Source organism: Mesorhizobium sp. WSM2240, from assembly GCF_040438645.1.
Classification (GTDB): domain Bacteria; phylum Pseudomonadota; class Alphaproteobacteria; order Rhizobiales; family Rhizobiaceae; genus Allomesorhizobium.
The window spans coordinates 57672-170931 of the sequence record NZ_CP159253.1; the positions used below are offsets into that span (position 1 = coordinate 57672).

A 113260-nucleotide genomic window follows, 5' to 3' on the forward strand; every position below is an offset into this window, starting at 1 on the left:
CGGTAGGCCAATGAACCCGCAGGCGCTGATGGACGGGCTGGTCACCGGCTCGATGATAGGGCTCGGCGCCATCGGCGTGACGCTGACCTATTCGATCCTGCGCTTCGCCAATTTCGCGCATGGCGAATTCCTGGCGTGGGGCGCCTACATCGCATTGGCGGTGAGCGGCGCCCTCGGCTGGCTGGCTCCTTCGCTGCTGGCGCCGATCGGCCCGTTTTCCTTCGGCTGGTCGCTGCCGATCGCGGCCATCGCGGCCATCGCCCTCACCGGTGGACTTGCCCTCCTGGTCGACGCGCTGCTGTTTGGCCGCCTGCGCGCGCAACGCAGCACGATTATCATCATGGTCATGGCGAGCTTCGGAGCGGCGCTAACGCTGCGCAGCCTGCTCGAATTCATCTTTACGGCGAAGCCCGCCTACTACACCAAGGCGCTGCAGATCGCGTTGCCGCTCGGCGGAGGCTTGAGGGCGACCCCGGACCAGTTGCTGTCGCTTGGGCTCGCCGCAATTCTGGTCGTCGCTATCCATCTGCTGCTGACCCGCACCGCTATTGGCCGCTCGATGCGGGCGGTGAGCGAGAACCAGCAGCTTGCCGGCGTCGTCGGCGTGGACGTGCGCAACGTCATCCGAACCGTCTGGCTCCTCGGCGCGGGACTGGCGGCTGTCGCCGGCATCATGGCGGGGCTGCTGGTGCAGGTCCGTCCCTATATGGGCCTCGATTTGCTGCTTCCCCTGTTCGCGGCCGCCATCCTCGGCGGCATCGGCAGCGTGCCGGGAGCAATGCTCGCCGGGCTTATCGTCGGCCTCACCGAAGCATTCGCGGTGCAATTCGTCGGGGCCCAATGGCGCGCGGCCATCGCCTTCGTCATCCTGGTAGCCGTCCTGCTCTTCCGGCCGCAGGGTCTTTTCGGGAGGCCGGAATGAGCGTCGAACTGGTCACCTACGGCGCCTTCTTCCTGACCATGGCGTTGACCTACGCCATCATGTGCCTCGGCCTCAACGTCCAGTGGGGCCAGACCGGCTTGTTCAATGTCGGCATTGCCGGCTTCGTCGCGATCGGAGCCTATGTCTCGGCGCTGCTGACGACACCGGACGCAGCCGACCGCTTAGGCGGTTTCGGCCTGCCCATCGTCGCCGGTTGGCTGGGCGCGGCGCTGGCGGCGGGGCTCGTCGCCTTCCTGATCGGGGCGCTGACCATCCGGCTTCGTGCCGATTATCTGGCCATCGCGACATTCGGCGTAGCCGTCGCCGTACAGCTTTGCGCGCTCAATCTGGAGGCGATCACCGGTGGGCCATTCGGCATCGGCTTCATTCCGCGGCCGTTCGCCGGCCTGGCAGGCGATCCGCTGGCCTTCAGCCTCGCCAATCTCGGTGTGTTGGTTCTGGTCGTGCTTGCGCTCTATCTGGCGCTGGAGCGGCTGCTGCGCAGCCCGTGGGGGAGGGTGCTGCGCGCCATCCGCGAGGACGAGACGGCGGCGCTCGCGCTCGGCAAGAGCGCGACGAGATTCCGGCTGCAGGCATTCGCGATAGGCGGCGCGATCATGGGCCTCGCCGGCGCCGCGCAGGCGCATTTCATCGGCTTCATCGCGCCCGACAATTACATGCCGATGCTGACCTTCCAGGTCTGGGCGATGCTGATCGTCGGCGGCTCCGGCAATAATCGTGGCGCGATCCTCGGCGCTGTCCTTGTCTGGGGCATCTGGGCCGGCTCCGCCGGCGCGATCGCGTCGCTGTTCCCGCCCGGCGAGCAGGCGCGCGCTGCCTCGCTGCAGATCGTGATGATCGGCGTCGGGCTATGCGCGATCCTGCTGCTGCGCCCACGCGGTATTCTGGGCGAGGTTAAGACCGTCTCCCGCCATATTGGGCGGCTGGTCGGCAAACCGGTATCCGAACCATGAGCGAGCCTTCCATGCAGCGACGTCCCGACCGCATCGATCTTGGTGACAACAACAACATCAGCCGGCTGGTCTGCGGCCTCTGGCAAGTCGCCGATCTTGAAAAGAGCGGCACGCTGCTCGATCCTGAACACGCCGCCGACGCGCTCCAGGCCTACGCTGATGCGGGCTTCGATACGTTCGACATGGCCGACCACTATGGCAGCGCCGAGCTGATCACCGGGCGACTGCTCGCTCGCTATCCGGACGCATCGCGCCGGCCGGCTGCCTTCACCAAATGGTGTCCCGAGCCCGGTCCGATGACCGCCGAAATCGTGCGAAGGGGCGTGCAGGAACGACTCGACCGTCTTGGTATCGACAGGATCGACCTCCTGCAATTCCACTGGTGGACCTTCGAGCATCCGGCCTGGCTTGATGCGCTGCACGAAATGGCGCGGCTGAGGCAAGACGGCCTGATCGGCGCGCTCGGGGTCACCAATTTCGACGCCGCGCATCTGGCGCTGGCGCTGGCCGATGGCGTACCGATCGCGACAAACCAAGTCTCCTTTTCGCTCGTCGACCGGCGCGCGGCGGGCGCGCTGGCGCAGCTTTGCGCCCGATCCGGAGTGAAGCTTCTGGCCTACGGCACGCTGTGCGGCGGCTTCCTGTCCGACAAGTGGCTGGGCAGGCCCGAGCCATCTGAAATCGCCGACTGGAGCCGCTCGAAATACAAGCGCTTCATCGACACTGCAGGCGGCTGGGACGCCTTCCAGGGCATATTGGCCGCCGCGGGCGAGATCGCACGCAAGCATGGCGTCTCGATTTCCAACGTCGCGACCCGCTGGGTGCTGGAACACGAGGCGGTGGCGGCGGCGATCGTCGGCGCGCGCATCGGCGAGAGCGAGCACCGCTCGGACAATCTCAATGTCTTCGGCTTCGCGCTCGACGAGGAGGACAAAGCGAGGCTGGAAGAGGCCTTCGCAGGGACAAAACCAATCCCCGGCGATTGCGGTGACGAATACCGCCGCCCGCCCTACCTGACGGCTTCCGGCGATTTGAGCCACCATCTCGACGCTATACCATCCGTGTTCAACGCCGAGCCTGTTCCCGGGCGACCGGGGCGGCTGCGGGTCTCATCGGGCAGTGTCTGGGAGCCGATCGCCGGATACAGCCGCGCGGTGCGGGTCAAGGACACGATCCGGGTTTCCGGCACCACGGCCACCCATGCATCCGACCGCTGCGTAGCTCCCGGCGACCCGGGCGCCCAGACCACTTATATCCTCGATAAAATCGCTGCTTCGATCACCGCCCTCGGCGGCAGGATGGAGGATGTAGTGCGCACCCGTATCTACCTGCGCGATGCCGCGCAATGGGAGCCGGTGTCGCGCGCACACGGCCGTGTGTTCGGCGACGTTTTGCCGGCTAACACGATGATCGAGGCCGGCGATCTCATTGGCGATTATGAGGTCGAGATCGAGGCCGAGGCCATCGTCTCCGAAGAGTAAGCCCGAATTACATGCCCGCGTTCTTCTTGGCCCGCTGCTCGCGGAAGAAGATGAACAGGCCGGCGGCCACGATGATCGCGGCGCCCGCCAGCATGGCCGGTCGCGGAATGTCGCCGAAGACCAGCCAGCCGAAAATCACCGCCCATAGAAGCAACGTGTACTGGAACGGCGCGACGGTCGCGGCGTCTGCAAGCTTCAACGCACGGTTGACGCAGACATGCGCCACCATGGCGACGACGCCAAGCAGACCGAGCAGCGCGAAGTCCGGCGCACTCGGCGTCACCCAGCCAAATGGCGCGGTTGCCAGCCCGAACAGGCCGGCCCCGATCGTCTGCCAGAACACCAGTGTTGTGTCCGGCGTGCCGCGCAGCGAGCGACCGGACAACATCATGAAGGCGAAGGCGAAACTGCCGAAGATCGAGATCAGCGCTGGAGCGGTCAGCGTCGCCGCCGATGGCTCCAGCGCCACTATGACGCCGACGAAGCCGATGAAAATCGCGGTCCAACGCCGCCAACCGACATGTTCGCCGAGCAGAAAAGGAGAAAGCGCGGCGACATAGATAGGCGCCGCCAGCCAGTAGGTCATCACGTCGGCGAGCGGCAGGTAGATGACCGCGAAATAAAAGCAGTAGACTTCCAGCGAGGACAGGATGACGCGCAGCACCTGCATCCGCGGCTGCTCTACGCGGATCAGCGAACGGACACCCGCCTTCCAGATGAAGGGCGTAAGGATCAGCAGCGCCGCCGCACTGCGGATCAAAAGCACCTGTCCGACGCTGTAGGTCGCGACCAGCCATTTGCCCATCACGTCGTTTAGCGAGAACAGCAGGATCCCGGCGAGCATCACGGCGATGCCGAGTTGCGTCGAGCGGGAGGCGCTTGGATGGGTCGGCAGGGCTTCCGCGGTCATGGACGATTCTCAGGCGTTGCTGGTGCGCACGATGGCATCGGCGCGCTCGGTCAGTCCCGGCAGAAGCGTCAGGCCAAGGCCCGGCGCGTCGCCGAGGCTGATCTCGCCATTCTTGACGCGCGGCAGTTCGGTGACCAGCTCAGTGTACCAGCCGGTGTAGAAGGCGCGCACCGATTCCTGGATCAGCGCATTGCGGGCATGCAGCGAGAAATGGCACGAGGCCATGAACACGACCGGGCCGGTGCAGTCATGCGGCGCGACTGGGATATGATGCGCTTCGGCCATGCCGGCGATCTTGCGGGCTTCCGAAAGGCCGCCGCACCATGAAAGGTCGAGCATGGCGACGCCGGCGACGCCGGTTGCGAGATAGTCGCGGAAGGCATGCGGATAGGCGAGTGTTTCGGAGGCGCAGATCATCGCCTTCGAATGCGGGGCATAGGCTTTCAGCGTCTCCAGCGAATCCATCCGCACCGGGTCTTCATGCCAGTAGGTGTCGAAGGGCTGGAGTGCGCGGGCTATGCGCTGGGCGGCGGGAAGCTGCCACAGCGAATGGAATTCGACCATGATGTCCACGCGGTCGCCGACGGCCGCGCGGATCTTCTCGAACGGCTTCAGCGCGGTTCGCAGCTCCTCGGCGGAGATGTCGAGGCCGCCGGTCCGTTCGGCGGCGATGTCGAACGGCCAGATCTTCATGCCGGTGATGCCCTGCTCGATGAGCGAATGTGCAAGTTCATCGGCGCGGTTCAGGAAGCCGTCGAGGTCCTCATAAGGGCCTTCGGCCGCGCCGACGCCCCAATTCTCGACCGCCTGGGCGCGGGCGTCGCGGACATATTTGTAGCCGGCGCAGGTGTTGTAAGTGCGGATCGAATCCCGGCTTTTGCCGCCAAGCGCGACGCTGACCGGTACGCCGAGCGCCTGCCCGAAAAGATCCCAGAGAGCGATATCGACCGCCGAATTGCCGCGCGTCTCGACCCCCGCGCCACGCCATCCGAGATAGCCGATCAGGTCGCGGTTGATCGCCTCGATCTGCAGCGGGTCGCGGCCGATCAGCTTTGGCGCGACGGTTTCGTGGATATACGCCTCGACGGCGGCGGCTCCCATGAAGGTCTCGCCGAGCCCGATCAGCCCTTCATCGGTGTGGATGCGGACCCAGATGATGTTGGCGAATTCGCCCAGCCGGACGGTTTCGACGGATGTGATCTTCATGGAGCAACCTTGCAGAAAACGGGCGGCGAACTATGCCGCCGCCAGGAAGTGTCAAATCGCCTAAGCAGCTATTCGCCGCGCAGCTTCTTGAGTTCGGCCATCATCTTGTCGACGACCTCCTGGCCGATCGTGGCGGCGTGCTTTTCGTAGACCGGCTTAACCGCTTCACGCATCTGGGCCTGCGCCTCTGGCGTAAGCTCGGTCACTTCCATCCCCGCCGCCTTGACGTTTTCCAGCGACTTGGCTCCAAGATCGCGACTCGCCTTGCGCTGCACGTCGCGGCCGACCACCGCGCATTCCTGCAGGATCGCCTGTTCCTCGGCGTCGAGCTGGTCCCAAAGCGGCTTGGAGTAGAGCACCATGAACGGCGTATAGGCGTGCCGTGATAAAGTGAGATGGTCCTGCACCTCGGAGAATTTCGAGGTATCGATGGTAACCACCGGGTTTTCCTGGCCGTCGATGGCGCCGGTTTCGAGGGCGGTGAACACCTCGCCGAAAGCCATCGGCACGGCATTGGCGCCGAGATTCTGGAAGGAATCGAGGAAGATGTTGTTCTGCATCACCCGGACCTTCAGGCCCTTGATGTCTTCGACGCCAGCGACCGCGCGCTGCGAGTTCGTGAGGTTGCGGAAGCCGTTCTCCCAATACGCGAGGTTAACCAGACCGTACTGCGGCATCTGGTCGGAAATGTACTTGCCGAACTCGCCGTCGAGGATGGCGTCGGCTTCCTTCTCGTCATTGAACAGGAAGGGCAGGTCGAACACGCCGAGCGCCGGCGCGATGCCGACCAGCGGCGAGGTCGAGGTGATGACCATTTCCTGCGTGCCGGAGCGCAGCGCCTGCGTCGCATCGAGATCGCCGCCAAGCGCGCCGCTCCAGAACGCGGTGAGCTTCAGCTTGCCGTCGGACTTGTCGGCCATGCACTGGGTCATCGCCTTCACGCCATTGCCGACGGGATGCTCCTCGGCGACGCCGTTGGAGACGCGGATGGTGCGCTCCTGGATTTCGGCGAGCGCCGGTCCGCTGAACACGCCGACGCAAAGCGCAAGCGCGAGGCCTTTGAGAATTGTCGATTTCATTTTGTTTCCTCCGTTGTTGAACTTGGACTTCTGCTTCTCGAAAGACACGTGCCCTCTCATTCCTAGCGGAGCCAGGCGAGAGGTACGAGAACGAGCTCTGGGAACATGACGAGCAGGAACATGACGACGGTCTGCGCCAAAAGGAAGGGCCAGACGCCGACGATGACTTGCCCGAGCGGAATACGTGCTACGCCGCTCACCACGTTGAGAACGATGCCGACCGGCGGCGTGAGCAGGCCGATGCAATTGTTCATCACGAATAGGACGCCGAAATAGACCGGATCGATGCCTGCTTGGCGGATGATCGGCATCAGCACCGGCGTCAGGATCAGGATGGTCGGCGCCAGATCGAGCGCGGTGCCGACGACCAGCACCAGCACCATGATTACGGCGAGCAGCAATTTGGGCCGGTCGACGAGAGGCTGGATCATGCCGCCTATCTCCGCCGGGATGTTGGCCGAGGTGATCAGCCAGGCCGAGACCAGCGCCGCCGCTACCAGGAACATCACGACGGATGTCGTCTTGGCGGCGGTGAGGAACACGCCGTAGAGGTCGCGGAACTTCAGCTCGCGGTAGATGAACATGCCGACGAAAAGCGCGTAGACCGCGGCGACGACCGCAGCTTCGGTGGGCGTGAAGATGCCGAAGCGGATGCCGCCGAGCACGATCACCGGCATGAACAGCGCCCAGCCGGCGCGCCCAGTCGCTTTCAGCTTCATGGACATCGGCTGGCGCGGCAGGACCGCCACGCTCTCCTTTTTTGCCAGGAACAGCCAGGTGACCACGAGCGACATCGCCATCATCAGGCCGGGCACAATGCCGCCGATGAAGAGTTGGGTGATCGAGACGTTGGCGGCGACACCGAAGATGATGTAGGCGATCGATGGCGGGATGACCGGCGCGATAACGCCACCGGCGGCCATCAGGCCCGCAGCACGCGGCACATTATAGCCGGCATCGCGCATCATTGGGATCAGGATAGACGCGAGCGCCGCCGTATCGGCGGCGGCGGAGCCGGATATGCTGGCCATGATAACAGCCGCGATGATCGCCACAATGCCGAGGCCGCCGCGAATGTGGCCGACGCAGGCGATTGCGAATTCGACGATACGGCGTGACAGGCCGCCGGCGTTCATGATCTCGCCAGCGAGCAGGAAGAACGGAATGGCGAGCAAAGTGAAGGTGTCGGCGCCGGAAATCATGCGCTGCGAGACGATCTGCGTGTCGAAGATGCCGCCATAGGTCATCAACGCAATGCCGCAGAAGATCAACGCGAAGGCGACCGGCACGCCGATCGCCATGGACCCGAGCAGGGAAACCAGGAAAACGACGATGGTCATTCAGCGCGCTCCCGGATGGCGGCAGCTTCGGCGCCTTCGCCAGCGAAGGCGTTGATCTCGTCTTCCGTGATCCGACCGGTGACGGTTCGGACGAGCCGGATTGTGACGAGCCCGCCAATGCCGATCGCGGTGAAGAAGCCGATCCCGTAGATCCAGTTCATCGAAATGCCGACGACGGGCGCGGTCATCGAAGCGTTGATCGGATACTGCTTCCAGGTACCCCAGAAGAACGCCGCCATGCACAAAAGGATAATGGCGTCGCTTAGCACCATGCAGATGAGCCGGCCGTTGCGGCCGAAGCGCTGAACCAGGGATTCGACTCCGAGATGCGCGTTTTCACGGAAGGTCACAACGGCCCCGATGAAGGTCAGCCAGACGAAGAAATAGCGGGACATCTCCTCGGAAACGAGGATGCCCGAATTGAAGCCGTAGCGCAGCACGACATTGCCGAAGACCATGATCGCCATGCCCGCGAGCAGGATGACGAGCAGCACCTCAAGTCCGCGGATCAGCCAGTCGATCCCGTTCGACATTCGTTTCTCCCGTGAAAAGTGGCAACACCTGGAAAATATCCTCGCGCGCCGATTCTATGAGTGTGGTGAGCGCCGTCCTAGCGGCTTCGGGGTTGCGGCCGATAATAGCGTCGGCAACGGCCCGATGCATAGGCAGCGACGCCCGTGCGCTATCCATGCTGATGACGGACAGGCTGAACGAAACGCGCAGCGTGTTCGCCATGAGCGGTGCGAGCTGGCGCAGGAACTGGTTTCCCGAGCCGAGAAATATCGTTTCGTGGAAAGCCAGATCCGCCTGATGGTAGTCGCCGTCGCCGTCCACAGCGGCAGCCATGCGACGGAAGTACTGGTCCAGCTTTTCGGACGGAAATTCCGGGTTGGCTGCGGCAAGCCCTGCCGCGTAGGGTTCGATGCCGAGCCTGAAATGGATCAGGTCCTCAATGAATTCCCGCGTCAGCCCGCTCGACAGTCGCCAGGAGACCACCTGCGGGTCGAACAGGCTCCAGGAATCGACCGGCTGTACCTGTGTGCCGTGACGCCGGCGCACATTGACCATGCCCTTGGCGACCAGCGTGCGCATCGCTTCGCGAACGACCGTGCGGCTGACGCCCAGCTCGTCGCCAATCTCGTCTTCCGTGGGCAATACGGATTCAGCGGCGAACCGCCCTCCGACGATCCAGCCGGCAATCACGTCGACCGCATCCTGGTGCCGGGTCCTCAAAATCGCCATCAGAAACATCATACGTATGATTAATGGTGCGGCAAGCGCCTAATTCGCAGTCACCAGAAATTTAATCAGAGGAGTTCCGCGCTCGAATGGATGAGCCGCAAACGCCGACGCGCCGCTTATTGGACAATGAAAAAGTCTTCAATATTGCGCGCAGCTGCAAGCAGATGCGGCAGGATTTCGCGCTTCATCTCGGCGGTCGTGAAGCGCGACGATTGCGTCGAAACGTTGATGGCAGCGACGATCTTGCGGGAGCGGTCGCGGATCGGCACCGCAATGGAGCGCAGCCCTATCTCCAGTTCCTCGTCGACGATCGCGAAGCCGGCCTGCGCGGCCCTGGTGATCTCGGCGGCCAAGGCCGTGCGGTCGGTGATGCTCTTGGGTGTATTCCGCTCGATTTTGGCCGCGGCCAGGAATTCCCGCAATTGCGGCGCAGGCAAGTCCGACAGAAGCACGCGTCCCATCGACGTGCACCAGGCCGGCAGCCGGGTCCCGACGTGCAGCGCGACGCTCAGTATATGCCGCCCGGGAACGCGCGCGACATAGACCACGTCCTCGCCGGAGAGCACGGCGGCCGAACTCGATTCATTCAGCCGTGACGCCACCTCGCGCATGAACGGCTCAGCGTAGGACCAGAGGGATGCGCCCTGCAGCCAAGTGCGCGCCACTGAGAGCAGCCGGGGCGACAGGCTGAAGCGGCGGCCGGTTTGGATGGCGTACTCGGAAGCGACCAAGGTCAGGAGGAAACGACGCGCGCCGGCGCGCGTCAGTTCCGCCTTATCGGCCATTTCGGTGAGCGTCAGGCCGCCGGGATGGGCGGCCAGGATCTCCATCACGGCAAGGCCGCGCTGAAGCGAGCCGACATTGTCGCGTGGCAGCGGCGCCTCGGCCATACCGTCCTCCCGATCCAAATCGCGCGTCCGCTGCGGGCAGCTTGACATCCGCTCAGATATCCATCAAAGAGTATTGCATACAAAACAAATGTTCGCAATACGAACAGTTGCGATTGGGAGAAGATGCGCATGGCGAAGTTCCTGCCGCTTGCACAGGCGGTCGCCGAAAATCTGCGCGACGGCGACAAAGTCGCTTTCGAAGGGTTTACGCATCTGATCCCGACCGCTGCGGCGCATGAGGCGATCCGCCAGGGTTTTAGAAATCTCGTTCTCATCCGCATGACCCCCGATCTGATCTACGACCAGATGGTCGGAATGGGTATGGCGCGGAAGCTGGTCTTCTCCTACGCCGGCAATCCGGGCGTCGGGCTCCTTCGCCGGGTGCGCGATGCAGTCGAGAACGGCTTTCCCAACGCGCTGGAAATCGAGGAGCATAGCCACGCCGCCATGGCCAATGCCTATGAGGCGGGCGCGGCCGGTCTGCCCTGCGCCGTCTTCCGCGGCTATCGCGGCGCCGAACTGGCGAAGGTCAATCCGAGTATCAAGCCGATTACCTGTCCGTTCACCGGCGAACAACTTGCGGCCGTTCCCGCGGTCCGTCCCGACGTGACTTTCATTCACGCACAAAAGGCAAACCGGCGCGGCGACGTGCTCGTCGAGGGCATAATCGGCATCCAGAAGGAAGCGGTGCTCGCGGCCAAACGCGCCGTGGTTACCGTTGAGGAGGTGGTCGAGGATTTCGACAGCCTGCATCCCAATCTGACCGTCCTGCCGCGCTGGACGATTTCCGCCATTTCCGTCGTCCCGGGCGGCTCGCATCCGTCCTACGCGCACGGCTACTACGCCCGAGACAATGCCGCCTATCTCGAATGGGACGAGATCGCCGCCGACCGTGACCGCTTCCGCGCCTGGATGGAGGAGAACGTGATGCGGGCGACGCCGGAGGATTTCGCCGCGCGCGTGGAAGGCCTCAGGGCCGGCGCAAGCATCAGGAGCGCGGCATGACCAGCTTCACGCCCAACGAGATGATGACCATCGCGGCGTCGCGCGCGCTGAAAAACGACGATGTCTGCTTCGTGGGTATCGGGGCGCCCTCGGCGGCGTGCAACGTGGCGCGGTTGACCCATGCGCCCGACATCACGCTTATCTACGAGAGCGGCACGATCGGCACCGCGCCGGACGTGCTGCCGCTCTCTATCGGCGACGGCGAACTCTGCGATACGGCGGTGACCACCGTCTCGGTGCCCGAAATGTTTCGGTATTGGCTGCAAGGCGGCCGCATCTCGATCGGTTTCCTGGGTGCTGCCCAACTCGACAGATTCGGCAACATCAACACCACCGTCATCGGCGACTACGCGCATCCGAAGACCCGGCTTCCGGGCGGCGGCGGCGCGCCCGAAATCGCGACCTCGTCGCGCGAAATCTACATCACCATGGCGCAAAGTAAGCGCGGCATGGTCGAGAAGATCGACTTCTACACTTCCTTCGGCCATGGCGGCGGCGGCGATCACCGCAAGCGCCTGGGTATCGACACGGCGGGGCCGACTCTGCTCATTACCGATCTCGCCATCTGGAAGCCCGATCCCGAAACGAAGGAGTTCACAGTCGTGTCGTTGCACCCCGGAGCTACCCGTGAAATGGTCCAGGAGACCTGCGGCTGGGTGGTGAAATTCTCTCCGACGCTCGAAGAGACGCCGGCTCCAAGCGACCTCGAACTCGCCACGCTGCGCGACCTCAAGGCGCGCACCGACGCTGCCCACAAGCGCGACACAAGCGCCGCCAAGAGAGGGTCGAAAGATGGCTGAGGCCTTCATCTGCGACTACATACGTACGCCGATCGGCCGTTTCGGAGGGGTTCTCTCGGCGGTCCGCACCGACGATCTCGGCGCGGTTCCGCTGAGGGCGTTGATGGCGCGCAATGCCGGCGTCGACTGGGCAGCCGTCGACGACGTGGTCTATGGCTGCGCCAACCAGGCCGGCGAGGATAACCGCAACGTCGCGCGCATGTCGCTGCTCCTGGCAGGATGGCCGGAGGCGGTGCCGGGATCGACAGTCAACCGGCTGTGCGGCTCAGGCATGGACGCCGTGACCATCGCAGCCCGCGCCATCAAGGCCGGCGAGGCTGAACTGGTGATCGCGGGCGGCGTCGAATCGATGTCGCGCGCGCCCTTCGTCATGCCCAAGGCCGAAACGGCGTTTTCGCGCCTTGCCGAGATCCACGACACGACGATCGGCTGGCGCTTCGTCAACCCACTGATGAAAAAGCAGTACGGCATCGATTCCATGCCGGAGACCGGCGAGAATGTCGCCGAGGAGTTTTCGGTCTCCCGCGCCGACCAGGACGCTTTCGCAGTACGCAGCCAGAACAAGGCGGTAGCGGCGCAGGAGAATGGCCGTCTGGGCAAGGAAATCACAGAGGTCAGCATCGCCCAGCGCAAGGGTGATCCGGTTGTTGTAAGCAGGGACGAACATCCCCGCGCCGGCACCACTTTTGAGGCCCTGGCCAAGCTGCCGACGCCCTTCCGGCAGGGCGGAACGGTCACGGCCGGCAATGCCTCAGGCGTCAACGATGGAGCGGCGGCGCTGATTGTCGCTTCCGAGGCGGCGGCGAGAAAATACGGCCTGACGCCGATCGCCCGTATCCTCGGGGGCGCGGCCGCCGGCATTGCCCTGCGCATCATGGGCATGGGACCGGTGCCGGCGACGAAAAAACTCTGCGCCCGCCTCGGCATTACGCCTCGGGATTTCGACGTCATTGAACTGAATGAAGCCTTCGCCTCCCAGGGTATTGCCGTGCTCCGTGAGCTCGGCATCGCCGAGGATGCGGAGCATGTGAACCCGAATGGCGGAGCCATCGCGCTTGGCCATCCGCTCGGCATGTCGGGAGCACGCATCACCGGAACCGCCGCCCTGGAACTCAGGGAGGGCCGCGGCAGGCTGGCGCTGGCCACGATGTGCATCGGCGTCGGCCAGGGCATCGCGATCGCTTTGGAACGGGCGTGAGCACAACTGAACTTCGACAGGAACCTAAGGGAGGAAAATGACATGAACAGAAGAAGCATTCTTGGAATTGCGACGGCGCTGATGGTCGGCGCGGTCATGCCGGCGGCCTACGCCCAGGAGACGGTGAAGATCGCCAACATCTCCGAGCTTAGCGGCCCGGGCGCAACATCCGGCGTCAATTGGCGCGATGGCGCCGCCATGGCCATCGAGGAGATCAATGCGGCCGGCGGCATTCTCGGCAAGCAGGTCGAACTGACGCAGTATGACAGCCAGAGTGACGCGCAGACCTCGCGCGCAATGGTGCAGAAGGCGATCGACGACGGCGCGTTCGCACTGCTCGGCACCGTCTATTCGGGCTCCACTATCGTCAACATGCTGGTCGCGCAGCAGGCTGGCATCCCGCAGATGACCGGTTCCGAAGCGCCTAAGATCACCGCACTCGGCAATCCCTACATTTTCCGCACCTCTTTCGGTGCGCAGAAGTCGATGCCCAAGATCGCGGCCTACCTCAAGGACGAGATGAAGGTGTCGAAGGTGGCAATCGCGTGGGTCAACAGCGAGTTTGGCAAGGGCGGCCACGACGCCTTCGTCGCGCAGATGGAAGAGAAGGGCATCGAGGTCGTCGCCGACGTCCCGAGCGAGAACGCGCAGGCTGACTTCGCCTCCGACGTCGTCAAGCTCAAGGGCTCGGGGGCCGAGGCGATCTTCGTCTATCTGACCGAGGAGGAGAGCGCGCGTTTCCTGCGCGAGGCCAAGAAGCAGGGCGTATCGGTGCCGCTGGTCGGCGAAACGACGCTGATCGGCCAGAAGGTAATCGACCTCGCTGGCGACGCCTCCGACGGAACGCTCGGTCATGTCAGCCTGACGCCGGACGCGCCCATTCCCGCAGTGCAGGAAATGGCGAAGAAATTCGAGGAGAAGTACAAGTACCGGGCGGACCACAACGCCATCAAGGGCTATATCGGCGCCTACGCCATCAAGTACGCAACCGAACTAGTCGGCGAACTGGACTCGCAGAAGGTCGCCGACAAGCTGCACGGCCTGACCCTCAAAGCGGCCGAGCACCCCGGCGTGCTGATGGACATCACCTGGGACGATACCGGCGAGGTCTCGCGCGAGAGCTTCCTGGTCGAGGTCACGGGCGGCAAGCAAACCATCAAGGCGACACTGCCGGCGAACTGACGGCGACTGGCTCCCTGCGGCGGAACGGGCGCCGCAGGGAACTGCCACCGCGTCGAGCCGGGGCGGCTCGAAATCCACGGGAGGTGGAAAGAACAAGAATGTCTGAATTTCTGCAGATCACGCTGTCCGGTCTCGCCACGGGCTCGATCTACGCGCTGGCCGCAATCGGCTTCACCCTTTTGTGGCAGGCCTCGCAGACGATCAATTTCGCGCAGGGCGAATTCGTCATGCTGCCCGCCTTCTTCGTATTGATCGGTATGCATGTTCTGGGGATGCCGCTAGCCGCAGCCATGCTTTTCGCGCTCGTGCTGTCGCTCATCCTTCTCGGCGCGATGTTCAAGAAGCTGGTTATCGAGCCGATGCTGCCGCACGGCACGCTGCCGATCGTCATGGCGACCATCGCGCTCGGAATACTGATGAAAGAGAGCGTGAAGGAATTCTACAGCGCCGAGGCGCAGCCTTTTCCGGCGCTGGTAAGCGACCGCACAGTAGATATTTTCGGCGCCGCGGTCTCGTTCCAGGATATTGCCAATCTGGCGATTTCGCTGCTGGTCGTCGTGGCGCTGCAGTTCTTCCTCAACGGCACTCGCACCGGCCGCTGCATGCAGGCGACCGCGCAGAATCCCGGTGTGGCCGAAATCCTCGGCGTCAATATCAAGCGGATGGTGCTGTACACCTTCCTCATCAACGCGGCGCTGGCCACCGTCGCCTCCTTCCTGATCTCGCCGATCTATCTGGCGAAGTTCTCCAATGGCGAGCCGATTGGCTTGGTCGCCTTCATCGCGGCAATCGTCGGCGGCTTCAATCAGATTCGCGGAGCTCTTGTTGGCGGCCTTCTGATCGGCGTCATCGACAATCTCGCGGCCTCCTACGTGTCGGTGCAGTACCGCGCCGCCGTGCCGCTTCTCCTGCTCATCGTCATCATCCTTGTCCGCCCGCAGGGCATTATGGGCAAGGCAGAAGGGAGGGCCGTCTGATGCCCTTGCGCAATTTAATCCTTCTCCTTCTCGGCGTTGCTGCCCTGATCGCCGCGCCGCTCGGCCAGGGCAATTACGTCATCTACGTGCTGTGCTCTTGGTTGATCTTCTCGATCGCAGCGATGGGCCTCAATTTGACGCTGGGCTATGCCGGCCAGGTCTCCCTCGCGCAGGCAGCCTTTATGGGAATTGGCGCCTACACATCGGCGCTGCTGACTATGGCAGGATGGCACTGGATACTTGCCGCCCCGGCGGCGATGGTGCTTTGCTTCGTCATCGGGCTGGTGCTCGGCTATCCGGCGCTGCGCGTCCAGCATCACTTCCTGGCGTTCGTGACGCTTGCCTTCAACACACTGGTGTTCCTGGTGCTGCGCAACGAAGAATGGCTGACCGGCGGCTCGCTCGGTCTGGTAGGCATCATGCGGCCGTCCTTCCTCGGCTTCGACACCATGCCGCAACTCCATTTCTATTATTTCACCCTGGTCGTGTTCCTGATCGTGGCGGGGCTCTTCTGGGGGCTCGTCCGGTCGCCCTGGGGCCGCGCCTTCCGGGCGCTCAGGGAAAACCCGATCCGCGCCAACAGTCTTGGCGTGGACATCCGCCGCATGACCCTCTTGGCATTCGCCATCGGCTCTTCGCTCGGTGGGCTGGCCGGCGCGCTTGCCGCGCCGCTGGTGCAGTTCATCGATCCGCCGGCCTTCTCGCTCGTACACTCGTTGAAGATATTGCTGATGGTCGTGGTTGGCGGCTCGGGCTACTTCTTTGGTCCGATCCTCGGCGCTGGCCTCGTCATCGTCATGCCGGAGTTCCTTCGCTTCACCGAGGGCTACTACCTGATGATCTATGCCGCGACGGTCCTCGTCCTGATGATCTTCTGCCCGACGGGTCTGATCGGGCTCGGCAAGCGGATCGCCGATCGCTTCAAGGGACAGCGCGTGCGTGCAGACCTAAAGCAGGGAGCGCAGCTATGACCATGCACGTCCAGACCGCCGTCGCCACTGCGACCCCGGTGCTCAGCGTCCGCAACCTGTCGAAGTCCTTCGGCGGCATCAAGGCTGTTCAGGATGTCTCCTTCGACGTTCAGGCGGGGGAAATACTCGGCCTGATCGGCCCCAATGGCAGCGGCAAGTCGACGCTCTTCAACTGCATTCTCGGCCAGTCGAAACCTGATGCCGGCGAGGTCCATGTCAACGGCCGGTCTGTCGCCGGCAAGCGCGCCTGCGACCTGAACAAGCTCGGCGTCGGCCGCACCTTCCAGATGCTGCAGGTCTTCCCGCAGATGAGTGTGCTGGAAAACATCATCCTGGCCGGGCAGGAGCATCACGGCACGATGTTCTCGCGCCTGTTCGGTCAACCGGACGCCGGGCTGACGGGCGAGGCGGAGAAGCTGATCAATTTCTTCCGGCTCGGTCATTTGAAGGACGAACTCGCCGGCTCGCTCTCCTACGGCCAGCAGAAGCTGCTCGACGCCGCAATGGCATTCATGGCCGGCCCGAGCCTGGTCCTCCTCGACGAGCCGGCCGGCGGCGTCAATCCGACGATGCTGGAAAGCCTGAAGGAGCGCCTTGTCGCCTTCAATGCCGAGCGCGGCTCGACCTTCGTGGTCATCGAACACAATATGGAATTCGTCATGTCGCTGTGCACGCGCATCCTCGTGCTGGCGGGCGGCAGGATCATCGCCGAAGGAGCGCCCGAGGCGATCCGAAGCAATCCTGAAGTCATCGAAGCCTATCTGGGAGGCTGACTATGCTGGAACTGAAGGAGCTTTTCGGCGGCTACGGCAAGATGACGATCTTGAACGGCGTCTCGTTCAAGATCGACAAAGGCACCATCACCACCGTGATCGGCCCCAATGGAGCCGGCAAGTCGACCGTGTTCAAGGCCATATTCGGCCTGCTCAACATCCACTCCGGTCAGATTCTCCTCGACGGCAGGGATGTGACGCGCCAGGCGCCGGCGCAGATGATCGCGCATGGCGTCACCTATGTGCCGCAGGGGCGCAACGTCGTGCCTCAGCTTTCGGTGCTGCACAACCTCGAACTCGGCGGCATCACAGCCAAGGACCAGAGTTTGGTCAAGCGCCGCATTGAAGAGGTGATGGACCAGTTCCCGATCCTGCGCGAGAAACGGAACCAGCAGGCCATCGCGCTGTCCGGCGGCCAGCAGAAGCAGCTCGAGATTGCCCGTTCGCTGCTCCTCGATCCCAAGCTGATCCTGATCGACGAACCTTCAATCGGCCTGTCGCCCAATCTCGTCCAGGAAGTGTTCCAGACGCTTAAGAAGCTGCGCGACAACGGCGTCACGATCCTGATGGTCGAGCAGAATGCCAAGGCTGCGCTGGCGATGTCGGACTACGGCATCGTCCTGGAACTTGGCCAGCGCCGCATGCACGACCGCGCCGACGCGTTGTTAGCCGATCCTCGGGTCGGTCAGCTCTTCCTCGGTGGCTCGACACAGAAAAGCGTGGCCTGAGAAATCCTGCCACCGGAGGATCGAAGCCGATGAAAACCTCGATCGCAACCGTCTCGATCAGCGGTGACCTCTCCGAAAAGCTTGCCGCCATCGCTGCCGCCGGCTTTGACGGCGTCGAGATATTCGAGAATGACCTTCTGGCCTCGGATGCTTCACCCGCCGAAGCCGGCCGCATGGTGCGCGACGCCGGCCTCGAGATCACCCTTTTCCAGCCGTTCCGCGATTTCGAGGGTATGCCGGAGCCGCATCGTTCGCGCGCGTTCGACCGCGCCGAACGCAAGTTCGACCTGATGCAGGAACTCGGCGCGGAGCTGATGCTGGTCTGCTCCAATGTTTCCTCGGTCTCGCTCGGAGGCATCGATCGCGCGGCGGATGATTTTCGCGAACTCGGTGAACGTGCTGCAGCGCGAGGCCTGCGCGTCGGCTACGAGGCGCTGGCCTGGGGCAGGCACATCAACGATCATCGCGACGCCTGGGAGATCGTGCGCCGAGCCGACCACGCCAATGTCGGGCTGATCCTCGATTCCTTCCATACGTTGGCGCGCAAGGTCGATGTCGGCTCAATCCGCGCCATCCCGAAAGACAAGCTGTTTCTCGTCCAGCTTGCCGACGCTCCGCAGATCGACATGGACCTGATCTACTGGAGCCGGCACTTCCGCAATATGCCGGGCGAAGGCGATTTGCCGGTGCGCGACTTCATGCGCGCCGTGGCGGCTACCGGCTACGACGGTTATCTCTCATTGGAAATTTTCAACGACCAGTTCCGTGGCGGCTCGCCGAAATCGATCTCGGTCGATGGCCGCCGCTCGCTGATATACCTCATGGACCAGGTCCGCCGTGACGAACCGGCGGCAGCCGCCGACCTGCCTGAAATGCCGGACCGCATCGCGGTCGGTGGCGTCGAGTTTATCGAATTCGCCGCCAACGAGGCGGAGGGACAGGAACTTGCGGCTTTCTTCCGCGGCATGGGCTTCAGGAAATCCGGAAAGCACGTCTCCAAGGACGTGACGCTGTACCGGCAGGGCGACATCAATCTGGTTATCAACACCGAGCGGGAGGGTTTCGCGCATTCCTCCTACGTCGTCCACGGCACGTCGGTCTGCGCGCTCGGCCTCAAGGTCGAGAACGCCGCCGCGACCGTGGAGCGCGCCCGCGCGCTGGGCGCAGAGATATTCAGCCAGCCGGTCGGGCCGGGCGAACTGACCATACCGGCGATCCGCGGCGTCGGCGGTGGCGTCATCTACTTCATCGACCAGACGTCGGAATTGCGCCGCGTGTGGGAGACCGAGTTCGTCCCTGTCACGGATGACGATGCGCCGCAGGACGTCGGCCTCACCGCCATAGATCATGTCGGCCAGACCATGCTGCATGAGGAGATGCTGACCTGGCTGCTCTTCTACACGGCGATTTTCAGGACCCGGAAGCCGCCGATGGTCGACATCATCGATCCGGCGGGCGTGGTGCGCAGCCAGGTCATCGAAAACGACGAGGGCAGCCTGAGGCTGACGCTGAACGGCGCCGAAAACCGCCGCACCTTCGCCGGACATTTCATCAACGAATCCTTTGGCTCCAGCGTCCAGCATGTCGCCTTCGGCGCGAACGATATCTTTGCCGCCGCCGCCGTGCTTCGGGCAAACGGCTTCGAGCCGCTGCACATTTCGCCGAACTATTATGATGACGTCGAGGCTCGTTTCGGCCTCGATCCCGATCTCGCCGACCGGCTGCGGGCGGAGAACATCCTCTATGATCGCGACGACAGCGGCGAGTACTTCCAGCTATACAGCCCCAACTACGGCGAGGGCTTCTTCTTCGAGATCGTCGAGCGGCGCGGCGGCTACCGCGGCTACGGCGCTCCGAACGCGCCGTTCAGGATCGCGGCGCAGAAGAGGCATTTGCGGCCGAAAGGCATGCCTCGATCCTGACGTTCAATAGGGCAGGCCGACATAATTTTCCGCGAGTGCTGTAGAAGCAGCGCGAGAGTGGACGAGATAGTCGAGCTCAGCCTCCTGGATGCGCTGGCCGAATGCGCCGGCTTCCGGGAAGCTGTGCAGCATGGTGGTCATCGACCAGGAGAAGCGAACCGCTTTCCAGACCCGTGCCAGTGCGCGGCCCGAATAGGCGTCCATGCCGGCCGTGGAACCGTCTGCGTAGAATTCGCGCAGGCCCGAAAACAGATAGCGCACGTCGCTGGCTGCGAGGTTCAGGCCCTTGGCCCCTGTCGGCGGCACGATGTGCGCGGCGTCGCCGACCAGAGACAGTTTGCCGAACTGCATCGGCTCGGCGACGAAGGAGCGCAGCGGCGCGATCGACTTTTCGAATGAGGGGCCGGTCGTGACGGCGGCCGCGCTCTCTTCAGGCAGACGGCGGCGCAACTCGTCCCAGAAGCGGTCGTCGCTCCAGTCCTCCGCCTTCTCGCCGATCGGGCACTGGATGTAGTAGCGGCTGCGGGTCATCGAGCGCATCGAGCAGAGCGCGAAGCCGCGTTCATGATTGGCGTAGATCAGCTCGTGGCTGGCAGGCGGCACTTCGGCCAGAACGCCGAGCCAGCCGAAGGGGTATACGCGCTCGAAGCTGCGCAGCGCGCCCTCGGGCACGGATTTGCGGCTGACGCCGTGATAGCCGTCGCATCCCGCGATGAAGTCGCAGTCGATGCGGTGCGATTGCCCGTCCTTCTCGTAAGTAACGAAGGGGCTGCCGGAAATATCGTGCAGCGCGACATTCGCAGCCTCGAAGACGGTCATAAGCCCGGACTGCTCGCGCTTTTCGACGAGGTCGCGGGTCATTTCGGTCTGGCCGTAGACCATCACCCTCTTTCCGGTCAGCCCGTGGAGATCGATGCGGTGCAGCCGGTTGTCGAAGGCGAGCGCGAAACCGTCATGGGGCAGTCCCTCGGCGTGCATGCGCTCCCCCGCGCCCGCCTCGTCGAGCAATTCGACCGTCCCCTGTTCGAGCACGCCTGCGCGTACCCGACTCAACAAATGGTCGCGGTCGACGCGCTCAAGGATGACATTGTCGATGCCGATGCTGGCGAGCAATTGGCCGAGCAGCAAACCGGAAGGGCCGGAACCGACGATCAGGACCTGCGTGCGCAACGGCTTCTCCGGGAAACGGCGACATGCATATCGGCTATGCTCCGAGCCGGTCGACGCGGCCGGCCAGTTCCGCCGCAAGACGCAGCGCTGAGCCGGCCGCGACAATCATCTGCGGCAGGATGAGCCACTCCAGCGACCAGGCCGAACCGGAGCGCTCCTGCTCGTGGACCAGCGCGTGGTGCATGCCCGAGATCTGGGTGGCGTTGAACCTTGCCAGCGTGACCAGGATTTCGGCTGCGACGGGATTCTGCTTGTGCGGCATCGCCGAGGAGCCGCCGGCGCCGCCCATCGCGATCTCGCCGCCGGCCTGCGCCATCAGGGCGATATCCTCGCCGACCTTGCCGAGGCTGCCGGTCAACAGCGATAGGAAGCCTGCGAATTCAGCGATGCGGTCGCGCTGGTTCTGCCATTGTGGAACGTCCGAAAGGCCGAGTTTTTGAGCCAACGCTGCCCGGACCGCAGCGCCTTTGCCGCCGAGCTTGTCGAGAGTGCCGGCCGCGCCGCCGAACTGGACGGCAAGGAGCGACGGCCGCAACGCCTCGAGCCGAGCCTTGTGGCGGACGAGCGGCTCGCGCCAGCTTCGGATGCGGTCGCCGACGCTGATCTCGATCGCCGCCTGCATGCGCGTGCGGCCCATCAGCGGGTTTTTGCCGAAACGCTTGTCCAATTGGTCGAAACGTTCCGCCAGGCGGTCCAGCCGGCGCTCGAACAAATCCAGCACCGGCTTCAGCCGCAAAACGAGCGCCGTGTCGATCACGTCCTGGCTGGTTGCGCCGAAATGCAGCCGGTCTGCCTGAGGCGTCCCGATCCTTTCGCGCATCTGCCGGACGAGTTCGGGGACCGCGACCCCGTCGCGCGCCACTCCATTGCGGAGCGCGGCTATGTCGGGTTTGAAGCCGGCGAGAGCATTGGCGATGGCGCGCGCGGCTTCCGCCGGAATCACGCCAACCTCCGCCTCGGCCTCCGCAAGCGCGATCTCGAACCGGAGCATCGCCGCGAGTTCGGATTCAAGCCCGAGAAGCGCCTCGACCTCTTCGTCGCCGAACAGGCCGGAGAGCAGGGGGTGATCGAAAGCCGAAACAGCCATCTCTAGATGTCGAAGAAGACGGTTTCCCGCTCGCCCTGCAGATGGATGTCGAATGTGTAGGCGTCGCCGTCGCGCGGCGCGATCAGCGTCGCTACGCGGACGTGGTGCTCGATGCGCGCCAGGACCGGATCCGCGGCATTGGCCGCTTCCTCGTCGCCGAAATACATCCTGGTGTGCAGACCGATATTGATGCCGCGCGCGACGATCCAGATGGTGATGTGCGGTGCCATCAGCCGCCCGTCCGGGAACGGCACGCGGCCGGGCTTGATTGTCTCGAACAGGCATTCGCCGGTGGTCATGTCGGTCGCCTGCCGGCCCCAGCCGGTGAAATTGGGATCGGCGGTCCCGCGCATTTCCGAAGGCGAATTGTAGAGACCGTCGGCGTCGGCCTGCCAGATTTCCACCACCGCGTCCTTGAGCGGCGTTCCGGAGCCGTCGATCACTCTGATCTTTGCGGTAATGCGTTCGCCCTTGGTCTTCTCGTTGACCATTACAGTGCCGAGATCGCCGTCATAGACGCCGGAAATACCGGAAAAGTTCGGTGTCAGGCCGATATGGGCGTAGGGCCCGGCGGTCTGCGAAGGGCTTTCCTTCAGCCTGTCGAGGCTTTGAACCATCAATTGCCCTCCAGCCGGTTTTCGAACAGCGACGAGCGGCGGCCCCGAAGCACGATGTCGAACTTGTAGGCGCGCGCATCCATCGGAATCGTGGCCTCCATGTCCAGCGCCGCGACCAGCCGCTCGATCGCCGCGCGGTCGGGAATTGTCCGCACGATCGGACATTGCCAGATCATCGGGTCGCCTTCGAAATACATCTGGGTGATCAGCCTCTGCGCGAAGCCGTGGCCGAAGATCGAGAAATGGATATGCGCCGGTCGCCAGTCGTTCGGGCCGTTCGGCCACGGATAGGGGCCTGGCTGGATGGTCCGAAAGGCATATGAGCCGTCTTCGCCGGTGATGGTGCGCCCGCAGCCGCCGAAATTGGGATCGAGCGGCACGATGTAGCCTTCCTTCTTGTGGCGGTAGCGACCGCCGGCATTGGCTTGCCAGAATTCGAGCAGCGTGCCGGGAACGCCCTTGCCGCGCTCGTCGAGGACCTTGCCGTAGACGACGATGCGCGGCCCGATTGCGCTTTCGCCGGGCTTGGCGAAATTGTGGATCAGATCATTGTCGAATTCGCCGAGAATATTGTGCCCGAACATCGGTCCGGTGATTTCCGACAGCGTCCCGTCGAGCGACAGCAGCGCCCGCTGCGGCGAACGCAGCACGGAGGTCTTGTAGATCGGTGTATAGGCCGGCGGATGAGAGTTGAGATCGCGCCGGAAGAATGCGCCGGTCTCGGGCCTGCGGTTCGATATGCGCTCCGTCATCGCTGCTCGCCCTCGCCGTCCATCTCCTCGAATACCTGCTTGGCGATCTTGATCGCCTGGTTGGCCGCCGGCACGCCGGCATATATCGCCACATGCAGCATGGCCTCGCAAATGTCCTCGCGGCTGGCGCCGGTATTGGCGGTGGCTCGGACATGCATAGCGACCTCCTCGAAATGGCCGAGCGCGGCCAGCAGCGCGATGGTGACCATTGACCGCTCGCGCTGCGTCCAGTTCGGGCGCGACCAGACATGGCCCCAGGCCGCCTCGGTGATGAGATCCTGGAACGGCTGGTCGAATTCGGTCTTGGCCGCTTCGGCGCGGTCTACATGCGCGTCGCCGAGCACGGCGCGCCGGGTGGCCATGCCGAGGCTATAGCGGTCCGCCTGTCCGGCTTCATGCATCGGCAAGGCCTCCAAGCTGTTTGCGCGCGAGGAATTCACGGATTCTCGCCACGAGTTGCGCCGGTTGCTCCACGCAGGGGATGTGCCCGGCATTTTCGATAACCGCAAACTCCGCGCCTGGTATCAGATCCGCCATCGAGCGGACCAGCGGCGGCGGCGTCGAGCCGTCCTGATCGCCGACAAGGCAGAGCGTCGGCACTTCGATCCGCCTAACAGCCTCCGTTTGGTCGGCGTCGCGCACCGCTGCACAGGTACCCGCATAGCCCTCTACCGGCTGCCGCGCCAGCATCGCCCGGCAACCGGCAAGAAGCGCTGGCCTCTCGGCGTGGAAGGACGGCGTGAACCAGAGCTTCAATATGCCTTCGGCGAGTGAATCGATGCCGCTCCGCCGCACCGTGTCGATGCGCGCGTTCCAGGATTCCGCGGTTCCGATCTTATGGGCGGTGTCGCAGAGGATGAGCGCGCGCACGATCTCGGGGCGGATGGTGTAGAGCCCCTGCGCGACGAGCCCACCGACCGAAAGCCCGCAGACGATGACATCGCGCGCACCGACAAAATCGAGCAGGCCGGAAAGATCGGCGACATGATCCGCGATCGCATAGGGCGGGGCACCGAGCCCGGACAAGCCGTGGCCGCGCATATCGTAGCAGAGCGTGGAAAAGTTCGCGGCGAGGTCGTCCACGACTTCGCGCCAGATGCGGAAATCAGTGCCGAGCGAGTTTGCAAAGACGATCAGCGGTTTTCCCGGTCCGCCGGCCCTGTGTTCGTAATGAAGCGTGACGCCGCCAATGTCGGTGAACTGCATCCAGGCTCCTCCCTTTCTTCAAATTGATATGCTTTTTCGGTTTCGTAAAATCATTTCTTTTGCCAGTTCGATAACCTGTAGGTTATCAGGTAGCATGATCGATGCGCGCATCAAGCTCCGCCATCTGCGCACTTTCCTAGAAGTGGCGCGCCAGAAGAGCGTGGTCGGGGCGGCAAATCTCCTGCATGTCAGCCAGCCGGCGGTGACCAAGACGATCCGCGAACTCGAGGAGACGCTCGGCGTAGCTCTGTTCGAACGCGAGGGTCGGCGCATCCGTATCACGCGCCACGGGGAGATATTCCTGCGTCATGCCGGCATGGCGCTCAGCGCGGTGAGGCAGGGCGTCGATTCCGTGACAAATGCGCATGAAGGCGAGGGGCCGCCGCTGCGCATCGGCGCGCTGCCGACCGTTTCGGCGCAGATCATGCCGCGGGCCATCTCGCTCTTCCTGAAACAGGGCACCGGCAGCACCATCAAGATCGTGACGGGCGAGAATTCGGTGCTGCTGGAACAACTCCGGCTCGGCGAACTCGATCTCGTCGTCGGCCGGCTCGCCGCTCCGGAGAGAATGAGCGGCTTTTTCTTCGAGCACCTCTATTCGGAGAAGGTTGTTTTCGCGGTGAGGAACGGCCATCCGCTGCTCGAAACCGGTCAGGATATTTTCGCGCGGATTGGCGATTTCCCGGTGTTGATGCCGACGCGCGGATCGATTATCCGGCCATTCGTCGAACGGTTCCTGATCGCCAACGGCATGCCTGCCATCGCAACCGAGATCGAAACCGTATCAGACAGTTTCGGACGCGCTTTCCTGAGGGCTAGCGATGCGGTCTGGGTGATCTCGGAAGGCGTGGTCGCCGCCGAACTGGCCGACGGGACGCTTGCCGTTCTGCCGGTCGATACGGCGGATACGAGAGGGCCCGTAGGCCTGACCATGCGCACGGACACGGCGCGGTCGCCGGCTTTCGAAGTTCTGCTGCAGACCGTCCGTGAGGCTGCGCGCTGAGGCTTGAGCTGCTCCAGGTCAAGGAAAACTCTGAAAGCGGTCGTTCCTGGGTTTCCGCCTTCCACACCCATAGCCGACACTACCTGCCGATCAGGCGGACCCTTCACATCGAGTCGTGCTTTCGGTAGTTACCTTTGAACTTAAGCCAGAGAAGCGTGGACCAGAGAAACCGTGGTGTTAGTCAAAAGGCTCCTTCCGGCTGAGTGGCCCGACGCGTTCCCTATAATCTCTCAACTGCGTTCGTTGGACGAAGAAGAATTTCTGCATAGGGTGCGGCGGCAGTCGTACTCCGGCTACGAGCTTGTCGGCGCGTATCGGGATGGCAAACTCATTGGCGTAATGGGAATGCGGCCGGTACATACGCTGGCGCGGGGCCCGCACCTTCATGTGGACGACCTTGTGGTCGACGCCGAAGTCCGCGGGAGTGGTGCCGGACGGGCCTTGATGTCATTTGCTGAGAAAGATGCCCGCGCTCGGGAAATGACAGCCGTATTTCTCGATGCCCGAAAGGAAGCAATCCCATTCTATGAACGCGAGAATTACGTGTTTCATGCAGCTCCTTCGATGAAAAAGATGCTCGCTATTCGCAGCCGATAGCGTTGCAATGGGCCGGCTCGCCACCATAGCCGATACTGCTTGCCGGTCAGGCGGCTTGCCCTGCATGCGGCGGTTGGCCTAAAGGCTGAACCGCGACGTTTCGGTCGCATTCAAAGAGCGGCCGCCAAAGACGCATGGAACTCTGGATACCGATCACTATCGCTGCAGCCTTCCTGCAGAATCTGCGGTCGGCCGCGCAGAAGCACCTGAAGGGCGTGATGGGCACGACCGGCGCCACCTTCGTGCGCTTCGGCTTCGGCGTCCCGTTCGCGCTGTTCTTCGTCTTCGCGCTCAACCGCTTCGCCGGCTACCCGCTGCCCACCGTCAACGGCAAATTCTTCGCCTGGATGGTTATCGGCGGGCTGGGCCAGATCGCTGCGACCTTCCTGCTGGTCTATCTGTTCTCGTTCCGCAACTTCGCGGTCGGCACCGCCTATTCGCGCACCGAGCCGGCGCAGGCGGCGCTATTCGGCCTCATTTTCCTCGGCGAGCGGGTGACTGCGGGCGTGCTGTCGGCCATCGCCGTCAGCGTCTTCGGCGTCATGCTGATCTCGGTCGCCCATATGGCAGTCAGCTGGCGCACGCTGGTTTCGTCGGTCGTCTCGCGCAATTCGCTTATCGGCCTCGCCTCCGGCACGCTGTTTGGCGTATCGGCGGTGGCCTACCGCGCGGCGTCGCTGGCGCTCGGCGGTCCGAACTTCATGATGCAGGCGGCCGTCACGCTTGCTTTCGTCATCGTGTTTCAAACGCTGGTGATGGGCGCGTGGATGGTGTTCCGCGATCGTGCTGAAATAGGACACATTGCGAGGGCCTGGCGACCCGCGCTGTTCGTCGGCCTGGTCGGCGCTTCCGCCTCGTTCGGCTGGTTCATGGCCATGACCCTGCAGCAGGCGGCGATCGTAAAAGCGCTGGCGCAGATAGAAATGCTGTTCACCTTCGCGTCGTCGATCTTCTTCTTCAAGGAGAAGATAAATGCATTGGAAACAGCAGGTTGCCTGCTGATCGTCGGCGGTATTCTGCTGCTTCTCCTGGTCGGCTGAGCGCGCCTATCGAATGCACCCGACGCAGGCGCGTTAATCACGCGGAAGGCATATTCTTGGCAAGAGCCTTCAGCATCCACGCGTAAACCGCATTTGGCATGGATCTGGCTACATCCGTCGTGAGCGTCCCGATCCGAAGCGGGGCGTTTGCCGCAGACGGAGCCACTCCATGCCGAAGCCAGAACGAAACGCGCGCCACGCCGGAGCTTTCTCCGGATGCAGTTCGCACGGCGATGATTATCCCGACGGCATGGAAATCGCCGGCAACCATGAGCAGTTTCTGAGTTCCCGCGGGGGGAACGGGCGTCCGCGCCGGCATCGACGCCAAGTCGAGCTGCAGCGCGGGCGCCTAGCCATTTTCAGATCGTTGCCGGATCGAGCACCGGTGCGTCCTTCCAGCGTGCGATGATCGCGGCGAGATCGGAATTCTCGAAGCCATCCTTCAATACCGAGAACGACGGCAGCACGAAATAGGCGCGCTGGAACTTGTCGATCTCGTAGACCGTGCGCATGACGGTTTCGAGGTCGAACGGCACGTGGTGCGCGTCGGGGCTTTCGACAGCGAACTGCAACTCGCTGAACGACGACATCAGCCCAGCGCCGAAGGCCTTGACCTGGCCGCCCTCCTGCATCAGCCCGAATTCGGCCGTGTACCAATAGAGCCGCTCGATCATATCGCCGCCGCCAAGCTCGATCAGGCCTTCCGCTTTCTGCCCGTACATCTGCATGAAGTCGGCGAAGGCCGGCTGTGTCAGCGCCGGCACGTGGCCGAAGAAATCGTGGAACATGTCGGGCTCGACGATGTAGTCGAGTTCCTCGCGCTTGCGCAGCCAGTTGGTGACCGGAAAGCGGCGCTCGGCGAGATGGTCGAAGAAGGCCGGAGCCGGGATCAGGCCAGGCACGGCCACGAGTTCCCAGCCGGTGAGCTTGCGCAGCTTCCGGCCAACTTCGTCGAAGTCCGGGATTCGGTCGATGAGGCCGAGGGCTTCGACGCCGTCCAGATAGTATTTGTGCGCCAGCCGCTTCGTAAGTTTGGTCTGGCGGTCGGACAGGATGCGCCAGACTTCCTGCTCGGCATCGGTGTAGTCGTATTCCTGTTCGACGGTGAAGTCGGAGCGGCAGACGGCGTAGTTGCCGCGCAGACCCTTGTCGGCGCATTCGCGCGCATAATCCTGAACGCTGATTTCCATAAGTTCCTCCTCATTTCGAGGGCTCAAGGCCGATCTGCCGACAGGATACGCCCGGTTCGCGAGTGAATGTTTCCCCGGATGTCGCCGTTGGAGGAAAAATGAGGTAAGGTTCGCAACAAAAGCCGGGATCGGGAGTGAACTTGCCTCAATTCGACGAATTCGAGATCAGGATGCTGGAGATCCTGCAGCACGATGGGCGCAAGCCCGTCTCGGAACTGGCGCAGGAGATCGGCCTTTCCAACACGCCCTGCGCGCGGCGCTTCGAAGCGTTGCAGCAGGCCGGCATCATCAAGGGATTTTCGGCGCGGATCGGCCGCCGCGCAATCGGACTGATGGTCGAAGTGTTCATCCAGGTCCGGCTAACCAGCCACAGCGATGAATCGCCGGAAAAGTTCATCGCCGCTGTGCAGCGCATGGACGAGGTGTCGGCCTGCTGGACGATGACCGGCGATTACGATTTCCTGCTACATGTAATGGTGCCGTCGGTCGACGACTTGAATGCCTTCGTCATGCATCGGCTGATGCGGCTCTCCGGTGTGCGCGACGTCCACACGCAGCTTGTATTGCAGAACATCAAGGGGCCGGGTCACGTGCCGCTCGGGCATTTGCGGGGGTGAGGATGGTTGTTGTGCATCCTTCGAGGTTCGCTGCGCTCACACCTCAGGATGAGGACCGATGTGCAGGCTCATGAAGACGAACGGCCGTGCAGGTCAGTCTTCGTGATTGGCGGAGCCCCACCTCCCTCATCCTGAGGTGCGAGCGCAGCGAGCCTCGCCCATCGGCAAGCTCAGGAGACGCACCTGTTCATCGCCAAAACTTGGCATCCACTCCATCCCTGAGCGCATGGATATGAGCGGGTTCGCGAGGATCTCCCTCGTTCGAATAGAAACCGAAAGCCCTTGTGACGAAACACTACCGGCACGACGGCAACCTACGGCACGATCAGCGTGCCGGCGCCGTGCTGGGTGAAGAGCTCAAGCAGAACTGCGTGCGGCGTCTTGCCGTTGAGGATGACGACGCCCTCGACGCCGCGCTCGATCGCCTCGATGCAGGTCTCGACCTTCGGGATCATGCCGCCTGAAATCGTGCCGTTGCGGATCAGCGAGCGGGCTTCCGCCACCGTCAACTCGTCGATGAGGTTCTTGTCCTTGTCAAGGACGCCGGGAACGTCGGTCAGAAACAGCAGGCGCGACGCGCCGAGCGCGCCGGCGATGGCGCCGGCAAAGGTGTCGGCGTTGATGTTGTAGGTGTGGCCGTCGCGGCCGGGCGCCACCGGCGCGATGACCGGTATCATTTCGGACCGCGCCAGAAGGTCGAGCAAGGTGCGGTCGACCTCGACCGGCTCGCCGACGAAGCCGAGATCGAGCACGCGCTCGATGTTGGAATCCGGATCGGTGACCGTCTTCTTGGCCTTTTCGGCGAAGACCATATTGCCGTCCTTGCCGCAGAGACCGATCGCCCATTCACCCTCGGCGTTGATCAGCGCGACGATCTCCTTGTTGATCGAGCCGGCCAGAACCATCTCGACGATCTCAACGGTTTTGCGGTCGGTGACGCGCAGGCCGCCCTCGAACTTCGATTCGATGCCCATCTTGTTGAGCATCGCTCCGATCTGCGGCCCGCCGCCATGCACGACGATCGGGTTTACGCCGGACTGCTTCAGAAGCGCGATGTCGCGGGCGAAAGCCTGGCCGAGCGCCGCGTCGCCCATTGCGTGGCCGCCATATTTCACCACCACGGTCTTGTTCTCGTAGCGCTGCATGTAAGGCAGCGCGGCGGAAAGCAGGTGCGCCTGTTCGGCGGCGGTGGCAGCAATGTCCGTCGGTATCATCAGGCTATCCCCGGAGCTGGAATCGGCGGTTACTTAGCGGCAAAGATCATGACGGGCAAATGATAAGCGCCGATGCGAACGGGGCGCTTATCGGTTGCAGTCAATCGGAGTTGATTTGGCCGTGAGTGACCGAGCGGTTATTAGCCGCATGATCTTGTCCGAAAGTCTGCAACTTTTGCTACGCGACCTTCGGTTCGGGAATGCTCCAAGACCGGAACCAAAGGAGAGAGCCATGACCAGACGCAGCTTCCTGTTTTCCGGTGCAGCCGTCGCGCTCCTCGGCGCAACGACGGCGCTCTGGCGCATGGGCGCGCCGACCGACGCCAGGGCGGAATCCTTCGAGGTGACCAAGACCGAAGAGGAATGGCGCGCGCTGCTGAGCGATGCGCAATACGCTGTGCTTCGCGAGGAGGACACAGAGCCTGCCGGCACCAGCCCGCTCAACAATGAGAAGCGCAAGGGCACTTTCCACTGCGCCGGCTGCGATCTTCCCCTCTATCCTTCGGAGACGAAATACGAGTCCGGAACCGGCTGGCCGAGCTTCTGGGATTCGCTGCCGGGCGCAATCGGCACCAAGGAAGACAATTCGCTGTTCATGACGCGGACCGAAGTCCATTGCCGCCGCTGCGGCGGCCATCTCGGACACATATTCGACGACGGCCCGCCGCCCACCGGCAAGCGCCACTGCCTCAATGGGCTGGCTTTGACGTTCAAGCCGGCTACGGCTTAGAAATCGCCGCAAATCCTACTCTGCCGGCCGTCTGACGCAGCTTTCGCCGCCTCTGGAGGTCACGGACCCGAACGTCCGCCGCGCTCCGGTTCTCGAAAGCCACGCCATACGACTCGGCAGAGCGAATTTTCGATCGATTTCTCACCCGCCCCGGACCGCCAGCGCGATCGCCTCGCGAAGCTCGTCCATGCCTTCGCCCTTTTCCGAAGACGTAGCGATGACAGTCGGGAAGGCGGCAGGGCGCTTGCGGATCTTTTCCAGCGTCTCGGCGATCAGCCGCGGCACGCCGGCGGCCTTGATCTTGTCGGTCTTGGTCAGCACGATCTGGTAGGACACCGCAGCCTTGTCGAGCAGCCGCAGCACCTCCTCGTCGTTCTTCTTGATGCCGTGGCGGGCATCGATCAGCACATAGACGCGCTTCAGCGTCACGCGGCCCTTGAGGTAGTCGAAGACCAGCTTGGTCCACTCGTCCACCTTCTCCTTGGGCGCGGTGGCGTAGCCGTAGCCCGGCATGTCGACCAGCGCCATCGGCGGCAGATCGGAGCCTTCGCCGGAATAGCCGTCCGGCACGAAATAGTTGAGCTCCTGCGTGCGGCCCGGCGTGTTCGAGGTGCGGGCGAGGCCCTTCTGGCCGACAAGTGCGTTGATCAGCGACGATTTGCCGACATTGGAGCGGCCGGCGAATGCGATCTCGACCGGTCCTTCCGGCGGCAGGAATTTCATCGACGGGACGCCGCGAATGAAGACCCATGGGGCGGCAAACAATTCGCTTGCGACTGTTGTTGCGCCGTTTCGTGCTGCTTCGCTCAAACTGCTGACTCCAGGCGGTCGATGTCGGCGCCGCGAATGGCGTCGAGGTTGCGCGTGAGCTTATCGACGGGCCAGTTCCACCATGCAATGGCGAGAAGCCGCATGACCGTCATCCTGTCGAAGCGCATCTTGACCACCTTGGCCGGATTGCCGGCCACGATCGCATAGGGCGGCACGTCATGCGTGACGACGGATTTGGCCGCAACGATCGCGCCGTCGCCGATGGTGATGCCGGGCAGGATCACCGCCTCCATGCCGATCCACACATCATTGCCGAGCATAGTGTCGCCGCGGTTTTCCGCCTCCCAGGTCCTGACGTCGAAGCCCTGTTCCCAGCCATGGCCGAAGATGTTGAACGGATAGGTCGAAAACCCCGACATTGCGTGATTAGCGCCGTTCATGATGAATCGCGCACCTTCGGCAATGGCGCAGAAGCGGCCGATGATCAGCTTGTCGCCAATGAAGGGGTAATGGTGCAGCACGCATTTCTCGGCGAAGCGGTCAGGGCCGTCCGGATCGTCGTAATAGGTGTATTCGCCGATCTCGATGTTCTCGGCGGTGACGAGCGACTTCAGGAAGCCGACGCGCGGATGCATCGGGATCGGGTGCTTTATCGCTGGGTTGGGGCCTTGCATGGAACGCTCTATGGAAGTGAGGGGGTACGCGGCCATTATAGCCATCCGATCCGCCGTGCCGATAGCCGGCAGGGCTAAAGGTGCGTCGTTGCGTCTGTATGAAAAAGCCCCGGCGAACCGGGGCTTCCTCTGCAATGCCTAGGCCCGCTGGCTATTCCGCCGGACTGGGCTTTTTCTTGAATATTCCGACCAGATTGTCCCAGAGCTCGATCTTGGCGCCCTGGCGCTTCATGATGGCGCCCTGCTGGATGATCGACAGCGTGTTGTTCCACGCCCAGTAGATGACCAGACCTGCCGGGAAGGAAGCCAGCATGAAGGTGAACACCACCGGCATCCAGGCGAAGATCATCGCCTGCGTCGGGTCCGGAGGCGTCGGGTTCATGCGCATTTGCAGGAACATGGTCACGCCCATGATCAGCGGCCAGACGCCGATGAGCAGATATTCGGGCACCGCAAAGGGCAGCAGGCCGAACAGGTTGAACAGCGACGTCGGATCGGGCGCCGCCAGATCCTGTATCCAGCCGAAGAACGGCGCGTGCCGCATCTCGATGGTGATGTAGAGCACCTTGTAAAGCGCGAAGAAGACCGGGATCTGGATCAGGACCGGCCAGCAGCCGGCCAGCGGATTGATCTTTTCCGTCTTGTAGAGCTCCATCATCGCCTGTTGCTGCTTCATCTTGTCGTCCGCATATTTTTCGCGGATCTCCAGCATCTTGGGCTGCACCTTCTTCATGTTCGCCATCGACGCGTAGGACTTGTTGGCGAGCGGGAAGAAGACGGCCTTGACGACGACGGTGGTCGCGAGGATGGCGAAGCCGAAATTGCCGAGCAGGCGGTAGAACCAGTCGATGAGATAGAACATCGGCTTGGTGATGAAATAGAACCAGCCCCAGTCGATCAGAAGCTCGAACTGGCGGATGTTGCGACCTTTCTCATAGGCATCGATCAGCGCGACTTCCTTGGCGCCGGCAAAGACCAGTGTCTCGACCGTCGCGGACTGGCCGGCGTCCACCGTCATGGCGTCGGTCAGGAAGTCAGCCTGAAAGCGGCTGCGGGCGTCGCTGAAATAGTTGAAGTGCGGCTGGAAGGGCTGCTTGCCCGACGGAACCAGCGTGACCGCCCAGTATTTGTCGGTGATGCCGAGCCAGCCGTCCGTGGATTTGCCCGGCACGATCTGGCGTTCTTCCTCGATCGTCGAATAGTCGATCTCCTGCAGGCCCTCCTCGCCGGTAACCCCGATCAGGCCCTCGTGCAGTACCCAGATGCTGGCGGTGGTCGGCTTGTCGAATCGGGTCACGCGGCCATAATTCGACAGCGAGACGGGGGCAGCGCCGGAATTGGTCACTGTGTCGGAAACCGTGAACATGTAGTCGGCATCGACCGCGATGGTGCGCTGGAAGGTCAGGCCCTTGTCGTTGGTGTAGGAGAGGGTGACAGGCGTTGCCGGCGTCAGCGTCGGGTTGCCCTCGACTGTCCAGACGGTGTCGTGCCGCGGGACCGATCCGGTCGCCTCGTTGCCGACGAAGCCGATTTCGGCATAGTAGCCATTGGGCAGGACCGACGGGTTGAGAAGCTCGATGTTCGGCGAGTTCTTCTCGACCGTCAGGCGGTAATGCTTGAGGCGCAGATCGTCGATGCGCGCGCCGACAAGATTGATCGAGCCCGAAAGACTCGGTGTGTCTATCGCGACCCGCTGCGAGGCGGCCACCGCCTGGTCGCGCCCGGCGGGCGTTGCGCCGTCGGTTCCGGCGAGGCCAGGCACGGTACCCGAAGGGGCAGCGGGCGTCGCCGTTCCGTCAGCTCCCGGCGCGGCCGGCTGGGCGGCCTTCTTCTCGGCCTCGACGCGCTCGGCCTCGATGCGCGCCAGCTCGCGCTCGCCCTCGATGCGCGGGTTCATGTAGAACACCTGCCACAGCGTAAGGATCAGCACCGACAACGCGATGGTAATGAAGAAATTGCGGTTGTTTTCCATCGTGGCCTTTAGTCCGTGACCTTAGCTTAGCGCGTTGCGCGGATGCGGCGAGAGAGCTCGGCCGCAAGCTGGCCGAAAGGGGCGTCGAGAACGTCGTCGCGCCCGACGATCACATAATCATTGCCGGGCTGCATGTCACGTGCGGCATGGACGCGGACGGCTTCCTTGAGACGGCGGCGTACGCGATTGCGTTGGATCGCGTTGCCGGTCTTCTTTGTGACCGTGAAGCCGACGCGTGGCGGACCCTCGTCGCCGCGGTTCAGAACTTCCAGCAGGAAGAGCCGCCCGCGGCGCTTTTCACCGCGCCGGACGGCAAGGAATTCCGCCCGCTTGCGAAGCCGCGCGGGGGAGGGAAGGCCGGGCCTGCCGGTTTCCGGCAACGATCCCGTCTTTCGCTCAGGCAGACAGCCGCTTCCGGCCGCGGTTGCGACGGGCTGCGACGACGCCGCGGCCGCCCTTGGTGGCCATGCGCGCGCGGAAGCCGTGCCGGCGCTTGCGGACGAGTTTGGATGGCTGATAGGTACGCTTCATTTGTTTTAATACCGCGGCGTGCGGCCCTTCTTGAGACTGTCACTTTTGTGAACAGGAGCTTCGCCGGCCCGTCTTGGCGCAATCGGAACTGCGCCGGACGCGTGGCCCGAGCGTGAGCGGGCTTATAGAAACAAGGTTTCCGGAAGTCAATCGCCGCCGCGGTAGGGTGAAATCCCGGCTTTTACGAGGCCTACCGATAGCCGGTCGCGTCGGCCGGCTTTCCGGCGTCCTGCACCTCCGGGACATAGCGCCAGGCATCGGGGCGGGAACCGTCGAGATCGGTAAAGCCATACACCTGGGCCAGCCCGCCGCTGGAGAGCGATTGGCCGTTCCAGCGCGCCCGGTCGGGATCGGCCGCAAGGGCCGCCACTGCGCGCCCTACGAAGCGCGGCGTCTCGGAGATCACGAAGTGCGGCACCTTCGCGGTCGCGTCGCGCCAGTTCTCTTCGCTGACGCCGAACGCCTCAAGCATCATCTCCGAACGAAGCCATCCGGGCGTCAGCGAAACCGAGGTCGCGCCATGCGGCGCGAGATCCTTGGCATGCGCCCAAGCCATGCGCGTCACCGCCACCTTGGCGAGATCGTAGAAGGGGGAGAGCCGGTAGTGCTCGGCATTGTACTCTGCGGTGCCGTCGGTCACCTCGACCAGAAGACCGCCCGGACGCTCTATCATCAGGGGAAGGGCGTAGTGCGCCGTGATCAGATGCGTGTCGATCCCGAGCCGCAGCATGCGCAGGCCGTTCTGGAGGTTGTGGTCCCAGACCGGCTTGTCCCATTCGAAAAGCTTCTCGCCGCCCCAGATGTCGTTGACGAGCACATCGAGCCTGCCCTGCTCGGCGCGGATGCGGTCGACCAGCTTCCGGACGTCGTCCGCTATCAGGTGATCGACCTGGACGGCTATGCCCCTGCCGCCGGCTGCGGAGACCAGTTCCACCGTCTCCTCGATGGTTTCGGGACGGGCATATTCGGATTGCTGGCTGCGCGTGGTACGTCCGGTCACATAGACGGTCGCGCCGGCGGCTCCCAGTTCCACCGCGATACCGCGGCCCGCGCCGCGCGTTGCGCCCGCGACCAAGGCAACTTTCCCTTGAAGTGTCATCGAACTCTCCCAAAACTGCTTTTCTGTCCTTGCAGGCTGGCATTCCCGGCAATTAATATATAAATGAATATTCACTTATAATGGAAAGGTCAAGATGCCGCGCACCAAGACGCTCTCGGACGAGCAAGTTCTGGAAGCAGCGCTCAAGCTCCTGCACGAGTCAGGGCCTGAGGCGCTCACATTCGAAAGCGTGTCCCGCGCCTGCGGCCTTTCCGCCGCGACATTGGTGCAGCGTTTCAAGAGCAAGGCAGGCCTCAAGCAAAGCACGCTACTGCTCGCCTGGGATCGGCTTGACGAGAAGACCGCGAGGCTTGCGGCCACGGTTCCGAAAACGCCGGACGGCGCAGTCGAACTGCTGGTGGCGCTGTCAAGCGACTATGGCGGGATCGAAACCTATGCGGAGGGCTTGCTCGTCCTGCGCGAAGACCTCCGCGATCCTGTGCTTCGGGCGCGCGGAGCGGCCTGGAAGGCTTCGTTGACAAGCTCTCTCGACGACTGCTTCTCGCAGGTCCGGCACGCGCCGCAAGGCATCGGCCTGCTGGCGGCATCGCAGTGGCAAGGCTCGCTTCTCTGGTGGAGTTTCGACCCGCAGGGGAGAATCGAAGCCTTTGTCGAAGCGAGCCTGCGCCGCTTCATCTATGCCGTAGTTGTGTCCGGATCGGTTGGACGACGACGTGCCTGAGACTGCGATCAGCGTGTCACGAAGGGGTGAGTGTCACGCAAGATCCGGTCAAAACGCGGTGAGAGGTGCATCATGCGCTTGCATGCGGCCTCTTTGTCGATCAACTGGGCCTTGACCAGCGGAAAAATCGCTTAAGGTAGGGCGAATGGCCACGGAGGCAGTCGCGACAAGCATGGCCGAGGACGGAAAGGGGCGGAAACTCGTGGCGAAGCGCTGGCGCTTCATGCCGCTGCTCCTCGTCGTGGCCGGCCTCGGTTTCGGCTATGCGATGGGCTGGCATCGCTATCTCACGCTGGACTTCCTCGCCGACAGCCGATTGGCCCTGAAGGCGTTTGTCTCGGCAAATCCGTTCGCGGCGCCGCTCGGCTTTACCCTGCTTTACGCCGTCGCGGTGGCCTTCTCCTTTCCGGCGGCTTCGGTCCTGACCATCTTCTCGGGCTTCCTGTTCGGCTGGCTGTTTGGCGGCGTGCTCGCCATCATCGGCGCGACGGTAGGCGCGACAGCTATTTTCCTGGCGGCGCGCACCGCCTTCGGCGGATTCCTGAAGGAGCGCGCTGGCGGCGCGGCGGCCAAGCTATCGCAAGGCTTCGAGCGTGACGCCTTCAGTTACCTGCTGGTGCTGCGCATCGCCCCCTTCATCCCGTTCTTCGTCGTAAACATCGCCCCTGCCGTCTTCAACGTGCGGCTTCGGACTTTCGTGGTCGCGACGCTGATCGGCATCCTGCCCGGCGCCTTCGCCTATGCCTGGCTCGGCCAAGGCGTCGACAGCGTGCTTGTCGCAGCGCGACGGGCTGGCAGGGAAGTCGCCGTCGGCGATCTCGTCACGCCGGAGATCACCATCGCCTTCGCCGCACTCGCGCTTGTCGCGGCTCTCGCCGCCGTCGTAAGGAAATTCTGGATGCGCACGGCCTGAGCGGCGGGGACCCGCTCAAAATCAGTACCCCGCAAAGGCGATCGATGGCGAAAGTCCTTACTCCCGATATCTGTGTCATCGGCGCCGGTTCCGGCGGCCTTTCGGTCGCCGCCGCCGCAGCGGCCTTCGGCGTGCCCGTGGTGCTTGTTGAGAAGGGCAAAATGGGCGGCGATTGCCTGAACTATGGCTGCGTCCCTTCCAAGGCGCTGATTGCCGCGGCCAAACAGGCCCATTCGATGCGGCATGCCGAGAAGTTCGGTATCGGCGCGGTCGAACCCGAAATCGACTTCCGGAAGGTCAACGGTCATGTCCACGGCGTGATCGAAGCGATTGCGCCCAATGATTCCGTTGGCCGCTTCTCCGCGCTCGGCGTCCACGTGATAAAGGCGGAAGCGCGCTTCCGGGACGATCGCACGGTGATTGCCGGCGATTTCGAGATCCGCGCCCGCCGTTTCGTGGTTGCGACCGGCTCGTCGCCGCTTGTTCCTCAGATCGAGGGCATCGACAGCGTGGACTACCTGACCAATGAGAGCGTTTTCGACCTGACGCGACGCCCCGGCCATTTGGTCGTGATTGGGGGCGGCCCCATCGGAATGGAGCTTGCGCAGGCGCATCGCCGGCTGGGATCGCGGGTGACCGTGCTCGAGGCGGCAAGTGCGCTCGGCAAGGACGATCCCGAGCTTGCAGCGCTGGTATTGAGGCAGATCCGCGCCGAGGGCGTCAATATTCGCGAGAATGCGAAAGTCGCCAGGGTCGAGAAGCGCGACAAGACCGGCATCCGCGTGCATGTCGAGACTGCGGAGCGAAGGCAAGTTGTGGACGGCACCCATTTGCTGGTGGCCGCCGGACGCGCCGCCAATGTCGCCGGTCTTGGCCTTGAAAAGGCCGGCATAGAATATGACGCCAAGGGTCTGAAGGTCACCGACAGGCTGAGGACGACCAACCGACGCGTCTATGCGGTGGGCGACGTGGCCGGCTCGCTGCAATTCACACATGTCGCGAATTATCACGCCGGCATCGTCATCCGCGCGCTGCTGTTCCGGCTGCCGGCGCGCGAGAGACTGGGCGCCGTGCCTTGGGCGACCTTCACCGACCCAGAACTTGCCCATGTCGGCATGACCGAGGGGGATGCGGCAAAGGCGGGGAAGAAGATCCGCGTCCTGCGCTGGCCCTATGCCGAGAACGACCGCGCCCAGGCCGAACGCCGGACCGAGGGACACATCAAGATCATCGCCGGCCCGCGCGGCAGGATACTCGGCGTCACCATCGTCGGGGCGAATGCGGCCGAGATGATCAATATCTGGGCACTTGCTCTCTCGAGGGGCCTGCGCTTGAGTGAAGTGGCCGGCTATGTCGCGCCCTATCCGACCATGAGCGAAATTGGCAAACGCGCGGCGATCACCTATTTTGCAGGTGCGGCGGGCAAGCCGCTGGTGCGCCGGCTGATCGGGTTGCTGCGCCTGTTCGGCTGAACCGGCGGCATGCCGGAAGACGGAGAGCATGACGGAGAACACCACGCCAGAAACAAGCGCCGGCAGTGACCGAGGCCGCAGCGTGCCACTATCGCGCGGCCTTTCGCTGAAGCTCCTGGTGCTGACTGTCCTTTTCGTGCTGATCGCCGAAGTGCTGATCTTCCTGCCTTCGATCGCCAACTTCCGGCTGCGTTGGCTGGAGGAGCGGCTGGGCACCGCGGCAGCCGTGTCGACCGTGCTTGTCGAGGACGGCGCGGCCAACCTGTCGCGCGCGGTTCAGGACGACGTGCTGAGGGCGATCGGAGCCAAGGCGATCGCGGTTCGCGACGAAGGCGTGTCGCGGCTTCTGGTCGTGGCCGACATGCCGCCGCAGGTCGATCAGCATATCGATCTCGCGGCGGCCGGTCCGATGGATGCGATGATGGGCGCGCTCGACACGCTGTTCTTCGGCGGCGGACGCATGCTGCGGGTTTTCGGCAAGGTCGGCGACAGCGACAAGGAGTTCGAGATCGTCGTGCCCGACAAAAAGCTGCGCAGCGCCATGCTGGTCTATTCGCGCAATGTCGCTTTCCTGTCGCTCTTGATTTCGTTGATCACGGCGACGCTGGTTTTCTACGCCATAAACCGCATCATGATCCGCCCTATCCGCGCCATGACCGGTTCGATGCTGGCCTTTTCACGGGCGCCGGACGACCCCGGCCGCATCATCGAGCCGGAGGATCGCGCCGACGAGATCGGCGTCGCCGAGCGCGAACTCGCCGGCATGCAGCGCCAGTTGCAGAAGACTCTCAGCGAGCAGAAGCACCTGGCCGATCTCGGCCTTGCCGTTTCCAAGATCAACCACGACATGCGCAACATCCTCGCGTCGGCGCAACTGATGTCGGACCGGCTGCGGCTGGTGAAGGATCCGACCGTGCAGTCCTTCATTCCCAAGCTGGTGCGGACGCTGGACCGCGCCGTCTCCTATTCGGAAGGGGTGATGGCCTATGGCCGTACCCAGGAAGCGCCGCCCTCGCGCCGCAGGCTGCGGCTCAAGCAACTGGTCGACGACGTGCAGGAACTCCTCGGCATCGACCCGGACGGCGGCATCGAATTCGTCAACGCCGTCGATCCGGGTTTCGAGGTGGACGCCGATTCCGAGCAACTGTTCCGCGTGCTCACCAACCTCTGCCGCAACGCCCTGGAGGCGATGGCGGCGGATCGGGAGCGCGCGGTGGTCAACCGGCTTTCGGTCTCGGCCGAGCGGATCGGCAGCGTCAGCCGCATCTTCGTGGCCGATACCGGCCCAGGCCTACCGCAGAAGGCCAGGGATAATCTCTTCGCCGCGTTTCGCGGTTCGGCGCGCAGCGGCGGCACCGGGCTCGGCCTGGCGATCGCACACGAACTGGTCCGCGCCCATGGCGGATCGCTCGATCTGGTCGAAAGCGTCGGCGGCCGCACCGTCTTTTCCGTCACCATTCCCGACCAGCCGGTGCGGCTCGAGGATGCCCGCGGCAGCCTGCGTCGGCCGGCCTGAAACGGCCCGCGAAAAGTTTTGCCGGTCCGCTTGCTTTTCGGTTCTTCAGTCGCTAGGTAGCTGTCTCGTTCGCGGCCGGTTCCAGGACCGGCCTGCGGTGGCCGTTTACCTGCGGCCCGTCGCGCGCCCGTAGCTCAGCTGGATAGAGCACCAGACTACGAATCTGGGGGTCAGAGGTTCGAATCCTTTCGGGCGCGCCATCTTTTCAAGAACTTAGCAGGGCAGCGCAGACTATTTTGCGATCTAGTTTGCGGAGTTCCCCGCCTTCAGCGTTTCGACGTGTGAGCGACGGAAGTCTCCCAACAGCGTCCAATCGCTAGGCTGATGCGCTCACCTCTCGACGTGAAACGATGCGCCAAAGGCTTTACCCGGGATCACACCTGCCGTCGCGGTAGGGGGGCTGAATGTCCGAAGTTGCGCAATCGCGCAGTTGGAACGAATTGCTGCAAAGGCTGACTTCCGGCGATCTGTCGCATCTCCGCGCTGGGCACCCGTATCACGCCGGACGGTCGACCGGCGTCCGGACCACCAGAAGGGCGATGCCGGCAAGCGCCACGGCGACCAGGCTACAGGCAGAGAACACGGCGGAATAGGCGAGCGCATAAATGTCGAACAGCGCGCCGGCGCCGAATGCCGCGATGCCGTAGCCGATCTGGTAGAAGGCGATCAGCTCACCGGACATGCTCGCCGCCTGGTCCGGAAACTCTCTGCCCGCAAAGCTGATGCAGAGCGGCAGGAAGGCCGAGCACCCGAGACCGACCGCAGCGAACGCCGCGATGCCCGCGGCTGCGCCATCCGACCAGGCGACGAGCTGGAACGCCACCGCCAGGACGATCGGCAGAGCGACATAGATGTACCGGGCGGAGATCATGCGAGCCAGCAGCGCGAAGGCGACGCGGCCGAGCGTCACCGCGATCCAGAAGGCGGTGAGCGCCAGCGCGGCGTATGCGGCAGGCACGTGGCGTTCGACCGAAAGGTAGAGCGACGCCCAATTGCCGGCGAGGGTCTCGGCAATGCCGTAGAGCAGCACCGCGCCGGCATAGAGCCAGAAGCGCGGCGGCATCCTGTTCTTTGATTTTACCGTGACGCTGGCGAGGGTGAGACGCGCGTGCATCGCTCCGATCAGCAACAATGCCAGGAGGACGCTTGTCGCCACCGGCAGGGCCCACCAAGCGCCCAACATCGTGAACAGCGACACGAGCAGTGGAGCAAGCGCCGTGCCGAGGCCGAGCAGCGCGTTCAGCGTCAGCACCGCAGAGTCCGCCCGCTGCGGAAAGAAGCCTTCCACCAGTGTATTCAGCGCCATGACTGACGCGCCGAAACCGAGGCCGAGGGCGCCGGTGGCGACGCAGAGCAGCAGAAATCCGTAAGAGCTGGCCGTCGCTACCGCACTCGCCGAAAGCAGGAGCATGGCGATCAAATCGCCGACAAGCCCCAGGATCAGTACGCCGCGCAGGCCGAAACGTCTGGAAAGGCGAGGCCCGAGGGCCGAGGCGAGAATCGCCATGACGACCTGCGGAATGAACATCGCGCCGTACTGCGTGCTGGAAAGCCCGAAGCCGTCGGCGCTGGTGAACACCGTGCTCGCCGCCGGAAAGGTGACGAGCGCCAGCCCCTGCACGATGCCCGCAGCGTAGAGCAGCCCGACCTCGAATGTCGTCGCGGATCGCTGCATCGGTCGCTCACCCCAGCCGCTGCAGCAGGTGGTCGCCGACGCGAAGCGCATTGGCGATCGCTGTCAGCGACGGGTTCACCGCGCCGATGCTGACGAAGAAGCTCGTGTCGACGACGTAGAGATTGTCGAGTTCATGCGCCTTGCAGTTGCGGTCGAGCACCGATGCCGCGGGGTCGTCGCCGAAGCGGCAGGTTCCCGCCTGGTGCGCGCAGCCCGCCAGCTCGATGTCGCTTTCCATGTAGATGCTGCGAGGCACCAGACGGTGGTGCGCCACGCCGATCCGGGCCAGCATGTCGCGCAGCTTCTCGTAAAGTTTGCGCTTCGGCACTTGGTTGTTTGGCGTATAGCTGAGGGTGATGCGTCCCTGCGCGTCGACGGTGACGCGATTATCCGGGTCGGGCAGGTCCTCCGTCGTCAACCAGAAGTCGATCGCGTGGCGCGACACTTCTTCGAGCGCAAGCTCGGGTGCCAGTGCGGTGAGCAGCGGCTTCTCGGCGCGATACATGCCGGGAAGCGTCTTGCCGATCATCTGAATGTTGCCCATCGGGAACGGAAAGTCTTCGCTCCCGAGATAGAAGTCGTTCAGCGCTAGCGTCTTCTGGAACATGGTGTCGTTGGGCACTGCGGAGAGCGCCAGCACCGCCTGGCTGTTGTGGAACATGTAGTTGCGTCCCACCTGGCCGGATCCGTTGGCGAGACCCGCAGGATGCTTGTCGGTGGCGGAGCGCAGCAGCAGCGCGGCGGAGTTGGCGGCGCCGCAGGACGTAACGATGATGTCGGCGCAAAACTGCGTCGTAACGCCGTTGACCTCGGCAATCACGCCGGTCACCGTGCGACCGGCCGGATCGGTCTCGAGCCGCGACACATAGGCGTTGCGCAGCAGGGTCACGCCGGCATGCTCCAGCGCCGGCCGGACGGCGATCACTTCGGCGTCGCTCTTTGCATGCACGAGACAGGGGAAGCCGTCGCATGTCTGACAGCGGATGCATCTGCTGTAGGCCATGTTCGCCTCGTCCAGCATGACACCTGCGGGTGCGGGGAAGGGATGGTACCCCGCCGCCGCCAGGTCGTCCGCCAGCTTCGCGATTCGAGGCTCGTGCGAGACCGGGGGCGCGGGATAGGCGCCGCTCGAAAAAGGCTCGGTCGGGTCGAGGCCATGCCGGCCGTGAATCTGATAGAGACTCTCCGCCTGCGTGTAGTACGGTTCGAGCTCGTCATAGGTGATCGGCCATGCGGGCGAGACGCCGTCATAGTGACGGATCTCGCCGAAATCCTCCTTGCGAAGTCGATAGAGCGCGGCGCCGAACAGTTTTGTGGCGCCGCCGACGAAGTAGTGCACCTGCGGCTGGAACGAGACGCCGCTCGGCAGATACCAAGTGTCGGGCGAGATGTAGCGATTGTCGCGGAAGACTGCGTCGACGTTCCAGTTGAGCGCTTCGCGCGTCAGCCAGTCGCCACGCTCCAGGATAAGGATCTTCTTTCCCGATGGAGCGAGGCGATGGGCCAGCGTGCCGCCGCCAGCCCCGCTGCCTATGATGATGACGTCGTAACGGGCGTCCGGCATGGCGCTACAGCCCGACGCTACTCTGCATGATGCCGCCGTCGGCGAAGATAGTCGTGGCGGTGAGATAGCTGGCGCCGTCGCCGGCGAGGAAGACAACGACGTTGGCGATCTCGGCCGGGTCGGCCATGCGGCCAATGGGAATTGCTGCGTTGAGCTTCTGTAGCTGCGCCGGGTTGTTCATGGTAGCCGTATTGATCGGCGTCTCGACCGCGCCTGGGCCGACGCCCACCACCAGAATGCCGTACTGCGCCAGCTCGACGCCGGCGGTCCGGGTCAGCATGCGCATGCCCCCCTTCGAAAGGCAGTAGGGGGTGTTACCGGGCATCGGCCAGTCCTCGTGGACGGAGGTGATGTTAATGATCCGTCCCGGTCCGCCCTGCTTGATCATCTGCCTGGCGGCGATCTGGGTGCCGAAGAAGGCGCTCTTGAGATTGATCGACAGCACCTTGTCGTACTGCGCTTCGGTCGTTTCCAGGACCGAAGTGCGGGTCTCGACGCCAGCATTGTTGACCATGATGTCGACGCGGCGGAAGCGCGCGACGGCGGCGTCCACAAGGCGCTGCAAGTCCTCGACGCGGCTGACGTCGGCCTCGACGCCGATGGCGGTTCCGCCCAGCGCGGCGATCTGCCGTTCGACCTCATCGGTCGCCTCCGGATGCGCGATATAGTCGATCACGACGTTCGCGCCGGCCGCCGCAAGGCCGAGCGAAATGGCCTTGCCGATGCCGCTGTTTCCGCCGGTAACGATTGCAACCTTGCCCTGCAAAGACATCCTGGTCTCCAGTTCTGTCAGCAATGCCTGGAATGCTTCCAGGCCACTACACGCGCCTTAGGTGAGATCACCGGAAGAGGATGGCGAGCATTCCGGTGATGACCATGAGCGCGGGCCTGCACGAGGTAGTGCAGCGACGCCCGCCTCACGCTATGCCGGACTGCATCCTGATAAAACTGCGTTGCCGCTTGGACCGAGGCGGGCATGATGGAGGTCCTTCTGATGGTTGCGAGGGAGGCGACGACCGCGGACGCGGACACTGCCTTCCGGGTTCAGGCACCGCTCTTGCGATGGATCACCGCCACGAGCAGCCCGAGCACGCTAGGGAGGAAGTAGATAATGCCGCCGAGCTGGTTGTCGAGCGGCATGGTCTTGGCCTCCCAGAGGGAGATGCCGGCCGCCCGACCTTGTAGGCGCCGCGTCATTTCCTTCTCCGGTTTGCGTGTCGGCTTGAACGGAGCGCCACAGGGCTCGATTGGTGTCGCCGCCGGTTCGGGCCGACCCAGCACTGGGCGTAGCGGATCAGTAGGAGAAGACACGGAAGGCGCGCATCCTCAGAACTGGTGCAGAGACGAAGACGCAAGAGATCGGGCCGTGTGCTTCAGCCCATCATGCGGCTGTCGAGGTTGGCCAGGATCCAGAGACTGCCGGCGACCATAATCAGGATCAGCAGGCTGGAAAAAAGGATCAGCTGCAGATCCTCCCGTTTTTGCCGCGACAGGTCTATATGCAGGAAGAAGCGGAAATGCACTGCGACCTGCACCAGCGCCAGAATGCCGATCGCCATCATGAACGTCGGGCCGGTCAGCAGCTTAAAGGCGGCGAGGCCGAAGGCCAGTGCGGTCAAGAGCAGCGCCAGCACAAAGCCAATGATGTAGGAGCGCAGTTCCTGCCGCGCCTCTGCGGCGGGCTGCGGCACCTGATGACCGCCGGCTTCGCCTTCCCAGGGGCCGCTCATGACGCCACCGCCGGCAGATAGACGATCGTGAAGATCACGATCCAGATAAGATCGAGGAAGTGCCAGAACAGGCTGAGCCGCATTAGCCGTGAGCGGACCTGCCGCGACAGGCCGAAGATGACGATCTGCACCATCATGACGACGATCCAGATGCAGCCGGCTAGCACGTGCAGCCCGTGCGTCGACAAAAGCACGAAGAACGACGACAGGAAGCCGCTTGTCTGCGGCGTCGCATTCTGCGCAGCGAGGCCGGCGAATTCGCGCAGCTCGAGACCGAGAAAGGCGAGACCGAGGATGAACGTGACACCAAGCCAGAGCTGGCTCGCGCCGACGCGCCCTTCCTTCAGCGACACCGCTGCAAGGCCGAAGGTGAAGCTGCTGGTGAGGAGCACCATCGTCTCGACGAAGGCATTGGCGATGTCGAACAGCTCTGGGCCGGACGGGCCGCCGGCCGTGCGGCCGACCATCGCGGCATAGGTGGCGAAGAGCAGCGCGAAGATGATCGCGTCGCTCATCAGATACACCCAGAAGCCGAAGACGGTCACTTCGGCGTGACGCTCGTCCTCTCGCCTGGCATGGGAAAGGTTGATGCCGGGATGCCGGCTCGTCGCGTCGCTCATGCGCTTGCGCCTCTTGCGGCGAGCACGGCCGTCTTCCAGCGCGTCTCCGTTGCGGCCACGTCCTCCGCCGAGATTATACGTGTGGTATCGGTTGCGAAACTGCGGGCGATGACCGTCCCGACGACACCCAACAGGCCGAGAGCGGCGAGCCACCAGATGTGCCACACCACCGCAAAGCCAAGCACGAACGATACGGCGCCGAGCGCGATCCCGGTCATGCTGTTGCGCGGCATCTCGATTGGCTCGTAGCGCTCCGGCCATGGATAGGGGCATCCTGCCTCCTTGGCGGCGCGGAAGGCATCCAGCGAGTGGACCTCGGGCTGTACGGCGAAGTTGTACTCGGGCGGTGGCGAGGAGGTTGCCCATTCGAGCGTGGGTGCGTTCCACGGATCGCCGGCGAAGTCCGTCGTGCAGGCTCGGTCACGGATGCTCACGGTGAGCTGGACGATCTGGCTGATGATGCCGCACAGCACCAGGAAGGCGCCAAAGGCGGCCACGATCAGGTAGATTTGCCAACCAGGCTGGTCGTAATAGGCCATTCGGCGGGACATGCCGAGAAAGCCGAGCACGTACAGCGGCATGAAGGCGAGATAGAAGCCAGCCACCCAGAAGAAGAAGGCGCGCCGCCCCCATTTTTCGTCGAGCCGGAAGCCTGTCGCCTTTGGGAACCAGTAGGCATAGCCGGCGAACAGGCCGAACAGCATGCCGGGGATCAGCATGTTGTGAAAGTGGGCGACAAGGAAGAGCGTGTTATGGAACACGTAGTCGAGTGGCGGGATGGCGAGGATCACGCCGGTCATGCCGCCGATGACGAAGGTGACGATGAACGCGAGCGACCACAGCATGGGCGTGTCGAAAAGCAGGCGGCCGCGGAACATGGTCAGGATCCAGTCATAAACCTTCACTCCCGTTGGCACAGCGATGATCATGGTCATCACACCGAAGAAGGCGTTGACGTTGGCGTCGGCGCCCATGGTGAAGAAGTGGTGCAGCCAGACTGTGAAGGACAGCACCGCGATGCACATCGTCGCATAGACCAGCACGGTGTAGCCGAACAACCGCTTCTGGCTGAAGGTCGGGATAACGGAGGAGAAGATGCCGAAGGCCGGCAGGATCAGGATGTAGACCTCCGGGTGGCCGAAGATCCAGAAGATGTTGGCGTAGTTCATGACGTTGCCGCCGCCGTCATTGGTGAAGAAGTGCATCCCGAGATAGCGGTCGAGGGCGAGCAGCCCGCCGGCCACGGTCAGCCCCGGTACGGCGAAGATGACGAGCAGGTTGGCGCAAAGCGCGGTCCAGCAAAACAGCGGCATGTGCATCAGCTTCATGCCAGGCGCGCGAAGCTTGTAGATGGTGACGACAAAGTTGATGCCGCTGAGCGTCGTGCCGACGCCGCTGATCAGTAGCGCCATGATCCAGTAGTCGACGCCGACGGTTGGGCTGTAGCTGAGCTCCGTATAGGGCGGATAGCCCGTCCAGCCGCCGGTGGAGAACACGCCGATCACCAGCGAGACCATCACCAGCGCGGCGCCGGCCGCCGTCAGCCAGAAACTGATTGCATTGAGCAGCGGGAAGGCGACGTCGCGCGCACCCAGTTGAAGCGGCACGACGTAGTTCATCAGCCCGAACAGGAACGGCATGCCCATGAAGAAGACCATGATCGTGCCGTGCGAGGAGAAGATCTGTTGGAAGTGGTCGGGCGTCAGGTAGCCTGGATCGTTCATGGCGATCGCCTGCTGGGCGCGCATCATCAGCGCGTCAACGAAGCCGCGCAGCAGCATTACCAGCGCCAGCACCACATACATGATGCCGATCTTCTTGTGGTCGGTGGTGGTCAGCCAGTTGCGCCAGAGCGTGCCCCAAGCCTCCAGCCAGGTGATAAGGGCGACGACGGAGAGCCCGCCGAGCACGATGACGGCGGCGCCGCTCGCCGCGATCACACTGTAGAAGGGCAGTGCATCGAAGGTGAGCTTGCCTAAGATGAAGCTGCTGTTCATTGGCAGTGCACCGAATGCGCGGCCGCTGGTCCGGCTACACTGCTGCTGCCGTTCTCCACCTGCGGCATTGAGCCGTGGGATTGTACTATGCTGTGAAACAAGTCCGGCTCGACGCCGGAGAACAGCCGGACGGGACCGGCGATTGTGGGTCGCGCCAGAGCCTCGAACGATGAAGGGCCGAGCATCTCGCCGCCGGCCCGCGCGTCGGCGAGGAAGGCATCGAAGCCCGCCGCGTCAACAGCCTCGGCGCTGAACTGCTGCGCCGCGAAGCCGTCACCGCTGAACATAGTGTTGCGTCCCATAAACGTGCCCGGCCGGTCCGCCAGGAGGTTGAGCTTCGTCTCCATGCCCGCCATCGCGTAGATCTGGCCGCCGAGCGCGGGAATGGAGAGCGAGTTCATCACTGTGTCGGAGGTGATCTTTATGGTGAGCGGCCGCCCGGCGGGGAAGACCAGCCTGTTGACCGCCGCCACGTTCTCTTGTGGGTAGATGAACAGCCATTGCCAGTCGAGCGCCACAGCCTGGACCGTGAGCGGCGGCTGGGTGGCGGCGATCGGCCGGTACGGATCGAACCGGTGCGTGCGGCTCCAAACCATCATGCCGAGCGCAATCACGATAACCAGCGGCACGAACCAAATGCCGATCTCGATCATGCGCGAACTGTCCCAGTCGGGCGCGTAAGCAGCTCCTGCGTTGTTTGTACGATAACGCCAGACGACGATCGCGGTCAGGAAGAACACGGGGATGACCACGATCAGCATCAGCCCCACTGCGTCAAATAACAGCTCGCGCGTTGCTGCAGAGACAGGCCCGGCGGGGTCCAGCATTGTGTTCTCGAACATTGTGCACACAGGCCGGCGTTCAGAGGTTGGCGTCTAGGGTAGGTTATGCATTTGCATCCGGCGGCGATCAATCACCGGGGGCGCAGGAAACCGGTGGGCAGAGATCCTCGCCCCATGCTCAACCTCCCGCCGGGCGTTGTATGTGGCCGCCGAACTTGTAGCGCATGGCCGAGAGCAGCCGCTCGCCGAACGTGTGCTCCTCGCGCGAGCGGAATCGGGCATAGAGCGCTGCCGACAAGACCTCGGCGGGAACCGCCTCCTCGATGGCCGCCATCACCGTCCAGCGCCCTTCTCCGGAGTCGGCGACCGAGCCCGTAAAGTTCGACAGCGTCTCGTTTTCTGCGAGCGCCATGGCGCTGAGGTCAAGCAGCCAGGAGGAGATGACGCTGCCGCGCCGCCACACTTCGGCGATGTCGGCGAGATTGAGCGTGTAGCGCTCGTCCGCGGGCAGCGCTTCGGAAGCCTTGTTCTTCAGGATGTCGAAGCCCTCAGCATAGGCCTGCATCAGGCCGTATTCTATGCCGTTGTGGACCATTTTGACGAAATGGCCGGCTCCGACAGGGCCGGCATGGAGATAGCCTTTCTCCGGGCGCGGGTCACGGCCGTCCCGTCCCGGCGTGCGCGTGATATGGCCGAGGCCTGCGGCGAGCGCGGCGAAGATCGGGTCGAGATGGTCTACGGCTTCCTTGTCACCGCCGATCATCATGCAATAGCCGCGTTCAAGACCCCACACGCCGCCCGACGTGCCGACATCGACATAGCGAATGCCCTTGGGCCCGAGCGCCGCAGCACGGCGGATATCGTCCTTGTAGAAGGTGTTTCCGCCGTCGATGATGACGTCTCCAGGCGCCATCAAGTCGGCAAGCCGCCAGATGGTCTCTTCCGTTACATGTCCCGCCGGCAGCATCAGCCAGACGGCGCGCGGCGCTGTAAGCTTGGCAACGACATCCTCGAGGCTTGCGGCGGGGTGCGCGCCTTCGCCGGCAAGATCACTCACGATATTGCCATTCTGGTCATAGACTACGCACTGGTGACCCGCATGCCCGAGCCGCCGAGCGATGTTTGCGCCCATGCGTCCAAGTCCAATCACTCCCAGCTGCATGCTCATTCTCCCAAGCTCATGACTCCGCTCCAGGCATACGCCAACCGCTCCAGGTCGGTCGCGACACCATGCGCAAACCAGTATCTGGCTCGAAGCAATCAATGTGCCAGGCCGCACACGTCGGATTTCTGCGCTCTTGTCATGCCCTCTCGATGGAGCTGGTGGATTTCACGCCTAGGCGGTGGTGATCCACCACCGGAGCCGGCTCGCCATTCAGCTGCAACTGAGGCGGACGTGCGTAGCTGAGCATCGCTTCTGCAAAGGCCGACAAGGCTCACGTGCCACTTTGCCGGGATCCATGAAGTTCAGGGAGGGCAATCGTTGAACGTGGCCTGGGGCTTGCTTCGTCCAGTTGCGGGTGCCGTCAGGAGATCGACCGAGATCGATGACCGCTAAGATGACTGAACGCACGAACAGAAGCCCAACGTCGCGCATTGTGCATTATATGGAGCGTGCCTCATTCCGAGCGCGCCGCATTTCCGGAGGTCGGATGCCGAACTCACCGCGAAACAGAAAAGCCAGACGGCTCAAGGTCGACAAAAGGGCCGCCGCTGCGCCGGCCCAGCGATCCCCCGGGGAATCCACTCAGGCACAGAAGCAGGCTCGACAAACGCCACAGGCGCAGCACGAACGCAAGCAGCGCGTGCTGACCCGAGGGCAGCCGGCCATAATCGCCAGCATCGCAGATGCCGTGACCGTCAAGAACGTCAATATGTTCTTCCTTATGGCGCCCAACGGACAGGTGCCGCTCGATGACGAGCATGGCTTTGGGCTCTACTTTCACGACTGTCGTTTTCTCAACGGCTATCAGCTCCTGCTGACAGGACTTGCTCCGATCGTGCTCGCCTCGACTGCCGAAAAGGGCTACATGGCGCTCTTTGAGCTGACCAATCCCGACCTCCATCTTGGTCCAGGGCAGTTGATGCCCAAAGAGCAGCTGGGCATCCGCTGGGAGCGCCTGCTTGATGCCGAGAAAACGACGTTGAGGGAGACCCTGACGTTTCGCACGTTTGGGCAGCATGCCTATACGTTTCCTGTGACCTTGCGCTTTGGTGCCGGCTTTGAAGATGTATTTACCGTTCGTGAGTTGCTGCAGGAGACTCTCGGCAAGCCTGAACCACCTGCCTGGAGTAACGGTAAGCTCATATTTGCATATCACGGCGCCGACCAATTGCGGCGAACCGTTACCATCGCTTTTTCACCGGCGCCCTATAGGACCGAAGGGACAGCCGCGCACTTTCGGATAGGAGTCGCACCCGGGCAAATCCAGACCCTCGCCGTTGCTATAGAGATTGGCGAACGTGCCGAGGACACCCAAGCTGACCCGGACCCGCAGCCGTTAGTCAACTTTCACGATCTCGTCCGCAACACCCAGAACGAGTCCGAGCAATGGCTGGGACAACATCCCAAATTACACAGCGACAGCCTGTTGCTCAACAGCATCATCGAGCGCTCTCTGCGAGATATCGGCATGTTGCGATCGCAACTGGGGACATCCCAGTATTTCTGCGCTGGCGTGCCCTGGTATGCAGCGTTGTTCGGGCGCGACAGCTTGATCGTGGCACTCGAAATGCTCGCCTTCCAGCCGGAGTTGGCTGAGCAAACATTACGCCTCCTCGCCCGATATCAAGGGCAACGTGTCGACGACTGGCGCGATGAGCAGCCTGGCAAAATTCTCCACGAGCTTCGCGTGGGTGAACTGGCAGGGGCCGGAGAGATTCCCCACACTCCGTTTTACGGCACGGTTGACGCGACTCCACTCTTCCTTCTGCTTTTGGAGCGCCATGCAGCCTGGACGGGAGACCTTAAACTGTTTCATGAGCTGCGCGCGTCGGCAGAGCGTGCTCTGGCGTGGATCGCGCAGATTGGCGACAGGAACCGAGATGGCTACCTGGACTACGAGAGCACGTCCGAGAAAGGTCTGATCAATCAGGGATGGAAAGACTCGGGCGATGCCATTGTGCGGGCAGACGGGACGCTTGCCGTGGCGCCCATCGCCCTGGTTGAGGTGCAGGGCTACGTCTTTGCGGCCAAGCGCGGGATAGCTGATCTCTATGAACGTATCGGAGAATTCGCGCGCGCAGAAAAGCTCCGTGACGAGGCCGAGTCGCTTCGCGCGCGCTTCAATCGCGATTTCTGGTGGGAGGACCAGGATACCTATGTCCTCGCGCTGGAACAACATGGCCACTCGGTCGATGTCGTATCCTCCAATCCCGGGCATGCGCTCTGGACCGGCATAGCCGACTTGGACAAAGGGCAGCGAACGGCGGCCCGGCTTATGGCCGACGATATGTTCAGCGGTTGGGGAGTGCGCACCCTGTCGGCAAACGAGCGGCGTTACAACCCTGTTGGTTACCACCTGGGGACCGTGTGGCCGCACGACAACGCGCTGGTCGCGGCAGGCTGCCGGCGTTACGGGGCAGACGCAGCAGCGGAAGGCATCTTTACGGGAATCGTGGAGGCCGCCATGCAGTTTCGTTACCACCGGCTTCCAGAGGTTTTCGCGGGTTTTCGACGAGAGGATTTCGGGGTACCGGTCCACTACCCGGTGGCATGCCACCCCCAAGCCTGGGCAGCAGGAGCTGTGCCGTTTCTCGTCACCACTTGCCTCGGACTGGAGCCGGACGCCTTCGCCGGCCGGCTGCGGATCAAGCGGCCACGCCTGCCCAGCTTCGTTGAACACATGGAGTTTTCTGGACTCCGTGTCGGCCGAGGAGTTGCCGACCTGCATTTCCATCGCACTGCGGACGGGACCAGCGTCGATGTCCTCCGGGCGGACGCATTGGAGGTGGAGGTCGAAAACTGATTCAGAGTTCTTTTAACGATGGTCGCTCGGCTGGATATCAGCTTGAGCGGCGCCAAATCGAAGGCGGCCGGCCACTCATAAAGCCGGCGACGCATGGCCAAGCTCCACAGCCTACCGCGTTCGTGCCCGAAAGCCGAAGAGCTGAATGATGGTGAGGCGTGGCGTCGCCGTCCTCGTCCAAATGCGCTCGGATTCGGGAGGGCTATCGTCCGGTCTGCGGTGGATCTGCATTGGGGTACGGTGGATTTGAACCAATGCCAATAACGCGGCCAGCAGTCAGGCCGCGTATGGGTTTGATAAAACTTAATTTTCTCTTTGGCGTGCGGCTTGCTCGTACTGCGTCGAGTCTCCGACGAGATTCATTGTTGGTCGAACTTGAGGAGAAATATACGATGCAACGCAACAAGCCGAAATCAGCTGCAGCCTTTTCATCGGCGTTTGCTCTGGCAATTCTGGCAGTGCCTGCGGCAATGGCGAGCCCAGCGGCCGCTGCGCAGCTCCGAGAACATCCAGCCGAGATTGCGGCTCTGTCCGGGGCGGCAATGTCGTCGACCGCCTCTAACGCGTTGCGCCACATCACCCTGGCGCGGCGAAACCTTGAAAGCAGAAACTTCGACGCGGCCGACCAGGAACTCGGCAAGGCTCTCGGTCTTCTGGACCTGGCACAATCTGCGTTTCCGGCCGACCGGTCCCTCACGGAGACTAAGATTCCGCTGGGCGCGACCCGCCGCCTCATCACCGAGGCGCGGGAAGAGCTCCAGCGCAGGGACATCCTTGCAGTCGATGCCGCCCTGAAAGCGGCGGAAGACAATGTTGCCTACCTGACTGCTGCATACCAGAGGCCGTTGGTTGAAGCGCACCAGTCGCTTTTGCAGGCCACGCAGGATTACACGGCCGGCGTCTACGATGCAGCGACTGCCAAACTCGATCACGCCATCCTCTATCTCGAACGCGTGGCCAAGGACGGGAACAATGAGACGCGCAGCGCGGCGCAAGCCCTTTCGAAAGATGCCCAGTCGCTAAAAGCGGACATTGAAAAAAACTCCGGGGACGTGTCGTCGCGCCTGGACGAGCTTTGGCGGAAAGCCGAGGCCATTTCGAAGCGGAGCGCTGCATATGTCGAAGCCGAATTGCTGCGCGCCGGCGCAAAGTCCAAACTGCAATCAGACATGATAGAGGCCAAACTGCATCTGTCCTATGCAGAGATTGCCCGGTTTACGTTGCACGATAGGGAGCAGACCGCCGAAGAGCTTGGGCTGGCACTGAACAATATGGATCAAGCGGTTGATGACGTCGCGAAAGCGCAGTCCGCCCCGGTCCTGGCGTTACGCAACCGCGTGGAAGATCTAGCCACGGAACCCGCTTCGGACCAGCAACAATCGAGCTTTGTTGAACTCGAGGGCGAGGTCGGACGCATTATCGAGGCGCAGGTTAACCCACAAGACGACTCGGTCGCTGGCGGTGTCGCCGCGTTGACGGCGGGTGAATACGAAACGGCACTACAGATACTCACGCCTTTCGCTGAAGGTAACAATCCGGAAGCCGCCTTCTGGCTGGGCGACATGTATGAGAGCGGCCTCGGCGTGCCAAAGAATCTGGATACCGCTCTGAAGTGGTATCACAAATCTGCTGAAGCAGACTGGACCGCGGCCGAAGTCCGGCTCGGCGAAATCTACTTCAACGGAACGGAGACGCTGCAGGACTTCGCGCAGGCGCATAAGTGGCTGGAGCAGGCCGCGCATGCCGGCAATTCCGAGGCGCAGCAAGATCTCGGTCAGCTCTACGCCCATGGCTGGGGCGTCGAGAAGGATCCGATCTGGGCATATGTCTGGTACGAGATCGCCGCCAGAGAAGGAAACTATGAGGCGCAGCATCTGCGGGACGAATTGATTAAAACCATGAGCGACGGGGACATCGCCGAAGCGCAGAAGCTTACCGCGCGAATTTCTCCTGATGTAGTCGGCCAAGGTTAGCCCAATTACGCGTGGCAGTGAGGAAAGGTCCACAAACCGGCGCGTCTTGGCCGGAGAGTCAGGTCCTTTCCTCTTTTTCCAATTCCCGGGGAGCAGCATGGCCGTGGTGGGCGGCGGCTCGTCTCGCGCCTCCTCGTGCCGCCATGAAGCATTCAATTGTTGCCGCTGCTGCCCACCAGCCGTTTGGTGGTTTTCACCATGAGTGGTTCATCTCCTCCCTGCATTTCGTCAGCAAAAGTTATAATTTGCAGCAAAATCAATGAGTTACCAGATGGCCCGCGGTTTGCCTCCATGCCTATAGGAGCCGGTTTGATCCCATCTGTTTGTCTCATACGGATGGTCCAATCAACAAGGCGAGTTCAGTGGACATGCGACGAGAGGAGGTCCGATTCATGCGTACCAGATACGATGGGAAGAAGTCAGAGTTCCAAACCGACGGCAAAACTTCAGCTGATACATGGGGCGCGTATGGCTCCCCCGAGGTGGTCGGAGTGCTGCCAGACGAGAAGGACACGTCTCGGCCTATTCATCTCCTCCGATTCTCGGACCGAGTTTGAAGCCGCGGCTGTGGGCGTTCCGATATACGTCGCGAGCATTGGCGGATTTGCTGCGATCATGGCCTCAGGCGGATCGCTTGCCTTGGCGTTCGCCTCGCTTCTGCTCGCCGGCGCCGCCGGCGCAGGCATTGGTGGATTGCTTGCCCACACGATCGCCCGGCACCACAGGGAGTCAATCGCAGCCCAACTCGCCAAAGGCGGACTGCTGCTGTGGGTGCAGACGAGAAATCTCGCTCAGGAAAACACGGCAATCCAGGTGCTCAATGGACATCACGGCCGCCATGTTCACGTAAATCACGTCGAGCGCGCGTGGGAGGTAGAGGAAGTCCCGTTTTATGACGCGCAACCAGATCCTTTCCTCGAAGGCAGATCTCCCGCAAGCCGATCCCGCTAGCGCTTGCATGGCAAGCTGAACTTTTCGGGACGGAGATCAGGGTTTCAGTTGCTTCCAAATGCGTCGAAAGGAAAATCGGTGGTAACCGACGAGAACGTAGAGAAACGTCAGGAGCCCCAGGTCCCGGACCTCGGACCAGCGCGGCGCCAATTGATGTATCGCGTTATGGCCGGCGCGGTGATCGCCTGCCTGCTCGCTGCTGGGGCCGGATACTGGTTCTTGACGCGAAACCAGGAGACAACCGACGACGCCTTCATCGAAGCAAATGTCGTTCAGATCGCTCCACGGATTGCCGGAACGGTCCGTACGATCCACATCGACGACAACCAGAAGGTCGCATCCGGCGATCTCCTGGTCGAGCTTGATCCAGGCGACTACGAATCCGCCTTGGCGCAGGCCCAAGGCGGCGCGCGCGGATAAGAAAGTCGCTCGCCGCCAACTCGAACTCACCCAGAAGACGACGGCAGCCCAACTCCGGCAGGCAAAGGCACAGGTTGCGCTCAGCGAAGCCGCGGTGAAGGAGGCGGAAGATAAGGCAGCCGCCGATCAGGCCCAGGTCGACTACGATCAGGCTGAAGTCTCACGCTACAACAAGCTTGCGGCCGCTACATTTGCCACTCAAGAGCAACTCGACCAGGCGACCGCAGCCCTCAAAAGCGCGGAAGCCGGCCTGAAAGCCGATCAGCAGGCCATCGTGGTCGCCCAAGCACAGCTCGCTGAGGCAAAGGCACAGCTCGAAGCCGCCGATACCGCTGCTGAGCAGATCGCCGAAAAACAGGGAGAGCTGGGGGCTGCCGTAGCCAAAGTAGCCTCCGCCGAGGCCGCCGTGCGAGCGGCAGAGATCAACTTGTCCTACACCGAGATACATGCCCCGGGTGAGGGCTTTGTCACCAACCGGTCCGTTCACCCTGGCAATGCCGTCGAACCGGGCCAGGCTCTGACGTCCCTCGTCGTGGACCGTCCCTGGGTGGTGGCGAACTTCAAGGAGACACAGCTTAGCCGGATGCGGCCAGGCCAACAGGTCGACATCAGCATCGATGCCTATCCGGGCACGGTGCTCCACGGGCATGTCGACAGCATCCAACGCGGCAGTGGCGCGGCGTTTTCACTTCTGCCGCCGGAAAATGCCACCGGCAACTACGTGAAGATCGTGCAGCGGGTGCCGGTGAAGATCATTATCGATGACCCTCTAGGTTCTGCGATGGTTCTCGGGCCGGGGCTTTCGGTTGAAGCGACGGTATATTTCGGGCCCGCTTCGCCCACCCGCGATGCGACGGTCCGTTCATGAGCATCACCGACGCCCCCGGCTCGCCGCCTGCGACCGTTCCCCAAGCCTCGTTTGTCCTTGCGCCTGTTGTTGCGCTTGCCGCCTTCATGGAAGTGCTCGATCTCTCGATCGCCAACGTCGCCCTGCAAAACATTGCCGGCGAACTTGGCGCCAGTTCCGACGAGGCGACCTGGATCCTGACCTCCTATCTTGCCACTAATGCGATCGTGCTGCCGATGAGCGGTTGGCTTGCGACCGTGCTCGGCCGCAAGCGCTATTACGTCGGCTGCATCATCGGCTTTGGCGCAAGCTCGTTCCTTTGCGGCGTTGCGCCGACGCTGGCGATCCTCATTCTGGCCCGAGCGCTGCAAGGTCTGATCGGCGGAGGGCTGCAGCCTGTTTCGCAAGCCATTCTTGCCGACAGCTTCTCGCCGGCACAGCGGGGTATGGCCTTTGCCTTTTACGGCATGGCCGTTGTGGTGGCGCCGGCCGTAGGGCCTACCCTCGGCGGCTGGATCACCGACAATGTCGATTGGCGTTGGGTGTTCTTGATCAACGTGCCGATCAGCGTTGGCTTGGCATTGCTCATCAGTCGCCTCGTTCAGGATCCGCCGCATCTGGTGGCGCAGCGGCTGCAACTGAAGGCCGGTGGTATCAGGATCGACTATATCGGCTTCGGACTGTTGGCGCTGGGCTTCAGTCTCCTGCAGGTCGTCCTCGACCGTGGTCAGCAGGATGATTGGTTTGCATCGCATTTCATCGTTGCCGCCGCTCTACTTTCCGCCGTTGCGCTGATTTCGTTCGTCGCATGGGAGCTCAAGACCAGCCAGCCGATCGTCGATCTGCGGCTGTTTGCCAACCGCAACTTCGCGCTAGCGAACCTGCTCATGTTCATGCTCGGCTTCGTGCTGCTCGGCAGCACGGCGCTCCTGCCGGAATTTACGCAGCAGCTGCTGGGCTATACGGCCATGGAGGCGGGCCTCGTGATCTCGCCCGGAGGCTTCGCGCTGATGCTTGTCATGCCGCTGGTGGGGCGGCTGAGTGGTAGGGTCGATGCGCGGCTGATGATTGCGTTCGGACTCGCTGTCGCGTCCTGGTCGCTCTATCACATGTCGGGTTTCTCGCTCGCCGTCGACTACTGGACGATCGCCCAGGCGCGGCTCGTTCAAGCGATAGGGCTTGGCTTTCTCTTCATCCCGATCACGACGCTGGCCTACGTCGACCTGCCGCCGGAGAAGAGCAACAATGCCTCGGCGCTCATCAATGTCTCGCGCAATATCGGGGGCAGCGTCGGCATTTCCTTCCTTACCACCATGCTGCAACGCCATCTGCAGGCGCACAACGTCACGCTTGTAGAGCACGTGACTTCAGGCAATCCCGCCTATCGGCAGGCAATCGCCGGGCTGCAGCAACAGTTTGTGGCGGCGGGATCGAGCAAGCTGCAGGCGTTGCATCAGGCGCAGGCCTTATCGCGCAAAACGTCGCCCAACAGGGGCTGACGCTTTCGTTCCTCTACAATTTCCTGCTGCTGGCGATGATCTTTGCAGGGCTCATACCCTTTGTGTTCCTGATGCGCTCGGGAACAGGCAATCAACTCCCGGTGCATTGATATCAGGCGATAGCGGTCCCGTCGCTTTGCGAGCTTGTGTCGGCACTATTACAATCGCAGGTCGGCGCCGCACTTAAGTGGCGCCGATCAGCGGTAGCTGTCGCCAGCGCCTGGTTGCGCGCTCATTCCACGGGGCAGGCGGGCGATCAGCGGATCGCAAGCGAGGTCAGAACAATGGAAGTTCGTGCGCTGCATGATCCTTGCTCCTGTTGGTGGGAGTGTTGTTCGGAGCTGGCGCTTCAGGCCGTTTGCGCCTGCGCCAGGTAGTCGTGACGACGCTACCGACGCCCAGCAGGCGCGGCCCCACTGTCTCCGGAGGGAAAATCCAGCATCATGCGGGTGCCGCTATGGGCGGTGTCACGCGTCAAAGATGCTTTGAGCTTTTCGGCCATGGCCTCAATAATGAGGCGGCCAATTCCCGTCGAACCGGGTGCCGGAGGCGCAGAGCCCACCCCGTCATCCTCTACGCAAAGCCGGATATCGCCGTTGGCATCCTTCCGGAGAAGTACACGGACGGGACCGCTCCCTCCGCAATAAGCGTACTTCATAGCGTTGATGACAAGCTCGGTCACGATGACACCGACCGCCACGGCGCGGTCTGGGTCGATCGCCACCGGATCGGCGGTGAGCGAAAGCCATCGACTGGCGGTATCGGTCGATGACGCCTCGATGTCGGTCACCAAGGCATGGAGATAATGATCCAGCGCCACCGAGCGTACATCGTCGGACGTGTAAAGCCGCCGGTGAATCTGCGCCACCGCCAGCACCCGGCCATGGGCGGAGGCAAGGGCGGCGGCTGTCTGCGCGTCGGCACCCGAAGAACGCTGCATGTGAAGGAGTGAACAGACGAGTTGCAGGCTGTTGCCGACGCGGTGGTTGACCTCGCGCAGCAGCATCGCCCTCTCGGCCGCGAGCGCTTCGAAGCGATCGCGGGCAGCGCGCACTTCGGCTTCCGCGGCTTCCTTTTCGCGCCGCAATTTCGCTTCCGCCAAGGCCCCCTCGATCGCCGCCTGAAGCAAAGGAAGGAAATCCGTGCCCACGTCCTTGATGACATAATCGGCCGCTCCGGCCTTCAGCGCGGCAATCGCGACGCGGCCTTCCTCGCTTCCGGTGACATAGACGACCGGCGGCGGGTTCGGCTCCGCCCGGACGGCCGCAAGCGTCTCAAGCCCGTCCTGGCCGGGCATATAGTGATCGAGCGCCACGACGTCGTAGCTGCGGGCCCGCAGGTGGGCCAATCCCTCCTCGCCGCTGCCTGCGGTGTCCACGCTATAGCCCTGCCGATCGAGCTGCTTGCGGACGAGACTGGCAAGCGCCAGGTCATCGTCGATGTAAAGAAGGCTTACCGAGTCGGGCGCCATCAAGCAGTCTCGGGTATCTGGATGACGGAGAAGAACAGGCCCAACTGCCGGATCGAATGGGCGAAACTCTCATAGTCCACCGGCTTGGTGATGTAGACGTTGCAGCCGAGGTCGTAGCAGCGCTGGATCTCATGCTGGTCGTCGGTGGTCGTCAGGATCACAACGGGAGCCCGCTTCAGATGTTCGTTCGCCTTCAGGCGTCTGAGGATTTCGACCCCCGACATATCAGGCAGGTTGAGATCAAGAAGAATGAGAAGCGCCTGGCCGAGATGTCTGGCCGACCCGTCGGAGCCGAAGAGATGGGCCATCGCGCTCGTGCCGTCCGGAAAGGATACGATCTCGTTGCGCACGCCGGCACGTCTGATATTTTTTTCTATGAGGCGCGCATGACCCTCGTCATCTTCGACCATGATGATTGTTACATGTTCGGTCATAGGCTTTTCTCCGGCAAAGCGGTTGCGGGCCGGCTGGGCAGGGTCACCACAAAGGTGCTGCCTTGGCCGGGTTCGGAACGGACGGTGATGGTCCCGCCGAGACGGTGTGCGAGAGTTCGCACATGCGTCAGTCCAATCCCTTCCCCGGGCCGGTCCTGTGGTCCAGAGCGGCGGAAGATTTCGAATATCCTGTCAAGATCCTTGGCCTCGATGCCGCGCCCGTTGTCCTGGACTTCGTAGACCAGTCCGGAAGCCGCCGTGTGGCCGCTGACGCGGATTTGTCCCGGCGTGTCGTCTCGCAGATACTTTAGCGCATTCTCCAACAGATTGCCGAAAATCTGTTCCACCGCCAGCCGGTCGCCGACGAACGGCGGCAGCGGCTCGACCTCAATCGATGCACGGCTCATCTGCGCCTGATAGCCGAGGCCCTCGGCGATGGATCGAACCAGGCCGGTCATGTCGATCCATTCCGGGCGGAGTTCCCGGCGTCCCTCGCGCGTGAGCTTCAGAATAGCCTTGATGAGCCGATCCATGCGCGAAATCGAGCTTTTTATAAAGCTCAGCGCCTCATCAAAATCTCGACCGAGGCTCTCATCGGAATCCGCCGCTTCCCCCTCGGCGCGCGGTCCCGGGCTCGCGCCGAACAAATCCTTCCTTATGATTTCGAGTTCGCTCGTAAAGCCCATGATGTTGACCAGCGGAGAGCGCAGATCGTGGCTCACGACATAGGCAAAATTCTGGATTTCCTCGTTCGCCCGGCGCAATTCCGTAGTTCGTCTGGCGACCGCTTCCTCGAGGGTGTCGTTGGCCTCCTCGAGGTCTCTTTGCGCCGCGATCAACCGCCCGGTCGAACGGCGGACCATGCTGATCGAGGTCGCCGCAAGAACGACGATGAGGAAGGCGCTGATCAGCGTTGCTATAAGGAGCAGTTGGGCGGTTCCGCGCGATGCGCCAAGCTCACCCTTTAGCGCTTGCTGCTGTTGTTGGATCAATTTCGAGATCAGCTCTCGGATTTCTTCGGCGCGCGATCCGGCCAAAGCGCTTGCCGGCGCTGGCGCCGCGCGACCGCTCCGCTCCCGTTCGGCGGCGGATTGCTCGAGCCTCGACAGTTCAGCGGCTACGGCCGCGTCGAGTTGCCCCACAAGTGCAGATCGATCACCCTGGCCGGAGCTTTCGGCCAATGCGAACTCAAGTTGGGTAAGGGCCGCATCCACATTTTGCGCATCCGCCCGGAAGGCTTGGCGGTAGCGCAAATCCCCGGTCAGCAAATAACTTCTCTGGTTGCTTTCGGCCTGCCAAACCAGGCTTTGAAGCCGTGCAAGCTTTTCCTTGGTTTCGAATGTCTGCACAGCCCGCTCGGAATCCCTATCGGCTTGCGTCACGAGCCATACCGAGGCCCCTGCGATAAACACGACAAGCGCGAAGCCCAGCGTCAGAAGAAGCGCCGGGTGCAACCGCGATGGGAATGGCGGCATCTGTTTCACGACCAAAAAGCCTGTCGATTCGCTGCAGCCGCGTCCTGAACGCCGCTGATCCCAGACGCAACGAAAACCGAGACTACCAAGTGCATGTGTGATGCTCCACGCCATACCTCTTTACGAGTATCATCGGCTCCGAGGTGCAACGATAGTTCGATCATGTCGCCCCCTGCAGGACAATAGTTCGGCCAATGAAGATGGTGCGGTTCCGCGGCAAAGGCACCGATCGCAGCCAGTTCGGCCGCGCCATAGACGCGAGGCGATGTTTGCACGATATCGGCCATCTCTCTGCTGCCGGACGTTGAGGTTTCCATGGGACGGCATCGGGCGGCGTCGGCGAGCGCCGGGAACTCGACCGCGAACCGTCGCGCTGCCGGCCGAATGCGATCCCCTTGGCTTCTGCTCCAAAGCCGGCCAGCAGCGCGACGACGAAGATCAGGATAAAGAAGTCGAAGGCATCCTGCATCCAGCCAAGGAAGCTGGCGATGACGGTATGGCGCTGCTCTGGCGTGAGCGAGCCCAGATCGAATAGCGACATGGCTGCTGTCCTCGTTTCCTGTGGATGGGAAGAGGACGAACGAAATGCTTCTCACCCGCTGGTCCTCCACGCGACTGCACAGGGAACAATCAAGAAGCGGGCCAGAGCCGCCGGCTCTAGGATAGGCCGTTGGAAACCACTGCCTTCGTGGCGATCTGTCCATTCAGGACTACTGACCGCTGCGGGCTATTGCCGCGCGGTGGGGCCAGATCCACCATTGTGGTGGACTTCAACCACCCCTGCGTGGATAAGGCTCGCAACCGGACCTGCGTCCGCCCAACAAACGGGAGTTACCGACTGAATGGGTGAGGAACTGCTGATCATCGAGGACGACACTATGTTCGGGATCGACCTCAAGCGGCATTTCGAGCGGGGAGGACGCACGATAAGGCTTGTTCGCAGCCTGCGCGAGGCCGAGCCCTTCGTCTATGGCACGGGCTATGAGGGGCTCGTCGTGCTTTCCGATCTGCACCTGCCGGATGGCAATGCGCTTGATCTTCTGGAGCGCGCACGCGAGGAGGGCGACAAGCGCGAATGGATTTTTCTTACCGGTCTTGGCGAGGCACCCGACGCCGAAAGGGCCAAGCAACTCGGGGCGCTGGACTTCCTTGCCAAGCCGATGGATCGCAACCGGCTCGATCGCATCGTGGATGCCGCCTATCGCGGCGCGCGGGCGCAGCGGCGGATCGCCGATGAAACCTCACAGCAACGCGGCCGATATGGCCCTGGCGCCTTCATAGGCCGCAGCGAGGCGGCCGCCCGGGTACGCGACACGCTTTCACGCCTTTGCCAAGTTCCGATGAGCGGCATCGTGATCATAGGAGAGACCGGCACGGGCAAGGGGCTCGCCGCGCGCATCCTGCACCATAGCGGTAGACGCGCAGGCGGGCCGCTCATCGAGGTGAACTGTGCCGCGCTGCCTCGCGAGCTTCTGGAATCCGAACTCTTCGGGCATGAGGCCGGCGCCTTCACGGGCGCCAAGGGCAGCCATCGCGGCCTGATGGAACAGGCGAGCGACGGTACGTTGTTCCTCGACGAGATCGGGGAATTGCACCTCGACCTGCAAGCCAAGCTTTTGAAGGCCCTGGAAGACAAGGCGATCCGCCGTCTCGGAGGGGAGCGGCTGATTCCCGTCGATATACAGATCATCGCCGCCACCAACCGCAATCTCAGTGCCCTGGTGGCCGAGAAGGCATTCCGGGAGGACCTCTATCATCGCCTCGGCGTATTCCAGCTCGAGCTGCCACCCTTGCGTGCCCGCAAAGAGGATCTGGACGAATTGGTCGAGAAACTCATCCGCGAGTTCAACGCCGTCTCTGGCAAGCGCGTGCGGCGCGTCCCTGAAACCGCACGCAGGCTGCTTACAGCCTATCATTGGCCCGGCAATGTCCGCGAACTGCGCAACGCCATGGAGCGATCGGTGTTGCTTTCGACAGGCGAAGATTTGCCGACCGAATGGCTGCAGATCAGGCCAGAAGATCCCATTGCATCGGTGGAGTCCGGCGATTCCGTCCGGCTTCCTCTCGACGGCTCCATGACTTTCGACGCCATGGAAAAGCTGATCCTCCAGGCGGCGCTCGAGCGCGACGGCGACAATGTGATGGCGGCTGCCAGGCGACTCGGCATGACGCGTGAGACACTGCGCTACCGCATGGCGCGTCACGGTCTGCAGGGAAAAAAGGGCGAGCGACGGTAGCCCAAACAGACGAAAACGGCTGAGTTCGCCACCACTATAGGTGCATATCGCCCATCCCGGCGCTGGGATGAAACCGGCAAAGGACGATTTTTCTTCTTTTTCAAAGTGTTAGCTGGCTGGCCCGTGCCTTGCTCGGGTTTCGGGTGAGCAGTTCGTGGCGGGTGGCCGCGCGAACTGACGAAGCAGAGAAGGAGAACAAGCCATGCCAAACGACAATGCCGTCATCGCCGTCTTCAACAGCCATGACAGGGCGGAAGAGATCGTCAAGGACCTTCAGCGGTCTGGCTTCGATATGAAGAAGCTCTCGATCGTCGGCAAGGGATATCACAGCGAGGAGCAACCCGTCGGCTTTTACACGACTGGCGAGCGCGTGAAGTTCTGGGGTGGCACGGGCGCTCTTTGGGGCGGTCTGTGGGGCCTGCTCATAAGTGCGGCTTTCTTTTGGGTGCCGGGGATCGGCCCGCTGGCGGTCGGCGGCCCGCTTGTGGCTGCTCTGGTCGGTGCTCTCGAGGGCGCGGTAGCGGTCGGCGGCCTCTCGGCCCTGGGCGCCGCGCTCTACAGCCTCGGTGTGCCGAAGGAAAGCATTATCCAATATGAGATGGCCGTTAAGGCCGACAAATTCCTCGTCATCGCGCACGGAGACGCCGCGGAAGTCGAACGTGCCCGCAGCATCATGGAGCGGCTCAACGCTACTTCCTCCGAAATCCTGAAGGCCGCTTAAGCAGCCCTTTCCAGGCCAAGCCTCCATGTTCTCCATGCGAGGCTTGGCTGGTCCAAACCAACATCCCAACAACAAAAACTCCAGTCGCATCAAGGAGCGAATGCAATATGCATCGACGTCATCTTTTCAAAAGTTTCATTACATTGGGCGCATGCGCGATCTGCGCTCAGGCAGCGCGTGCGGCAGGCCCCCACTGGGAATATGAGGGACCTAATGGTCCGGAATCCTGGGCCAAGCTGGAAGAGAGCAACTTCGTTTGTTCAGCGGGCACGCAGCAGTCGCCGATCGACATCGCCCGCGCTGTGCGGGCCGACATTCCGCGCATTGCCATCGGCTGGCAGAAGGGCGGCGGCAGGATGGTGAATAATGGACACACGATCCAGGTGAACATGCCGGAAGGCAGTACGCTTAGGCGCGGCGACCGCGTCTACGAATTCCTCCAGTTCCACTTCCATGCGCCGAGCGAGCACCATGTGGAGGGCAGGTTGTTTCCGATGGAGGCGCATTTCGTACACAAGGACACCAAAAGCGATGCGCTTGGTGTGCTCGGCGTGTTCCTCACGCCTGGTGCAGCCAATGCAAGCTTTGCCGAGCTCGCCGCCGCATTTCCGTCAAAAGCCGGTGAGGAAATCACGGTCGAGGATGCCGATCCCACCGGGCTCCTGCCCACGGCGCTCGGCTACTGGACCTATGAAGGTTCACTGACCACGCCGCCCTGTACCGAAAATGTCGACTGGATGTTGGCCATGCAGCCGGTCGAGGTCGCTGCGGCGGACATCAAGCGATTCACGTCGCTTTATCCGATGAGCGCTCGCCCAATCCGCTCCCCCAATCGTCGCTTCATCCTGGGTCTGACCTGACAACTGCGTTGCGCAGCGACACAGCCGAAGATGAGATGCACCTGACAATCCGAATAGCGGTCTGCGTTCCGGCCATGGTTCCCTCGGCATTCAGTTGATCGAAAGACGACTTCGCTGTGTGGCGAGGCGGCAGTCAGGATTTCCACGGGCGCCGCCGCTTCGCCGGCGACGCCAATCATCGCTGTAGTTTGCAGACGGCTTGCAAATCTTTTTCCCCCAGCATCGAGGCGGCGACGGGAATGTTACATCGGCGGTGGGGGCGCCCGACCCTCAAGGTTAAGGTGCGATCGGAAACCAGTGGCGCCCGCCCGACGAGCAAATGATTGTGTCGGCGCTCGCCCGTCGCGAACTCCTATTGCGCGCTTTGCCGGGATAAGACCTTCACATTGTCGATCAACCGCGTCTCGCCAAGCCAAGCCGCGACGAGCAGGCGCGCCGGCCGATCAAAATCTTGCAATGGCTTCAAATCCTCTTCGGTTCGCAGTTCCAGATATTCCACAGCTCTATAGCCGGCGGCCAGGATCGCAGCGCGTGCTTGCGAAAGCGTTTGCTCCGTCGGCGCTCCACGAGCGATCTGCTCGGCGGCCTCGAAAAGGAACGAGGCAAGCCTCGGCGCGGCCTGCCGCTCGGCCGGCGAGAGCCGGAAATTGCGGGAAGAGAGGGCAAGTCCGTCCGACTCGCGCACCGTCGGGCAGCCCACGATCGTGATCGGAATGTCGAGGTCCCGGGCCATTTGGCGGACCACCTGAAGCTGCTGGAAATCCTTCTCGCCGAAAAAGGCGATATCGGCGCCCGTTTGAAGGAACAGCTTGGCGACGACGGTCGCCACGCCGTCGAAATGGCCGGGTCGGAACGCGCCGCACAAGCCCTCGCTGACGCCGCTGACGGAAACCGTGGTTGCGAAGCCGTCCGGGTACATCTCGGCTGCATCCGGCGCGTAGAGCACATGCGCGCCAATGGAGCCGAGCTTCGCCGCATCCTCGGTCTCGGTGCGCGGATAGCCGGCGAGGTCTGCCGCGTTGTTGAACTGCTTCGGATTGACGAACAGCGTCACGATCACCCGGTCGGCCTTCTCGAGCGCGGCGCGAACGAGGCTGAGATGTCCCTCGTGCAAGGCGCCCATGGTGGGCACGACCGCGACGCGCGCGCCTTCACGACGCCAGCCGGCCACAATGGTGCGAAGTTCCGCCACGGTCCTGACAATCGGTACGCTCATGCCGTTTCGTCTCCTTTCACGCCATTGGGGGTGTCGCCGAATACGTGCTCGGTATCCGGAAAGCGTCGTTCCCGCACCTCGCGTGCGTATGCCGCAATGGCTGCTTCGGCGTCACGGCCGAGCTCTGCGTAACGCTTGACAAATTTTGGCCGGAAGGACGCGAACATCCCCAGCATGTCGTCCACCACCAGGATCTGGCCGTCGCAAGCGGATGAAGCGCCGATGCCGATGGTGGGAATGGCGATATCGCCGGTGATTCTGCGAGCCAGCGCCTCCGGCACCTTCTCGAGCACGACCGCGAATGCGCCGGCTTCTGCAACCGCTGCCGCATCGTGCATGATGCGCACGGCGTCGCCGCCGCGCCCCTGCACACGATAGCCGCCGAAGGTATTGACCGCCTGCGGGGTCAGGCCGATATGCGCCATGACGGGAATGCCGCGCGCGGCGAGAAAGCGGATGGTGCCTGCCATGCTCTCGCCGCCTTCGAGTTTGACCGCGGCGCAGCCCGTCTCCGTCATCAGCCGGGCGGCGTTGCGGAACGCCTGCTCCGGACCTTCCTCATAAGAACCGAATGGCATGTCCACGACCATCAGCGCCCGCTCGATGCCGCGACGAACCGCCTGCCCATGCAGGATCATCATGTCGAGGGTGACGCCGAGCGTGGAGGTAAGGCCGTGGAGCACCATGCCGACGCTGTCGCCGACGAGAACGATATCGCAATGGGCGTCGACGAGCCGGGCCATTGGCGTGGTATAGGCTGTCAGGCAAACCAGCGGGATCTTGCTTTTGCGTGAAACGACATCGGGCGGGGCGATGGCTTTCTTTTCGCCGGTCGCGCTCATGGCGCCTCCTTCCCTTCGACACCTTTTCCGCGGTGGCGTTTGGCACAATTTTGTGCAGATGCGAAGGCCAGCGCGGCGAAAACATTGCGCGCATCATCCATCACAGAACGATGCCGGGCGCGCAGGGCCGGTTCACGCTCCCCGAACTGCCTCATCCGCTTGAGGAATGGTGCGCCGCACTTGCCAGCACGAAGCTTCCGCCCCGCTCGGGACGGCGATCTCTGGGACGCTTGGGACCCCCGCTTCCTCCGATACTATTCCGCGGCTTCTTGCCTTGCCGCGGGGGCGATTCTTGCGGCGCAGTATTTGAACTCCGGGATTTTGCCGTAGGGGTCGAGCATGGGATTGGTGAGCTTGTTGGCCGGGCTTTCGTTGAAGCAGAACGGCATGAACACCATGCCGTCGGCGACTTCGCGGTCGGCGCGGAGGATGGCTTCGACCGTCCCGCGCCGCGTCTCCACCGCAATCATGTCGCCCTGGCGCAGGCCGCGCCGCCGGATCTCGTATGGGTTCATCGCTGCGATGCCGTGCGGCTCGATGGCGTCGAGAACGCCGGCCCGGCGGGTCATGGCGCCGGTGTGCCAATGCTCGAGCAGGCGGCCGGTGGTGAGCACCAGCGGGAACTCGTCATCGGGCACCTCGTCGGGCGGCAGCAGATCGGCCGGAACGATGCGGCCGCGGCCGTCCGCGGTCGGGAAGCCGGTCGTGAAGATGATCTCGTTGCCGGGCTTGTCGGGGCCGTCGGCCGGATAGATGACGGAGCCCTCGCGCTCGATGCGGTCCCAGGAGATGTGCCGGAGCGACGGCATGACCTTGGCCATTTCCGCATAGACCTCGGAGACTTGGCGATAATCCCAGTCGAGGCCGAGACGCCTGGCGAGTTCGACGATCAGTTCCCAGTCCTGGCGCGCCTCGCCCGGCATGTCGAGCGCCGGGCGGCCGATCTGCACCTGCCGGTTGGTGTTGGTGAAGGTGCCGAGCTTTTCGGCATGGGCCGACGCCGGCAGCACGACATTGGCATACCAGGCCGTCTCGGTCAGAAAAATGTCCTGCACGACCAGGTGGTCGAGCATCGCCAGCGCCTGCCGGGCGTGGGTCTGGTCCGGATCGGACATGGCCGGGTTCTCGCCCATAATGTACATGCCCTTGATCTCGCCATTGTGGATGGCGTCGATGATCTCGACGACGGTCAGGCCGCGCTTGGGATCGAGCGTCTGGCCCCAGAAGTTTTCGTACTGGCCGCGGATATCGATGTTCTCCACCGACTTGTAGTCGGGAAAATACATCGGGATGAGGCCGGCGTCGGACGCGCCCTGCACATTGTTCTGGCCGCGCAGCGGATGCAGGCCTGTGCCGGGCCGGCCGACATGGCCGGTGATCAGCGCCAGCGCGATCAGGCAGCGCGAATTGTCCGTGCCGTGGGTGTGCTGGGAAATGCCCATGCCCCAGAAGATGATCGAGCGCTCGGCCTTGGCGTAGGTGCGGGCGACATCGCGCAGCACCGAAGCCTCGATGCCGCAGATTTCGGCCATGGCTTCGGGCGAAAAGTCCTTCACCTTGGCCTTCAGCGCTTCGAAGCCGGAGACATTGGCCTGGATGTACTGCTCGTCGTAGAGCTTCTCCTCGATGATGACGTGGATCATCGCGTTCAGCAGGGCGACGTCGGTGCCCGGCTTGAAGCGCAGCGAATGCGAAGCGTGGCGCATCAGGTCCTGGCCGCGCGGGTCGATGATGATCAGCTTGGCGCCGCGCTTGGCGGCCTGCTTGAAATAGGTCGCCGCGACCGGATGATTGGTGGTCGGACGCGCGCCGATGACGATGATGCATTCGGCCTTCAGCGCATCGTTGAACGGCGCCGAGACCGCGCCCGAGCCGACGCCCTCCATCAGCGCAGCCACCGAGGAGGCGTGGCAGAGGCGCGTGCAATGGTCGACATTGTTGGTGCCAAAGCCCTGGCGCACCAGCTTCTGGAACAGATAAGCCTCTTCGTTGGAGCCCTTGGCCGAACCGAAGCCGGCCAGAGCCTGGCCGCCGCGTGTGTCGAGGATGCGCTTCAGTCCGCCCGCGGCGCGCTCCAGCGCCTCTTCCCAGGTCGCTTCGCGGAACACGGTCAGTGGATCGACGCCGCGCAGCTCCAGATCGCCCGCTTTCGGCGCGTCGTCGCGCCGGATCAGCGGCTTGGTCAGCCGCTCCGGCGACATGGCGTAGTCGAAGCCGAACCGGCCCTTGACGCACAGCCGGTTCTCGTTGGCATAGCCGTTGCGGCCGTCGACCTGGACTATTTTGTTGTCCTTGACGGCGACGCTGGTCTGGCAGCCGACGCCGCAGAACGGGCAGAGCGTGTCGACGACCTTGTCGAACTCCTGGATGACCCGGGTCTTGCCGGCCTTGTCCATCAGCGATTTTTCGTAGAGCGCGCCGGTCGGGCAGGCCTGCACGCACTCGCCGCAGGTCACGCAGGTCGACAGGCCCATCGGATCGTGCATGTCGAAGACCGGAACCGAGTGATTGCCGCGCTCGGCCATGCCGATCACGTCGTTGACCTGGACCTCGCGGCAGGCCCGGACACAGGCGCCGCAGGTGATGCAGGCATCGAGATTGACGGCGATGGCCGGGTTGGAGATGTCGAACTCCGGCGGCACGTCATCCTCTGAAAATTTCGAACCATAACGGTCGCCCGAGATCCCCATCGAACCGGCCCACTGCCAGAACATCGACTGCTGGTCGGGACCGTCGCTCGCCGGCCGCATGTTGCTGGCCAGAAGCTCGAACACCATCTCGCGCGATTTTGCCGCCCGTTCGGTGTCGGTCTTGACCACCATGCCGGCGGACGGCTTGCGGATGCAGGAGGCGGCGAGCACCCGCTCGCCCTCGATGTCGACCATGCAGGCGCGGCAATTGCCGTCGGGCCGGTAGCCGGGCATGTCGACATGGCAAAGATGCGGGATCCGGGTGCCTTCGCGCTTGGCAACGTCCCAGATGGTCTCGTCGTCGGCGGCTGTGACCGATTTACCGTCGAGGGTGAATACGATGCTGTTTGCCATTTCAAAGATCATCCCGGAAATGCGTCAAAAGGTGATTGACCGGATTGGGCGCCGCCTGGCCGAGACCGCAGATGGAGGAATCGCGCATCACCGTTTCAAGGTCGCGCATCGCGCTCTCGCCCGGCACGCCCTCTTCCTTCAAGAGCCTCACCATCTTTTCGGTTCCCTCGCGGCACGGCGTGCATTTTCCGCAACTCTCATGCTTGAAGAACTTCATCAGATTCAAGGTCACGTCCTTGATGTTGTCGGCCTGCGACAGCACGACCACCGCATGCGAGCCGACAAAGGCGCCCTGCTTGGCGAGTTCGCCGCCGAAATCGAGTTCAATGTCGCCCATCGAGGCCGGAAGGATGCCGCCGGAGGCGCCGCCCGGCAGATAGGCCTTGAACTCATGACCGTCCGCCATGCCGCCGCAATAGTCCTCGATCAGTTCGCGCACGGTGACGCCGGCCGGGGCAAGCTTGACGCCGGGCTGCTTCACCCGCCCCGAAACTGACCAGGAGCGAATTCCCTGATGGCCCGGCTTGCCCTGCGCGGCGAACCATTCGGGCCCCTTCTCGACGATGTCGCGGATCCACCACAGCGTCTCGACATTGTGGTTGAGCGTCGGGCGTCCGAAGAGGCCGACTTCGGCGATGTAGGGCGGCCGGTGGCGGGGCATGCCGCGCTTGCCCTCGATCGATTCCAGCATCGCGCTTTCCTCGCCGCAAATATAGGCGCCGGCGCCGCGCCTGAGTTCGATGAAGCCGGGCTGGACGATGCCGGCCCTCTCGAGCGCCGCGATCTCGGCGCGCAGGATGGCGAGCACGGCCGGATATTCGTCGCGCATGTAGTAGTAGATGCGCTCGGCCTCGACCGCATGGGCCGCGATCAGCGCGCCCTCGAAGGTGCGATGCGGGTCTTTTTCGAGATAGATGCGGTCCTTGAACGTGCCGGGCTCGCCCTCGTCGCCATTGATCGACATCAGCCGCGGCCCCGGATAGGCGCGGACAAAACCCCATTTCTTGCCGGCCGGAAAACCGGCGCCGCCGAGCCCGCGCAGGCCGGCATCCTGCATGATCTCGATGAGCGCTTCCACGCTGAGCGCGCCGTCACGCACTTTTTGCAAAAGCCGGTAGCCGCCGGCGGCGCGATAGGCTTCAAGGCCGACATAATCGGGCGCGGCCGCCCTGGTGTCGCCGTCGCGAGCCATGTTCAACAGCCCTTGGCTGGTGGCGTGGTCGACCTCACGGTCGCCGATCCTTGCGGCCGGGGCCGTGGCGCAGCGGCCCATGCACGGCGCGCGCACGACGCGAATGGCTTGCGGGTCGGCCGCGGCGGCAAGTTCGCCGAGCAGGTCTTCGGCGCCGGCCAGCATGCAGCTTATCGAATCGCAGACCCGGATGGTCAGCGCCGCCGGCTTCGCCTCGCCTTCCTTCACGACGTCGAAATGGTCGTAGAACGTCGCCACCTCGTAAACCTCGGCCTGCGCCAGCCGCATCTCCTCGGCCAGCGCGCGCAGATGCGCGGCCGACAGGCAGCCGTAGCGGTCCTGGATCAGATGCAGGAACTCGATCAGCAGATCGCGGCGCCGCTCGCGACCCCCCAGAAGCTCCCGGACCTCGGCCAGCGCAACATCATCCAGCGCCCGCCCCTTCGGTCCACGATCCCGTGGCCGCCGTGCCTGCATCGTCATGCTCTCTCCTCCGGGCGAATTTCCTGCCGTAAACCCGTAGATGTTGAATATAAGGCAAAAGATATTCCTGATGCTACACAAATTTCATTCAGGTGCGGAACCGTGCGAGCGCCGGGATTTGCTATTGCGGTGGCAGGCCCTGGGTAGGTTGCGACCTATCCGATAGGTCGCCGTCGCATCTGAAAGAGTGGGCTCAAGCCAGTGCCACAGGGTCCGCTAATCTATCTGGACAGGTGTTGTGAGCGGTCAGGGCAAAACCGATCATCCGTCCCGAAAGCTATAGACAGGGCGCTAATGCCCGCGACGATCTTCGGGAGACATTATATGGCCGGCTTCACCCAGCTTTTCGTTCCGGGACCGACGAATGTTCCGGAGGTCGTCCGGCAGGCAATGAACATGCCGATGGAAGACATGCGCGCGCCGGATTATCCGAGCTTCACGCGCGGCCTCTTCACCGACCTGATGAAAGTGTTCCGCAACGAGACTGGCCGCGCCTTCATCTTTCCCTCCTCGGGCACGGGCGCCTGGGAATCGGCGATCGCCAACACGTTAAATCCTGGCGACCGTGTGCTGATGTCGCGCTTCGGCCAGTTCTCGCACCTGTGGGTCGACATGGCCGAGCGATTCGGCCTCGATGTCGACGTGGTCGATGTGGAATGGGGTACGGGCGTTCCGGTCGAAATCTACGCCGAGCGTCTTGCCAAGGACAAGGAACACCGCATCAAGGCGGTCTTTGTCACCCATAATGAAACCGCGACCGGCGTGACGAGCGATGTCGGCGCAGTGCGCGCGGCCCTCAATGCCGCCAAGCATCCGGCTCTGCTGTTCGTCGATGGCGTATCCTCAGTCGGATCGATCGATTTCCGCCAGGAAGAATGGGGTGTCGATCTCGCCGTCTCCGGCTCGCAGAAGGGCTTCATGCTGCCGCCCGGTCTCGGCTTCCTGTCGGTCAGCCAGAAGGCGCTGGCCGCGGCAAGGGCGGCCAAGCACCACCGCTGCTACTTCTCCTTCGAGGATCAGATCCGCGCCAACGAGACCGGCTATTTCCCCTACACGCCGGCGGTGCAGTTGCTGCGCGGCCTGCGCGCCGCCCTCGACCTGATCGCCGAGGAAGGCCTGGAGAATATCTTCGAGCGGCACAACCGTCTTGCCACGGGCGTGCGCAAGGCGGTTGACGCATGGGGCCTGCGTGTCTGCGCCAAGGAACCGAAGTGGCACTCCGACACCGTCAGCGCAATCCTGGTTCCCGAGGGCATCGACAGCGCCGACGTCGTCCGACGCGCTTATTACGGCTACCAAACTTCGCTGGGCGTCGGCCTCAACAAGGTTGCCGGTAAGGTCTTCCGCATCGGTCATCTCGGCTGGGTCAACGAAGTGATGATGTGTGGGGCGATTTCGGCGGCGGAAATGTCGCTGCGCGATTGCGGCGTGAAGGTCCAGCCAGGCTCCGGGGTGGGCGCCGCACTCGAACACTATCGCCTGTCGGCCCAGGCGGCTGTCGCCAAAGCGGCCTGAGGAGGAACGCATGAGCCATACGCTTCACCACCTGCGCAAACTTCGCCTGCAGCGCAGCGAGCTCGCCGTGCCGGGCTCCAACCCGGAGATGATCCGAAAGGCCGCCGACGGAGATGCCGACTACATCTTCCTCGACATCGAGGATGCTGTCGCACCCCCGGACAAGGAACGAGCGCGCCAGAACATCATTCGGGCGCTCAACGAGATCGACTGGCGTGCCAAGGGCAAGACCATTTCGGTCCGCATCAACGGCCTTGATACCCATTACATGTACCGCGATGTCGTCGATGTGATGGAACAGGCAGGCGACCGCCTCGACACCATCCTCGTGCCAAAGGTGGGCGTTCCGGCGGATCTCTACATGGTCGACGCCATGGTCACGCAGATCGAGACAGCTAAAGGGTTCAATACCCGCGTTGGCCTCGAAGCCCTGATCGAAACGGCGCTTGGAATGGCCAATGTCGAAGCCATCGCCGCTTATGGCGGGCGGCTCGAGGCTATGCATTTCGGTGTGGCCGACTATGCCGCAAGCTGCAAGGCGCGCACTGTCAGCATCGGCGGTCTCAACCCCGATTATCCGGGAGATCAGTGGCACGCTGCGCTGTCGCGGATGACGGTAGCCTGCCGCGCCTATGGGCTGCGCCCAATCGACGGCCCGTTCGGCGACTTCTCCGACCCGGAGGGCTACATCGCCGCCGCCAGGCGTGCAGCGGCCTTGGGCATCGAAGGCAAGTGGGCGATCCACCCCTCGCAGATCGAGCTGGCGAACGCCGTTTTCTCACCGCCGGAAAAGGAAGTCACCCGAGCCCGTCGAATTATCGAAGTGCTCAAGGAGGCTGAAGAGCACGGTAAGGGCGCCGCCGCCCTCGACGGCAAGATGATCGACGCCGCATCCGAACGCATGGCGCGCAATGTGCTGGTCATGCACGAGGCGATCGAGCAATCGACGCGGTCGCGCACGAGCCTGCCAAACTGAGGAGGAGTTCGATATGGATATTCATGAATACCAGGCCAAAGAGCTGCTCTCGCGCTACTCGGTGCAAATTCCTCGCGGCGGCCTTGCGTATAGCCCCGAGCAGGCGACTTACCGCGCCAGCGAGATTGGTGGCGGCAAGTGGGTGGTCAAAGCGCAGATCCATTCCGGCGCACGCGGCAAAGCTGGTGGCATCCGTATCTGCACTACGGACAACGAAGTGTCCGAAGCGGCCGAAGCCATGCTCGGCCGCAAGCTGGTCACTAACCAGACCGGGCCAAAAGGCAAGCTTGTCTCGCGCCTTTACATCGAAGAGACCATCGACATCCGCCAGGAAATCTATCTCGGTATCGTGCTCGACCGTAAGTCGGAGCGCGTGATGATCGTAGCATCGGCATCGGGCGGGATGGAGATCGAGGAGATCGCAGAAAAGCAGCCCGATTCAATCATCCGCGCCATTGTCGATCCAGGTGCCGGAATGCAGCAGTTTCAGGCTCGCGAGATCGCCTTCGGCCTCGGGCTCGAAAACAGCCTGATTGGCAGGGCGGTGGACGCGCTGCTCGGCTGCTATCGGGTTTTCCGCGATTTTGACGCTTCGATGCTGGAGATCAATCCCCTGGTGGTGACGCGCGACGGTAACCTGATCGCGCTCGATGCCAAGATGTCGTTCGACGAGAACGCACTGTTCCGCCGAGCCGAGATCTCGGAGCTGCGCGACAAGTCTCAGGAAGATCCGCGCGAAACCTTCGCCAGCGACCGCGGCCTGTCGTATGTCGGTCTCGACGGCAATATTGGCTGCATCATCAACGGCGCTGGCCTCGCCATGGCGACGATGGACATGATCAAGATCGCTGGCGGCGAGCCGGCGAATTTCCTGGACATCGGCGGGGGCGCTTCACCCGAGCGCGTAGCAAAAGCCTTCCGTGCCGTGCTGGCCGACAAGAACATCGCGACAATCCTGGTCAACATCTTTGCCGGCATCAACCGCTGCGACTGGGTTGCCGAGGGCGTCGTCAAGGCGATCCGCGAGGTTGGCGTCGACGTGCCGCTCGTGGTGCGGCTTGCCGGAACCAATGTCGAGGAAGGTCGGCGCATCCTGGCCGAGTCGGGCGAAAAGGTGATCGTAGCCGATACGCTCGCCGAGGCGGCCGACAAGGCAGTCGAGGCGATGCGGGCTTTCTCCAAGTCGAAAAAGAACTAGGGAGGTCGAAATGGCAGTTCTCTTGAACCGTCGGACGCGGGTTGTCGTCCAGGGTCTGACCGGCAAGATCGGCAGCTTCCATGCCGACGACATGAAGCGCTACGGCACCAACGTGGTCGGCGGCGTCACGCCCGGCAAGGGCGGGCTCGTCCACCAGGGCGTTCCGGTGTTCAACACCGTCAAGGGTGCAGTGCGCGAGACCGGAGCCGAAGCCTCGATTGTGTTCGTGCCGCCACCCTTTGCGGCCGACTCGATCATGGAAGCAGCCGAGGCCGGCCTGAAGCTCTGCGTATGCATTACCGACGGCATTCCCTCCCAGGATATGATGCGGGTGAAGCGCTACATGCGTCGTTTCCGCTATGAGGATCGCATGCGGCTGATCGGCCCGAACTGCGCCGGCGTCATCACGCCCGGTCAGGCGCTGATGGGCATCATGCCCGGTAACATCTATCTGCCGGGCCGTGTCGGCATCGTCGGCCGCTCGGGTACTCTGGGCTACGAGGCTGCCTCGCAGATGAAGGCGCTCGGCATCGGCGTTTCGACCAGCGTCGGCATCGGCGGCGACCCGATCAACGGCTCCTCTTTCAAGGACATCCTCAAGCTGTTCGAGGAAGATCCGGATACCGACGCCGTGGTGATGATCGGCGAGATCGGCGGTTCGCAAGAAGCCGAAGCCGCGGAGTGGGCCAGGCACCACATGCGCAAGCCGCTGATTGCCTACATCGCCGGCCTTTCGGCACCAAAGGGAAAGCGCATGGGTCATGCTGGCGCCATCATCTCGGCATTCGGCGAGTCCGCACAGGAGAAGGTCGAGATCCTCCGTGACGCCGGCGTGACAATCGTACCGACGCCGGCAGCATTCGGTCCGACCGTCGCGGGGGTGCTGGAGCGGCAAAAACAGGCCGCTTGACCGGCCTTTCGTCGGCTGGCGTCGAACTGCCCTTTGACCAGGAAACAAAAATGAAACCACGCGTTATCGTCACGCGGCGCTGGCCTGCGGCAGTCGAACACATCCTGGCGGAGCGGTTCGATACAACCTTCAATCACGGCGACGCGCCGCTGAGCCCGATCCAGCTCAAGGCAGCGTTCCTGAATTTCGACGCGATCTTGCCGACGGTCAGCGACAAGCTGCCGGCGTCGACCTTTCCGGACTGCGATATCCGTACCAAGCTGATCGCCAATTTCGGAGTCGGCTTCAGCCATATCGACATCGGCGCTGCGCAAGAACGTGACATCGCGGTGACCAACACGCCGGGCGTGTTGACCGACTGCACCGCCGATATCGCCATGAACCTGCTGCTTTCGGTCGCCCGGCGGGCGGGCGAGGGAGAGCGTCAGCTGCGCGCCGGCGATTGGGCCGGCTGGTGCCCGACCCACATGATCGGCACAAAGGTATCGGGGAAGACGCTCGGCATCATCGGCATGGGTCGCATCGGCAAGGCGACTGCGAAGCGGGCCCATTTCGGCTTCGATATGGACGTGCTCTTCTACAACCGTTCCAAGGTCGACGACGAGGAAATCCGCGCCATGGGCGCACGCCAGCTGTCCACAATCGAGGACGTGCTGGCCGAGGCCGATTTCGTCTCGCTGCATTGCCCGGGCGGCGGCGAGAACCGGCACCTGATCAACGCGTCCCGCCTGGCAGCAATGAAACGTGGGGCATTCCTGATCAATACCGCTCGCGGCGACGTGGTCGACCAAAGTGCTTTGATCGAGGCGCTCGAAAGTGGAAGGATCGCCGGCGCGGGCCTCGATGTATTCGATGGCGAGCCCGACATTCCCGAGGCGTTGAAGTGCATGGAGAATGTGGTGCTTTTGCCGCATCTCGGCAGCGCCACCGAAGAGACCCGCGTTGCCATGGGCATGAGGGCGGTCGAGAACCTTGTCGCATTCTTCGAGGGGAACCCCGTACCGGACCGGGTGGTGTGATGGCCTTTGGCTGGTCGGCTTCGGCTTTGATCAAGCTTCGCGCGCAGGCCATTGAACTGTTTCGTGATGGCGTCGCCGCATCCGATCCCGAGTGGGCAGTTGCATCAGCCCTAAAAGTGCGGACGGAGATCATAGCTACGGCTCGGCGCGTCATCCTGGTCGCCTTCGGCAAGGCCGCGTGCCCAATGGCGCGGGCAGCCCTGCCATTCGTCGGCAATAAGCTGCACATGGCCTGTGCGGTTACAAATCGCGAGAACCTGGTCGAGATCGATGGTGTCGAGGTCATCGTCGGCGGCCATCCACTGCCCGACGAGGGAAGCCTCCGAGGCGCTGATGCAATTGAAAGCGCGGCGCGCTCGTTAAGGCCCGGCGACCTGCTGCTTGTTCTGATCAGCGGCGGCGGTTCGGCACTTGTCTGCGCGCCGGCGCCTGGGATTGCGCTCGCCGACAAGATCGCACTTAATGAAGCACTGATCCGCAGTGGCGCCGACATCACCGAGATCAACGCTATCAGGCAGAGGTTCTCAAGGCTGAAGGGCGGGCGTCTCGCCCAACTCGCTTCTGGCGTAAAAATCCTGTCGCTGGTTCTCTCGGACGTACCCGGCGACGATGTCGCCACTATCGCCAGCGGCCCGACCATAAAACCTTTGGCTACTGCGGCGGACGCGACAGCCATTCTCAAACGCCATGACCTGTTTGAGACGTTGCCTCCGACCCTGCGCGCATATCTCGATGGCTCAGCCCGGATGAATCTCGAAGCTGAGAGCTTCGACCATGTCGAAAATGTTGTCATCGGTAGCAACGCGATTAGCCTGCAACGGGTGATGAGCAGTGCCGGATCGCATTATCCGGTGGTCGTGAAGGCCGACGACTGGTTGAGCGGCGACGTGTCTGAGGCAGCCGCAACGCTCCACCGCCTGGCCGTGTTCGCCGCGAGACAGGAGGGCCCGATCGCCATCGTCGCCGGAGGAGAACCGACAGTCAAAGTATGTGGAAACGGCAGGGGCGGGCGTAACCAGGAACTTGCGCTTCGATTCGCATTGCTCGACGAGCGCACCTCGATCGGGCGTCCGTGGGTTTTCCTTAGCGGTGGCACTGATGGTCGGGACGGCCCGACAGATGCGGCGGGCGGCCTTGTCGATGCCGGCTCAACAAAATGGATGCGCACGCTGGGCGGTAGTCCAGAAGCGCGTCTGGACAACAATGACGCCTATCACGCGCTGGCGTCGTCCGGTGACCTGTTGATCACGGGCCCTACAGGCACCAATGTCGCCGACCTGCAGATATTCCTGATGCGATAGCCGCTCTCCGCTTATCGCCCGATCTCGCGAAAATCCGCCAATTGTCTATCGCGCCGAAAATGTTTACTGTCGGTGAAATTGCATCGACGAGCGGCAGCGAAATGACAAAGGCCAAAGCAGCGGAAATCCAGAAGGTAAAGAAAAACGGCAAAGGGCTTGCCACTCCCGCGACAACGAGGCACAGGGCCAAGGTCGCCGGGCGACCGCACGGCGCACCTCTGACGCAAGATCCCCATGCCATTCGCGACACTCGCGAAAAGGTGCTGGAGGTCGCGATCGGCCATGAAGTCCGCGCCTTTCGCAAGAAGCTCGGCATTACCGTCGCCGACCTTGCGGCGACCACAGACATATCGCTCGGCATGCTGTCGAAGATCGAAAATGGCATTACCTCGCCATCCCTGACGACGCTGCAGGCACTTTCGCGCGCGCTCGGCGTGCCGCTGACGGCCTTCTTTCGCCGCTTCGAGGAGGAACGCAACGCCGTCTTCGTCAAGTCTGGCGAGGGCGTCGACGTGGAGCGTCGCGGTACGCGCGCCGGACATCAGTACACTCTACTCGGACACATCGGATCGGATTCCAGCGGCGTCGTGGTCGAGCCTTATCTCATCACGCTGTCGGAAGATTCCGACGTCTTTCCAACGTTCCAGCATGACGGCATGGAGTTCCTCTATATGCTGGAGGGCGAGGTGGTTTACCGCCACAGCAACAATCTCTATCGGATGACGCCGGGCGACAGCCTGTTTTTCGATGCCGATGCGCCGCACGGTCCCGAGGAGCTGACGCGTTTGCCGATCCGGTATCTGTCGATCATTTCCTATCCCCGCAGAAGTGGAAACCCGTAGGCAGATCGCGCCGGGACAATGGCCCAATTTCCTCTGCCCGCCAGGCCATTTCCACGGGATATTTTGTTCTACCGAGTGAGGGCCGATCCATCCGCACTGGTGGGTTCGGAACTCCACGTCTCTCCGCTTGCATGCTGCAGGCCAGCTAGCTGGCCTGCAAAGGAGCACGGCCCCTACGCTTTCTCTCGCAGACGTGTTTTTCTGTAGGAAAAAAAAATTCATGACAGTTGAATTGCTGCCATGAACCTGCTAGCTTTTCCGCCAGGTAGCAATCATTGAGGTGACTGGGATGTGCGGGATCGTGGGACTCTTTTTGAAAGACAAGACGCTGGAGCCGCAACTCGGCGCGCTTCTCTCCGAAATGCTGATTTCAATGACAGACCGGGGGCCTGACAGCGCCGGTATCGCCATCTATGACGGCGGGACGAAAGGGCACGGCAAGATCACCATCCAGTCGCCGGCTCCTGCGGCAGACTTTCCGGGTCTCAACGTCGACCTCGGTAACAAGATCGGCGCCAATGTCTCCAGTGTGATCAAATCTACACATGCAGTGCTTGACGTGCCCGCCGACAAGCTCGAGGAGGCCCGCGCGGCAATTGCCGAGCTCCGCCCCAACGCGCGCGTCATGGGCGTGGGCGAAGCTATCGAAATCTACAAGGAAGTGGGGCTACCAGCCGAAGTCGTGAAGCGTTTCGACGTCATCGGCATGAAGGGCAGCCATGGCATCGGTCATACCCGCATGGCGACCGAGTCGGCCGTGACGACGCTTGGGGCGCATCCCTTTTCAACCGGTCCGGACGAGTGCCTGGTGCACAACGGTTCTCTGTCGAACCACAATAATCTTCGGCGCGAGCTTATCCGCGACGGCATGCGCTTCGAGACCGAGAACGACACGGAGGTGGCTGCCGCTTACCTGTCCTCCAAGATCGCTCACGGCTGCAATCTCGGCCAGGCGCTCCAAAGCAGCATCAATGACCTGGACGGCTTCTTTACCTTCGTCGTCGGCACCAAGGACGGCTTCGGCGTCGTGCGCGATGCGATCGCCTGCAAGCCGGCGGTGCTTGCAGAGACCGACCGCTATGTTGCCTTCGGCTCGGAATATCGCGCTCTGGCCAAGTTGCCTGGCATCGACGACGCTAAAGTCTGGGAGCCGGAGCCTTCCACTGTCTATTTCTGGGAGCACTGAGATCATGCATTCGACAAATCTGGCAACGCCGCTTGAGCAGCTCAATTACACGCCCAAGGTCTTCGATCTTTCCAAGATCACCCTGCGCGAGTTCAATCAGGCGCTTCACGACGTCACAGATGCTTCCAGCGACGCCAACTGGGAAGTCCTCAATCCCAAGGGCAGCCACGCTGTGGCCGCTGGAGCCGATCATGCGATCTCGATCGATGTACAGGGCAGCGTCGGCTACTACTGCGGCGGCATGAACAGCAAGGCGCAGATCACCGTCCATGGCTCGGCAGGGCCAGGTGTTGGCGAAAACATGATGTCTGGCTCGATCATCGTGAAGGGCGACGCCAGCCAATACGCCGGCGCCACCGGCAGGGGCGGACTTCTCGTCATCGAGGGCAACGCTTCTTCGCGCTGCGGCATTTCGATGAAGGGCATCAACATTGTCGTTCGGGGCAATGTCGGTCACATGTCGGCCTTCATGGCGCAGTCGGGCAATCTTGTCGTGCTGGGCGACGCCGGCGACGCGCTCGGCGATTCCATTTACGAGGCTCGCCTCTTCGTGCGCGGAAAGGTCAAGAGCCTTGGCGCCGATTGCATCGAGAAGGAGATGCGCCCCGAGCACATCGCCATCCTGCAAGACTTGTTGGACAAGGCCGGCATCCGGGATGTCAAGCCGGACGAGTTCACTCGCTACGGTTCGGCCCGCACGCTCTACAATTTCAACATCGACAACGCTGACGCTTACTGAGGCCGGACATGACCTATCACAATCCTCCGACAACACCCCGCAAGTCGGCGACGTTCGATGACTATACAATGTCCGAGATCCGCCGCGCCGCGGCGACGGGCATCTACGACATTCGCGGCTCTGGGGCAAAGCGCAGGGTTCCCCATTTCGACGATCTTCTGTTTCTTGGCGCATCGATCTCGCGCTATCCGCTCGAAGGTTATCGCGAACGCTGCGACACCAGCGTCGTGCTTGGTGCGCGTCACGCGAAGAAGCCCATCGAGTTGAAGATCCCAATCACCATCGCCGGCATGAGCTTCGGCTCGCTGTCGGGCCCGGCGAAGGAAGCGCTGGGGCGCGGTGCTACGATCGCCGGGACCTCTACGACCACCGGCGACGGCGGCATGACCGAGGAGGAGCGCGGCCACTCGAAGACGCTGGTTTATCAATACCTGCCATCGCGCTATGGCATGAACCCGCGCGACCTCCGCCGCGCCGACGCTATAGAAATCGTCGTCGGCCAGGGCGCCAAGCCTGGCGGCGGCGGCATGCTGCTCGGTCAGAAAATTTCCGATCGTGTCGCCGAGATGCGTACCCTGCCAAAGGGTATCGACCAGCGCTCGGCCTGTCGCCATCCCGATTGGACCGGACCGGACGATTTGGAAATCAAGATCCTCGAACTGCGCGAGATCACCGACTGGGAAAAGCCCATCTACGTCAAGATCGGTGGTGCAAGGCCGTATTATGACACTGCACTTGCGGTGAAGGCCGGCGCCGACGTGGTGGTGCTGGACGGCATGCAGGGCGGCACCGCTGCGACCCAGGAGGTCTTCATCGAGCACGTCGGTCAACCTACGCTTGCCTGCCTGCGTCCGGCGGTCCAGGCGCTTCAGGACCTCGGCATGCACAGGAAAGTGCAACTGATTATTTCGGGCGGCATCCGCAACGGCGCTGATGTTGCCAAGGCGCTGGCGCTGGGAGCGGACGCCGTCTCAATCGGAACGGCTGCCCTTGTTGCGCTGGGCGATAACGATCCGCGTTGGGAGGCCGAGTACGCCGAACTCGGCACCACCGCCGGCGCCTATGACGACTGGCACGAGGGCAGGGACCCTGCCGGCATTACCACGCAGGATCCCGAATTGATGAAGCGGGTTGATCCCGTGGCCGCCGGCCGGCGTCTCGCCAACTATCTGAAGGTGATGACCCTGGAGACGCAGACCATCGCCCGCGCCTGCGGTAAGAACCATGTGCACAATTTGGAGCCGGAGGATTTGTGCGCATTGTCGATCGAGGCGGCTGCCATGGCCGGCGTGCCGCTGGCGGGAACAAACTGGGTACCTGGGAAGGGCGCCTTTTAAGCAAGAACAGGGAGGAGCATTCCATGGGAACGGCCTTTGACGCCAAATTCGACCAGTCCGACGAAGTGACTGACCTTAAAGAGTTCGCAAGGACTCGTAACATCAGATACTTCATGGTCTCATACACTGATCTCTTCGGAGGTCAGCGCGCCAAGCTGGTGCCGGCGCAGGCTATATCGGACATGCAAAGGGAAGGAGCCGGCTTTGCTGGCTTCGCGACCTGGCTGGACCTGACGCCGGCGCACCCCGATATGCTGGCTGTGCCGGACGCAGCGTCCGTTATCCAGCTGCCGTGGCGGCCTGAAGTCGCCTGGCTTGCTTCGGACTGCCTGATGGAAGGCAAGAGCGTCGCCCAGGCGCCTCGCAACACGCTGAAACGCCTGGTGGCGGAAGCCGCGAAGGAAGGGATGCGTGTGAAGACCGGGGTGGAGCCGGAGTTCTTCCTCGTTACCCCTGACGGCAAGCAGATCGCCGACGAGTACGATACCGCGGCGAAATCCTGCTATGACCAGCAAGCGGTGATGCGCCGCTTCGACGTCATCGCCGAGATCTGCGATGCGATGCTGGAGCTTGGCTGGCAGCCCTACCAGAACGATCACGAAGACGCCAACGGCCAGTTCGAGATGAACTGGCAATACGACGATGTTCTGGCAACCGCCGACAAACACTCCTTCTTCAAATTCATGGTTCGCTCGATCGCCGAAAAGCACGGTTTGCGCGCGACTTTCATGCCGAAGCCCTTCCAGGGTCTCACAGGCAGCGGCTGCCACGCTCACATTTCGGTGTGGGACCTCAGCGGCGGAACCAACGCCTTCGCCGACAAGAACATGGAACTGGGGCTTTCCGAGAAGGGCAGGCATTTTCTCGGCGGCATCATGAAACATGCTTCCGCGCTTGCGGCCATCACAAACCCGACCGTCAACTCCTACAAGCGCATCAACGCACCGCGTACCATTTCGGGCGCGACATGGGCGCCGAATACCGTGACCTGGACCGGCAACAACCGCACGCATATGGTCCGTGTGCCAGGACCGGGACGGTTCGAGCTCAGGCTGCCGGACGGTGCGGCCAATCCCTATCTCATGCAGGCGGTTATCCTCGCGGCCGGCCTCAGCGGCATCCGCACCAAAGCCGATCCCGGTCCCCGCAGCGACGTCGATATGTACAAGGACGGGCACTCTGTCACTCACGGCGCCAAGCTGCCGCTCAACCTGCTCGACGCGCTTCGCGAATTCGACAAGGACACCGAGCTCAAGGCCGCGATGGGCGAGGACTTCTCCGCCGCCTACATCAAGCTCAAGCGAATGGAGTGGGACTCCTACGCCTCGCACTTCACCCAATGGGAGCGCGAGCACACGCTGGACGTCTGAGTTCAACTGCAGGACAGGCGCGTGACCTGCCAGGTTGGCGGGTCCGTGCACGGCCTCGGACACCCTGATATTGCCCGGAACACCTGTGATGAAATACTCGATCTTCTCACTCGCGAAGGCTGCGCTGTCTGGCCATAAGGGTTGGACACGGGCCTGGCGCGATCCGGCGCCGAAAAGCCACTACGACGTGGTGATCATTGGCGGTGGCGGCCATGGCCTCGCCACGGCCTATTTCCTCGCCCGCGAATATGGCATCCGCAATGTCGCCGTGCTCGAAAAGGGCTGGATCGGCTCCGGCAATGCCGGACGCAACACCACCATCATCCGCTCGAATTACGGCCTTCCCGGCAACACCGGCTTCTATGAGCTTTCGATGAAGCTGTGGGAGCGCATGGAGCAGGACCTCAATTACAACGCCATGGTGAGCCAGCGCGGCGTCATCAATCTCTACCACTCCGACGCCCAGCGTGACGCGTTCGCCCGCCGCGGCAACACCATGCGCATCAATGGCATCGACGCCGAACTGCTCGACGCCGTGCAGATCCGCAAGGAACTTCCGTTCCTCAATTACGAGAACGCACGCTTTCCGATAATGGGCGGCCTCTTGCAGCGCCGTGCCGGCACCGCGCGCCACGACGCGGTCGTCTGGGGTTATGCGCGCGCCGCCGACCAGCGCGGCGTCGACATTATCCAGAATTGCGAGGTCACCGGTTTCACCCTGATCAACGGCCGCATTAGCGGGGTCGAGACCACGCGCGGCAGGATCAGCGCCGGCAAGGTGGGAATGGCGGTCGCGGGCAACACCTCGCGCGTCGCCGCAATGGCCGGCATGAAGCTGCCGATCGAAAGCCATGTGCTGCAGGCCTTTGTGTCCGAGGCGATCAAGCCGCTTATTCCTGGCGTCATCACCTTCGGCGCGGGTCACTTCTATATCAGCCAATCGGACAAAGGCGGCCTCGTCTTTGGTGGCGACCTCGATGGCTACAATTCCTATGCTCAGCGCGGCAACATGCCAGTGATCGAGGACGTCTGCGAAGGCGGCATGGCGGTGATGCCGATGATCGGTCGCGTGCGCATGCTGCGCCAGTGGGGCGGCATAATGGATATGTCGATGGACGGTACGCCGATAATCGACAAAACCCCAATTGATGGTCTCTATCTGAATGCCGGCTGGTGCTATGGCGGCTTTAAGGCGACGCCGGCTTCCGGCCTCGCCTTCGCCCACCTTCTGGCGCGAGACGAGCCGCATCCGGAGGCCGCTCTGTTCCGGCTCGATCGGTTCCGCCGCGGCGCGATGATCGACGAAAAGGGCCAGGGCGCTCAGCCAAACCTGCACTGAAAGCGAAAAGCGAGACTGTTGGAATGCGTATTGCATGTCCTTTCTGTGGCGAACGCGAGTCCGGCGAGTTCACCTATCTAGGCGACGCCTCGCCCAAGCGACCCAATTTTGCCGTCGATAGCGGAACAGGCCCAGAGGCGGCCGAGGATGCTTTCTACGACTACGTCTATCTGCGGGACAACGTAGCCGGCGTCATGCGCGAGTACTGGTATCACGGCGGCGGCTGCCGCTCCTGGCTGGTCGCTGAGCGAAACACGGTGACCCACGAATTCGGATCGGTCACCGCAGCCCCCGGCGCCGGCGCGGCCAAGCCGGCGCATGCAGGAGAATGACCATGTCGGGCTATTCAAGATCCGAACCGCTCACTAGGACGGCTGCGCTCGACGCCCACACTTCGGATGGTCGGGCTGCCCCGGTCAGCCAGTCGCATCGGCTGCGCAGCGGCGGGTTGATCGACCGCCAGTCGCCCCTGCAATTCTCGTTCGACGGCAAGACAATGACCGGCTTTGTCGGCGACACGCTGGCCTCGGCGCTCGTCGCAAACGGTGTCAAGCTGGTGGCGCGCTCGTTCAAGTATCACCGCCCGCGCGGCATCATGACCGCTGGCTCAGAGGAGCCGAGCGCTCTCGTCGAGATGCGCACTGGCGCACGCCGCGAGCCCAATACACGGGCGACTATGGCGGAACTTTATGACGGTCTCGTCGCCAACAGCCAGAACCGCTGGCCGTCGCTGCGCCGCGACTTCATGGCGATCAACTCGCTTTTGTCGCCGATCTTCGTCGCCGGCTTCTACTACAAGACCTTCATGTGGCCGGCGAAGTTCTGGGAAACGGTTTATGAGCCGATGATCCGGCGCGCCGCCGGTCTCGGGAAAAGCGCTGAGCTGCCCGACCCCGACCACTACGACAAAGCCTGGGCGCATTGCGATGTGCTCGTGGTCGGTGGCGGGCCGGCTGGTCTTTCCGCCGCTTTGGCTGCAGGTCGTGCCGGCGCCCGCGTCATATTATGCGAGGAGGACAGCCGCGTTGGTGGCCGCCTGCTCAGCGATGGCGGCGAGATCGACGGCATGCATGCCGCGGACTGGCTGCGTCGCGCGACCGATGAACTCGCTTCGCTGCAGAACGTGCGTACCATGACACGCACAGCCTTGTTCGGCGTCTATGACGGCGGCGTTTATGCCGCGCTTGAACGTGTCAACGACCATGTTGCTGTTCCCGGTCCGCATCAGGTCCGCCAGCGGGTCTGGCGCATCGTCGCCAGGCGCTCCGTGGTTACCGCCGGCGCCATCGAACGGCCGATCGTGTTCCTGGGCAACGACCGCCCAGGCGTGATGATGGCGTCTGCCGTTCGGACCTATGTCAACCGCTTCGCGGCGATGCCGGGTCGGAAGGTGGCGCTGTTCACCAACAATGACGACGGCTGGCGCACGGTCGAAGCAGTTCAGCGGGCGGGCGGCGAGATAGCGGCCGTTATCGATCCACGAGGAAGAGTGCCGGCGGAATACCAAGCGGTTGCCGGGCTCTCCGATCTGCGCGTTCTCGCGGGCGGCGTGTCCGACGTAAAAGGCGGCATCGACGGCGTTCGCAGCATCGTCGTGACCGGCAAGGATGGCCGCGCGCAGCAGATCGACACTGACTGCCTTGCCGTGTCCGGGGGCTGGAATCCAAATGTCGGGCTATCTTGCTTCCATCGCGGCAGGCCCGTGTGGCGAGACGACATCGCCGCCTTCGTACCGGGGGATGTACCGAAGGGCATGACCACCGCGGGGGCGGCCAATGGCGAATTCTCGCTCGGCGCGTGCCTGCGCGACGGCCATGCCGCGGGTGTCGCCGCTGCCGCCGAGTGTGGGGCGGCCAGCTATCCCGGCGAGGCAGCGGAAGCGTGCGACGAGACCTACGCGATATCGCCGCTCTGGCAGGTCAAGGCTAAGGGCAAGGCCTTCGTCGATTTCCAGCACGACGTCACTGCATCGGATGTGACGCTGGCACAGCGCGAAGGTTTCGAAAGCGTCGAGCATCTCAAGCGCTACACCACGCTCGGCATGGCGACCGACCAGGGCAAGACGTCCAATATCAACGGCTTGGCAATCATGGCGGACGCCACGGGCCGAACCATCCCAGAGACCGGCACGACGATCTATCGCCCGCCCTATTCGCCGGTGGCCATCGGCGCGCTCGCCGGTAACCACCGCGACGAGAATTTCCACGCCTGGCGGCTGACGCCGTCGCATCACTGGGCGGCTGAGCTGGGTGCTGTCTTCGTCGATACCGGTCTGTGGAAGCGCGCGCAGTGGTTTCCACAGCCGGGCGAGAACGACTGGTTGGAATCGGTCACCCGCGAAGTCCTGGCCGTACGCAGCGGCGTTGGTTTTTGCGACGTCTCCACGCTCGGCAAGGTCGACGTACGCGGTCCCGACGCCGGCACTTTCCTCGATCGCGTCTACATCAACGCCTTCTCCTCGCTCGCAGTCGGCAAGGCGCGCTACGGCCTCATGCTGCGCGAAGACGGCATCGTCATGGATGACGGCACGACCTCACGTCTCGCCGAAGACCATTACTTTCTGACCACGACCACGGCAAAGGCCGGCCCGGTGATGCAGCACCTCGAGTTCTGCCGTCAGGTGCTGTGGCCGGAGCTCGATGTGCAACTGACCAGCGCCACGGATCAGTGGGCGCAGTTCTCCATCGCAGGGCCGAAGACCCGCGACCTGCTGCAGGCGATCGTCGATCCGTCGGAAGACCTCTCCAACGAGGGCTTTCCCTTTATGGGTGCCCGTGAGGTGAAGCTGCGCGGCGGTATTGTCGCCCGACTGTTCCGCATTTCCTTCTCCGGCGAAATGGCCTTCGAAATCTCGGTGCCGGCCCGCTATGGCGAGGCGCTCGCCCATAATCTGATGATTGCGGGGAAACCGTTCGGTGTCACACCTTACGGGACTGAAGCGCTCGGAGTCATGCGTATCGAGAAGGGCCACGTCGCCGGGCCGGAGCTGAACGGCACGACCACGGCCGATGATCTTGGGCTTGGAAAAATGATGTCAAAGAAGAAGGATTTCATCGGTCGCGTCATGGCCGGGCGGGAGGCGCTGACCGCACCGAACCGCCAGGTGGTCGTCGGTGTAAAGCCGGTCGATAAGATACGACGCCTGCGTTCTGGTGCGCATGTCGTTCCCAAGGGCGCAATCGTCGGCCCGGAAACTGACCAAGGCTATGTCACTTCGGTCTGCTTTTCGCCCATGCTCGAACAGTGGATCGGTCTCGCTTTGGTCGAACGTGGACGCGAGCGCTTTGGCGAGGTCGTCCGCATCCATGATCCGCTGCGTAGCGAGGACTACGAGGCCGAGCTATGCAGCCCTGTCTTCTACGATCCCGAGGGAGTGCGTCAGCGTGCTTGATTTTTCCTGGAACACTCGGTCGCCGCTGCAGAAGGCGCTTGTGGCCGGCCGCCATGGGGTTGCCAACGGGCAGGCGGGCGTGACGCTTGAAGAAGTTGGCGAGATAGAGCTGATCCAGGTCATGTCCAGGCGCGGCTGCTGGGCTGAAACGGGAAAGGCGGCAAAGAAGCTGTTCGGCATTGAGCCGCCGAGCACACCCAAGGCTGTTGTTGGCAAGGGAGCGACGCTGATCTGGTCGGGGCCTGACCAGTTCATGGTCCTTGCCCTGAAGTCGCAGGGCGCTGAACAACAGTACAAGTTGCGGAAGGCCGTTTCCGGCATCGCTTCGCTTTCGGATCAGTCGGACGGACGCTGCCTGATCCGCATTTCCGGCCCTCGCGCTCGTGACGCGCTGGCCAAATTCTCCTCGCTCGATCTACATGATGCGGCATTCGCTGCGGGCACTGCGGCAACGACCTCGATCAACCACACTTCCGTCAATCTGTGGCGCGGCGCGGACGAGGCGGCTCCCGTCTATTATGTTCTCGTTTTCAGCAGTTTCGCCGACAGCCTCTGGCACACGATGGTCGATTCGTCCCTGGAGTATGGGGTGGAGGTCGGCCGCCTTCACGCAATCTAATCCCGGCTCCGCGCTGTTCGGCAGCGCGCGCGTGAAGTGCGTCATCAAAAGGCTGGCAGTCGGGTCGACGATGCCGGACTTTGCGATAGCCTTTTCCATGCACTTCAGCCACAGATTCCGCATATCTCGGTTGATCGGGAATGCTCATGAATCTCCCGCAACCGGGCGAGGCCGCCATAACCCTTCGAGAGAATTCGAGTGTAGCCTGGCTGCCTCGGCTCAGAACAGCCCTTCGATCTGTCCCATTTCGTTGAGGAAGATCTTCTCGGAGGAGGGTGTCTTGGGCAGGCCGGGCATGGTCATCACCTCGCCGCAGATGACCACGATAAAGCCGGCGCCGGCCGAGAGCCGCACCTCGCGCACCGGTACCGTGTGGCCGGTCGGCGCGCCGCGCAGATTGGGGTCGGTCGAGAACGAATACTGCGTTTTGGCCATGCACACCGGCAGCTTGCCGTAGCCGGCGGCCTCCCACTGGTGCAACTGGTCGCGCACCGACTTGTCGGCGATCGCCTCGTCGCCGCGATAGATGCGCTTGACGATGGTGTTGACCTTGTCGAACAGCTTCATGTCGTCCGGGTAGAGCGGCGCGAACTGCGAGCCGCCCGACTCGGCCAGCGACACCACCTTGTGGGCCAGATCCTCGATGCCTGCCGAGCCGTGCGCCCAGTGCTTGCACAGGATCACTTCCTCGCCCATCGAGGCGACGAACTCCTTGACCGCCTGGATCTCGGCCTCGGTGTCGGAGTGGAAGTGGTTGATGGCGACCACCGCCGGCACGCCGAACTGCTTCACATTCTCGATGTGGCGGCCGAGATTGGCGCAGCCCTTCTTCACCGCAGCGACATTCTCCGCGCCGAGGTCTTCCTTCTTGACGCCGCCATTCATCTTGAGCGCCCGCACCGTGGCGACGATCACCGCCGCCGCCGGCTTCAGGCCGGCTTTGCGGCACTTGATGTCGAAGAATTTTTCCGCGCCGAGATCGGCGCCGAAGCCGGCTTCCGTCACCACATAGTCGGCGAGCTTCAGCGCCGTCGTGGTCGCCACCACCGAGTTGCAGCCATGCGCGATGTTGGCGAACGGGCCGCCATGCACGAAGGCCGGGTTGTTCTCCAGCGTCTGCACCAGGTTGGGCTGCATGGCGTCCTTCAGGAGCACCGCCATCGCGCCGTCGGCCTTGAGGTCGCGGGCATAGACCGGCGTCTTGTCGCGGCGGTAGGCGACAATGATGTCGCCGAGGCGCTTTTCCAGGTCCTTCAGATCTGTCGCCAGGCACAGGATCGCCATCACCTCGGAGGCGACGGTGATGTCGAAGCCGGCCTCGCGCGGAAAGCCGTTGGCGACGCCGCCCAGCGAGCAGAGGATTTCGCGCAGCGCCCGGTCGTTCATGTCCATGACGCGCCGCCAGGCGACGCGGCGGATGTCGATGCCGAGATCGTTGCCCCAGTAGATGTGGTTGTCGATCAGCGCCGACAGCAGATTGTGGGCGGTGGTGATGGCGTGGAAATCGCCGGTGAAGTGGAGGTTCATGTCCTCCATCGGCACGACCTGGGCGTAGCCGCCGCCGGCCGCGCCGCCCTTGACGCCGAAATTGGGCCCGAGCGAGGCCTCGCGGATGCACACGATCGCCTTTTTGCCGATGCGGTTCAGGCCATCGCCGAGACCGACCGTGGTGGTCGTCTTGCCTTCGCCGGCCGGCGTCGGATTGATCGCGGTGACCAGGATCAGCTTGCCGTCGCGGTTGCCCTTCACCGACCTGATGAAGTCGGCCGAGACCTTCGCCTTGTCATGGCCGTAAGGCAGGAGGTGGTCGTGCGGAATGCCGATCTTGGCGCCGATCTCCTGGATCTGCTGCTTTTTTGCGCCGCGCGCGATCTCGATGTCGGATTTTACTTCGGCCATGGTTCTCTTCCCAGATTTCAGTTCGGTTCCGCAGAGCCGGTGGGCTCTTAAAAGCGCGGCGGCGTTTGGCCCGCCGCCCGGCAGGCCGAAGCCACGGTGTTGGCCATAAGCAGTGCGATCGTCATCGGGCCCACACCTCCAGGCACAGGCGTGATCGCGCCGGCATGATCCGCGGCCTCTGCATAAGCGACGTCGCCGACCAGCCTTGACTTGCCGTTGGCAGCTTCACCGACCCGGTTGATCCCTACGTCGATGACGGTTGCTCCCGGCTTGACCCAGTTGCCCTTGATCATTTCCGGACGGCCGACGGCGGCAACCAGGATGTCGGCATTGCGGCAGATCGCCGGCAAGTCCTTGGTGCGGCTATGGGCAACGGTGACGGTAGCGTTGGCGTTGAGCAGGAGATTGGCCATCGGCTTGCCGACGATATTCGAGCGGCCGACCACCACCGCATTGAGGCCCGACAGGTCTCGGCCAAGCGCCTGTTCGATCAGCAGCATTGAACCGGCAGGCGTACACGGTACGAAAGCGGTTTCGAGTTCGCCGGTGCCTAGCTTGCCGACATTGGTGAAATGGAAGCCATCGACGTCCTTCTCCGGCGCGATGGTCTGGATGATTTTGCCTGCATCGACGTGGTCCGGCAGCGGCAATTGCACGAGGATGCCGTGGATCGAGGCATCGGCGTTGAGCTCTTCGACCACGGCGACGAGCTCTGCCTCGGAAGTGTCCGTCGGCAGTGCGTATTCGATCGAGTGGAAGCCGCACTCCTTGGCTTTCCTGCCTTTGGAAGCAACATAGACTTGGCTTGCCGGATCATGGCCGACGATCACCACGGCGATACCGGGAACAACGCCCGTTGCCGCGATCAATTGTTCCGCCGCGGCCCTGACCTTCGCCACCACATCGGCTGCGGCTGCCTTGCCGTCGATTACCGTCGCCAAGCTGTCCTCCCAGTCGGATTCGATTCCAGCGGCATGCCGCCGGTCGCAATCCCGATACGTTTTCCGTATGTCCCTGCACTGAATTTCCTGCCGGATCTAGCAATGGAGAACTGTAAAAGTCAACCTTGATGCAATATTTTTTCATATTAAGAAATATTGAAAGAGTGCTTTTCCGTGCGGCCAACAATGGCCAACGGGCCTGCAAAGGAAAAGGCCGGCGCATGCGCCGGCCTTGACCCAGGAGGCGATGCTGTCGCTTAGAGGACGAAGATCCAGTTCGAGATCAGCACCACGGCCAGACCGGCCGCGAGCGTTAGGTAAGGCAGGATTCCGGCTTTGCGAATGACGAGATCCGATTGCGTGATGCCGAGGTCGTCGAGCATGTGGGCAGGGAACTTGCCTTTGTCCTGGACGTAATGCCGGTAGCAGAACACCGGGATGATCAGCGCCGCAGCGATCAACCCGGCCCACAGTGCCCACGGGTTCCAGACCTTGGCGCCGGCTCCCATGAACATCGCATTGACATAGGATAGGATCGCGCCCGCGGCGATCAGGAAGGTCGGCGCCTTCCATGGCCGCCGGATGTGGCCGTTATCGATGCGGTGGATCCAGCCGGAATTGAGGTTGAGGAAGTTGAAGATGATGTAGCCGCAGTTTGACACGGCCAGGATGAAGAAGTAGCTGGTCGCGTCCGCCGCCGCGATGGCGAGCAGGAACAGGTTGAAGACGAGGTCGGTCCACATCGCAGCCGTCGGCGCGCCATGCTCGTTGACCTGGGTGAGGTAGCGCGGCAGCCAGCCGTCGACGGAACCCTGGTAGAGCGTCCGCGACGAACCGGCCATCGCCGTCATGATCGCCAGCATCAGGGCAAGGATCATCAGCATGATCATGATCGAGGTGATGATGCCGGTTCCGCCGACCATGGCCGCCATGGCGGCGCCCACGCCCGAACCATCGACGATCGGTCCGGCGAGCATGCCTTCGAGCCCGAGCACGCCCTGGAAGGTGAAAGGCACCAGCGTGTAGAGCAACAGGCAGAGCAGGCCGGAATAGAGGATGGCGCGCACCGTGTCGCGGGCCGGGTTCTTGAACTCGCTGGTGAAGCAGATCGAGGTCTCGAAGGCGTAGGCCGACCACGCGGCGATAAACATGCCGCCGAAGACCAGCGTCCAACCCCCGATGTTCCACTCTCCCGGTTCCGGAGCGTAGGCGCTGGCCAGCGGCACCAGCGGCGAGTAATTGTCCCAGTTGATCTGGCCGGTGAGGATCGGGACGATGCCGACGATCAGCATAGGGATGATGACGATCAGCCCGATATATTTCTGGACGTTTGCGGTGCCGAGAATGCCGCGATGCTGGATGGCGAAGACGATCAGCATCAGCACCACGCCGATCCAGAAGACGGCGTTGAGCGAGAAGCTGACTGGCCCGAGCGAGCCGCTATAGAGGGTCCAGTCGCGGATGGCGGGCGTTCCGGCCGCCGTCAAGGCCGCGATCGCGTCGGCCGCCGTCTTGCCGGCATTGGCCGGATCCGAGAGCCAGCCCGTCACCGCCGCCGAGTCTTCCGAGAAGCCAGGGATGGGCGCAAGCGCGCTCAGGATGTAGGCGGCGGCGATGGAGCAGCCGAGCGACAGCACCGGCGTCCAGGCCAGCCAGTTGCACCACACCGATAGCGGCGCGATGAACTTCGAATAGCGCAGCCAGGCCGTCGCGCCATAGACGGAGGCGCCGCCGGATTTCGACGGGAACAGGCCGGCGATCTCGGCGTAGGTGAAGGACTGGATCAGGCCGAGAACCACCGAGCAGGTCCAGATGACGAAGGCGAGCTTGCCGGTGGTGCCGGCGATGCCGCCAATCGAGAACAGAACCAGCGCCGGCACGCCGCTGGCGACCCAGAAGGCGCCTCGCCAGTCGATTGTCCTGTGAAGCTGGCCGGCGCTATCGGCCGGCCTTACGTCCGCTATAACACTCATTGTCAGTTCCCCATGTGATTGAGAATACCCGCCGCCCATGCCCGACCTTGTCGGTTTCATGGCTAAAATTGGAGTTTCCGCTTAGGCTTTTTTTTTTCCTTAAGGTGAAGTTTGTCCGAAACCGGCCCGGCGTCAAGCGGTTTTGTCGCAGCGACGGGCCAAACCGCGGCCAACCTGTGCCGGACGGAAAATAGGCCAGGTTCCATGCGTCGATCCGGGCACATGAGGCCCACCCAAACGGGTGGGGAAGGGGGCCTTCAGCTTCCGCACTGGGTTGGAAGTCGGTTCATTAGCAAAATTGCCGCATACACTGGAATGAAAAAATAATTCATGCTAGTAATTGGTTTGTGGGGGCGGGAGACGTCGACAAGAGGTGCGTCCAAGGGACGTAGGCGGAGGAACATGAACGCCGAATGGAAGGGTCAGCGCCAGGGCCGCGGGATTGAAGTGGTGCCGGTGGCAAAAACGAATAAGTTCAGGGTGCTGATTGCCGAGCGCAATCCGCTGGTTGTCGCCGCCCTCGCCGATATGCTCACGCGAGACAGTCGTTTTGAGTTGGCCGAAAGCGTCCAGACCGGCAAGGCTTTTCTCGAGGCGGCGGCAGCGGAATCTGCATTTGATATCGCCGTGCTCGGCTGGAGACTTTCCGACATGGACAGTGGCGAGGTGCTGGCCGAGATGCAACGGCGCGCCCTGCATGCCCGGGTCGTAATCTTTTCCAACGACCACGACATCTCTATACTCAAGCAATGCGTGCGCCTGGGTGTGCAGGGCTTTTGCTACCAGTTCGATGAACCGGCGATATTGTTCGATACGCTTGTCGCGGTTGCCCACGGCCGCATCTGCATTCCCTACGTGGATGTGTCCAAGATCAACGACACGCCCCTATCGCGGCTGACGACGCGGGAGCGCGAGCTTCTCTCGGTGCTGGCAGATGGCTGGACGAATCTGCAGATTGCAGCACGCACCGGGATTTCCGAAAATACGGTCAAGTATCATCTCAAGAATCTCTACGATAAACTCGAAGTTCGTAATCGAGCGATGGCGGTAGCACTCTACGCCAGCGAAAGGAATCGCGGGCCGCATTTGCGTCCGCAGTGAGAGCAGAGCCGCGCATTCATAGGTAACGGTATAGCCCGGATCAAATGAAAGATGGCCGCTCCACAAGCGTGGGTAGCCAATACAGAGGTACTCGGCTACGAGATCTTGTGCCATCCACTCGACGCCGAAAGGGTATTGGACGCGATCTGGGAGGCAGAAGAAAGCCTTTGCAGCCTCCGACGATGGGCCGGTTGCGCCATTCAATTTCGCCGATTTTCGACGAGGGCGCTTGAATCTCGTAGAAAGAGATTTACTACCGGTAAAAATATTTCATTTCTTAACACCGGATGGGGAATTTTTATGAAGGAAGCGCAGGCTGCTGTTGCGGTTTCCAACGGCAAGAAGGCTCCGGCCGTTGTGGCGGGCCGCTCGCGACCGGCGCCGCTCAAGCAAGATCCCCATGCCATTCGCGACACGCGCGAAAAGGTGCTGGAGGTCGCGATCGGCCATGAAGTCCGCGCCTTTCGCAAGAAACTCGGCATTACCGTCGCCGACCTTGCGGCGACCACAGACATATCGCTCGGCATGCTGTCGAAGATCGAAAATGGCATTACCTCGCCATCCCTGACGACGCTGCAGGCACTTTCGCGCGCGCTCGGCGTGCCGCTGACGGCCTTCTTTCGCCGCTTCGAGGAGGAACGCAACGCCGTCTTCGTCAAGTCTGGCGAGGGCGCCGACGTGGAGCGTCGCGGTACGCGCGCCGGACACCAGTACACTTTACTCGGACACATCGGATCGGATTCCAGCGGCGTCGTGGTCGAGCCTTATCTCATCACGCTGTCGGAAGATTCCGACGTCTTTCCAACGTTCCAGCATGACGGCATGGAGTTCCTCTATATGCTGGAGGGCGAGGTGGTTTACCGCCACAGCAACAATCTCTACCGGATGACGCCGGGCGACAGCCTGTTTTTCGATGCCGATGCGCCGCACGGCCCAGACGAGTTGACCAAGTTGCCGATCCGGTACCTGTCGATTATTTCATACCCACAAGGTGGAAACGAGTAATCCTACTAGTCGCTTCAGTCGGGTGGAGTTCCATTCTGCTCCAGTATCTCACCGGCGAGATAGAGCGATCCGCCGATCAGGATGCGCGGCGCGGGTTCGCTCCGGTCCCAGCTGTCGCGCAGCCGCTTAAGGGCGTTGGCGACGGAGTTAATAGGATCGGCAGACAGGCCGGCGGCGACCGCTCGCCCGGCAAGTTCGGCGCTCGGCACGCCGGCATCGCTGGAATTAATGGGAACCGTGTAGACATGTCGCGCCATTCCTTCGAAGGCACGGAAATAGCCGGTCTGATCCTTGGTGTTGAGCATGCCGCAGATAAGGAATAGCGGCCGCGCAAACCGCTCTTCCTGTTCGGCAAGCGCCTCGGCAACCACGACGCCGGCGCCCGGATTGTGACCCCCGTCGAGCCAGATTTCGGCGCCCTCCGGCGCGAGATCCGATAGTTTGCCTCTCGGCAGCCGCTGCATGCGGCCGGGCCAATAGACGGTGGTCATAGCCCGATCAGCGGCATGCTGGTCCAGTTCGAAGCCGGCGGCTCTCACTGCGGCGATCGCGGCGGCGGCATTGGCGAACTGGTGGCGGCCAGGCAGCTTTGGCGGCGTGAGATCCATCGGGCCAATCTCGTCCCGGTAGATCATTCGGCCGCTTTTCTCATAGGCCATGAAATCGTGGCCGTAGACCAGACGGGGGCAGTCCAACCGTTCGGCGGTCGCGATCAGCACGTCCTGTGCAGTTGGCGATTCTTGTGCGCCGATCACTACCGGCACACCTGGCTTGATGATGCCGGCCTTTTCGACGGCGATCAGTTCGACACGATCCCCGAGATAGGCCTCGTGATCGAGCGAGATCGGCATGATGACGGAAACAGCCGGCCTGTCGATGGCGTTGGTGGCATCGAACCGTCCGCCAAGTCCGACCTCGATAATCGCGGCGTCGGCCGGATGCTCGGAAAAAAGCAGGAAAGTGACTGCGGTTAGGATCTCGAACACCGTCGCGTGTTCGCCGTCGTTGACCTTGGCGACCCGCGCCACCGCCTCGGCAAGCACGTCGTCTGCCACAAGCTTGCCGCCCCCGGCCGTGCCGATGCGAAAGCGCTCGTGCCAGTTGACGAGGTGCGGTAAGGTGTGGACATGTACCTTAAGGCCGGAAGCCTCCAGCAGCGCTCGCGAAAACGCCGCGGTCGATCCCTTGCCATTGGTTCCTGCGATATGGACGACCGGCGGCAGCCGGTCCTGCGGGTTGCCGAGCTTTGCCAGAAGCCGGCTGATCCGGTCCAGCGAGAGCTCGAAGCCTTTCGGGTGAAGCGCCATCAGGCGCTCGATTTCCCGATCAGCGGCGCTAAAGGATCGCCGATCCCAAGCGAGGGAGCTTTTGATCAAGGCGGCATGCCCGAATTGATCGGCGAGAGACATGTCTCGACCTAATCCGGGCTGAAGCCGGGCGAAGTCGGCGCGCCATCGTCATACTTCGACAGCCACTCAACGACGGTCGTGCGGTAGCGCGTCAGGCCCTTGTACTCGGCAAGCTCGTCTGGCAGGTCGCGCAGCACGCGGTGGAAACGGCGCGCCCATTTGCGCACCGTCACCAGTTCATCCATCTTGATAAGGTAGCAGCGGATCGGGAACACCAGGGCGTTGGAGCGGGGCAACCGCCAGAAGCTCTGCAGTTCAACGCGCAGATGCACTTTTTCACCGACATTTTCTGGCGTCACTGTGGTCCGGTCCGGTCCCCATTTGTGGTAATTCTCTGGGCTGGTATCGAGGCGCGGATTGATGGTCATCGTCCAGTTGAGACGCCGCGCCGGCCGGCCTTGCTGGATGTTGGTGAGGAATTTAAGCGCCCGGACGAAGATGCCCTTTTCGTGCGCCAGCGGTACAGGTGCGTGCCATTCGAAGAAGTTCATGCCGATGTCGAAATCGAGCGACCAGTCGGCTTGGGTCGTAACGATGCCGGCATCCATCCACAGATTGCCATCGCGCTGGTCGAGAATGCAGAAATCACCCTGGCTCTGGCGAGTGATATATTCCATCGGCCCATAGGGAAGCGTTGATGTATCGCCGAAGGTGAAGCTGTCGTCGATGCCGAGCGGCCGGTTGATCCAGCGCCAGCGATCGCCGTCGCGGGTCAGCGAAAAATGTTCGGGATAGCCGTTGGCCTGCTCGGTCATCAGCAATTCGAGCAGATCCCATCCGGCAAGCGTCATGTGCGGCAATGACTGGCAGCGGAGCGGATCTTCTGCAAGCACCAGTGCGCGGTCCTGCATTTCCGCGACATAGTGTTCGTCGACGTCGATCAGGTTTTCGAATACGCTTCCCTTCGGCCCAACGACATGCGGCTCGATATTCACCGCATACATGTAGGCGTCTTCATTGAAGGGGAAGGGGAAACGCCTGACGAATTCAGGGCTGTTCCGGAAAGTGAAATCGTCGCGGAACGTCTCTTTTCTAAAGTTTATGCCCATGAAATTCCTCCCTTTCCGGGGTCGATAGTCAGCGATCGAGGACCAGTGATCTTCCTTCGAAGCGTGAGACGCATGGCATGATCTTCTTGCCCGAGCAGTGTTCGTCTTCGCTCAGCCAGTGGTCGTTGTGCCTGAACGTCCCGTCATACGAGATGACGTTCGTCTCGCATTGGCCGCAGACGCCGCCGCGGCACAGATAGGGCGGGTCGACACCGGCCGCCTCCATGGCTTCCAAAAGACTCTGCTGCTCGCCGACGCGGATTTCCTTGCCGCTTGTTGCCAATTTGACGTCGAAGGGTGTGCCCGGCTGAGGCGCCGCGAAGTGCTCGAAATGCACCGTCTCGTCCGGCCAGCCGTGAGCGGCTGCCGTATCTCGCACCCAGCGGATCATTCCCGCCGGACCGCAAACATAAAGATGCGTGCCAAGTGGCTGGGAGGCCAGAAGCCGCTCGAGTGGAATGCGCTCCTTGCTGTGGTCAAGATAGAGGCGGACGCGGCTGCCATAGCGTTCCCGCAACACGTCTGAATAGCTGGCCAAGGCCTGCGTGCGGCAGGTGTAATGCAACTCGAAATTACCACCGATTGCCGCCAGCTGCGCGGTTTGGGCCAGGAACGGCGTGATGCCGATGCCGCCGGCGATCATCAGATGTTTGCGGGCTCGCAGGTCCAGCGAAAACAGGTTCACCGGATAGCTGATCACCATAGCCATGCCGCGCTTGACGCGGTTGTGCATGAAAAGCGACCCTCCGCGCCCGGCATCGTCGCGACGCACACTTATAGTGTAATCGCGCGTGTTGAGGGGCGAGCTCATCAGTGAATACGGATTGAGCCTGGTTGTGTCGCCGTCGCGCATTTCAACGACGATATGGGCGCCACCGGAAAAGGTAGGCAGATCGCTTCCGTCAGTTCTTTCGAAATGGAACCGCTTCACCAGTTCGTTAACCGCGACAACATCGGTCACGGTGACGTTCAGCTTGGTTGTTCCCGCGCTCACCGAAAAATCTCCTCTTTTTGAGGGGCCTCGGTTGGATCCTCCGCGTTGATACAGACGCCCTGGAAGGCCGCGATACGGCGCGAGTAGTGGTCGCGCACCAGCAACAGCAGCCCGCAATGCGAGCAGTTCGCCGGTTGCGTGGTCACGTTTTCGGTGATCCCCTTGCAGTGCACGCACTGCATCCGGCGGGCAAGCGAACCACGCTGCTCGGTCTGGATCGACGCATGGTCGACGCCGGCGTCCAGTGCGGCCTGCATGGCCTGGCCAATCAGGCCTTCCGTGCCCGCGAGATAGAGGCGCGTGCCCATATGAGCATTGGCAAGAGTCTGCCGCAGTCGCGGCAGTGCTGCCGCGATCGACGGACCTTCGTAGTATTGCGCCGGCTTCAGCGCCTTCAGCGCTCGCTGGAACCGGTCTTCGGTCCGGCCGGGTACGAACATGATGTGGGCACTTGCAAAGAAGCCTTCGGGCGCCTGCATCGCCAGATCGAGGATAGCGGACGCGCCTTCGGCATCCGCTACGAGAAGGTGGCGCTTACCGGCCTGCGGTGACAATGTTCCGTAGACCGGGCGACTTAAGATCGTCTTGGCCGGTGTACCGTCCAACATATCAGCCCTTTGCGGTCCGCTTGAGCTTCTTGGGATCGTCGAATGGCAGCGACTGGGCTGTCGCTTTGACCGAGCCGCTCGCATTGCGGATTTCGAGCGGCGTTCCGATGATGGCGCAATCCACATCGAGACGGGCGATGCCCATCGATTTCTTCACCAGAGGCGAATACATGGCGCAGGTTACGACACCGACTCTCTTTCCGTCGCGGTAGATCGGTGCGCCCTCGTCTGCCGCCTTGTCGCTGTCGAGCAGCACCCCATAAATCTTGAAGCGCTCCTTGCCCTTGAGACGATAGTGCTCCTCGGCGCCGCGGAACCCGGTCTTGCCGGGACTGACCGTGAAATCGAGGCCCAGTTCCCAAAGCGTGTCGCCAGGTCCCTCGTTCTCGAACGGATACTTCTGCGAATTGTCATAGGGATAAAACAGCAGATAGCTCTCGACCCGCAGCATGTCGAGCGTGGTGAAACGCGTCGGGATGATGCCCATGGGCTTGCCTTCCTGGACGATCGTGTCCCAGATCTTTGGCGCGTCCTGGCCGCGGCAGAAAATCTCGTAGCCGCGCTCGCCGGTGTAGCCTGTGCGCGAGATCATTACGGGCAGGCCGAACAGTTGCGTCTGCATGTGGTGGAAATAGTTCAGATCGCGGATGCCGGGCACGTGCTTGGCGAGATAGTCGACCGCCAGTGGGCCCTGCAGCGAAAGGTCGTGCAGATTGTCGTCGAAACGGACTGAAACATCGCGACCGATCGAGGCGCGCGTCAATTCCTCGTGGCCCGATCCCGAACCATGGACCACCATCCAGGAATTGGTGCTGATGCGATAGATGACGCAGTCGTCGGTGAACTTGCCGGCGTCATTGAGCATGCAGGCATAGGCCGACTTGCCGGGATAAATCTTCTCGACATTGCGCGTCGTGGCGAGATCAACGACATGAGAGGCGTGGGCGCCAGTTATATGGACCTTCTTGAGTCCCGAAACGTCCATCAGGCCGGCCTTGGTGCGGATCGCGACATATTCCTCGTCCGCGTCCTTGTCATAGGTCCACGCTGTGCCCATGCCGCTCCAGTCTTCCAGTTTGGAACCGAGCGCGCGGTGGCGATCGGCCAGCGTTGAAAAACGCCATGAAGCTGTCATCGGGTTCTCCTCCTTATTGTCGTCGCCGCCTGGGAGTTTGCCTTCGAGGTGGCCAGTGTCGGCGGCATCATGACTCGAAATTTACCGACAAGGCAATATCAACAGGCAAGATTTTTTACTGGTAGGCAACTTTGGCTTTTGGGACTGAAGCGCAGCCAATGACGCGCCCCCGCTCAGCGTGCAGGTATGGGCGGGTAGACCGCCGCCCTTGCGGGAAATCGAAGATCCATTGTCAAAGCTTTTCCAGACAAGCGCTTCGGTCACAGTTCAACGCACGCCTGGTGCGCCTGCACCATGGTAGCGGCCGGCACTTGGCGGGACGCGTGGTCCAGACCTTTCATGCACGATGCCATCGCAAGCCTCGCAGCGTCGGCGTAAATCAAACCACCGGCCGCACGAATTGTGTCTCTGTCGATGATCTCTTCGAGAACGCCTCGCGTCCTGAGCGGAAGAAGGTCGGTACAAGCGCTCATTCCGACCAGGACATGGCTTATCGGAACGACAACGCCATCGACTGTCACGCGCGGCTCTTCGCTTCCTTCCTTCCATTCCTCCAACGCTTCGAGCGCATCGTGAAAGGCATTCTGCAGCGTAATGGGCGCGTGGCCCTCGTAAAGTTCCGGCAGCACTCTCTGCATTTGCATGTCCTCCTCAAGCGTCGTTGATGCTGCTGCCATATGGTTTTCGATACTGGACCTCACTTTCAGCGCCATTAAGTATCTTGCTTATGGTGCAACATATTTGCACGTGAGTTAAATCTCGTCCACTGCGAAACGCCTTTGGCCCAACCCTTTTCGAAGTCCTGATTTAGCCCGGTGCGACAGCCCAAAATTGGGCTCGGCGATATTCGTTCGGCCAGTGGCGGAACCACCCGAACGAATGGGAAATCTACCCGTCCGGGCGTTTTCAAGAACGCGCATAGCCTGTCTGCTCTATTGGGAGAAATGACATCCTTTCGGGATGACCATCAAAGGAGCAGCCCTCCTTTGATCAATGCTGAAGGAAACTGAAGAAGATGGGTGTCGCTTTGGAGGCGAGCAGGCCGCTCAGTTTTCGCGAGGACGCCAGAAGCCTGATGTTCAGGCTTCTGACCTCCGTCGTCAGTGAACGCGACCCCGCGATGGCAGACGTGCTGACGGGGCGCGCAAGCCTTGACGCCCTTGCCCCGGCTCAGCGCATTTCGGCCCTACAGGCGAGCGGCATCTGGTTCCAGCTTGTCGCCATCACCAACGAATTGCTGGCAATGCGTTCACGTCGCGAGATCGAGCAAATGGGCGGCGCTGATGAAATCATCGGCTCCTTCGCTAACGTGGTGGGCGAGATCGCGGCCGCCGGCTATGGGGCCGAGGAGGTCCAGGCTACCCTCGACAAGCTCGCTGTCGGGCCGACCATGACGGCGCATCCTACCGAGGCCAAGCGCGTCACAGTTCTCGAAATCCATCGCCGCATCTATCGCAAGCTGACCGAACTCGAACAGCAGCGTTGGGCGCCGCGCGAACGCGAACAGCTGATCGACGACCTCAAGAGCGAAATCGAGATTCTTTGGATGTCGGGCGAGCTGCGCCTCGAACGGCCGTCGGTTGAGCGCGAGATAGCCTGGGGCCTGCACTTTTTCCGCGAGGTGATTTTCGAAGCGACGCCCAAGCTCTATGACCTGGTCGAGGAGGCCTTGGCGTGCCATTATCCGGAGCACGATCTGAAGGTCCCGTCCTTCATGCGCTATGCGTCATGGATCGGCGGCGACCGCGACGGCAATCCGAACGTCACGGCTAAGACCACGGCCTGTGCGCTCAACGAGTGCCGCCATGCGATCATTGGCTGGTACATCGGTCAGGTGCGTAAGCTGGTCACGGTGCTCAGCGTCAGCGCCAATGTCGTGGACGTCCCCGAAGCTTTCATCAAGGCGCTCGGACATGCGCTGCATCGCAGTGGCAATGCCTCGGAGATCGTCGCGCGCAATCCCGACGAACCGTTGCGCCAGTTCGCAGCCGCAATGCTCGATCGTCTGGAAGCGGTGCGCGGCGAGGCTTCGGCCAAACCCTATCCCCATTCGGACGCTTTCAAAGCTGATTTGCGCGAGCTTGAAAACGTACTGGCCCAACTTGGCGGTAAGCTTGTTGCAAAGCGCTTCGTGCGGCCATTGCGCCAGCAGGTGGAGACCTTCGGCTTTCGCACCGTTTCGCTCGACATCCGGCAGAACTCAACCGTCGTCAACCGCGTGCTGACCGAGCTGTTCCAGCTCGCTGACCCCGGCGGCGCGCCGGCATCCGACACGCCCCAATGGACCGCGCGGATCCGTGCGGCGCTGAATTCCGGCGAACAGCTCGAAGTCGACCGGCTGGCCCTATCCGAAGAAGCGCAGGAGCTCCTCGACCTGTTCGACGTTATCCGCAAAGCATCGGCTGGGCTGAACGACGGTTCCGTGGGCGCTTTCATCCTCTCGATGACGCGGTCTAGCGACGATCTTCTGGCCGTCTACCTGCTTGCGCAGTATTCCGGCCTGGCGACAGCGATGGACGGCAGCGGAACCATCGCGCTCCGTGTCGTGCCACTGTTCGAGACCATCGCCGATTTGCGCGCCGCGCCCGAGATTCTCGACCAACTGTTCGGCGTATCCATCGTCCGCCGTTCGGTGCGCGATTTCGGCAACAGCCAAGAAGTCATGTTGGGCTATTCGGACTCAAACAAGGATGGCGGTTTCCTCGCCTCCAACTGGGAACTGAACAAGGCGCAGCGACGGATTGCGGTGTTGGGTGTCAAGCGCAAGGTCAAGATCAGTTTTTTCCATGGCCGCGGCGGGTCGGTCAGCCGCGGCGGTGCGCCGACGGGCAGGGCAATCGCTGCTCAGCCTGCCGGCACGGTCGGTGGGGTAATGCGTGTCACCGAGCAGGGCGAGGTTGTTTCGTCCAAGTTCGCCAACCGCGGCACCGGCCTCTATCAGCTCGAAATCCTGGCGGCGAGCGTGTTTGCCCACAGCGTCAAATCGCAGAACGAAGCCGAGCTCAAGGATATCCCTGAGTTCAGTGAGGCGCTGGAAGCGTTGACCGGCATGTCACAGGCCTCCTACTCGGGCCTCATCAACGAACGCGGCTTCATCGACTATTTCAACCAGGCTAGCCCAGTGGAGGAGTTGTCGCTCCTCAAGATCGGCTCGCGACCGCCGCGCCGATTCGGCGCCAGTGACATCTCCGACCTGCGCGCTATTCCCTGGGTTTTCGCCTGGAGCCAAAACCGGCACCTGCTTACCAACTGGTACGGCATCGGCACCGCTTTGAACTCCTTCGTCAATGTGCGCGGTGATGCCGGTCTGGATTTGCTCAGGCAAATGTTTGAGCGCTCGCGCTTCTTTCGGCTCGTCGTCGACGAGGTCGACAAGGGCCTCTACCAGTCTGACATGGACATTGGCCGCCTCTATGCCGGGCTGGTGCAGGACCGTGAAGTGGGCGAGCGCATCCACCGCAAGATATCGGCCGAATACACGCTGACGCGGCGGATGATCTCTGAGGTCAATGGCGGCCTTAAACTGTCCGAGCGCTTCCCAGCGTTCAAGCGTCACTTCGACCGTATCCGCCCGCAGATGGACTCGATCCACAGGCTGCAGGTCCAGCTCTTGCGCGAGGTGCGCGCGCAGGATGGCGCCACTACAAAACCCAAGCGCGCGGTCAATGCACTTCTGCTTTCGATCAACTGCATTTCCGCCGGTCTCGGCTGGACCGGATGAACCATTATTGGCGCCGCATCGCGCCGCAAGGGAGAGAAGACAAATGAATATCCCAGCACGACCCGGCACCGGCAGCATTCGCCATTTCTTCCGCACCAGTGTCTCCAAGGCGGATCCTGCCGTCAACGACGCGATGGAGCGCGAACTCAATCGCCAGCGCGATGAAATCGAGCTGATCGCCTCCGAAAACATTGTCTCCAGGGCGGTGCTCGATGCGCAAGGTTCGGTGCTGACCAACAAATATGCAGAAGGCTATCCGGGCCGCCGCTACTATGGCGGCTGCCAGTTCGTCGACGAGGTCGAGGATTTGGCCCGCGAGCGTGCCAAGGCGATGTTCGGCTGCACCTTTGCAAACGTTCAGCCCAACTCCGGCAGCCAGGCCAACCAGTCCGTGTTTATGGCGCTGATGCAGCCAGGCGACACTTTCCTCGGTCTCAATCTCGCTGCAGGCGGGCATCTCACTCACGGTGCACCGGTCAACCAGTCCGGCAAGTGGTTCAATGTCGTCTCCTATGGGGTTCGGCCCGACACCCATCGCATCGATCTTGACGAGGTGCGCGACTTGGCGCGCAAGCACCTGCCGAAGGTGATTCTCGCCGGCGGCTCGGCCTATCCGCGCATTATTGACTTCAAGGCGTTTCGCGAGATCGCCGACGAGGTTGGCGCCAAGCTGTTCGTCGACATGGCGCACTTTGCCGGCCTGGTCGCCGGGGGAGTCCATCCCAACCCGCTCGAACATGCTCATGTGGTGACGACAACCACGCACAAGACGCTACGCGGCCCGCGTGGCGGCATGGTGTTGTCCAATGATGAGGAGATCGGCAAGAAGATTAACTCGGCGGTGTTTCCCGGCCTGCAGGGTGGGCCGCTGATGCACGTCATCGCCGCCAAGGCAGTCGCCTTCGGCGAGGCCCTGACTCCTGATTTCAAGGTCTACGCCGCAAACGTCGTGTCCAACGCCAAGGCACTGGCCGAAACGCTGCAGGATGGCGGCGTCGACATCGTCTCGGGCGGCACCGACACGCATCTGATACTGGTCGACCTGCGCCGCAAGAATCTGACAGGCAAGGCGGCAGAGGCGGCCCTCGGCCGCGCCCATATCACCTGCAACAAAAACGGCATTCCGTTCGACCCTCAGGGGCCGATGGTCACTTCCGGCGTGCGGCTCGGCACGCCTGCCTGCACGACACGTGGTTTCCTCGCCGACGAGTTTCGTCAGGTGGGCCGCATGGCAATGCGGGTGATCGACGGACTTGCCGCCAATGGAGATGAGGGCAACGCCGCCGTCGAAGCCAGCGTTCGCCAAGAAACACGCGAATTGGTCGATCGATTCCAAATCTACGACTAATTCCTGTCGCTGGGGAGCAGGCATGGCCGAAAGATCTGGACTTGGATTGCGTCAAGGCACGATGCCGATTTCGAAGGCGAGCCGATGGCGCAAGAGAAGAAGATCAATGTCCTGATTGCAGAACGCAATCCCCTGGTGATCTCGGCATTGCGCCACCTGATCGAGCGTGACGACCGCTTCGCATCCGCCGAGGGCGTCCAGAGTGGCGAGGCGTTCATTCGGGCCGTCGAGGAAATGCGGCCTGCCTTCGACGTGGCCATCGTCGGCTGGAAACTGTCCGACATGGACGCCGACGACGTGCTGGATGAACTTCGGCGTCGGCAGCTTACCGCGCAGGTGGTCGTCTTTTCCAATGACCACGACATCGGCATTTTGAAGCAATGCGTGCGGCTCGGTGCTCAGGGCTTCTGCTATCAGTTCGACGATCCGTGTATCCTGCTCGACACGCTGCTTGCGGTCTCCAATGGCCGCATCTGCATTCCATACATCGATGTCGCCAAGATCAACGAGACGCCGCTGTCGCGGCTAACTGTGCGCGAGCGCGAACTGCTCGCTGTTTTGGCCGACGGCTGGACCAACCTGCAGATCGCGGCGCGAACCGGGATCTCGGAGAACACGGTCAAATATCACCTGAAGAATCTCTATGACAAGTTGGGTGTGCGCAACCGCGCTATGGCTGTCGCGCTCTACGCCAGCGAGCGCAAGCGCGGCCCGCAACCGAGCCAGCGATAAGCGCAGGTTCGGCAATGCCAAGGTTTTTCCTCGCGCTCTCGAGACGACGTTCCGCCATTCATCGTCGTAGGGCAGTCATCGACTGTCTCGAAAGCCCCCTTGGGACGGTGTGCTGTCCGGCGCGACGGGGATTGGGTTTTGCTTAGACGGCGCAAGAATGCCAGATGCCGGCACCAAACTCTCCCAGCCGTCGGCGGGTCGCATAAAATTTCCGGCAGCTTGTCAACGCGACAAAGTGCAATCGATTCAATGGAATTGCGCCAACGGTGAAAGTCGTCATGCGACAAGTGCGCGCGCTCGTCACTTGACAGGAAATTAACTTTGCCTGACATTCCTTAGGGGAAATTTATTTTCCCATGGAAAAGCAAGTCACAATGAAGCCGAAAACGGCCAACCGGAGGAGAAAAAATGGAAGCGACTTTAAGTCAGCAACGCGCGGACGCGACTCTCGATCAGCGCATCGACAGAATGCATGCGAGGGATCGGGCGGGCCTCGTTATTTTCGTGGCGGTGCTCTGGTGCACCATGTTGTTCGCACTGTTCAGCGTCTGGTCCTACATCTCCATCCCGGCCATCCGCGCCATCCTGTTGATTGCCTGCGGCCTGGTGCTGACGTTCAACACAGCGGCCATTGTCGCCATGCTGCGTCACTACGTTGAAGACAAACACTTCATTTATGGTCTCGACATCAAACATCTCGACGAGATGCGGCGTCGCCGGGCCTGAGGAGCGCACAATGGCTTACAACCCCCCGAAACAGAACCTCGCAGGCCAAATTTTTGACGTCCTGACCTTGCTGGTGCTGACCGTCGGCGCTCTATACATCCCGCTCTATTTGGGCCTCGCCGGTGCTGCCAAGGTGCCGAACCCGATCGCCAATCCGACCTGGGAAGCACTCGGCCAGAACGCGGCCGAGCAGCAGCAGTGGGCCGCCCTCGGTATCACCGACCCAGCAGCCGCCAATGACATCATCACCGCCCGCTTCGACTACAGCTTCAGCTGGGCCGCGCTGATCGTCATGGCTGTGCTTGTCATCGGCTATTTCGTCATGGTCGTGCGGCTTTCCGACAAGGAATATCGCGAAGTCATAGAAGAACGCTTCGGAAAGAAGCACTAGGGGGAGGCCTCAATGGATACCTGGAACATCCTCGAATACGTCGCCTGGGCACTCTCAGCAATGTTCGGCGTGTTGATGCTCATCGACCTGGTTCGCATCGATACCACTTACGACAACGAGCTGCTGACCTCTTCTCGCGAAGGCGAGATCGAGGCGACGGCAGAACGCCACGAGATCTGAGGGGACGACGATGGCAAATGCAATTTCAAGTGCGGCCAAGCCGGAACGGCTTCAGCTGCTGCGCGTGCTCGGTCCCGCCCATATCTGGGCGCTCGGCGTCGGCATCGTTCTGGTCGGTGAATATATGGGCTGGAACTTCTCGGTTGGCAAAGGCGGCATGATCGCCGGCCTCATCGCCTGCTGGGTCGCCGGTCTGCTTTACACCTGCGTGGCCATGATCGATTCAGAAGTGACTTCGACGGTAGCCGCCGCCGGCGGCCAATACGCCCAGGCCAAGCACATCGTAGGCCCATTGATGGCCTTCAATGTAGGTCTGTTCCTCGTCATGGCCTACACCATGCTTGAAGCGGCCAACGCGATCACCGTCGGCTTCTTGCTCGACACGGTTGCCGGTATGCAGGGCCATTCCGGGCTAAACCAGCAGCCATTCATCATCCTCGCCATTATGTTTCTGGCATGGCTCAATTATCGTGGTGTGCTGGCGACGCTGACCTTCAATCTGGTTATCACAGCAATCGCCTTCCTGGCGATCGTCGCGCTGTTCGTAGCGGTGCAGTTCGGCGCGTCGGCCGTACCGCTGGACTTCTCGGCGATCACGACGGATGCCATGCCCTACGGCTGGCTCGGCATTGTCGCGGCACTGCACTTCGGCTTGTGGTACTATCTCGGAATTGAGGGCACCTGCCAGGCCGCCGAAGAAGTTCGCTCGCCGGCGCGTTCGCTGCCTTACGGCACGATGGCTGGCATCATAACGCTGCTGATCGCGGCCACCATGACCTGGTATGTCTGCTCCGGTCTCGTGCCCTGGGAATATCTCGGCCAGGCCGGCACGCCGCTCTTCGACGCCGCCCGCGTCACCGGCAGCACCGGGCTGATGGTCCTTCTGTTCGTCGGCACGATCTTTTCGACGCTCGCCTCGGCCAACGGCTGCATCAACGACGCCTCGCGCGCCTGGTTCTCGATGGGGCGCGACCGCTACCTGCCGAGCTGGTTCGGTGCGGTGCATCCGGTCTATCGCACGCCTTACCGGGCTATTGTCTTCCTGGTTCCGATCGCGCTGATTTTCGCGCTGGGTGCGCCGCTCGACCAGGTCGTGACGTTCTCGATCCTGTCGGGCCTGCTCGGCTACACCTTCATGACCTTCAACATGGTGATGTTCCGGAACAAATGGCCGCTCAACACGATCAAGCGCGGTTATGTGCATCCGTTCCATCCGCTGCCGACGATCGTGCTGCTGATCCTGTGTTCGACCGCCTACTTCGCTGTGTTCCTCGGCTACGGCACGCAGCTCAGCGCGATGATGTGCTTTTACATCGTGGCGTCGCTCTGGTTCCACTTCCGGCGCTACCGGTTCGTTCGTCGCGGCGACCAGTTCACGATGCCTTGGCCCAAGCCGCAAGGTTACTGATCCAACCAAAAGTGGCGGCGCTCCGTGCCGCCACTTTCTCTTCAAGGCGATCTCCATGATCACCACCATTGCCCTTTCGATCTTTATTGCCGCGTCCTGTGCCTGGATGGGGAGACGCGCAGTCAGTGACCATCGCGCTGCGCTCGCCCGGCGCCGGGGTATGCTCGACGCGGCCGCGTCGCTCTTGTCCAACGCCCGCATCAGCTTCGCTCCCGACCATTTCCCGATCCTCGTCGGCCGCCTTGGCGACGGTAGACAGACCAAGATCGAACTCATCGCCGACACCATGGTGACACGCCGGCTGCCCCAGCTCTGGCTAAGGGTGACGCTCAGCGAAGTTGGCGAATGCAACAGGCCGACGATCGGTGCGCTCGCCCGGCCGACCGGCGCCGAATATTATTCGCTCGTCCATGACATGCCCGAATGGCTGACGCCACCAGAGACCGGCGCCTCGCTGTTGATGCGAGGTGACGGTCGCGCCACAGCCCTGCAGATCGAGAATGTCGTGGCGGTTTTTCGCAGTCTCTTTGCTGATCCAGCCTTGAAAGAAGCCGTCATTTCGCCGCGTGGCACCAGGGTCATCCGTCAGGCTGCCCAAGGCGAGCGGGGAGCGCATCTGTTGCTACGCCAGATCCGCTTTCCCATTACGGCGATCTCCCCCGATCTTGTCAGCAAAGCTATCGCCGAGGCTGCTGCCTTGAGTAAGACGCTGTCTGGGCGCGAAGCCCTAACTGCCGCCTATGAAGTGGCCTGAGATTGGCTATGCACAAACCGATCAATCCTTACCTGGTCCTTGCTTTGGCTATCGCGCTCCCAGGCGCCGGCCACGTCGCCGTGCGCGACGCGCCGCGCGGGCTCGCCTTCGCCTTCTTCGTCGTCCTGTTTTCCGTTATCAGTTACATGACGACGACGTCGGACCAGACGTTCATCGGCCGACATGCCGGCGGGCTGTTCGTCTGGGCGCTTTCGATCCCGGACGCCTATCGTCGGGCCCGCCTCCTGGCGACCAGGTAGTCGCTCTCGACGGCGAAGACGCCAGCCGATGCGAATGCGGCTCAGAACAGCCCGAGCACGCCATCATGTGCGAGCGCCTCATCTCCGTTTTTGTTCGGGATGCTCGGATTCCTGGAGGGCGTGTCGGCGGCCAGTGCCTGTCTCGCCATGGGAGAGCGCCGTCGGATCTCGAGTTTGGGACCGGCAGACGCGAGGTAACGCATCCAACAAGGGTCGGCACCAGGAGATCGGAAAACCATTCGCGCCCCTTTGGCGATGGAATCTAATGCAGATGCCTTAGCTTGTCAGGGTTCCGCACCACATAGATCGCTACGACCTTGCCGTCCTCGATTTCAAGCGCGGTCGTCTGGATTTCACCATCAGCCTCGAGCGTGATGAAGCCGGGCAATCCATTGACGAATCCGGCGCGAATAAGCGTCGAGCCATTCTTCTGGAAAAGAGCTGCCAGAGTTTCGTGCACCTTCATGACGGCATGGAAACCGACTATAGGCTCCACAGCTGCCGGACGCTTGCCGCCGCCATCGGCATGAACGCTGACGTCGGCCGCCAACATCATACCAAGCGTCTTCATGTCGCCGCTGCGGGAGGCGTCGAAGAACGCCTTCGCAAGCTCGATGCCACGTTGTTTATCGACCTGAAACCGGGGTCTCGCCTCCCGGACATGGCTGCGCGCGCGGCTGGCGAGCTGCCGGCAGGCGGACGGATCTCGCTGAATGGTTGCCGCGACTTCCTCGAATCCCAGCCCGAACACGTCGTGCAGCAGGAAGGCCGCCCGCTCGAGCGGAGAAAGGCGCTCCAGCGCAAGCATCAGCGGCAAGGTTACGTCTTCCTCCTCTTCATCTTCTACGACGGGATCGGGAAGCCAGGGGCCGACGTAGGTTTCGCGCTGGCGTCGCGCCGATTTGAGCTGATCGAGGCAGAGGCGCGTGACCGTACGGCGCAGGAAAGCCTCCGGCTCGCGCACCTCGCTGCGGTCCGTCCTCATCCAGCGGATGAAGGCTTCCTGGACAATGTCCTCGGCATCGGCCACGGAGCCGAGCATGCGATAGGCGACGCGAACGAGCTTTGGACGCAGCGGGTCGAAACCCGCCGCTGCGTCCTCGTTCGGGACGTCCGCCATCAGGCGGCGGCCTTGGCCTGAATCGCTTTCGCGGCCGCCGGATCGACGAACAGCCCGAAGCCGACCGCGAGACGGTTCCAGCCGTTGATGATGTTGATCATCAGCGTGAGTTTCACCTGCTCCTCTTCCGAAAACTCTTGGCTCAGGGCTTCATAGGCACTTTGGTGCGTGTGTCCCTCGGAGAGCCGAGTCAGCGCCTCGGTCCAGCCGAGCGCGGCGCGTTCGCGCTCCGTATAGCATGGCGCCTCGCGCCAGGCTGACAGCAGGTAGAGGCGCTGTTCGGTTTCTCCCTTCTCGCGCGCTGCCGCTG

107 protein-coding genes, 1 tRNA gene and 1 pseudogene (2 of these 109 only partly in view) are annotated in these 113260 nt (G+C 62.5%); 58 read left to right on the forward strand and 51 right to left on the reverse strand.

What is annotated here, in order from left to right; genetic code table 11:
* The 4 genes in view from ABVK50_RS00310 to ABVK50_RS00325 are tightly spaced (at most 11 nt apart) and all read left to right on the forward strand, a layout consistent with a single transcriptional unit that may run on beyond the window.
* On the forward strand, positions 1 to 14 hold the end of the coding sequence (locus tag ABVK50_RS00310; protein ID WP_353646061.1) for an ABC transporter ATP-binding protein. Its footprint begins 739 nt before the window's first position; 14 of the gene's 753 nt are visible here — the last part of the coding sequence; its start codon lies beyond the left edge, outside the window; the stop codon is at positions 12 to 14.
* Positions 11 to 922, forward strand: coding sequence for a branched-chain amino acid ABC transporter permease (locus ABVK50_RS00315; RefSeq protein ID WP_353643345.1), 912 nt, complete (start codon positions 11 to 13; stop codon positions 920 to 922). The genes ABVK50_RS00310 and ABVK50_RS00315 overlap by 4 nt, the downstream gene beginning before the upstream one ends.
* The gene (locus tag ABVK50_RS00320; protein WP_353643344.1) at positions 919 to 1896 is read left to right on the forward strand and encodes a branched-chain amino acid ABC transporter permease; all 978 of its coding nucleotides are present in this window, start codon (positions 919 to 921) and stop codon (positions 1894 to 1896) included. The genes ABVK50_RS00315 and ABVK50_RS00320 overlap by 4 nt, the downstream gene beginning before the upstream one ends.
* 11 nt (positions 1897 to 1907) lie before the next feature.
* Positions 1908 to 3377, forward strand: coding sequence for an aldo/keto reductase (locus ABVK50_RS00325; protein ID WP_353643343.1), 1470 nt, complete (start codon positions 1908 to 1910; stop codon positions 3375 to 3377).
* A gap of 7 nt (positions 3378 to 3384) precedes the next feature.
* Here the strand turns inward: ABVK50_RS00325 and ABVK50_RS00330 are convergent, their stop codons facing one another.
* The 7 genes from ABVK50_RS00330 to ABVK50_RS00360 all read right to left on the reverse strand — a co-directional run bounded on the left by ABVK50_RS00330 (position 3385) and on the right by ABVK50_RS00360 (position 10044).
* Positions 3385 to 4287, reverse strand: a complete 903-nt coding sequence (locus ABVK50_RS00330; RefSeq protein ID WP_353643342.1) for a DMT family transporter — start codon at positions 4285 to 4287, stop codon at positions 3385 to 3387.
* 9 nt (positions 4288 to 4296) lie between these two features.
* Positions 4297 to 5493: a mandelate racemase/muconate lactonizing enzyme family protein gene (locus tag ABVK50_RS00335; protein ID WP_353643340.1), complete on the reverse strand. Its 1197-nt coding sequence runs from the start codon at positions 5491 to 5493 to the stop codon at positions 4297 to 4299.
* A gap of 68 nt (positions 5494 to 5561) precedes the next feature.
* Positions 5562 to 6572 (reverse strand): TRAP transporter substrate-binding protein, encoded by a 1011-nt coding sequence (locus ABVK50_RS00340; RefSeq protein ID WP_353643339.1) that lies wholly within the window; start codon positions 6570 to 6572, stop codon positions 5562 to 5564.
* A 62-nt stretch (positions 6573 to 6634) separates the two neighbouring features.
* Complete coding sequence (locus ABVK50_RS00345) at positions 6635 to 7912, reverse strand: TRAP transporter large permease subunit (protein WP_353643338.1); 1278 nt, start codon at positions 7910 to 7912, stop codon at positions 6635 to 6637.
* Positions 7909 to 8445, reverse strand: a complete 537-nt coding sequence (locus tag ABVK50_RS00350) for a TRAP transporter small permease (protein WP_353643337.1) — start codon at positions 8443 to 8445, stop codon at positions 7909 to 7911. Before ABVK50_RS00350 ends, ABVK50_RS00345 begins: the two co-directional genes overlap by 4 nt.
* Entirely contained in the window at positions 8408 to 9154 is a 747-nt protein-coding gene (locus ABVK50_RS00355; protein WP_353643336.1) for a FadR/GntR family transcriptional regulator, read from the reverse strand. Before ABVK50_RS00355 ends, ABVK50_RS00350 begins: the two co-directional genes overlap by 38 nt.
* A gap of 116 nt (positions 9155 to 9270) precedes the next feature.
* Positions 9271 to 10044: an IclR family transcriptional regulator C-terminal domain-containing protein gene (locus tag ABVK50_RS00360; protein WP_353643335.1), complete on the reverse strand. Its 774-nt coding sequence runs from the start codon at positions 10042 to 10044 to the stop codon at positions 9271 to 9273.
* Between the two features lie 129 nt (positions 10045 to 10173).
* Here ABVK50_RS00360 and ABVK50_RS00365 point away from each other — a divergent pair, with 129 nt between their 5' ends.
* From ABVK50_RS00365 to ABVK50_RS00405, 9 genes are all read left to right on the forward strand, one after another.
* Positions 10174 to 11049, forward strand: a complete 876-nt coding sequence (locus tag ABVK50_RS00365) for a CoA-transferase (RefSeq protein ID WP_353643334.1) — start codon at positions 10174 to 10176, stop codon at positions 11047 to 11049.
* Entirely contained in the window at positions 11046 to 11849 is an 804-nt protein-coding gene (locus tag ABVK50_RS00370; protein WP_353643333.1) for a CoA-transferase subunit beta, read from the forward strand. The genes ABVK50_RS00365 and ABVK50_RS00370 overlap by 4 nt, the downstream gene beginning before the upstream one ends.
* Positions 11842 to 13047 carry a 3-oxoadipyl-CoA thiolase gene (pcaF, locus tag ABVK50_RS00375; protein ID WP_353643332.1) on the forward strand — a complete coding sequence of 402 codons (1206 nt, stop codon included), beginning with the start codon at positions 11842 to 11844 and terminating at the stop codon, positions 13045 to 13047. The genes ABVK50_RS00370 and pcaF overlap by 8 nt, the downstream gene beginning before the upstream one ends.
* Positions 13048 to 13089: 42 nt before the next feature.
* Entirely contained in the window at positions 13090 to 14229 is a 1140-nt protein-coding gene (locus tag ABVK50_RS00380) for an ABC transporter substrate-binding protein (protein WP_353643331.1), read from the forward strand.
* A gap of 98 nt (positions 14230 to 14327) precedes the next feature.
* Entirely contained in the window at positions 14328 to 15206 is an 879-nt protein-coding gene (locus ABVK50_RS00385) for a branched-chain amino acid ABC transporter permease (RefSeq protein ID WP_353643330.1), read from the forward strand.
* Positions 15206 to 16177, forward strand: a complete 972-nt coding sequence (locus ABVK50_RS00390) for a branched-chain amino acid ABC transporter permease (RefSeq protein WP_353643329.1) — start codon at positions 15206 to 15208, stop codon at positions 16175 to 16177. Before ABVK50_RS00385 ends, ABVK50_RS00390 begins: the two co-directional genes overlap by 1 nt.
* Positions 16174 to 16950: an ABC transporter ATP-binding protein gene (locus ABVK50_RS00395; RefSeq protein WP_353643328.1), complete on the forward strand. Its 777-nt coding sequence runs from the start codon at positions 16174 to 16176 to the stop codon at positions 16948 to 16950. Before ABVK50_RS00390 ends, ABVK50_RS00395 begins: the two co-directional genes overlap by 4 nt.
* 2 nt (positions 16951 to 16952) lie before the next feature.
* Positions 16953 to 17678, forward strand: a complete 726-nt coding sequence (locus ABVK50_RS00400; protein WP_353643327.1) for an ABC transporter ATP-binding protein — start codon at positions 16953 to 16955, stop codon at positions 17676 to 17678.
* A 29-nt stretch (positions 17679 to 17707) separates the two neighbouring features.
* On the forward strand, positions 17708 to 19600 hold the full coding sequence (locus ABVK50_RS00405; protein WP_353643326.1) for a bifunctional sugar phosphate isomerase/epimerase/4-hydroxyphenylpyruvate dioxygenase family protein: 1893 nt from the start codon (positions 17708 to 17710) through the stop codon (positions 19598 to 19600).
* A 3-nt stretch (positions 19601 to 19603) separates the two neighbouring features.
* Here ABVK50_RS00405 and pobA read toward each other — a convergent pair whose 3' ends face one another.
* The 6 genes from pobA to pcaD are packed head-to-tail and all read right to left on the reverse strand — an operon-like array spanning position 19604 to position 24432.
* Positions 19604 to 20770 (reverse strand): 4-hydroxybenzoate 3-monooxygenase, encoded by a 1167-nt coding sequence (gene pobA, locus ABVK50_RS00410; protein WP_353643325.1) that lies wholly within the window; start codon positions 20768 to 20770, stop codon positions 19604 to 19606.
* A gap of 34 nt (positions 20771 to 20804) precedes the next feature.
* Entirely contained in the window at positions 20805 to 21857 is a 1053-nt protein-coding gene (locus ABVK50_RS00415) for a 3-carboxy-cis,cis-muconate cycloisomerase (RefSeq protein ID WP_353643324.1), read from the reverse strand.
* 2 nt (positions 21858 to 21859) lie between these two features.
* The gene (gene pcaG, locus ABVK50_RS00420; protein ID WP_353643323.1) at positions 21860 to 22474 is read right to left on the reverse strand and encodes a protocatechuate 3,4-dioxygenase subunit alpha; all 615 of its coding nucleotides are present in this window, start codon (positions 22472 to 22474) and stop codon (positions 21860 to 21862) included.
* The gene (gene pcaH / locus ABVK50_RS00425) at positions 22474 to 23226 is read right to left on the reverse strand and encodes a protocatechuate 3,4-dioxygenase subunit beta (protein ID WP_353643322.1); all 753 of its coding nucleotides are present in this window, start codon (positions 23224 to 23226) and stop codon (positions 22474 to 22476) included. Before pcaH ends, pcaG begins: the two co-directional genes overlap by 1 nt.
* The gene (pcaC, locus tag ABVK50_RS00430) at positions 23223 to 23627 is read right to left on the reverse strand and encodes a 4-carboxymuconolactone decarboxylase (protein WP_353643321.1); all 405 of its coding nucleotides are present in this window, start codon (positions 23625 to 23627) and stop codon (positions 23223 to 23225) included. The genes pcaH and pcaC overlap by 4 nt, the downstream gene beginning before the upstream one ends.
* Positions 23620 to 24432: a 3-oxoadipate enol-lactonase gene (pcaD, locus tag ABVK50_RS00435; protein WP_353643319.1), complete on the reverse strand. Its 813-nt coding sequence runs from the start codon at positions 24430 to 24432 to the stop codon at positions 23620 to 23622. Before pcaD ends, pcaC begins: the two co-directional genes overlap by 8 nt.
* A gap of 94 nt (positions 24433 to 24526) precedes the next feature.
* Between pcaD and pcaQ the strand changes: the two genes are divergently transcribed.
* From pcaQ to ABVK50_RS00450, 3 genes are all read left to right on the forward strand, one after another.
* Positions 24527 to 25435, forward strand: coding sequence for a pca operon transcription factor PcaQ (pcaQ, locus tag ABVK50_RS00440; protein ID WP_353643318.1), 909 nt, complete (start codon positions 24527 to 24529; stop codon positions 25433 to 25435).
* A 174-nt stretch (positions 25436 to 25609) separates the two neighbouring features.
* The gene (locus ABVK50_RS00445; RefSeq protein ID WP_353647054.1) at positions 25610 to 26032 is read left to right on the forward strand and encodes a GNAT family N-acetyltransferase; all 423 of its coding nucleotides are present in this window, start codon (positions 25610 to 25612) and stop codon (positions 26030 to 26032) included.
* 134 nt (positions 26033 to 26166) lie between these two features.
* Positions 26167 to 27072, forward strand: a complete 906-nt coding sequence (locus ABVK50_RS00450; RefSeq protein WP_353643316.1) for a DMT family transporter — start codon at positions 26167 to 26169, stop codon at positions 27070 to 27072.
* Positions 27073 to 27431: 359 nt separating this feature from the next.
* Here the strand turns inward: ABVK50_RS00450 and phhA are convergent, their stop codons facing one another.
* Positions 27432 to 28262, reverse strand: coding sequence for a phenylalanine 4-monooxygenase (gene phhA / locus ABVK50_RS00455; protein ID WP_353643315.1), 831 nt, complete (start codon positions 28260 to 28262; stop codon positions 27432 to 27434).
* 140 nt (positions 28263 to 28402) lie between these two features.
* On the opposite strand from phhA, the gene ABVK50_RS00460 reads away from it, so the two are divergent.
* Entirely contained in the window at positions 28403 to 28879 is a 477-nt protein-coding gene (locus ABVK50_RS00460) for an Lrp/AsnC family transcriptional regulator (protein WP_353646060.1), read from the forward strand.
* Positions 28880 to 29066: 187 nt separating this feature from the next.
* Here the strand turns inward: ABVK50_RS00460 and ABVK50_RS00465 are convergent.
* Together ABVK50_RS00465 and argB are read right to left on the reverse strand one after the other, a co-directional pair.
* Positions 29067 to 29120, reverse strand: a pseudogene (locus ABVK50_RS00465) (hypothetical protein); the annotation flags it as partial.
* A 73-nt stretch (positions 29121 to 29193) separates the two neighbouring features.
* On the reverse strand, positions 29194 to 30093 hold the full coding sequence (gene argB, locus ABVK50_RS00470; protein ID WP_353643314.1) for an acetylglutamate kinase: 900 nt from the start codon (positions 30091 to 30093) through the stop codon (positions 29194 to 29196).
* A 232-nt stretch (positions 30094 to 30325) separates the two neighbouring features.
* On the opposite strand from argB, the gene msrB reads away from it, so the two are divergent.
* Positions 30326 to 30823 (forward strand): peptide-methionine (R)-S-oxide reductase MsrB, encoded by a 498-nt coding sequence (msrB, locus tag ABVK50_RS00475; protein WP_353643313.1) that lies wholly within the window; start codon positions 30326 to 30328, stop codon positions 30821 to 30823.
* Positions 30824 to 30964: 141 nt separating this feature from the next.
* On the opposite strand, the gene yihA is transcribed toward msrB, so the two are convergent.
* The 6 genes from yihA to ABVK50_RS00505 form a co-directional block, all read right to left on the reverse strand.
* On the reverse strand, positions 30965 to 31546 hold the full coding sequence (gene yihA, locus ABVK50_RS00480) for a ribosome biogenesis GTP-binding protein YihA/YsxC (RefSeq protein ID WP_353646059.1): 582 nt from the start codon (positions 31544 to 31546) through the stop codon (positions 30965 to 30967).
* An 83-nt stretch (positions 31547 to 31629) separates the two neighbouring features.
* Entirely contained in the window at positions 31630 to 32268 is a 639-nt protein-coding gene (locus ABVK50_RS00485; protein WP_353646058.1) for a CatB-related O-acetyltransferase, read from the reverse strand.
* Positions 32269 to 32419: 151 nt separating this feature from the next.
* Positions 32420 to 34240: a membrane protein insertase YidC gene (gene yidC / locus ABVK50_RS00490; RefSeq protein ID WP_353643312.1), complete on the reverse strand. Its 1821-nt coding sequence runs from the start codon at positions 34238 to 34240 to the stop codon at positions 32420 to 32422.
* Positions 34241 to 34266: 26 nt separating this feature from the next.
* Positions 34267 to 34620: a ribonuclease P protein component gene (gene rnpA, locus ABVK50_RS00495; protein ID WP_353643311.1), complete on the reverse strand. Its 354-nt coding sequence runs from the start codon at positions 34618 to 34620 to the stop codon at positions 34267 to 34269.
* Between the two features lie 16 nt (positions 34621 to 34636).
* Entirely contained in the window at positions 34637 to 34771 is a 135-nt protein-coding gene (rpmH, locus tag ABVK50_RS00500; RefSeq protein WP_008833937.1) for a 50S ribosomal protein L34, read from the reverse strand.
* Between the two features lie 190 nt (positions 34772 to 34961).
* The gene (locus tag ABVK50_RS00505) at positions 34962 to 35870 is read right to left on the reverse strand and encodes an SDR family oxidoreductase (protein WP_353643310.1); all 909 of its coding nucleotides are present in this window, start codon (positions 35868 to 35870) and stop codon (positions 34962 to 34964) included.
* 94 nt (positions 35871 to 35964) lie between these two features.
* Between ABVK50_RS00505 and ABVK50_RS00510 the strand changes: the two genes are divergently transcribed.
* From ABVK50_RS00510 to ABVK50_RS00530, 5 genes are all read left to right on the forward strand, one after another.
* Positions 35965 to 36552 (forward strand): helix-turn-helix domain-containing protein, encoded by a 588-nt coding sequence (locus ABVK50_RS00510; RefSeq protein WP_353643309.1) that lies wholly within the window; start codon positions 35965 to 35967, stop codon positions 36550 to 36552.
* A 145-nt stretch (positions 36553 to 36697) separates the two neighbouring features.
* The gene (locus ABVK50_RS00515) at positions 36698 to 37465 is read left to right on the forward strand and encodes a TVP38/TMEM64 family protein (protein ID WP_353643308.1); all 768 of its coding nucleotides are present in this window, start codon (positions 36698 to 36700) and stop codon (positions 37463 to 37465) included.
* Between the two features lie 44 nt (positions 37466 to 37509).
* On the forward strand, positions 37510 to 38937 hold the full coding sequence (locus tag ABVK50_RS00520) for an FAD-dependent oxidoreductase (protein WP_353643307.1): 1428 nt from the start codon (positions 37510 to 37512) through the stop codon (positions 38935 to 38937).
* A 28-nt stretch (positions 38938 to 38965) separates the two neighbouring features.
* The gene (locus ABVK50_RS00525) at positions 38966 to 40453 is read left to right on the forward strand and encodes a HAMP domain-containing sensor histidine kinase (protein ID WP_353643306.1); all 1488 of its coding nucleotides are present in this window, start codon (positions 38966 to 38968) and stop codon (positions 40451 to 40453) included.
* A 123-nt stretch (positions 40454 to 40576) separates the two neighbouring features.
* A tRNA-Arg gene (locus ABVK50_RS00530) sits at positions 40577 to 40653 on the forward strand.
* A 296-nt stretch (positions 40654 to 40949) separates the two neighbouring features.
* On the opposite strand, the gene ABVK50_RS00535 is transcribed toward ABVK50_RS00530, so the two are convergent.
* From ABVK50_RS00535 to gnd, 9 genes are all read right to left on the reverse strand, one after another.
* Positions 40950 to 42128 (reverse strand): hypothetical protein, encoded by a 1179-nt coding sequence (locus ABVK50_RS00535; RefSeq protein ID WP_353643305.1) that lies wholly within the window; start codon positions 42126 to 42128, stop codon positions 40950 to 40952.
* A gap of 7 nt (positions 42129 to 42135) precedes the next feature.
* Complete coding sequence (locus tag ABVK50_RS00540; RefSeq protein WP_353643304.1) at positions 42136 to 43692, reverse strand: GMC family oxidoreductase; 1557 nt, start codon at positions 43690 to 43692, stop codon at positions 42136 to 42138.
* 4 nt (positions 43693 to 43696) lie between these two features.
* On the reverse strand, positions 43697 to 44464 hold the full coding sequence (locus tag ABVK50_RS00545; protein ID WP_353643303.1) for a glucose 1-dehydrogenase: 768 nt from the start codon (positions 44462 to 44464) through the stop codon (positions 43697 to 43699).
* Positions 44465 to 44736: 272 nt separating this feature from the next.
* Positions 44737 to 44889, reverse strand: coding sequence for a hypothetical protein (locus tag ABVK50_RS00550; RefSeq protein WP_353643302.1), 153 nt, complete (start codon positions 44887 to 44889; stop codon positions 44737 to 44739).
* Positions 44890 to 45065: 176 nt separating this feature from the next.
* On the reverse strand, positions 45066 to 45422 hold the full coding sequence (gene cyoD, locus ABVK50_RS00555) for a cytochrome o ubiquinol oxidase subunit IV (protein ID WP_353643301.1): 357 nt from the start codon (positions 45420 to 45422) through the stop codon (positions 45066 to 45068).
* A complete protein-coding gene (cyoC, locus tag ABVK50_RS00560) occupies positions 45419 to 46042 on the reverse strand; it encodes a cytochrome o ubiquinol oxidase subunit III (protein WP_353643300.1) in 624 nt (207 codons plus the stop codon). The genes cyoD and cyoC overlap by 4 nt, the downstream gene beginning before the upstream one ends.
* Positions 46039 to 48039: a cbb3-type cytochrome c oxidase subunit I gene (locus ABVK50_RS00565; RefSeq protein WP_353643299.1), complete on the reverse strand. Its 2001-nt coding sequence runs from the start codon at positions 48037 to 48039 to the stop codon at positions 46039 to 46041. Before ABVK50_RS00565 ends, cyoC begins: the two co-directional genes overlap by 4 nt.
* Complete coding sequence (locus ABVK50_RS00570) at positions 48036 to 48866, reverse strand: COX aromatic rich motif-containing protein (RefSeq protein ID WP_353643298.1); 831 nt, start codon at positions 48864 to 48866, stop codon at positions 48036 to 48038. The genes ABVK50_RS00565 and ABVK50_RS00570 overlap by 4 nt, the downstream gene beginning before the upstream one ends.
* A gap of 133 nt (positions 48867 to 48999) precedes the next feature.
* Positions 49000 to 49983: a phosphogluconate dehydrogenase (NAD(+)-dependent, decarboxylating) gene (gnd, locus tag ABVK50_RS00575; RefSeq protein ID WP_353643297.1), complete on the reverse strand. Its 984-nt coding sequence runs from the start codon at positions 49981 to 49983 to the stop codon at positions 49000 to 49002.
* A 490-nt stretch (positions 49984 to 50473) separates the two neighbouring features.
* On the opposite strand from gnd, the gene ABVK50_RS00580 reads away from it, so the two are divergent.
* Together ABVK50_RS00580 and ABVK50_RS00585 are read left to right on the forward strand one after the other, a co-directional pair.
* Positions 50474 to 52789, forward strand: a complete 2316-nt coding sequence (locus tag ABVK50_RS00580; RefSeq protein WP_353643296.1) for a glycogen debranching N-terminal domain-containing protein — start codon at positions 50474 to 50476, stop codon at positions 52787 to 52789.
* Positions 52790 to 53154: 365 nt separating this feature from the next.
* A complete protein-coding gene (locus ABVK50_RS00585) occupies positions 53155 to 54762 on the forward strand; it encodes a hypothetical protein (RefSeq protein ID WP_353643295.1) in 1608 nt (535 codons plus the stop codon).
* A 152-nt stretch (positions 54763 to 54914) separates the two neighbouring features.
* Here ABVK50_RS00585 and ABVK50_RS00590 read toward each other — a convergent pair whose 3' ends face one another.
* Positions 54915 to 55094: a hypothetical protein gene (locus ABVK50_RS00590; RefSeq protein ID WP_353643294.1), complete on the reverse strand. Its 180-nt coding sequence runs from the start codon at positions 55092 to 55094 to the stop codon at positions 54915 to 54917.
* A 307-nt stretch (positions 55095 to 55401) separates the two neighbouring features.
* Here ABVK50_RS00590 and ABVK50_RS00595 point away from each other — a divergent pair, with 307 nt between their 5' ends.
* The 4 genes from ABVK50_RS00595 to ABVK50_RS00610 all read left to right on the forward strand — a co-directional run bounded on the left by ABVK50_RS00595 (position 55402) and on the right by ABVK50_RS00610 (position 58479).
* A complete protein-coding gene (locus tag ABVK50_RS00595; RefSeq protein WP_353643293.1) occupies positions 55402 to 55713 on the forward strand; it encodes a hypothetical protein in 312 nt (103 codons plus the stop codon).
* Between the two features lie 153 nt (positions 55714 to 55866).
* Positions 55867 to 56133, forward strand: a complete 267-nt coding sequence (locus tag ABVK50_RS00600) for a biotin/lipoyl-binding protein (RefSeq protein WP_353643292.1) — start codon at positions 55867 to 55869, stop codon at positions 56131 to 56133.
* Complete coding sequence (locus tag ABVK50_RS00605; protein ID WP_353643290.1) at positions 56075 to 57001, forward strand: HlyD family secretion protein; 927 nt, start codon at positions 56075 to 56077, stop codon at positions 56999 to 57001. Before ABVK50_RS00600 ends, ABVK50_RS00605 begins: the two co-directional genes overlap by 59 nt.
* On the forward strand, positions 56998 to 58479 hold the full coding sequence (locus ABVK50_RS00610; protein ID WP_353643289.1) for a DHA2 family efflux MFS transporter permease subunit: 1482 nt from the start codon (positions 56998 to 57000) through the stop codon (positions 58477 to 58479). Before ABVK50_RS00605 ends, ABVK50_RS00610 begins: the two co-directional genes overlap by 4 nt.
* A gap of 388 nt (positions 58480 to 58867) precedes the next feature.
* Here ABVK50_RS00610 and ABVK50_RS00615 read toward each other — a convergent pair whose 3' ends face one another.
* From ABVK50_RS00615 to ABVK50_RS00630, 4 genes are all read right to left on the reverse strand, one after another.
* Entirely contained in the window at positions 58868 to 59950 is a 1083-nt protein-coding gene (locus ABVK50_RS00615; protein WP_353643288.1) for a response regulator, read from the reverse strand.
* Positions 59950 to 60384 (reverse strand): response regulator, encoded by a 435-nt coding sequence (locus tag ABVK50_RS00620; protein ID WP_353643287.1) that lies wholly within the window; start codon positions 60382 to 60384, stop codon positions 59950 to 59952. The genes ABVK50_RS00615 and ABVK50_RS00620 overlap by 1 nt, the downstream gene beginning before the upstream one ends.
* Positions 60381 to 61859, reverse strand: a complete 1479-nt coding sequence (locus ABVK50_RS00625) for an ATP-binding protein (RefSeq protein ID WP_353646057.1) — start codon at positions 61857 to 61859, stop codon at positions 60381 to 60383. The genes ABVK50_RS00620 and ABVK50_RS00625 overlap by 4 nt, the downstream gene beginning before the upstream one ends.
* A 160-nt stretch (positions 61860 to 62019) precedes the next feature.
* Entirely contained in the window at positions 62020 to 62400 is a 381-nt protein-coding gene (locus tag ABVK50_RS00630) for a hypothetical protein (RefSeq protein WP_353646076.1), read from the reverse strand.
* Positions 62401 to 62701: 301 nt separating this feature from the next.
* On the opposite strand from ABVK50_RS00630, the gene ABVK50_RS00635 reads away from it, so the two are divergent.
* The 3 genes from ABVK50_RS00635 to ABVK50_RS00645 all read left to right on the forward strand — a co-directional run bounded on the left by ABVK50_RS00635 (position 62702) and on the right by ABVK50_RS00645 (position 65677).
* Entirely contained in the window at positions 62702 to 64096 is a 1395-nt protein-coding gene (locus tag ABVK50_RS00635; RefSeq protein WP_353643286.1) for a sigma-54 dependent transcriptional regulator, read from the forward strand.
* 202 nt (positions 64097 to 64298) lie between these two features.
* Positions 64299 to 64817, forward strand: coding sequence for a hypothetical protein (locus ABVK50_RS00640; RefSeq protein WP_353643285.1), 519 nt, complete (start codon positions 64299 to 64301; stop codon positions 64815 to 64817).
* Positions 64818 to 64924: 107 nt separating this feature from the next.
* Positions 64925 to 65677: a carbonic anhydrase gene (locus ABVK50_RS00645; protein WP_353643284.1), complete on the forward strand. Its 753-nt coding sequence runs from the start codon at positions 64925 to 64927 to the stop codon at positions 65675 to 65677.
* Positions 65678 to 66029: 352 nt separating this feature from the next.
* Here the strand turns inward: ABVK50_RS00645 and panC are convergent, their stop codons facing one another.
* From panC to ABVK50_RS00665, 4 genes are all read right to left on the reverse strand, one after another.
* Positions 66030 to 66893, reverse strand: a complete 864-nt coding sequence (gene panC / locus ABVK50_RS00650; RefSeq protein WP_353643283.1) for a pantoate--beta-alanine ligase — start codon at positions 66891 to 66893, stop codon at positions 66030 to 66032.
* Positions 66890 to 67735: a 3-methyl-2-oxobutanoate hydroxymethyltransferase gene (panB, locus tag ABVK50_RS00655; protein ID WP_353643282.1), complete on the reverse strand. Its 846-nt coding sequence runs from the start codon at positions 67733 to 67735 to the stop codon at positions 66890 to 66892. Before panB ends, panC begins: the two co-directional genes overlap by 4 nt.
* A 254-nt stretch (positions 67736 to 67989) precedes the next feature.
* Positions 67990 to 70779 carry a formate dehydrogenase subunit alpha gene (gene fdhF / locus ABVK50_RS00660; RefSeq protein WP_353643281.1) on the reverse strand — a complete coding sequence of 930 codons (2790 nt, stop codon included), beginning with the start codon at positions 70777 to 70779 and terminating at the stop codon, positions 67990 to 67992.
* Position 70780: 1 nt separating this feature from the next.
* Entirely contained in the window at positions 70781 to 72454 is a 1674-nt protein-coding gene (locus tag ABVK50_RS00665; protein WP_353643280.1) for an NADH-ubiquinone oxidoreductase-F iron-sulfur binding region domain-containing protein, read from the reverse strand.
* Between the two features lie 324 nt (positions 72455 to 72778).
* Here ABVK50_RS00665 and ABVK50_RS00670 point away from each other — a divergent pair, with 324 nt between their 5' ends.
* The 15 genes from ABVK50_RS00670 to ABVK50_RS00740 all read left to right on the forward strand — a co-directional run bounded on the left by ABVK50_RS00670 (position 72779) and on the right by ABVK50_RS00740 (position 90196).
* Positions 72779 to 73969, forward strand: a complete 1191-nt coding sequence (locus ABVK50_RS00670) for an aminotransferase class V-fold PLP-dependent enzyme (RefSeq protein WP_353643279.1) — start codon at positions 72779 to 72781, stop codon at positions 73967 to 73969.
* A gap of 10 nt (positions 73970 to 73979) precedes the next feature.
* The gene (locus ABVK50_RS00675) at positions 73980 to 74945 is read left to right on the forward strand and encodes a CoA ester lyase (RefSeq protein WP_353643278.1); all 966 of its coding nucleotides are present in this window, start codon (positions 73980 to 73982) and stop codon (positions 74943 to 74945) included.
* 13 nt (positions 74946 to 74958) lie between these two features.
* Positions 74959 to 76143 (forward strand): malate--CoA ligase subunit beta, encoded by a 1185-nt coding sequence (locus ABVK50_RS00680; protein WP_353643277.1) that lies wholly within the window; start codon positions 74959 to 74961, stop codon positions 76141 to 76143.
* 10 nt (positions 76144 to 76153) lie between these two features.
* On the forward strand, positions 76154 to 77053 hold the full coding sequence (sucD, locus tag ABVK50_RS00685) for a succinate--CoA ligase subunit alpha (RefSeq protein ID WP_353643276.1): 900 nt from the start codon (positions 76154 to 76156) through the stop codon (positions 77051 to 77053).
* Positions 77054 to 77103: 50 nt separating this feature from the next.
* Positions 77104 to 78072 carry a D-glycerate dehydrogenase gene (locus ABVK50_RS00690; RefSeq protein WP_353643275.1) on the forward strand — a complete coding sequence of 323 codons (969 nt, stop codon included), beginning with the start codon at positions 77104 to 77106 and terminating at the stop codon, positions 78070 to 78072.
* Positions 78072 to 79373, forward strand: a complete 1302-nt coding sequence (locus ABVK50_RS00695) for a DUF4147 domain-containing protein (protein ID WP_353643274.1) — start codon at positions 78072 to 78074, stop codon at positions 79371 to 79373. Before ABVK50_RS00690 ends, ABVK50_RS00695 begins: the two co-directional genes overlap by 1 nt.
* A 101-nt stretch (positions 79374 to 79474) precedes the next feature.
* The gene (locus tag ABVK50_RS00700; protein WP_353643273.1) at positions 79475 to 80215 is read left to right on the forward strand and encodes an XRE family transcriptional regulator; all 741 of its coding nucleotides are present in this window, start codon (positions 79475 to 79477) and stop codon (positions 80213 to 80215) included.
* A 289-nt stretch (positions 80216 to 80504) separates the two neighbouring features.
* Positions 80505 to 81401: a glutamine amidotransferase family protein gene (locus tag ABVK50_RS00705; RefSeq protein ID WP_353643272.1), complete on the forward strand. Its 897-nt coding sequence runs from the start codon at positions 80505 to 80507 to the stop codon at positions 81399 to 81401.
* 4 nt (positions 81402 to 81405) lie between these two features.
* Positions 81406 to 82140 (forward strand): GXGXG domain-containing protein, encoded by a 735-nt coding sequence (locus ABVK50_RS00710; protein ID WP_353643271.1) that lies wholly within the window; start codon positions 81406 to 81408, stop codon positions 82138 to 82140.
* A gap of 8 nt (positions 82141 to 82148) precedes the next feature.
* Positions 82149 to 83477 (forward strand): FMN-binding glutamate synthase family protein, encoded by a 1329-nt coding sequence (locus ABVK50_RS00715; RefSeq protein WP_353643270.1) that lies wholly within the window; start codon positions 82149 to 82151, stop codon positions 83475 to 83477.
* Between the two features lie 23 nt (positions 83478 to 83500).
* Complete coding sequence (gene glnT / locus ABVK50_RS00720) at positions 83501 to 84847, forward strand: type III glutamate--ammonia ligase (protein WP_353643269.1); 1347 nt, start codon at positions 83501 to 83503, stop codon at positions 84845 to 84847.
* An 88-nt stretch (positions 84848 to 84935) separates the two neighbouring features.
* Positions 84936 to 86186 (forward strand): sarcosine oxidase subunit beta family protein, encoded by a 1251-nt coding sequence (locus ABVK50_RS00725; RefSeq protein ID WP_353643268.1) that lies wholly within the window; start codon positions 84936 to 84938, stop codon positions 86184 to 86186.
* A gap of 23 nt (positions 86187 to 86209) precedes the next feature.
* Entirely contained in the window at positions 86210 to 86518 is a 309-nt protein-coding gene (locus ABVK50_RS00730; protein WP_353643267.1) for a sarcosine oxidase subunit delta, read from the forward strand.
* Positions 86515 to 89577, forward strand: coding sequence for a sarcosine oxidase subunit alpha family protein (locus ABVK50_RS00735; RefSeq protein ID WP_353643266.1), 3063 nt, complete (start codon positions 86515 to 86517; stop codon positions 89575 to 89577). The genes ABVK50_RS00730 and ABVK50_RS00735 overlap by 4 nt, the downstream gene beginning before the upstream one ends.
* Entirely contained in the window at positions 89570 to 90196 is a 627-nt protein-coding gene (locus ABVK50_RS00740; protein WP_353643265.1) for a sarcosine oxidase subunit gamma family protein, read from the forward strand. The genes ABVK50_RS00735 and ABVK50_RS00740 overlap by 8 nt, the downstream gene beginning before the upstream one ends.
* A gap of 219 nt (positions 90197 to 90415) precedes the next feature.
* Here ABVK50_RS00740 and ABVK50_RS00745 read toward each other — a convergent pair whose 3' ends face one another.
* The 3 genes from ABVK50_RS00745 to ABVK50_RS00755 all read right to left on the reverse strand — a co-directional run bounded on the left by ABVK50_RS00745 (position 90416) and on the right by ABVK50_RS00755 (position 95009).
* Positions 90416 to 92095: a formate--tetrahydrofolate ligase gene (locus ABVK50_RS00745; RefSeq protein ID WP_353643264.1), complete on the reverse strand. Its 1680-nt coding sequence runs from the start codon at positions 92093 to 92095 to the stop codon at positions 90416 to 90418.
* 47 nt (positions 92096 to 92142) lie between these two features.
* Positions 92143 to 93036: a bifunctional methylenetetrahydrofolate dehydrogenase/methenyltetrahydrofolate cyclohydrolase FolD gene (folD, locus tag ABVK50_RS00750; protein ID WP_353643263.1), complete on the reverse strand. Its 894-nt coding sequence runs from the start codon at positions 93034 to 93036 to the stop codon at positions 92143 to 92145.
* 257 nt (positions 93037 to 93293) lie between these two features.
* Positions 93294 to 95009: an APC family permease gene (locus ABVK50_RS00755; RefSeq protein WP_353643262.1), complete on the reverse strand. Its 1716-nt coding sequence runs from the start codon at positions 95007 to 95009 to the stop codon at positions 93294 to 93296.
* 402 nt (positions 95010 to 95411) lie between these two features.
* Here ABVK50_RS00755 and ABVK50_RS00760 point away from each other — a divergent pair, with 402 nt between their 5' ends.
* Both ABVK50_RS00760 and ABVK50_RS00765 read left to right on the forward strand, forming a co-directional pair.
* Positions 95412 to 96110: a response regulator transcription factor gene (locus ABVK50_RS00760; RefSeq protein ID WP_353643261.1), complete on the forward strand. Its 699-nt coding sequence runs from the start codon at positions 95412 to 95414 to the stop codon at positions 96108 to 96110.
* Positions 96111 to 96410: 300 nt separating this feature from the next.
* Entirely contained in the window at positions 96411 to 97115 is a 705-nt protein-coding gene (locus ABVK50_RS00765) for an XRE family transcriptional regulator (protein WP_353643260.1), read from the forward strand.
* A 14-nt stretch (positions 97116 to 97129) separates the two neighbouring features.
* Here ABVK50_RS00765 and ABVK50_RS00770 read toward each other — a convergent pair whose 3' ends face one another.
* The 6 genes from ABVK50_RS00770 to ABVK50_RS00795 form a co-directional block, all read right to left on the reverse strand.
* Positions 97130 to 98422 carry a folylpolyglutamate synthase/dihydrofolate synthase family protein gene (locus tag ABVK50_RS00770; protein WP_353643259.1) on the reverse strand — a complete coding sequence of 431 codons (1293 nt, stop codon included), beginning with the start codon at positions 98420 to 98422 and terminating at the stop codon, positions 97130 to 97132.
* A gap of 110 nt (positions 98423 to 98532) precedes the next feature.
* Positions 98533 to 99573 carry a DUF3445 domain-containing protein gene (locus ABVK50_RS00775; RefSeq protein ID WP_353643258.1) on the reverse strand — a complete coding sequence of 347 codons (1041 nt, stop codon included), beginning with the start codon at positions 99571 to 99573 and terminating at the stop codon, positions 98533 to 98535.
* Between the two features lie 28 nt (positions 99574 to 99601).
* Positions 99602 to 100567, reverse strand: a complete 966-nt coding sequence (locus ABVK50_RS00780) for a PDR/VanB family oxidoreductase (RefSeq protein WP_353643257.1) — start codon at positions 100565 to 100567, stop codon at positions 99602 to 99604.
* Complete coding sequence (locus ABVK50_RS00785) at positions 100564 to 101172, reverse strand: dimethylamine monooxygenase subunit DmmA family protein (protein ID WP_353643256.1); 609 nt, start codon at positions 101170 to 101172, stop codon at positions 100564 to 100566. The genes ABVK50_RS00780 and ABVK50_RS00785 overlap by 4 nt, the downstream gene beginning before the upstream one ends.
* A gap of 4 nt (positions 101173 to 101176) precedes the next feature.
* Positions 101177 to 102310 (reverse strand): aminomethyltransferase family protein, encoded by a 1134-nt coding sequence (locus ABVK50_RS00790; RefSeq protein ID WP_353643255.1) that lies wholly within the window; start codon positions 102308 to 102310, stop codon positions 101177 to 101179.
* A gap of 260 nt (positions 102311 to 102570) precedes the next feature.
* Complete coding sequence (locus ABVK50_RS00795) at positions 102571 to 103023, reverse strand: hypothetical protein (protein ID WP_353643254.1); 453 nt, start codon at positions 103021 to 103023, stop codon at positions 102571 to 102573.
* Positions 103024 to 103325: 302 nt separating this feature from the next.
* On the opposite strand from ABVK50_RS00795, the gene ABVK50_RS00800 reads away from it, so the two are divergent.
* The 9 genes from ABVK50_RS00800 (at position 103326) to ABVK50_RS00840 (ending at position 111830) form a co-directional block, all read left to right on the forward strand.
* Positions 103326 to 106031, forward strand: a complete 2706-nt coding sequence (locus ABVK50_RS00800; RefSeq protein ID WP_353643253.1) for a phosphoenolpyruvate carboxylase — start codon at positions 103326 to 103328, stop codon at positions 106029 to 106031.
* A gap of 43 nt (positions 106032 to 106074) precedes the next feature.
* Complete coding sequence (gene glyA, locus ABVK50_RS00805) at positions 106075 to 107379, forward strand: serine hydroxymethyltransferase (protein WP_353643252.1); 1305 nt, start codon at positions 106075 to 106077, stop codon at positions 107377 to 107379.
* 84 nt (positions 107380 to 107463) lie between these two features.
* Entirely contained in the window at positions 107464 to 108111 is a 648-nt protein-coding gene (locus tag ABVK50_RS00810; protein WP_353643251.1) for a response regulator transcription factor, read from the forward strand.
* Positions 108112 to 108519: 408 nt separating this feature from the next.
* Entirely contained in the window at positions 108520 to 108837 is a 318-nt protein-coding gene (locus ABVK50_RS00815; protein WP_353643250.1) for a hypothetical protein, read from the forward strand.
* A gap of 10 nt (positions 108838 to 108847) precedes the next feature.
* Entirely contained in the window at positions 108848 to 109228 is a 381-nt protein-coding gene (locus ABVK50_RS00820) for a hypothetical protein (RefSeq protein ID WP_353643249.1), read from the forward strand.
* 12 nt (positions 109229 to 109240) lie between these two features.
* A complete protein-coding gene (locus tag ABVK50_RS00825; protein ID WP_353643248.1) occupies positions 109241 to 109408 on the forward strand; it encodes a hypothetical protein in 168 nt (55 codons plus the stop codon).
* Positions 109409 to 109418: 10 nt separating this feature from the next.
* Positions 109419 to 110816 (forward strand): amino acid permease, encoded by a 1398-nt coding sequence (locus ABVK50_RS00830; RefSeq protein ID WP_353643247.1) that lies wholly within the window; start codon positions 109419 to 109421, stop codon positions 110814 to 110816.
* 55 nt (positions 110817 to 110871) lie between these two features.
* The gene (locus tag ABVK50_RS00835; RefSeq protein ID WP_353643246.1) at positions 110872 to 111570 is read left to right on the forward strand and encodes a hypothetical protein; all 699 of its coding nucleotides are present in this window, start codon (positions 110872 to 110874) and stop codon (positions 111568 to 111570) included.
* A gap of 8 nt (positions 111571 to 111578) precedes the next feature.
* Positions 111579 to 111830 carry a hypothetical protein gene (locus ABVK50_RS00840; protein ID WP_353643245.1) on the forward strand — a complete coding sequence of 84 codons (252 nt, stop codon included), beginning with the start codon at positions 111579 to 111581 and terminating at the stop codon, positions 111828 to 111830.
* A 262-nt stretch (positions 111831 to 112092) separates the two neighbouring features.
* Here ABVK50_RS00840 and ABVK50_RS00845 read toward each other — a convergent pair whose 3' ends face one another.
* Both ABVK50_RS00845 and ABVK50_RS00850 read right to left on the reverse strand, forming a co-directional pair.
* Positions 112093 to 112950 (reverse strand): sigma-70 family RNA polymerase sigma factor, encoded by an 858-nt coding sequence (locus ABVK50_RS00845; RefSeq protein WP_353643244.1) that lies wholly within the window; start codon positions 112948 to 112950, stop codon positions 112093 to 112095.
* On the reverse strand, positions 112950 to 113260 hold the 3' portion of the coding sequence (locus ABVK50_RS00850; protein WP_353643243.1) for a carboxymuconolactone decarboxylase family protein. It continues 163 nt past the right edge of the window; only the last 311 of its 474 coding nucleotides appear in the window; its start codon lies off the right edge, out of view; it ends in the stop codon at positions 112950 to 112952. The genes ABVK50_RS00845 and ABVK50_RS00850 overlap by 1 nt, the downstream gene beginning before the upstream one ends.

Excerpts from the sequence above, each read along its gene's own strand:
- ABVK50_RS00315 (WP_353643345.1), top strand. The coding sequence starts at position 11 with ATGAACCCGCAGGCGCTGATGGACGGGCTGGTCACCGGCTCGATGATA.
- ABVK50_RS00320 (WP_353643344.1), top strand. The coding sequence starts at position 919 with ATGAGCGTCGAACTGGTCACCTACGGCGCCTTCTTCCTGACCATGGCG.
- ABVK50_RS00325 (WP_353643343.1), top strand. The coding sequence starts at position 1,908 with ATGCAGCGACGTCCCGACCGCATCGATCTTGGTGACAACAACAACATC.
- ABVK50_RS00330 (WP_353643342.1), bottom strand. The coding sequence starts at position 4,287 with ATGACCGCGGAAGCCCTGCCGACCCATCCAAGCGCCTCCCGCTCGACG.
- ABVK50_RS00335 (WP_353643340.1), bottom strand. The coding sequence starts at position 5,493 with ATGAAGATCACATCCGTCGAAACCGTCCGGCTGGGCGAATTCGCCAAC.
- ABVK50_RS00340 (WP_353643339.1), bottom strand. The coding sequence starts at position 6,572 with ATGAAATCGACAATTCTCAAAGGCCTCGCGCTTGCGCTTTGCGTCGGC.
- ABVK50_RS00345 (WP_353643338.1), bottom strand. The coding sequence starts at position 7,912 with ATGACCATCGTCGTTTTCCTGGTTTCCCTGCTCGGGTCCATGGCGATC.
- ABVK50_RS00350 (WP_353643337.1), bottom strand. The coding sequence starts at position 8,445 with ATGTCGAACGGGATCGACTGGCTGATCCGCGGACTTGAGGTGCTGCTC.
- ABVK50_RS00355 (WP_353643336.1), bottom strand. The coding sequence starts at position 9,154 with ATGGCGATTTTGAGGACCCGGCACCAGGATGCGGTCGACGTGATTGCC.
- ABVK50_RS00360 (WP_353643335.1), bottom strand. The coding sequence starts at position 10,044 with ATGGCCGAGGCGCCGCTGCCACGCGACAATGTCGGCTCGCTTCAGCGC.
- ABVK50_RS00365 (WP_353643334.1), top strand. The coding sequence starts at position 10,174 with ATGGCGAAGTTCCTGCCGCTTGCACAGGCGGTCGCCGAAAATCTGCGC.
- ABVK50_RS00370 (WP_353643333.1), top strand. The coding sequence starts at position 11,046 with ATGACCAGCTTCACGCCCAACGAGATGATGACCATCGCGGCGTCGCGC.
- pcaF (WP_353643332.1), top strand. The coding sequence starts at position 11,842 with ATGGCTGAGGCCTTCATCTGCGACTACATACGTACGCCGATCGGCCGT.
- ABVK50_RS00380 (WP_353643331.1), top strand. The coding sequence starts at position 13,090 with ATGAACAGAAGAAGCATTCTTGGAATTGCGACGGCGCTGATGGTCGGC.
- ABVK50_RS00385 (WP_353643330.1), top strand. The coding sequence starts at position 14,328 with ATGTCTGAATTTCTGCAGATCACGCTGTCCGGTCTCGCCACGGGCTCG.
- ABVK50_RS00390 (WP_353643329.1), top strand. The coding sequence starts at position 15,206 with ATGCCCTTGCGCAATTTAATCCTTCTCCTTCTCGGCGTTGCTGCCCTG.
- ABVK50_RS00395 (WP_353643328.1), top strand. The coding sequence starts at position 16,174 with ATGACCATGCACGTCCAGACCGCCGTCGCCACTGCGACCCCGGTGCTC.
- ABVK50_RS00400 (WP_353643327.1), top strand. The coding sequence starts at position 16,953 with ATGCTGGAACTGAAGGAGCTTTTCGGCGGCTACGGCAAGATGACGATC.
- ABVK50_RS00405 (WP_353643326.1), top strand. The coding sequence starts at position 17,708 with ATGAAAACCTCGATCGCAACCGTCTCGATCAGCGGTGACCTCTCCGAA.
- ABVK50_RS00415 (WP_353643324.1), bottom strand. The coding sequence starts at position 21,857 with ATGGCTGTTTCGGCTTTCGATCACCCCCTGCTCTCCGGCCTGTTCGGC.
- pcaG (WP_353643323.1), bottom strand. The coding sequence starts at position 22,474 with ATGGTTCAAAGCCTCGACAGGCTGAAGGAAAGCCCTTCGCAGACCGCC.
- pcaH (WP_353643322.1), bottom strand. The coding sequence starts at position 23,226 with ATGACGGAGCGCATATCGAACCGCAGGCCCGAGACCGGCGCATTCTTC.
- pcaC (WP_353643321.1), bottom strand. The coding sequence starts at position 23,627 with ATGCATGAAGCCGGACAGGCGGACCGCTATAGCCTCGGCATGGCCACC.
- pcaD (WP_353643319.1), bottom strand. The coding sequence starts at position 24,432 with ATGCAGTTCACCGACATTGGCGGCGTCACGCTTCATTACGAACACAGG.
- pcaQ (WP_353643318.1), top strand. The coding sequence starts at position 24,527 with ATGATCGATGCGCGCATCAAGCTCCGCCATCTGCGCACTTTCCTAGAA.
- ABVK50_RS00450 (WP_353643316.1), top strand. The coding sequence starts at position 26,167 with ATGGAACTCTGGATACCGATCACTATCGCTGCAGCCTTCCTGCAGAAT.
- phhA (WP_353643315.1), bottom strand. The coding sequence starts at position 28,262 with ATGGAAATCAGCGTTCAGGATTATGCGCGCGAATGCGCCGACAAGGGT.
- argB (WP_353643314.1), bottom strand. The coding sequence starts at position 30,093 with ATGATACCGACGGACATTGCTGCCACCGCCGCCGAACAGGCGCACCTG.
- msrB (WP_353643313.1), top strand. The coding sequence starts at position 30,326 with ATGACCAGACGCAGCTTCCTGTTTTCCGGTGCAGCCGTCGCGCTCCTC.
- yihA (WP_353646059.1), bottom strand. The coding sequence starts at position 31,546 with ATGAAATTCCTGCCGCCGGAAGGACCGGTCGAGATCGCATTCGCCGGC.
- ABVK50_RS00485 (WP_353646058.1), bottom strand. The coding sequence starts at position 32,268 with ATGCAAGGCCCCAACCCAGCGATAAAGCACCCGATCCCGATGCATCCG.
- yidC (WP_353643312.1), bottom strand. The coding sequence starts at position 34,240 with ATGGAAAACAACCGCAATTTCTTCATTACCATCGCGTTGTCGGTGCTG.
- rpmH (WP_008833937.1), bottom strand. The coding sequence starts at position 34,771 with ATGAAGCGTACCTATCAGCCATCCAAACTCGTCCGCAAGCGCCGGCAC.
- ABVK50_RS00505 (WP_353643310.1), bottom strand. The coding sequence starts at position 35,870 with ATGACACTTCAAGGGAAAGTTGCCTTGGTCGCGGGCGCAACGCGCGGC.
- ABVK50_RS00510 (WP_353643309.1), top strand. The coding sequence starts at position 35,965 with ATGCCGCGCACCAAGACGCTCTCGGACGAGCAAGTTCTGGAAGCAGCG.
- ABVK50_RS00515 (WP_353643308.1), top strand. The coding sequence starts at position 36,698 with ATGGCCACGGAGGCAGTCGCGACAAGCATGGCCGAGGACGGAAAGGGG.
- ABVK50_RS00520 (WP_353643307.1), top strand. The coding sequence starts at position 37,510 with ATGGCGAAAGTCCTTACTCCCGATATCTGTGTCATCGGCGCCGGTTCC.
- ABVK50_RS00525 (WP_353643306.1), top strand. The coding sequence starts at position 38,966 with ATGACGGAGAACACCACGCCAGAAACAAGCGCCGGCAGTGACCGAGGC.
- ABVK50_RS00535 (WP_353643305.1), bottom strand. The coding sequence starts at position 42,128 with ATGCAGCGATCCGCGACGACATTCGAGGTCGGGCTGCTCTACGCTGCG.
- ABVK50_RS00540 (WP_353643304.1), bottom strand. The coding sequence starts at position 43,692 with ATGCCGGACGCCCGTTACGACGTCATCATCATAGGCAGCGGGGCTGGC.
- ABVK50_RS00545 (WP_353643303.1), bottom strand. The coding sequence starts at position 44,464 with ATGTCTTTGCAGGGCAAGGTTGCAATCGTTACCGGCGGAAACAGCGGC.
- ABVK50_RS00550 (WP_353643302.1), bottom strand. The coding sequence starts at position 44,889 with ATGACGCGGCGCCTACAAGGTCGGGCGGCCGGCATCTCCCTCTGGGAG.
- cyoD (WP_353643301.1), bottom strand. The coding sequence starts at position 45,422 with ATGAGCGGCCCCTGGGAAGGCGAAGCCGGCGGTCATCAGGTGCCGCAG.
- cyoC (WP_353643300.1), bottom strand. The coding sequence starts at position 46,042 with ATGAGCGACGCGACGAGCCGGCATCCCGGCATCAACCTTTCCCATGCC.
- ABVK50_RS00565 (WP_353643299.1), bottom strand. The coding sequence starts at position 48,039 with ATGAACAGCAGCTTCATCTTAGGCAAGCTCACCTTCGATGCACTGCCC.
- ABVK50_RS00570 (WP_353643298.1), bottom strand. The coding sequence starts at position 48,866 with ATGCTGGACCCCGCCGGGCCTGTCTCTGCAGCAACGCGCGAGCTGTTA.
- gnd (WP_353643297.1), bottom strand. The coding sequence starts at position 49,983 with ATGCAGCTGGGAGTGATTGGACTTGGACGCATGGGCGCAAACATCGCT.
- ABVK50_RS00580 (WP_353643296.1), top strand. The coding sequence starts at position 50,474 with ATGCCGAACTCACCGCGAAACAGAAAAGCCAGACGGCTCAAGGTCGAC.
- ABVK50_RS00590 (WP_353643294.1), bottom strand. The coding sequence starts at position 55,094 with ATGAGACAAACAGATGGGATCAAACCGGCTCCTATAGGCATGGAGGCA.
- ABVK50_RS00600 (WP_353643292.1), top strand. The coding sequence starts at position 55,867 with ATGTATCGCGTTATGGCCGGCGCGGTGATCGCCTGCCTGCTCGCTGCT.
- ABVK50_RS00610 (WP_353643289.1), top strand. The coding sequence starts at position 56,998 with ATGAGCATCACCGACGCCCCCGGCTCGCCGCCTGCGACCGTTCCCCAA.
- ABVK50_RS00615 (WP_353643288.1), bottom strand. The coding sequence starts at position 59,950 with ATGGCGCCCGACTCGGTAAGCCTTCTTTACATCGACGATGACCTGGCG.
- ABVK50_RS00620 (WP_353643287.1), bottom strand. The coding sequence starts at position 60,384 with ATGACCGAACATGTAACAATCATCATGGTCGAAGATGACGAGGGTCAT.
- ABVK50_RS00625 (WP_353646057.1), bottom strand. The coding sequence starts at position 61,859 with ATGCCGCCATTCCCATCGCGGTTGCACCCGGCGCTTCTTCTGACGCTG.
- ABVK50_RS00630 (WP_353646076.1), bottom strand. The coding sequence starts at position 62,400 with ATGTCGCTATTCGATCTGGGCTCGCTCACGCCAGAGCAGCGCCATACC.
- ABVK50_RS00635 (WP_353643286.1), top strand. The coding sequence starts at position 62,702 with ATGGGTGAGGAACTGCTGATCATCGAGGACGACACTATGTTCGGGATC.
- ABVK50_RS00640 (WP_353643285.1), top strand. The coding sequence starts at position 64,299 with ATGCCAAACGACAATGCCGTCATCGCCGTCTTCAACAGCCATGACAGG.
- ABVK50_RS00645 (WP_353643284.1), top strand. The coding sequence starts at position 64,925 with ATGCATCGACGTCATCTTTTCAAAAGTTTCATTACATTGGGCGCATGC.
- panC (WP_353643283.1), bottom strand. The coding sequence starts at position 66,893 with ATGAGCGTACCGATTGTCAGGACCGTGGCGGAACTTCGCACCATTGTG.
- panB (WP_353643282.1), bottom strand. The coding sequence starts at position 67,735 with ATGAGCGCGACCGGCGAAAAGAAAGCCATCGCCCCGCCCGATGTCGTT.
- fdhF (WP_353643281.1), bottom strand. The coding sequence starts at position 70,779 with ATGGCAAACAGCATCGTATTCACCCTCGACGGTAAATCGGTCACAGCC.
- ABVK50_RS00665 (WP_353643280.1), bottom strand. The coding sequence starts at position 72,454 with ATGACGATGCAGGCACGGCGGCCACGGGATCGTGGACCGAAGGGGCGG.
- ABVK50_RS00670 (WP_353643279.1), top strand. The coding sequence starts at position 72,779 with ATGGCCGGCTTCACCCAGCTTTTCGTTCCGGGACCGACGAATGTTCCG.
- ABVK50_RS00675 (WP_353643278.1), top strand. The coding sequence starts at position 73,980 with ATGAGCCATACGCTTCACCACCTGCGCAAACTTCGCCTGCAGCGCAGC.
- ABVK50_RS00680 (WP_353643277.1), top strand. The coding sequence starts at position 74,959 with ATGGATATTCATGAATACCAGGCCAAAGAGCTGCTCTCGCGCTACTCG.
- sucD (WP_353643276.1), top strand. The coding sequence starts at position 76,154 with ATGGCAGTTCTCTTGAACCGTCGGACGCGGGTTGTCGTCCAGGGTCTG.
- ABVK50_RS00690 (WP_353643275.1), top strand. The coding sequence starts at position 77,104 with ATGAAACCACGCGTTATCGTCACGCGGCGCTGGCCTGCGGCAGTCGAA.
- ABVK50_RS00695 (WP_353643274.1), top strand. The coding sequence starts at position 78,072 with ATGGCCTTTGGCTGGTCGGCTTCGGCTTTGATCAAGCTTCGCGCGCAG.
- ABVK50_RS00700 (WP_353643273.1), top strand. The coding sequence starts at position 79,475 with ATGACAAAGGCCAAAGCAGCGGAAATCCAGAAGGTAAAGAAAAACGGC.
- ABVK50_RS00705 (WP_353643272.1), top strand. The coding sequence starts at position 80,505 with ATGTGCGGGATCGTGGGACTCTTTTTGAAAGACAAGACGCTGGAGCCG.
- ABVK50_RS00710 (WP_353643271.1), top strand. The coding sequence starts at position 81,406 with ATGCATTCGACAAATCTGGCAACGCCGCTTGAGCAGCTCAATTACACG.
- ABVK50_RS00715 (WP_353643270.1), top strand. The coding sequence starts at position 82,149 with ATGACCTATCACAATCCTCCGACAACACCCCGCAAGTCGGCGACGTTC.
- glnT (WP_353643269.1), top strand. The coding sequence starts at position 83,501 with ATGGGAACGGCCTTTGACGCCAAATTCGACCAGTCCGACGAAGTGACT.
- ABVK50_RS00725 (WP_353643268.1), top strand. The coding sequence starts at position 84,936 with ATGAAATACTCGATCTTCTCACTCGCGAAGGCTGCGCTGTCTGGCCAT.
- ABVK50_RS00730 (WP_353643267.1), top strand. The coding sequence starts at position 86,210 with ATGCGTATTGCATGTCCTTTCTGTGGCGAACGCGAGTCCGGCGAGTTC.
- ABVK50_RS00735 (WP_353643266.1), top strand. The coding sequence starts at position 86,515 with ATGACCATGTCGGGCTATTCAAGATCCGAACCGCTCACTAGGACGGCT.
- ABVK50_RS00745 (WP_353643264.1), bottom strand. The coding sequence starts at position 92,095 with ATGGCCGAAGTAAAATCCGACATCGAGATCGCGCGCGGCGCAAAAAAG.
- ABVK50_RS00755 (WP_353643262.1), bottom strand. The coding sequence starts at position 95,009 with ATGAGTGTTATAGCGGACGTAAGGCCGGCCGATAGCGCCGGCCAGCTT.
- ABVK50_RS00760 (WP_353643261.1), top strand. The coding sequence starts at position 95,412 with ATGAACGCCGAATGGAAGGGTCAGCGCCAGGGCCGCGGGATTGAAGTG.
- ABVK50_RS00765 (WP_353643260.1), top strand. The coding sequence starts at position 96,411 with ATGAAGGAAGCGCAGGCTGCTGTTGCGGTTTCCAACGGCAAGAAGGCT.
- ABVK50_RS00770 (WP_353643259.1), bottom strand. The coding sequence starts at position 98,422 with ATGGCGCTTCACCCGAAAGGCTTCGAGCTCTCGCTGGACCGGATCAGC.
- ABVK50_RS00775 (WP_353643258.1), bottom strand. The coding sequence starts at position 99,573 with ATGGGCATAAACTTTAGAAAAGAGACGTTCCGCGACGATTTCACTTTC.
- ABVK50_RS00790 (WP_353643255.1), bottom strand. The coding sequence starts at position 102,310 with ATGACAGCTTCATGGCGTTTTTCAACGCTGGCCGATCGCCACCGCGCG.
- ABVK50_RS00795 (WP_353643254.1), bottom strand. The coding sequence starts at position 103,023 with ATGGCGCTGAAAGTGAGGTCCAGTATCGAAAACCATATGGCAGCAGCA.
- ABVK50_RS00800 (WP_353643253.1), top strand. The coding sequence starts at position 103,326 with ATGGGTGTCGCTTTGGAGGCGAGCAGGCCGCTCAGTTTTCGCGAGGAC.
- glyA (WP_353643252.1), top strand. The coding sequence starts at position 106,075 with ATGAATATCCCAGCACGACCCGGCACCGGCAGCATTCGCCATTTCTTC.
- ABVK50_RS00810 (WP_353643251.1), top strand. The coding sequence starts at position 107,464 with ATGGCGCAAGAGAAGAAGATCAATGTCCTGATTGCAGAACGCAATCCC.
- ABVK50_RS00815 (WP_353643250.1), top strand. The coding sequence starts at position 108,520 with ATGGAAGCGACTTTAAGTCAGCAACGCGCGGACGCGACTCTCGATCAG.
- ABVK50_RS00820 (WP_353643249.1), top strand. The coding sequence starts at position 108,848 with ATGGCTTACAACCCCCCGAAACAGAACCTCGCAGGCCAAATTTTTGAC.
- ABVK50_RS00825 (WP_353643248.1), top strand. The coding sequence starts at position 109,241 with ATGGATACCTGGAACATCCTCGAATACGTCGCCTGGGCACTCTCAGCA.
- ABVK50_RS00830 (WP_353643247.1), top strand. The coding sequence starts at position 109,419 with ATGGCAAATGCAATTTCAAGTGCGGCCAAGCCGGAACGGCTTCAGCTG.
- ABVK50_RS00835 (WP_353643246.1), top strand. The coding sequence starts at position 110,872 with ATGATCACCACCATTGCCCTTTCGATCTTTATTGCCGCGTCCTGTGCC.
- ABVK50_RS00840 (WP_353643245.1), top strand. The coding sequence starts at position 111,579 with ATGCACAAACCGATCAATCCTTACCTGGTCCTTGCTTTGGCTATCGCG.
- ABVK50_RS00845 (WP_353643244.1), bottom strand. The coding sequence starts at position 112,950 with ATGGCGGACGTCCCGAACGAGGACGCAGCGGCGGGTTTCGACCCGCTG.